Origin of the sequence: Kribbella deserti (genome assembly GCF_042434725.1) — a bacterium.
GTDB classification, from domain to species: domain Bacteria; phylum Actinomycetota; class Actinomycetes; order Propionibacteriales; family Kribbellaceae; genus Kribbella; species Kribbella deserti.
On the sequence record NZ_JBHLTC010000019.1, the window covers coordinates 1 to 112,413 of the forward strand.

Annotated in this window: 110 protein-coding genes (1 of these 110 only partly in view); 47 read left to right on the forward strand and 63 right to left on the reverse strand. The window is 67.1% G+C overall.

The annotated features are described in order from the left end of the window. Positions 1 to 57: 57 nt before the first annotated feature. Positions 58 to 975 carry a hypothetical protein gene (locus ACFFGN_RS17510; protein WP_380048771.1) on the reverse strand — a complete coding sequence of 306 codons (918 nt, stop codon included), beginning with the start codon at positions 973 to 975 and terminating at the stop codon, positions 58 to 60. Between the two features lie 372 nt (positions 976 to 1,347). Here ACFFGN_RS17510 and ACFFGN_RS17515 point away from each other — a divergent pair, with 372 nt between their 5' ends. Further along, positions 1,348 to 1,770: a type II toxin-antitoxin system PemK/MazF family toxin gene (locus ACFFGN_RS17515; protein WP_380048773.1), complete on the forward strand. Its 423-nt coding sequence runs from the start codon at positions 1,348 to 1,350 to the stop codon at positions 1,768 to 1,770. A gap of 119 nt (positions 1,771 to 1,889) precedes the next feature. Here the strand turns inward: ACFFGN_RS17515 and ACFFGN_RS17520 are convergent, their stop codons facing one another. The 4 genes from ACFFGN_RS17520 to ACFFGN_RS17535 all read right to left on the reverse strand — a co-directional run bounded on the left by ACFFGN_RS17520 (position 1,890) and on the right by ACFFGN_RS17535 (position 5,937). Further along, positions 1,890 to 3,653, reverse strand: coding sequence for a VanW family protein (locus tag ACFFGN_RS17520; protein WP_380048775.1), 1,764 nt, complete (start codon positions 3,651 to 3,653; stop codon positions 1,890 to 1,892). A gap of 67 nt (positions 3,654 to 3,720) precedes the next feature. Then, the gene (locus ACFFGN_RS17525) at positions 3,721 to 4,218 is read right to left on the reverse strand and encodes a flavin reductase family protein (protein ID WP_380048777.1); all 498 of its coding nucleotides are present in this window, start codon (positions 4,216 to 4,218) and stop codon (positions 3,721 to 3,723) included. 9 nt (positions 4,219 to 4,227) lie between these two features. Continuing rightward, the gene (gene mshB, locus ACFFGN_RS17530; protein ID WP_380048779.1) at positions 4,228 to 5,139 is read right to left on the reverse strand and encodes an N-acetyl-1-D-myo-inositol-2-amino-2-deoxy-alpha-D-glucopyranoside deacetylase; all 912 of its coding nucleotides are present in this window, start codon (positions 5,137 to 5,139) and stop codon (positions 4,228 to 4,230) included. A gap of 36 nt (positions 5,140 to 5,175) precedes the next feature. Beyond that, on the reverse strand, positions 5,176 to 5,937 hold the full coding sequence (locus ACFFGN_RS17535) for a helix-turn-helix transcriptional regulator (protein ID WP_380048781.1): 762 nt from the start codon (positions 5,935 to 5,937) through the stop codon (positions 5,176 to 5,178). A 119-nt stretch (positions 5,938 to 6,056) separates the two neighbouring features. Here ACFFGN_RS17535 and ACFFGN_RS17540 point away from each other — a divergent pair, with 119 nt between their 5' ends. Continuing rightward, complete coding sequence (locus tag ACFFGN_RS17540) at positions 6,057 to 8,426, forward strand: ATP-binding protein (protein WP_380048783.1); 2,370 nt, start codon at positions 6,057 to 6,059, stop codon at positions 8,424 to 8,426. 75 nt (positions 8,427 to 8,501) lie between these two features. Here ACFFGN_RS17540 and ACFFGN_RS17545 read toward each other — a convergent pair whose 3' ends face one another. From ACFFGN_RS17545 to ACFFGN_RS17570, 6 genes are all read right to left on the reverse strand, one after another. Then, positions 8,502 to 10,214 (reverse strand): ABC transporter substrate-binding protein, encoded by a 1,713-nt coding sequence (locus ACFFGN_RS17545; RefSeq protein WP_380048785.1) that lies wholly within the window; start codon positions 10,212 to 10,214, stop codon positions 8,502 to 8,504. Between the two features lie 173 nt (positions 10,215 to 10,387). Further along, entirely contained in the window at positions 10,388 to 11,428 is a 1,041-nt protein-coding gene (locus ACFFGN_RS17550) for an ABC transporter ATP-binding protein (RefSeq protein WP_380048787.1), read from the reverse strand. A 29-nt stretch (positions 11,429 to 11,457) separates the two neighbouring features. Further along, positions 11,458 to 12,525, reverse strand: coding sequence for an ABC transporter ATP-binding protein (locus tag ACFFGN_RS17555; protein ID WP_380048789.1), 1,068 nt, complete (start codon positions 12,523 to 12,525; stop codon positions 11,458 to 11,460). 42 nt (positions 12,526 to 12,567) lie between these two features. Next, complete coding sequence (locus tag ACFFGN_RS17560; RefSeq protein WP_380048791.1) at positions 12,568 to 13,572, reverse strand: ABC transporter permease; 1,005 nt, start codon at positions 13,570 to 13,572, stop codon at positions 12,568 to 12,570. Positions 13,573 to 13,575: 3 nt separating this feature from the next. Beyond that, the gene (locus ACFFGN_RS17565) at positions 13,576 to 14,622 is read right to left on the reverse strand and encodes an ABC transporter permease (RefSeq protein WP_380048793.1); all 1,047 of its coding nucleotides are present in this window, start codon (positions 14,620 to 14,622) and stop codon (positions 13,576 to 13,578) included. 128 nt (positions 14,623 to 14,750) lie between these two features. Further along, positions 14,751 to 15,377, reverse strand: a complete 627-nt coding sequence (locus ACFFGN_RS17570; protein ID WP_380048795.1) for a (deoxy)nucleoside triphosphate pyrophosphohydrolase — start codon at positions 15,375 to 15,377, stop codon at positions 14,751 to 14,753. Positions 15,378 to 15,514: 137 nt separating this feature from the next. Between ACFFGN_RS17570 and ACFFGN_RS17575 the strand changes: the two genes are divergently transcribed. The 8 genes from ACFFGN_RS17575 (at position 15,515) to ACFFGN_RS17610 (ending at position 23,768) form a co-directional block, all read left to right on the forward strand. After that, the gene (locus ACFFGN_RS17575; RefSeq protein WP_380048797.1) at positions 15,515 to 15,808 is read left to right on the forward strand and encodes an Rv0250c family protein; all 294 of its coding nucleotides are present in this window, start codon (positions 15,515 to 15,517) and stop codon (positions 15,806 to 15,808) included. Continuing rightward, entirely contained in the window at positions 15,808 to 16,608 is an 801-nt protein-coding gene (gene sdhC, locus ACFFGN_RS17580; protein ID WP_380048799.1) for a succinate dehydrogenase subunit SdhC, read from the forward strand. The genes ACFFGN_RS17575 and sdhC overlap by 1 nt, the downstream gene beginning before the upstream one ends. A gap of 19 nt (positions 16,609 to 16,627) precedes the next feature. Then, the gene (locus tag ACFFGN_RS17585) at positions 16,628 to 18,505 is read left to right on the forward strand and encodes a fumarate reductase/succinate dehydrogenase flavoprotein subunit (RefSeq protein ID WP_380048801.1); all 1,878 of its coding nucleotides are present in this window, start codon (positions 16,628 to 16,630) and stop codon (positions 18,503 to 18,505) included. A 73-nt stretch (positions 18,506 to 18,578) separates the two neighbouring features. Continuing rightward, the gene (locus ACFFGN_RS17590; RefSeq protein WP_380048803.1) at positions 18,579 to 19,328 is read left to right on the forward strand and encodes a succinate dehydrogenase/fumarate reductase iron-sulfur subunit; all 750 of its coding nucleotides are present in this window, start codon (positions 18,579 to 18,581) and stop codon (positions 19,326 to 19,328) included. Positions 19,329 to 19,410: 82 nt separating this feature from the next. Beyond that, the gene (locus ACFFGN_RS17595; RefSeq protein ID WP_380048805.1) at positions 19,411 to 21,375 is read left to right on the forward strand and encodes an ABC1 kinase family protein; all 1,965 of its coding nucleotides are present in this window, start codon (positions 19,411 to 19,413) and stop codon (positions 21,373 to 21,375) included. 287 nt (positions 21,376 to 21,662) lie between these two features. Then, positions 21,663 to 22,583, forward strand: coding sequence for a carboxylesterase family protein (locus ACFFGN_RS17600; protein ID WP_380048807.1), 921 nt, complete (start codon positions 21,663 to 21,665; stop codon positions 22,581 to 22,583). After that, positions 22,568 to 22,855 carry a 4a-hydroxytetrahydrobiopterin dehydratase gene (locus ACFFGN_RS17605; protein ID WP_380048809.1) on the forward strand — a complete coding sequence of 96 codons (288 nt, stop codon included), beginning with the start codon at positions 22,568 to 22,570 and terminating at the stop codon, positions 22,853 to 22,855. Before ACFFGN_RS17600 ends, ACFFGN_RS17605 begins: the two co-directional genes overlap by 16 nt. A 103-nt stretch (positions 22,856 to 22,958) precedes the next feature. Further along, on the forward strand, positions 22,959 to 23,768 hold the full coding sequence (locus tag ACFFGN_RS17610) for an acyltransferase domain-containing protein (RefSeq protein WP_380048811.1): 810 nt from the start codon (positions 22,959 to 22,961) through the stop codon (positions 23,766 to 23,768). A gap of 32 nt (positions 23,769 to 23,800) precedes the next feature. Here the strand turns inward: ACFFGN_RS17610 and ACFFGN_RS17615 are convergent, their stop codons facing one another. From ACFFGN_RS17615 to ACFFGN_RS17635, 5 genes are all read right to left on the reverse strand, one after another. Further along, on the reverse strand, positions 23,801 to 24,973 hold the full coding sequence (locus tag ACFFGN_RS17615) for a polysaccharide deacetylase family protein (RefSeq protein ID WP_380048813.1): 1,173 nt from the start codon (positions 24,971 to 24,973) through the stop codon (positions 23,801 to 23,803). A gap of 115 nt (positions 24,974 to 25,088) precedes the next feature. Beyond that, entirely contained in the window at positions 25,089 to 25,253 is a 165-nt protein-coding gene (locus ACFFGN_RS17620) for a hypothetical protein (RefSeq protein ID WP_380048815.1), read from the reverse strand. A gap of 238 nt (positions 25,254 to 25,491) precedes the next feature. Further along, entirely contained in the window at positions 25,492 to 26,211 is a 720-nt protein-coding gene (locus tag ACFFGN_RS17625) for a GntR family transcriptional regulator (RefSeq protein ID WP_380048817.1), read from the reverse strand. Positions 26,212 to 26,316: 105 nt separating this feature from the next. After that, positions 26,317 to 26,499 carry a DUF5302 domain-containing protein gene (locus ACFFGN_RS17630; protein WP_380048819.1) on the reverse strand — a complete coding sequence of 61 codons (183 nt, stop codon included), beginning with the start codon at positions 26,497 to 26,499 and terminating at the stop codon, positions 26,317 to 26,319. Positions 26,500 to 26,562: 63 nt separating this feature from the next. After that, entirely contained in the window at positions 26,563 to 27,081 is a 519-nt protein-coding gene (locus ACFFGN_RS17635) for a P-loop NTPase family protein (RefSeq protein WP_380048821.1), read from the reverse strand. Between the two features lie 82 nt (positions 27,082 to 27,163). Between ACFFGN_RS17635 and ACFFGN_RS17640 the strand changes: the two genes are divergently transcribed. The 3 genes from ACFFGN_RS17640 (at position 27,164) to ACFFGN_RS17650 (ending at position 28,879) form a co-directional block, all read left to right on the forward strand. After that, positions 27,164 to 27,808, forward strand: a complete 645-nt coding sequence (locus tag ACFFGN_RS17640; RefSeq protein WP_380048823.1) for a LysE family translocator — start codon at positions 27,164 to 27,166, stop codon at positions 27,806 to 27,808. Between the two features lie 209 nt (positions 27,809 to 28,017). Next, complete coding sequence (locus tag ACFFGN_RS17645) at positions 28,018 to 28,164, forward strand: SMI1/KNR4 family protein (RefSeq protein WP_380048825.1); 147 nt, start codon at positions 28,018 to 28,020, stop codon at positions 28,162 to 28,164. Between the two features lie 73 nt (positions 28,165 to 28,237). Beyond that, the gene (locus ACFFGN_RS17650) at positions 28,238 to 28,879 is read left to right on the forward strand and encodes a GNAT family N-acetyltransferase (protein ID WP_380048827.1); all 642 of its coding nucleotides are present in this window, start codon (positions 28,238 to 28,240) and stop codon (positions 28,877 to 28,879) included. A 117-nt stretch (positions 28,880 to 28,996) separates the two neighbouring features. Here ACFFGN_RS17650 and ACFFGN_RS17655 read toward each other — a convergent pair whose 3' ends face one another. The 3 genes from ACFFGN_RS17655 to ACFFGN_RS17665 all read right to left on the reverse strand — a co-directional run bounded on the left by ACFFGN_RS17655 (position 28,997) and on the right by ACFFGN_RS17665 (position 31,319). Next, positions 28,997 to 29,374 (reverse strand): helix-turn-helix domain-containing protein, encoded by a 378-nt coding sequence (locus ACFFGN_RS17655; protein WP_380048829.1) that lies wholly within the window; start codon positions 29,372 to 29,374, stop codon positions 28,997 to 28,999. A 303-nt stretch (positions 29,375 to 29,677) separates the two neighbouring features. Beyond that, positions 29,678 to 30,754, reverse strand: a complete 1,077-nt coding sequence (gene ychF / locus ACFFGN_RS17660) for a redox-regulated ATPase YchF (RefSeq protein WP_380048831.1) — start codon at positions 30,752 to 30,754, stop codon at positions 29,678 to 29,680. A 34-nt stretch (positions 30,755 to 30,788) separates the two neighbouring features. Beyond that, positions 30,789 to 31,319, reverse strand: a complete 531-nt coding sequence (locus ACFFGN_RS17665; protein ID WP_380048833.1) for a GNAT family N-acetyltransferase — start codon at positions 31,317 to 31,319, stop codon at positions 30,789 to 30,791. A gap of 70 nt (positions 31,320 to 31,389) precedes the next feature. On the opposite strand from ACFFGN_RS17665, the gene ACFFGN_RS17670 reads away from it, so the two are divergent. The 6 genes from ACFFGN_RS17670 to ACFFGN_RS17695 all read left to right on the forward strand — a co-directional run bounded on the left by ACFFGN_RS17670 (position 31,390) and on the right by ACFFGN_RS17695 (position 36,027). Continuing rightward, positions 31,390 to 32,280, forward strand: coding sequence for a DUF817 domain-containing protein (locus ACFFGN_RS17670; RefSeq protein WP_380048835.1), 891 nt, complete (start codon positions 31,390 to 31,392; stop codon positions 32,278 to 32,280). A gap of 28 nt (positions 32,281 to 32,308) precedes the next feature. After that, positions 32,309 to 32,995, forward strand: a complete 687-nt coding sequence (locus ACFFGN_RS17675) for a polysaccharide deacetylase family protein (protein ID WP_380048837.1) — start codon at positions 32,309 to 32,311, stop codon at positions 32,993 to 32,995. Between the two features lie 143 nt (positions 32,996 to 33,138). Beyond that, a complete protein-coding gene (locus ACFFGN_RS17680; RefSeq protein WP_380048839.1) occupies positions 33,139 to 33,897 on the forward strand; it encodes a polysaccharide deacetylase family protein in 759 nt (252 codons plus the stop codon). A 36-nt stretch (positions 33,898 to 33,933) separates the two neighbouring features. Further along, the gene (locus tag ACFFGN_RS17685; RefSeq protein WP_380048841.1) at positions 33,934 to 35,232 is read left to right on the forward strand and encodes a DNA recombination protein RmuC; all 1,299 of its coding nucleotides are present in this window, start codon (positions 33,934 to 33,936) and stop codon (positions 35,230 to 35,232) included. A gap of 16 nt (positions 35,233 to 35,248) precedes the next feature. Then, the gene (locus tag ACFFGN_RS17690; RefSeq protein ID WP_380048843.1) at positions 35,249 to 35,590 is read left to right on the forward strand and encodes an ArsR/SmtB family transcription factor; all 342 of its coding nucleotides are present in this window, start codon (positions 35,249 to 35,251) and stop codon (positions 35,588 to 35,590) included. Then, complete coding sequence (locus tag ACFFGN_RS17695; RefSeq protein WP_380048845.1) at positions 35,587 to 36,027, forward strand: SRPBCC domain-containing protein; 441 nt, start codon at positions 35,587 to 35,589, stop codon at positions 36,025 to 36,027. Before ACFFGN_RS17690 ends, ACFFGN_RS17695 begins: the two co-directional genes overlap by 4 nt. Before the next feature lie 96 nt (positions 36,028 to 36,123). Here the strand turns inward: ACFFGN_RS17695 and ACFFGN_RS17700 are convergent, their stop codons facing one another. Next, positions 36,124 to 37,149 (reverse strand): 4-hydroxy-3-methylbut-2-enyl diphosphate reductase, encoded by a 1,026-nt coding sequence (locus ACFFGN_RS17700; protein WP_380048847.1) that lies wholly within the window; start codon positions 37,147 to 37,149, stop codon positions 36,124 to 36,126. A gap of 192 nt (positions 37,150 to 37,341) precedes the next feature. Continuing rightward, positions 37,342 to 37,959: a dihydrofolate reductase family protein gene (locus tag ACFFGN_RS17705; protein ID WP_380048849.1), complete on the reverse strand. Its 618-nt coding sequence runs from the start codon at positions 37,957 to 37,959 to the stop codon at positions 37,342 to 37,344. Positions 37,960 to 38,001: 42 nt separating this feature from the next. On the opposite strand from ACFFGN_RS17705, the gene ACFFGN_RS17710 reads away from it, so the two are divergent. The 3 genes from ACFFGN_RS17710 to ACFFGN_RS17720 are packed head-to-tail and all read left to right on the forward strand — an operon-like array spanning position 38,002 to position 40,133. Next, positions 38,002 to 38,577 (forward strand): TetR/AcrR family transcriptional regulator, encoded by a 576-nt coding sequence (locus ACFFGN_RS17710; RefSeq protein WP_380048851.1) that lies wholly within the window; start codon positions 38,002 to 38,004, stop codon positions 38,575 to 38,577. A gap of 51 nt (positions 38,578 to 38,628) precedes the next feature. Then, a complete protein-coding gene (xseA, locus tag ACFFGN_RS17715; RefSeq protein ID WP_380048853.1) occupies positions 38,629 to 39,852 on the forward strand; it encodes an exodeoxyribonuclease VII large subunit in 1,224 nt (407 codons plus the stop codon). Then, positions 39,849 to 40,133: an exodeoxyribonuclease VII small subunit gene (locus tag ACFFGN_RS17720; protein ID WP_380048855.1), complete on the forward strand. Its 285-nt coding sequence runs from the start codon at positions 39,849 to 39,851 to the stop codon at positions 40,131 to 40,133. The genes xseA and ACFFGN_RS17720 overlap by 4 nt, the downstream gene beginning before the upstream one ends. Here ACFFGN_RS17720 and ACFFGN_RS17725 read toward each other — a convergent pair. After that, positions 40,130 to 40,756, reverse strand: coding sequence for a TetR/AcrR family transcriptional regulator (locus tag ACFFGN_RS17725; protein WP_380048857.1), 627 nt, complete (start codon positions 40,754 to 40,756; stop codon positions 40,130 to 40,132). The two genes, ACFFGN_RS17720 and ACFFGN_RS17725, sit on opposite strands and share 4 nt — an antisense overlap. A 42-nt stretch (positions 40,757 to 40,798) precedes the next feature. Here ACFFGN_RS17725 and ACFFGN_RS17730 point away from each other — a divergent pair, with 42 nt between their 5' ends. Beyond that, positions 40,799 to 41,419, forward strand: a complete 621-nt coding sequence (locus ACFFGN_RS17730) for a flavodoxin family protein (protein ID WP_380048859.1) — start codon at positions 40,799 to 40,801, stop codon at positions 41,417 to 41,419. Between the two features lie 3 nt (positions 41,420 to 41,422). Continuing rightward, positions 41,423 to 41,743 carry a DMT family transporter gene (locus tag ACFFGN_RS17735; protein WP_380048861.1) on the forward strand — a complete coding sequence of 107 codons (321 nt, stop codon included), beginning with the start codon at positions 41,423 to 41,425 and terminating at the stop codon, positions 41,741 to 41,743. 11 nt (positions 41,744 to 41,754) lie between these two features. On the opposite strand, the gene ACFFGN_RS17740 is transcribed toward ACFFGN_RS17735, so the two are convergent. After that, complete coding sequence (locus tag ACFFGN_RS17740) at positions 41,755 to 42,339, reverse strand: DUF4245 domain-containing protein (RefSeq protein ID WP_380048863.1); 585 nt, start codon at positions 42,337 to 42,339, stop codon at positions 41,755 to 41,757. A gap of 72 nt (positions 42,340 to 42,411) precedes the next feature. Between ACFFGN_RS17740 and glpX the strand changes: the two genes are divergently transcribed. The 3 genes from glpX to ACFFGN_RS17755 are packed head-to-tail and all read left to right on the forward strand — an operon-like array spanning position 42,412 to position 44,854. Then, positions 42,412 to 43,446 carry a class II fructose-bisphosphatase gene (gene glpX, locus ACFFGN_RS17745; RefSeq protein ID WP_380048865.1) on the forward strand — a complete coding sequence of 345 codons (1,035 nt, stop codon included), beginning with the start codon at positions 42,412 to 42,414 and terminating at the stop codon, positions 43,444 to 43,446. After that, a complete protein-coding gene (locus ACFFGN_RS17750; RefSeq protein WP_380048867.1) occupies positions 43,443 to 44,399 on the forward strand; it encodes a carbohydrate kinase family protein in 957 nt (318 codons plus the stop codon). The genes glpX and ACFFGN_RS17750 overlap by 4 nt, the downstream gene beginning before the upstream one ends. Beyond that, entirely contained in the window at positions 44,396 to 44,854 is a 459-nt protein-coding gene (locus ACFFGN_RS17755) for a hypothetical protein (RefSeq protein WP_380048869.1), read from the forward strand. The genes ACFFGN_RS17750 and ACFFGN_RS17755 overlap by 4 nt, the downstream gene beginning before the upstream one ends. Here the strand turns inward: ACFFGN_RS17755 and ACFFGN_RS17760 are convergent. Beyond that, positions 44,847 to 45,500, reverse strand: a complete 654-nt coding sequence (locus ACFFGN_RS17760) for a DUF1707 SHOCT-like domain-containing protein (RefSeq protein ID WP_380048871.1) — start codon at positions 45,498 to 45,500, stop codon at positions 44,847 to 44,849. The two genes, ACFFGN_RS17755 and ACFFGN_RS17760, sit on opposite strands and share 8 nt — an antisense overlap. Positions 45,501 to 45,603: 103 nt before the next feature. Here ACFFGN_RS17760 and ACFFGN_RS17765 point away from each other — a divergent pair, with 103 nt between their 5' ends. Next, positions 45,604 to 47,268, forward strand: coding sequence for a fumarate hydratase (locus ACFFGN_RS17765; protein ID WP_380048873.1), 1,665 nt, complete (start codon positions 45,604 to 45,606; stop codon positions 47,266 to 47,268). A 3-nt stretch (positions 47,269 to 47,271) separates the two neighbouring features. Continuing rightward, positions 47,272 to 47,940, forward strand: coding sequence for a spermidine synthase (locus ACFFGN_RS17770; RefSeq protein ID WP_380048875.1), 669 nt, complete (start codon positions 47,272 to 47,274; stop codon positions 47,938 to 47,940). Here ACFFGN_RS17770 and ACFFGN_RS17775 read toward each other — a convergent pair. Next, positions 47,925 to 48,305, reverse strand: a complete 381-nt coding sequence (locus ACFFGN_RS17775) for a DUF3224 domain-containing protein (RefSeq protein WP_380048877.1) — start codon at positions 48,303 to 48,305, stop codon at positions 47,925 to 47,927. The genes ACFFGN_RS17770 and ACFFGN_RS17775 overlap by 16 nt on opposite strands. Before the next feature lie 91 nt (positions 48,306 to 48,396). On the opposite strand from ACFFGN_RS17775, the gene ACFFGN_RS17780 reads away from it, so the two are divergent. Both ACFFGN_RS17780 and ACFFGN_RS17785 read left to right on the forward strand, forming a co-directional pair. Continuing rightward, on the forward strand, positions 48,397 to 49,788 hold the full coding sequence (locus ACFFGN_RS17780; protein ID WP_380048879.1) for a class II fumarate hydratase: 1,392 nt from the start codon (positions 48,397 to 48,399) through the stop codon (positions 49,786 to 49,788). Next, on the forward strand, positions 49,785 to 50,441 hold the full coding sequence (locus ACFFGN_RS17785; protein ID WP_380048881.1) for a ribonuclease FAU-1 family protein: 657 nt from the start codon (positions 49,785 to 49,787) through the stop codon (positions 50,439 to 50,441). Before ACFFGN_RS17780 ends, ACFFGN_RS17785 begins: the two co-directional genes overlap by 4 nt. 1 nt (position 50,442) lies before the next feature. On the opposite strand, the gene ACFFGN_RS17790 is transcribed toward ACFFGN_RS17785, so the two are convergent. Together ACFFGN_RS17790 and phoH2 are read right to left on the reverse strand one after the other, a co-directional pair. Beyond that, positions 50,443 to 51,132, reverse strand: a complete 690-nt coding sequence (locus ACFFGN_RS17790; RefSeq protein ID WP_380048883.1) for an aggregation-promoting factor C-terminal-like domain-containing protein — start codon at positions 51,130 to 51,132, stop codon at positions 50,443 to 50,445. Between the two features lie 133 nt (positions 51,133 to 51,265). Then, positions 51,266 to 52,606 (reverse strand): RNA 5'-3' helicase PhoH2, encoded by a 1,341-nt coding sequence (gene phoH2 / locus ACFFGN_RS17795; RefSeq protein ID WP_380048885.1) that lies wholly within the window; start codon positions 52,604 to 52,606, stop codon positions 51,266 to 51,268. A 383-nt stretch (positions 52,607 to 52,989) separates the two neighbouring features. Between phoH2 and ACFFGN_RS17800 the strand changes: the two genes are divergently transcribed. Then, positions 52,990 to 54,039, forward strand: a complete 1,050-nt coding sequence (locus ACFFGN_RS17800) for an NYN domain-containing protein (RefSeq protein ID WP_380048887.1) — start codon at positions 52,990 to 52,992, stop codon at positions 54,037 to 54,039. On the opposite strand, the gene ACFFGN_RS17805 is transcribed toward ACFFGN_RS17800, so the two are convergent. Then, complete coding sequence (locus ACFFGN_RS17805; RefSeq protein ID WP_380048889.1) at positions 53,996 to 54,775, reverse strand: isoprenyl transferase; 780 nt, start codon at positions 54,773 to 54,775, stop codon at positions 53,996 to 53,998. The genes ACFFGN_RS17800 and ACFFGN_RS17805 overlap by 44 nt on opposite strands. A gap of 214 nt (positions 54,776 to 54,989) precedes the next feature. Between ACFFGN_RS17805 and trhA the strand changes: the two genes are divergently transcribed. After that, a complete protein-coding gene (gene trhA, locus ACFFGN_RS17810; protein WP_380048891.1) occupies positions 54,990 to 55,700 on the forward strand; it encodes a PAQR family membrane homeostasis protein TrhA in 711 nt (236 codons plus the stop codon). Here trhA and ACFFGN_RS17815 read toward each other — a convergent pair. After that, positions 55,697 to 56,152 carry a MarR family winged helix-turn-helix transcriptional regulator gene (locus ACFFGN_RS17815; protein WP_380048893.1) on the reverse strand — a complete coding sequence of 152 codons (456 nt, stop codon included), beginning with the start codon at positions 56,150 to 56,152 and terminating at the stop codon, positions 55,697 to 55,699. The genes trhA and ACFFGN_RS17815 overlap by 4 nt on opposite strands. 93 nt (positions 56,153 to 56,245) lie before the next feature. On the opposite strand from ACFFGN_RS17815, the gene ACFFGN_RS17820 reads away from it, so the two are divergent. Continuing rightward, positions 56,246 to 57,445, forward strand: a complete 1,200-nt coding sequence (locus tag ACFFGN_RS17820; RefSeq protein ID WP_380048895.1) for a phosphotransferase — start codon at positions 56,246 to 56,248, stop codon at positions 57,443 to 57,445. Here the strand turns inward: ACFFGN_RS17820 and ACFFGN_RS17825 are convergent. Continuing rightward, the gene (locus tag ACFFGN_RS17825) at positions 57,442 to 57,912 is read right to left on the reverse strand and encodes a nitroreductase/quinone reductase family protein (RefSeq protein ID WP_380048897.1); all 471 of its coding nucleotides are present in this window, start codon (positions 57,910 to 57,912) and stop codon (positions 57,442 to 57,444) included. The genes ACFFGN_RS17820 and ACFFGN_RS17825 overlap by 4 nt on opposite strands. A 44-nt stretch (positions 57,913 to 57,956) precedes the next feature. Here ACFFGN_RS17825 and ACFFGN_RS17830 point away from each other — a divergent pair, with 44 nt between their 5' ends. Then, entirely contained in the window at positions 57,957 to 58,523 is a 567-nt protein-coding gene (locus tag ACFFGN_RS17830; protein ID WP_380048899.1) for a hypothetical protein, read from the forward strand. 30 nt (positions 58,524 to 58,553) lie between these two features. On the opposite strand, the gene ACFFGN_RS17835 is transcribed toward ACFFGN_RS17830, so the two are convergent. The 5 genes from ACFFGN_RS17835 to ACFFGN_RS17855 form a co-directional block, all read right to left on the reverse strand. After that, a complete protein-coding gene (locus tag ACFFGN_RS17835; RefSeq protein WP_380048901.1) occupies positions 58,554 to 60,056 on the reverse strand; it encodes a DUF222 domain-containing protein in 1,503 nt (500 codons plus the stop codon). 38 nt (positions 60,057 to 60,094) lie between these two features. After that, a complete protein-coding gene (locus tag ACFFGN_RS17840) occupies positions 60,095 to 60,418 on the reverse strand; it encodes an aminotransferase class IV (RefSeq protein ID WP_380048903.1) in 324 nt (107 codons plus the stop codon). Between the two features lie 417 nt (positions 60,419 to 60,835). After that, the gene (locus tag ACFFGN_RS17845) at positions 60,836 to 62,263 is read right to left on the reverse strand and encodes a M28 family metallopeptidase (protein WP_380048905.1); all 1,428 of its coding nucleotides are present in this window, start codon (positions 62,261 to 62,263) and stop codon (positions 60,836 to 60,838) included. 100 nt (positions 62,264 to 62,363) lie between these two features. Then, entirely contained in the window at positions 62,364 to 64,385 is a 2,022-nt protein-coding gene (locus tag ACFFGN_RS17850) for a M4 family metallopeptidase (protein WP_380048907.1), read from the reverse strand. 274 nt (positions 64,386 to 64,659) lie between these two features. Continuing rightward, positions 64,660 to 66,642: a thioredoxin domain-containing protein gene (locus ACFFGN_RS17855; protein ID WP_380048909.1), complete on the reverse strand. Its 1,983-nt coding sequence runs from the start codon at positions 66,640 to 66,642 to the stop codon at positions 64,660 to 64,662. Between the two features lie 810 nt (positions 66,643 to 67,452). Between ACFFGN_RS17855 and ACFFGN_RS17860 the strand changes: the two genes are divergently transcribed. After that, positions 67,453 to 67,782: a hypothetical protein gene (locus ACFFGN_RS17860; RefSeq protein ID WP_380048911.1), complete on the forward strand. Its 330-nt coding sequence runs from the start codon at positions 67,453 to 67,455 to the stop codon at positions 67,780 to 67,782. Positions 67,783 to 67,940: 158 nt separating this feature from the next. Here ACFFGN_RS17860 and ACFFGN_RS17865 read toward each other — a convergent pair whose 3' ends face one another. Next, positions 67,941 to 68,426 carry an RICIN domain-containing protein gene (locus ACFFGN_RS17865; RefSeq protein ID WP_380048913.1) on the reverse strand — a complete coding sequence of 162 codons (486 nt, stop codon included), beginning with the start codon at positions 68,424 to 68,426 and terminating at the stop codon, positions 67,941 to 67,943. A 372-nt stretch (positions 68,427 to 68,798) separates the two neighbouring features. Here ACFFGN_RS17865 and ACFFGN_RS17870 point away from each other — a divergent pair, with 372 nt between their 5' ends. From ACFFGN_RS17870 to ACFFGN_RS17880, 3 genes are all read left to right on the forward strand, one after another. Next, positions 68,799 to 69,050 carry a DUF899 family protein gene (locus ACFFGN_RS17870; protein ID WP_380048993.1) on the forward strand — a complete coding sequence of 84 codons (252 nt, stop codon included), beginning with the start codon at positions 68,799 to 68,801 and terminating at the stop codon, positions 69,048 to 69,050. 89 nt (positions 69,051 to 69,139) lie between these two features. Next, entirely contained in the window at positions 69,140 to 69,499 is a 360-nt protein-coding gene (locus ACFFGN_RS17875; protein ID WP_380048915.1) for a hypothetical protein, read from the forward strand. A 179-nt stretch (positions 69,500 to 69,678) separates the two neighbouring features. Further along, entirely contained in the window at positions 69,679 to 70,137 is a 459-nt protein-coding gene (locus ACFFGN_RS17880) for a hypothetical protein (RefSeq protein ID WP_380048917.1), read from the forward strand. Between the two features lie 235 nt (positions 70,138 to 70,372). Here ACFFGN_RS17880 and ACFFGN_RS17885 read toward each other — a convergent pair whose 3' ends face one another. The 4 genes from ACFFGN_RS17885 to mca all read right to left on the reverse strand — a co-directional run bounded on the left by ACFFGN_RS17885 (position 70,373) and on the right by mca (position 74,271). Further along, complete coding sequence (locus ACFFGN_RS17885; RefSeq protein ID WP_380048919.1) at positions 70,373 to 71,755, reverse strand: cellulase family glycosylhydrolase; 1,383 nt, start codon at positions 71,753 to 71,755, stop codon at positions 70,373 to 70,375. Positions 71,756 to 72,053: 298 nt separating this feature from the next. Then, positions 72,054 to 73,022, reverse strand: a complete 969-nt coding sequence (locus tag ACFFGN_RS17890; RefSeq protein WP_380048921.1) for a CopD family protein — start codon at positions 73,020 to 73,022, stop codon at positions 72,054 to 72,056. 96 nt (positions 73,023 to 73,118) lie between these two features. After that, entirely contained in the window at positions 73,119 to 73,376 is a 258-nt protein-coding gene (locus ACFFGN_RS17895; protein ID WP_380048923.1) for a hypothetical protein, read from the reverse strand. A 31-nt stretch (positions 73,377 to 73,407) separates the two neighbouring features. Then, positions 73,408 to 74,271 (reverse strand): mycothiol conjugate amidase Mca, encoded by an 864-nt coding sequence (gene mca, locus ACFFGN_RS17900; protein ID WP_380048925.1) that lies wholly within the window; start codon positions 74,269 to 74,271, stop codon positions 73,408 to 73,410. 35 nt (positions 74,272 to 74,306) lie between these two features. Here mca and ACFFGN_RS17905 point away from each other — a divergent pair, with 35 nt between their 5' ends. Both ACFFGN_RS17905 and greA read left to right on the forward strand, forming a co-directional pair. Next, a complete protein-coding gene (locus ACFFGN_RS17905) occupies positions 74,307 to 74,729 on the forward strand; it encodes a DUF4307 domain-containing protein (RefSeq protein WP_380048927.1) in 423 nt (140 codons plus the stop codon). 130 nt (positions 74,730 to 74,859) lie between these two features. Continuing rightward, positions 74,860 to 75,372, forward strand: a complete 513-nt coding sequence (gene greA, locus ACFFGN_RS17910) for a transcription elongation factor GreA (RefSeq protein ID WP_380048929.1) — start codon at positions 74,860 to 74,862, stop codon at positions 75,370 to 75,372. A gap of 48 nt (positions 75,373 to 75,420) precedes the next feature. On the opposite strand, the gene ACFFGN_RS17915 is transcribed toward greA, so the two are convergent. After that, positions 75,421 to 76,257 carry an ABC transporter permease gene (locus ACFFGN_RS17915; RefSeq protein ID WP_380048931.1) on the reverse strand — a complete coding sequence of 279 codons (837 nt, stop codon included), beginning with the start codon at positions 76,255 to 76,257 and terminating at the stop codon, positions 75,421 to 75,423. Continuing rightward, entirely contained in the window at positions 76,254 to 77,270 is a 1,017-nt protein-coding gene (locus ACFFGN_RS17920) for an ATP-binding cassette domain-containing protein (RefSeq protein WP_380048933.1), read from the reverse strand. The genes ACFFGN_RS17915 and ACFFGN_RS17920 overlap by 4 nt, the downstream gene beginning before the upstream one ends. 238 nt (positions 77,271 to 77,508) lie before the next feature. On the opposite strand from ACFFGN_RS17920, the gene ACFFGN_RS17925 reads away from it, so the two are divergent. Both ACFFGN_RS17925 and ACFFGN_RS17930 read left to right on the forward strand, forming a co-directional pair. Next, entirely contained in the window at positions 77,509 to 78,480 is a 972-nt protein-coding gene (locus ACFFGN_RS17925) for an MFS transporter (protein ID WP_380048935.1), read from the forward strand. A gap of 2 nt (positions 78,481 to 78,482) precedes the next feature. After that, positions 78,483 to 78,812: an MFS transporter gene (locus ACFFGN_RS17930; protein ID WP_380048937.1), complete on the forward strand. Its 330-nt coding sequence runs from the start codon at positions 78,483 to 78,485 to the stop codon at positions 78,810 to 78,812. Here the strand turns inward: ACFFGN_RS17930 and ACFFGN_RS17935 are convergent. Beyond that, on the reverse strand, positions 78,762 to 79,793 hold the full coding sequence (locus ACFFGN_RS17935; RefSeq protein ID WP_380048939.1) for a hypothetical protein: 1,032 nt from the start codon (positions 79,791 to 79,793) through the stop codon (positions 78,762 to 78,764). The genes ACFFGN_RS17930 and ACFFGN_RS17935 overlap by 51 nt on opposite strands. A gap of 163 nt (positions 79,794 to 79,956) precedes the next feature. After that, on the reverse strand, positions 79,957 to 81,429 hold the full coding sequence (locus tag ACFFGN_RS17940) for an MFS transporter (RefSeq protein ID WP_380048941.1): 1,473 nt from the start codon (positions 81,427 to 81,429) through the stop codon (positions 79,957 to 79,959). A gap of 87 nt (positions 81,430 to 81,516) precedes the next feature. Between ACFFGN_RS17940 and ACFFGN_RS17945 the strand changes: the two genes are divergently transcribed. Beyond that, positions 81,517 to 81,957 carry a MarR family winged helix-turn-helix transcriptional regulator gene (locus tag ACFFGN_RS17945; RefSeq protein WP_380048943.1) on the forward strand — a complete coding sequence of 147 codons (441 nt, stop codon included), beginning with the start codon at positions 81,517 to 81,519 and terminating at the stop codon, positions 81,955 to 81,957. A gap of 165 nt (positions 81,958 to 82,122) precedes the next feature. Here ACFFGN_RS17945 and ilvA read toward each other — a convergent pair whose 3' ends face one another. The 7 genes from ilvA to ACFFGN_RS17980 all read right to left on the reverse strand — a co-directional run bounded on the left by ilvA (position 82,123) and on the right by ACFFGN_RS17980 (position 91,086). Continuing rightward, positions 82,123 to 83,340 carry a threonine ammonia-lyase gene (gene ilvA / locus ACFFGN_RS17950; protein WP_380048945.1) on the reverse strand — a complete coding sequence of 406 codons (1,218 nt, stop codon included), beginning with the start codon at positions 83,338 to 83,340 and terminating at the stop codon, positions 82,123 to 82,125. 53 nt (positions 83,341 to 83,393) lie between these two features. Further along, a complete protein-coding gene (locus ACFFGN_RS17955; protein ID WP_380048947.1) occupies positions 83,394 to 84,692 on the reverse strand; it encodes a hypothetical protein in 1,299 nt (432 codons plus the stop codon). 36 nt (positions 84,693 to 84,728) lie between these two features. After that, positions 84,729 to 85,523, reverse strand: a complete 795-nt coding sequence (locus tag ACFFGN_RS17960) for an ABC transporter permease (RefSeq protein WP_380048949.1) — start codon at positions 85,521 to 85,523, stop codon at positions 84,729 to 84,731. Then, positions 85,523 to 86,305, reverse strand: coding sequence for an ABC transporter permease (locus ACFFGN_RS17965; RefSeq protein WP_380048951.1), 783 nt, complete (start codon positions 86,303 to 86,305; stop codon positions 85,523 to 85,525). Before ACFFGN_RS17965 ends, ACFFGN_RS17960 begins: the two co-directional genes overlap by 1 nt. Then, a complete protein-coding gene (locus ACFFGN_RS17970; protein ID WP_380048953.1) occupies positions 86,305 to 87,255 on the reverse strand; it encodes an ABC transporter ATP-binding protein in 951 nt (316 codons plus the stop codon). The genes ACFFGN_RS17965 and ACFFGN_RS17970 overlap by 1 nt, the downstream gene beginning before the upstream one ends. 251 nt (positions 87,256 to 87,506) lie before the next feature. Next, positions 87,507 to 88,247, reverse strand: coding sequence for an SDR family oxidoreductase (locus ACFFGN_RS17975; protein ID WP_380048955.1), 741 nt, complete (start codon positions 88,245 to 88,247; stop codon positions 87,507 to 87,509). Positions 88,248 to 88,305: 58 nt separating this feature from the next. After that, entirely contained in the window at positions 88,306 to 91,086 is a 2,781-nt protein-coding gene (locus ACFFGN_RS17980; protein WP_380048957.1) for a DUF4082 domain-containing protein, read from the reverse strand. A 1,273-nt stretch (positions 91,087 to 92,359) separates the two neighbouring features. Between ACFFGN_RS17980 and ACFFGN_RS17985 the strand changes: the two genes are divergently transcribed. Together ACFFGN_RS17985 and ACFFGN_RS17990 are read left to right on the forward strand one after the other, a co-directional pair. Continuing rightward, positions 92,360 to 92,848: a MarR family winged helix-turn-helix transcriptional regulator gene (locus ACFFGN_RS17985; RefSeq protein ID WP_380048959.1), complete on the forward strand. Its 489-nt coding sequence runs from the start codon at positions 92,360 to 92,362 to the stop codon at positions 92,846 to 92,848. Continuing rightward, the gene (locus ACFFGN_RS17990; RefSeq protein ID WP_380048961.1) at positions 92,845 to 94,440 is read left to right on the forward strand and encodes an MDR family MFS transporter; all 1,596 of its coding nucleotides are present in this window, start codon (positions 92,845 to 92,847) and stop codon (positions 94,438 to 94,440) included. Before ACFFGN_RS17985 ends, ACFFGN_RS17990 begins: the two co-directional genes overlap by 4 nt. A 58-nt stretch (positions 94,441 to 94,498) precedes the next feature. Here the strand turns inward: ACFFGN_RS17990 and ACFFGN_RS17995 are convergent, their stop codons facing one another. The 4 genes from ACFFGN_RS17995 to ACFFGN_RS18010 are packed head-to-tail and all read right to left on the reverse strand — an operon-like array spanning position 94,499 to position 98,874. Next, complete coding sequence (locus tag ACFFGN_RS17995) at positions 94,499 to 95,737, reverse strand: AI-2E family transporter (protein ID WP_380048963.1); 1,239 nt, start codon at positions 95,735 to 95,737, stop codon at positions 94,499 to 94,501. A 27-nt stretch (positions 95,738 to 95,764) separates the two neighbouring features. After that, positions 95,765 to 97,138, reverse strand: a complete 1,374-nt coding sequence (locus ACFFGN_RS18000; protein WP_380048965.1) for a glutamate mutase L — start codon at positions 97,136 to 97,138, stop codon at positions 95,765 to 95,767. Beyond that, positions 97,138 to 98,292, reverse strand: coding sequence for a cystathionine gamma-synthase (locus tag ACFFGN_RS18005; protein ID WP_380048967.1), 1,155 nt, complete (start codon positions 98,290 to 98,292; stop codon positions 97,138 to 97,140). Before ACFFGN_RS18005 ends, ACFFGN_RS18000 begins: the two co-directional genes overlap by 1 nt. Before the next feature lie 9 nt (positions 98,293 to 98,301). Continuing rightward, positions 98,302 to 98,874, reverse strand: a complete 573-nt coding sequence (locus tag ACFFGN_RS18010) for a TetR/AcrR family transcriptional regulator (protein WP_380048969.1) — start codon at positions 98,872 to 98,874, stop codon at positions 98,302 to 98,304. A gap of 93 nt (positions 98,875 to 98,967) precedes the next feature. Between ACFFGN_RS18010 and ACFFGN_RS18015 the strand changes: the two genes are divergently transcribed. Next, on the forward strand, positions 98,968 to 101,130 hold the full coding sequence (locus tag ACFFGN_RS18015) for an MMPL family transporter (protein ID WP_380048971.1): 2,163 nt from the start codon (positions 98,968 to 98,970) through the stop codon (positions 101,128 to 101,130). Between the two features lie 486 nt (positions 101,131 to 101,616). Here the strand turns inward: ACFFGN_RS18015 and ACFFGN_RS18020 are convergent, their stop codons facing one another. From ACFFGN_RS18020 to ACFFGN_RS18055, 8 genes are all read right to left on the reverse strand, one after another. Then, on the reverse strand, positions 101,617 to 102,546 hold the full coding sequence (locus ACFFGN_RS18020) for a hypothetical protein (RefSeq protein WP_380048973.1): 930 nt from the start codon (positions 102,544 to 102,546) through the stop codon (positions 101,617 to 101,619). A 159-nt stretch (positions 102,547 to 102,705) separates the two neighbouring features. Further along, entirely contained in the window at positions 102,706 to 103,788 is a 1,083-nt protein-coding gene (locus ACFFGN_RS18025) for an alginate lyase family protein (RefSeq protein ID WP_380048975.1), read from the reverse strand. Continuing rightward, positions 103,785 to 105,413, reverse strand: coding sequence for an extracellular solute-binding protein (locus tag ACFFGN_RS18030; protein ID WP_380048977.1), 1,629 nt, complete (start codon positions 105,411 to 105,413; stop codon positions 103,785 to 103,787). Before ACFFGN_RS18030 ends, ACFFGN_RS18025 begins: the two co-directional genes overlap by 4 nt. Before the next feature lie 36 nt (positions 105,414 to 105,449). Then, positions 105,450 to 106,400, reverse strand: a complete 951-nt coding sequence (locus tag ACFFGN_RS18035) for a carbohydrate ABC transporter permease (protein ID WP_380048979.1) — start codon at positions 106,398 to 106,400, stop codon at positions 105,450 to 105,452. Beyond that, positions 106,397 to 107,383: an ABC transporter permease gene (locus ACFFGN_RS18040; protein ID WP_380048981.1), complete on the reverse strand. Its 987-nt coding sequence runs from the start codon at positions 107,381 to 107,383 to the stop codon at positions 106,397 to 106,399. The genes ACFFGN_RS18035 and ACFFGN_RS18040 overlap by 4 nt, the downstream gene beginning before the upstream one ends. After that, positions 107,383 to 108,627, reverse strand: a complete 1,245-nt coding sequence (locus ACFFGN_RS18045) for a polysaccharide pyruvyl transferase family protein (protein ID WP_380048983.1) — start codon at positions 108,625 to 108,627, stop codon at positions 107,383 to 107,385. Before ACFFGN_RS18045 ends, ACFFGN_RS18040 begins: the two co-directional genes overlap by 1 nt. A gap of 140 nt (positions 108,628 to 108,767) precedes the next feature. Next, positions 108,768 to 109,781, reverse strand: a complete 1,014-nt coding sequence (locus ACFFGN_RS18050; RefSeq protein ID WP_380048985.1) for a LacI family DNA-binding transcriptional regulator — start codon at positions 109,779 to 109,781, stop codon at positions 108,768 to 108,770. Between the two features lie 766 nt (positions 109,782 to 110,547). Beyond that, on the reverse strand, positions 110,548 to 112,413 hold the 3' portion of the coding sequence (locus ACFFGN_RS18055; protein ID WP_380048987.1) for an alginate lyase family protein. Its footprint extends 1,617 nt past the window's final position; 1,866 of the gene's 3,483 nt are visible here — the last part of the coding sequence; its start codon lies beyond the right edge, outside the window; its stop codon occupies positions 110,548 to 110,550.

A 112,413-nucleotide genomic window follows, 5' to 3' on the forward strand; every position in this document is an offset into this window, starting at 1 on the left:
GCCGAACAAGTAGCCTGACCACCCCACACCAACCCCGTCCGTCAAACCGGGTCAACTTCACCAGTTCGGTTTCGGCGTAGCCGTAAATCCGGTGAGTAGGGCAGAGACGCTTATCGGGCGGCGGGCGTAAAGTCCGCAGTTGTTGTAGAAGTCGCGGTAATTGACCTTGTTCCACGCGGCTACCGAGCCGACCCAATCACCGCGTTCACCGCTTGCGTTCAGCGAAGTCGTTGATGTTCCCGACGCGCTCCAGGAACCGTTGACGGTGTCCTTGAGACCAACGCCAAGCTCATGATCTACGCCATACTTTTGAGAGACCGTGGCTGGCGCGTCAGGCGTCCCGAAGACCCTGGCGAAAAACTCGCCTTGCGCATAATGCCAGGCACCAGGTCGCGGCGACACGCACGGAGCATCGGGACCGGCCCACGCCTTCGACATGGGAGCCACAGGTAGTGCTTGTGGGCCATTGCGGTCCGTCACCCGCGGCTTGGAACCGAGATCGAAGTGAAGCTGATCCTCAGCGATGTCATCACCGCCGGCCAGCGCGGCGCCCCAACCGTTCGCAGCCTCGTACTTCGAAGAGAAGTTCCAGGTTGCCTCACTTTCACCATCGGTGACCTGAATTTCGAAGTGCACGATGCCATCGGACGCCACGTGGGCTTTCGATAACGTCCGAGGATCGACCGTCGCCGCAAAACTTCCATTGCTGTCGACAGAATCCAGATAGACGACCGGCACGTCTAGGTCGACGCCATCGGGAGCCTTGGCAAGGACCTCGTTATTAGGCCATACCTTCACCAGCACTCTGGCATTCTGCGCCGACAGCCCGTTTTGCTGGACCGTACCCCGAGCGACCACTTGAAGCTCGTTGACGTGACCCGGTGCCTGCGGACTAGCCACAGCAGGCGAATTCAATGGGGTCATCGCGACGCAGGCCGCCACAGCGACCATCGCGGTCTTGCGGCTAAACCTCACGACGCCCCCGGTGAACTCCCTGATTACGCTGGGATGGCAGCGCGCTCTGCAGCATCTTGGCGGCCGGGGCCACTGCACGCTGTGAGCACGATTCCGGTAGCGAGTAGCTGCTTGCGTGCGGACTGCGTCTCTCGTGTACAGACAATGTGAACCTCCTGATCGGGCGGAAACGCGACGCCGGAGGTGCGTTTGAATCTCCCCCAGCAACGTCTCAGAACGCCTCCACCATGTCCGATCACGACGGGGTGTAACAGATACAACTCATACAGCCAGCCCATACATCTACTTGTATGAGCAGATGCGCTACTCATACACGCCCACCGATATCAGCAGTTTCGCCTGGTGGAGCGGCTGGGCGGTTAGGGTCGGGGGATGACGGAATCGTATGTGGGGGATTTCGAGGGTCGGGTTGAGCTGGAGTACAGGCCGCATCCGGATGACGGGGTGGCCGATCCGGGTGAGGTGGTGTGGACCTGGGTGCCGTTCGAGGACGATCACAGCCGGGGCAAGGACCGGCCGGTGCTCGTGGTCGGGCATGACGGGCACTGGTTGCTGGCGTTGATCCTGACCAGCCAGGACCACGACCGGGACGCCGCCGACGAGGCGCGCCATGGCCGGGTCTGGCAGGACATCGGCAGTGGCGCGTGGGACCGGGAGGGCCGGCCGAGCGAGGTCCGGCTGGATCGGGTGCTGCGGATCGACGCGAAGGACGTACGGCGCGAAGGCGCGGTCATCGACGAGGCGACGTACGCCGTGGTGGCCGAAGGCCTGCACGGTCTCCGCCCTCGCCCATGAACCTCTAGCAAGACCCACGCGCCCGGAACCCCGTGCGCGTGCGGCGGCTGCACCCTGAGCCCATTGAGCACCGGAAAGACTGTGGCCGTAGTCCCGAGGGACTACGGCCACAGTGTGGTTCAGCGGTCGGTACCGGCCGGCTTTTCGTTGTTCGGCGGGCCCGGGGTTGTCGGGGGCTTCGGCGGCTGGGGCTTCGGCTCACACTTGATCAGGTCTGCCGCGTTGTAGTTCGTGGTGAACGACTCGGTCTTGACCCGGGTGCCGTTCTTTGCGAAGTAGCGGTAGATCTTGATGTCGAAACCGGTCGTCGGTGCCTGCGGACGGCAGCCCGGCTCGGTGTTGTAGACGGTGCCCGGCGAGCGGAAGTTGTACCGCTCGGAGGCACCGGCGGTGATGTCCCAGACCTTGGTGCCCCAGATCTTGACCGTCAGCGCGCCCTTTTTGCCCGGCGTCGACTTGGTGAAGATCGTCTCGACGAAGATCCCCTTGCCGGAGTCGTTCTGGAAGCGCAGGTCCACCGACGGCCATGCCACGGTGGCCTCCCGCCCGACCGGGTAGCGGTCGATGTAGACACTGTGCGCCTTGTGCTCGACGTCCTTCAGACCGGCGAAGAACGCCGCGTTGAAGGTGGTGGTGGCCGACTGCGAGACGCCGCCACCGAGATCGAGCACGAACTTGCCGCCGTTGATGATGTTGCCCTCGGTGAAGCCGTTCTCCCGGGTGCGCTCACCGACGATCTTGTTCAGGCTGAACATCTCGCCCGGCTTGAGCAGGGTGCCGTTGATCTTGCGCGCGGCCGTGCCGATGTTGACGTTGCGGTACTCGGCGTACGGGAAGTAGGTGGTGTAGGCACCCATCACTTCCTTGATGCCGAGCGCCTGCGCCTGCTCGGTGGTGAACTTGGCCTTGCTCTTGCCCAGGCCGATCGAGACCTTACGCTCACCGGCCGGCTTGGGCAGCGTCGCGAGAATCGCGGGCACCACCTTGTCCCGGGCGACGATCTGGCCGTCAACAGCCGGTACGACCTGCGGCTTGCCGCCGACGATCTTGAAGCTCGCGTCCGTCGCCTCGGTCTCGAGGTTCTCGAACCGCTCCTTGAACAGCGGCTCCAGCTTGGCCGCGTCCAGTGACGGTACGACCTTGCCATCCGCGTTGCCGGTCAGCTTCAGCGCCGGAGCCAGTTCGGCCGGCTTCAGCTCGACGAACTTCTCGCCGACCGTGAGGCGGATCGGCCCGGACATGGCGGGCTCGGCGTACTCCTTGAGGGCCTTGGCGATGTCCGGGTTACCCGCGCCCGGCTCCGTCACGTCGGCAGGCAGCGCGATCGGCTCGCCCGCGAACGGATACCCCTTGGTGATGGCCTCGGCGGCACCGGCCTTGTCCAGCGTGATGCCGGCGGCCGGCTGGTGCTGCACCGGCGTGACGCCTTCGAAGGTGATCGAGCCCTCGGTAGCGGGCTGGTCGATCAGCTTCGCGACCCGGCCGATGGCCGCGTCCAGCTTGGTCTTGTCGGCGATGACAACGGGTTCGACCGCCTCGCCGCCGGTCATCACCTGCCACATCCGGCCCGGGTTGAGACTGCGGCCCGCGCCGGCGGCCTCGACCGTGGCGTCGACATCCAGGCGCAGGCCCGCGTCGGCGGGCTTCAGCGTGACCGTCTTCTCGCCGGCCTTGAGTTTGAGAGGCGTGTCCAGTTTGTCCTTGACGGCCCCGGTCAGCTTGGCCTTGGCCTCAGCCTCGGACAGACCGCCCAGGGACACACCGAGAACGGTTGTCTCCCCCGGCACCTTGTCCCCGGTAAAGGCGTAGGCCGCCCCATAGCCGACCGCAAGAACTCCCAGCCCCGCCGCGGCGATAATGCCCGCGAGCTGCTTTCTCCCCACCGGACAGAGTCCTCCTGCTCGAACGCGATCAATGCAACGCCCCATCGTACGGTAGTGCGGGGGCCGCTCAGGTCACAGACCGGTATTTACCGGAAAAATAAGTCAGCGCGCTTTCCTGCGTGCCCTCGCCCAGCGCGAGCACCTCCCCCACCACGATGGTGTGGTCACCACCGGGATAGGTCGCCCAGGTCCGGCACTCCAGCCACGACAACGCCCCGGAAATCACCGGGCAGCCGGTAATCGGACCGGGGGTGGTCGGCACACCGTCGAACTGCGTGTACAGATCCCGGCCGGAACGGGCGAACCGCTCGGCCAGCTCGCATTGCCCGACGCTGAGCACCGAGACGGCCCACGAACCACTGGCCAGTACGGCGTCGTGCATGCGCACGGCCTTGTCGACGCAGACCAGCACCAACGGCGGATCCAGCGAGACCGAGGTGAAGGCGTTGGCCGTCATCGCGTGCGCGACACCGTCCTGCCGGGTGCTCATGATGGTGATCCCGGTGGCGAACCGGCCGAGCACCGACCGGAATGCCTTGTCGTCGATCCCGCCGGGTGCCGTCACCCCCGCAGTTTAGAGGCCCGCGAAGAGGTCATGTTCGCGCCCGTCCGGCCCGGGAGACGCGGTGCCCTTGGCCAGCACATACTCCTCGTTGCCCCAGACCTCGTTGCCGTTGTTGTTCGACAGGGCGAAGAACGGGCCGTCGAGCGTGATCTGGGTGGCGTGCGCCTTCATCGCGCTCATCTTCTGGTCCACGAAGGACTCGCCCTCGATCACGCAGGTGATGAACCGGTCCGGCGTGACAAAACGCGGCAGCGGCCCATCCGGATCCATGCCCTCGAACGTGGTGGTGTCCCCGGACTCGCGCAGTTTGCGCAGGCTGTCCCGCAGGCCGGTCTCACCCATCGCGTTCCAGTAGATCTTCGCGATGTCCCAGGCCGGGCCGAGATCCTCCCGGTACGACGGAACGGCGGCCAGCGCGGCGGCGTACATCGCGACGCGGTGGGCCTGGACGTGATCGGGATGGCCGTAGCCACCGAACTCGTCATACGCCACCAGGACCTGGGGGCGGATCTCGCGGATCACCTTGATCAGGTCGTCCGCCGTCAGCAGCAGATCGGCCTGCCAGAAGCTGTCCGGGCGGGTCTGTGGCGGCACGGCCGCGTTGCCCTCGGGGTCGTAGACCATGCCGGTGTCGCGGTAGCGGCCGGGCTCGCCGAGGAACCGGTGGTCGGTCACCCCGAGCTCCTTCATCGCGGCGGCCAGCTCGCCGATCCGGTGCTGCCCGAGCCCGTCGGTCTGGTCGGAGGCCAGATGTGCCAGCTCGGGCACCAGCACCTCACCCTCCTCGCCGAGGGTGCAGGTGACCAGCGTGACGTGCGCGCCTTCGGCCACGTAGCGGGCCATCGTCACGCCGTTGTTGATGGTTTCGTCGTCCGGATGGGCATGCACCAGCAGGAGCCGGCGGTCAGGAAGTGCGCTCATGACCTTCAGCGTACGTCGGGCTTCCGACAGTTTCTTTCAGCCGTAGCGACGGGCCAGCTGCACCCCGGCCTGGAACCGGGATCGCGCTCCCAGCGCCTCGGTCAGCCGGCTGATCTCCGCCCGGACCGTGCGCAGCGACAACCCGAGCCGGCGCGCGATCGCCTCGTCCTTGGCACCGGTCGCGAGCAGCCGCCCGATGCACTCCTGCCGTTCGGTCAGCTCCTCCACCCGCGGCTGTGGCGTCTCGTCCGCGCCGAACGGCAGACTGCACTCCCAGACTCCGTCGTACATCTCGCAGAGCAGGCCGACCAGCCGGGTGTCCTCGATCAGCATTCCCCGCCACGAAAGCGCGCCGTCGGTCTCGACCGGCGGCTGGATGACCAGGGCGGTCAGCCGGTCGGCGATCACCATCGTCGCCGAGACCGCCAGGAACGCCCGCGTCTCCTCCTGGTCCGGATCGGTGCCGAACGCACGGCCCGACAGCGGCGCCACCTGGTGAATGGTCCGGGCCCGCACGCCCCGGGTACGCCAGCCGACCACGGAGTGTGACCGGACCGGTGGCAGGTCGGCGACCATCGCCATCCGCTCGGTCAGGCAGCTCGCGTCCAGCAGGTCCAGCTCGGCACGAATCTCGGCCCGTCCGTCCAGCCAGCGCACGCCCCCGGCGGCGGCCGGCGCCTCGAGCGCCGAAAGAGCCGGCCCGCGCACCTCCGCCGCGGTCATTCGCGGGGTCATCGTCAGCATGCCGTCCTCCGCCGGTCTGGCCGGGTCGAGCACCTCTATCTGGTGCAGTGTCATCCGCTTCTCCTCCCCAGTCGGTCAGCGAACGCCTTAAGTCTCAGACAGGGGACGGTGAGGTAACAGGTACAACTCGTACAGTTCACCCATACAATCGCGGCGTTTTGCGGAGGGAAGCGATGGAATCCCAGTTCGCAGCCCTGTTACGGCGCCATCGGCAGGCCAGTGGTCTAACCCAGGACGAGCTGGCCGATCGCTGCGGTCTCAGTCAGGAGGCCATCAGCACCCTGGAACGCGGGACCCGGCGACACCCCCAGCGGAGCACCTTGCTGGCCCTCGCGGACGCCCTTGAGCTGGACCCGGATCAGCGCGCGGCGCTGGAAGCCGCCGCTTCGCGCAGGGGCCGTCGAACCAGTGCCCGAGAGGCGCCGAAGGCCTCCGTCCGGCCTCGGCAGCTCCCCCTTGCCGCCGGTGATTTCACCGGCCGGGCGACGGAGCTGCGCCAGATCGCCGATCACCTGAGTACGACGGACCGTGACGCGGCCGTGGTCGCCGTGACCGGCATGGGCGGTATCGGCAAGACCACCCTGGCCGTACACGCAGCCCACGCGGCGTCCGGCCGGTTCGACGACGGCCAGCTCTACCTGGACCTGCGCGGGTTCGGCCACGGCTCGCCGCTGGAGCCGCTGGAGGCCCTGACCGCGATCCTCAGCACCCTCGGAGTGGCCTCGGAGGAGCTACCGACCAACCTCGGAGCCGCCGTCGCGCGGTACCGCACGTTGGCGGCGAAACGACGGTTCCTGTTCGTGGTCGACAACGCGCTGGACGCCGCTCAGGTGCAACCGCTGCTGCCCGTTACCGCCGGCAGCGCCGCGATCGTCACCAGCCGCCGGTCGCTGTCCGGGCTGGACGGACTCCACCTCCAGCTCGGCGTACCACCGGTCGGGGAGTCGATCGAGCTGCTGCAAACCGTGGCCGGCCGCGACTTCGGACTGGAACCGGCCGCGGCCGACGTGGTGGACCAGTGCGGCGGCCTGCCGCTGGCGGTCCGGATGGCCGGGGCCCGCCTGGCCTCACGGCCGAACTGGCCGGTCCGGCATCTCGCGGATCGCCTCGCCGACGAACGGCGCCGCCTCGACGAGCTGGAGATCGACCACGCGGGCGTGCGGGCCACCCTGGCCCTGTCCATCGAACAACTCGCCACCAGCGAGGACCCACTCGACGTACGGGCCGCGAGGTACTTCGCGCTGCTGGGGCTCGCGGACGGTCCGGACCTGAGCGTGCGACTCGTAGCGGCTCTTGCCGACTCGAGTGAGGATGAGGCTGGGACGGTCCTTGGGCGGCTTGTAGACGTTCACCTGCTCAGTAGCCAGGGGACGGGCCAGTACCGGCTGCACGACCTCCTACGCGTCTCTGCGATGGAGTACGCCGAGCAGGTGATCACCCAGGCCGAACGGGCCACAGCCCGCGACAGGTGGCTCGAACGGGTGCTGGCCGTCGTATGGCGTGCGAGCGAGTTCGCCACTCACGGACAGACACGCGAGACCTGGCTGGATCCGGCCTGGCTGAAGCCGTCGCAGGACCTTACGAGTGAGGCCGAGGTGTTCGCCTGGCTGGACGCCGAACAGCCCGCCTTGGTCGACACCGTACGACGCACCGCCGTCGACTCCCCCGCCGTCGCGATCCGGCTGGCCATCGGTCTCAACGCCTACTGCGCGGAGCGGAAGCTCTGGCTGGACTGGTTGCACGTCAACGAGGCCGTCGTGGAATTGGTGGCCGCCGGCAACGACCCGATCGCCGAGGGCGTCGTCCGGCACGATCTCGGCGCCGCACAGGCCGAGCTCGGGCAGTTCGAGCTCGCCTCGGAACACCTGCGACTGGCGCTGGCCGCCGCCGATCGAAGCGCGGACCACGGCCTTCAGGTGCTGTGCCTGAGCAGCCTCAGTCACGCCCTCGAACGCCTCGGCCGATACGCCGAAGGCATTCCGTACGCCGAACGCGCCCGGCGACTCGGCCTGCGCATCGGGCATCCCGGCCGGACCGCGTACGCCTGTCTCGCGCTCGGCATGCTCTACCTGAAGACCGGCGACACCGGCCGGGCCCGCGACCGCTTCGACGAGGCCCTCGCGCTCGGCGCGGCGGCCGGCCCGCGCGGCGATCACGGCATGATCGCGCTGAACATCGGCGTCGCCTATCGCGAGGCCGGCCAGTACGGCACCGCCGCCGGGGCCCTGCAGCAGAGCCTGGCCCTCTTCCGCGCCGCCGATCGGCCGTTGGCCGAAGCCGAGGCGCTGAACGAACTCGGTGTCCTGGCCTTTGCCCTCGGCAACCACTCCGAGGCGGTGCTGCATTACAGCGAAGGCCTCGCGATCGCCGGCCAGTACGGCGACTGGTTGCGCGAGGCCACCATCCGCCGCCACCTCGGCGAGGTCCACCAGGCCCAGGGCCACCCCACCGAAGCCCGCCGCGAATGGCGCCTGGCCCTCACCATCCACCAATCCCACGGCATCCGCGCGACCACGCTTGAAGAGCTGCTCGCCGCGCGGTGAGGGGGCAAAGGCGAAGGGCGGTACCGGAGAACCGGTACCGCCCTTGCTTGTCTAGCTAGTGGCTAGAACCTCGGATCAGCTGGCCTTCTTGAGGCCGATCTGGGTGAGGTCCGGGATACCACCGGTGTTCGGGTCCGGGAACGCGCTGTCGATGTTGCCACCGAGCACGTACACGTTCAGGTCCTTCACGGTCGGGACCAGCGGAGCCGTCTGCATGATCTCCTTGTACAGCGCCGACCAGTCCTTGACGGCCTGGTCCTTGTCCTTGACCAGCTGGACGGCCTTGAACTTGTCGAAGCCGACCAGCGAGCGGCCGTAGTTGTTCTGCGCGGCCTTCGGCGTGGCGGACGTGGTGTCCGGGCCGAGGACCGGAGCGACAACGGACGCGATGCTCGGGTAGTCCGGGCACCAGCCGGCGGTGATCAGGTCGCTCGCCGACGCGTCGTTCTGCTGCGTCGAGTAGTAGTTGTCACCGGGGATCTTGCGGATGTCGACGTTGATGCCGATCGCCTTCCACGCCTGCTGCGCGGACTCAGCGGCCTTGACGGCCAGACCGGAGTCAGCCGTACCGAGGGTCAGCTTCTCACCCTTGTAGCCGGCCTCCGTCAGCAACGCCTTCGCCTTGGCCTTGTCGCCGGCCGGCGGGGCCTGGAAGATCGTGTCGGCCTCGTAGCCCTTCATGTCCTCGGGAACAACCGAGTCGACGATCGCGGCGAGACGCTCGCCACCACGGGCGGTCTGGTACGCGACGCGGTCCAAACCGTAGTACAGAGCCTCACGCAGCTTCTGGTTCTTCAGCAGCGGCTTCTGCTGGTTGAAGGCGATGTACCGGCGGCACTGGTCGGCGCCCTCGATAACACGGTCCTTCACGTTCGCCGAGTTCGTCTTCGGCAGGTTCTGCGGCTGAACACCGCTGAAGCTGAACGAGCTGGCGTCCGCGGTGCCGTTCGCGATCAGGCGCTGGTCGACGACGGCCTCGTCGTCACCGAACTTGAAGACGAACTTGTCCGGACGCGCGTTGCGCAGCGTGTCGCTCTTCTGGTCCCACTGGTCGTTGCGGACCAGGACCAGTTCCTTCTTACGCGTGTAGGTCTGGATCTTGTACGGGCCCGTCGAGACCGGACGCGCGTCGTACTGCGTCTTGGTGTCCTTGTCCTGCGGCACCGGCGAGAAGTTCTTCATCGAGGCGACCATGTCGAACTCGGCGACCGGGCGCTGCAGCTTGAAGACGATGGTCTTGTCGTCAGGCGTCGTGATGGCCTCGCAGCCCTTGCCGCCGTTGTTGCCGGCCGGCGAGTACGGGCCGACGTAGCCCTTCTGGCAGGCGATCATTTCCTTCGGGTACGGCGAGCCCTCGGACAGGTCCGGGGAGAAGCCGCGCTCGACGTTGTACTTGATGTCGGCGGCCTTGACCGGCGTACCGTCTTCGTACTTCAGGCCGTCCTTGAGCGTGAACTTCCACTCGTCAAGCCCGTCGTTCGACTCCCACTTCTCAGCGAGGTCGGGCACGAGCTCGGTCTTCTTGGTCTTGCCGTCGTACTTGAATTCGGTCAGCGTGCGGGTCAGCAGCTTGCCGATGGCGTTGGAGTTGGTGACGAAGTTCCGCACCGGGTCCAAGTGCTCGACGTCATCAACCAGGTAGACCGTCATGGTCCCACCCTTGAAGCCTTCACCACCGGTGTTACCGCCACCGCCGGTGTTGTCATTTCCCCCGCCGCATGCCGCCAGCGTCAGGGTAAGCGCTAGACCGGCGGCAATCGCCGATCCGACTCGCTTGGCGTGAGCCATGCCTGTCCTTCTTTCTTCGTACGTCGGGCGCCGGGTTACGGCGGCCTGAGAGTGGAACGCCCGTCATCTACTCACGGATCAGGGAACCGAATCAACGACTGTACGGTCCCAGTGACCGGATCGTGATCGCTTCCTTGTCACATGTAGACCTCATCAGCTACACGCTGTTGCGGTCAGATGACATCGCGTTCTTCCGGGAAGTGGCACGCCGCCGAATGGCCCGGCGCGCCGATCTGCAGCAGCGGGGGCTCCTGCTCGGCGCAGATGTCCTCCGCTTTCCAGCAGCGGGTGCGGAAACGGCACCCACTGGGCGGGTTCAAAGGGCTCGGTACGTCGCCGGTGAGGCGAATCCGCTCACGGCGCTTGACCGAGTCCGGGTCCGGCTCCGGCACGGCCGACAGCAGCGCGTGCGTGTACGGGTGCCGCGCATGGTTGTACAGCTCGTCCCGCTCGGCGATCTCGACGATCTTGCCGAGGTACATCACGGCCACCCGGTCCGAGATGTGCCGGATCACCGAGAGGTCGTGCGCGACGAACAGGTAGGCCAGGTCGAAGTCGTCCTGCAGGTCGTCCAGCAGGTTGACCACCTGGGCCTGGATCGACACGTCCAGGGCCGAGACCGGCTCGTCACAGACGATCAGCTTGGGCCGCAGCGCCAGCGCCCGCGCGATCCCGATGCGCTGCCGCTGACCGCCGGAGAACTCGTGCGGGTAGCGGTTGTAGTGCTCCGGGTTCAGGCCGACGCGGGCCATCAGCTCCTGGACGGCCTTTTTGGTGCCCCCCTCGGTCTTGATGCCCTGGATGTCGAACGGCGCGGCGATGATCGTGCCGACCGTCTGGCGCGGGTTCAGCGACGAGAACGGGTCCTGGAAGATGATCTGCACGTCCCGCCGGAACGGGCGCATCTTCTGCCGGCTCAGGTGGGTGATATCCGTGCCCTGGAAGGTGATCGTGCCACCCGTGGGCTCATCCAGCCGGGTCACCAGGCGGCCGGTGGTGGACTTGCCACAACCGGACTCACCCACCAGGCCGAGCGTCTCACCGACGTTGACGGTGAAGTCGATGCCGTCGACCGCCTTCACCGCGCCGGTCTGGCGCTGGAAGATGATGCCCTGGGTCACCGGGAAGTGCCGCTGCAGGCCCTTCACCTCGAGCAGCACGTCGCCCTTGACGGGCTTGGCACGCTCGGTCGCCTCCGTCGTCGAAGTGGTCACAACATCTCCTCGTGCTTCCGATCCGGAGGTCACAGGTTCGGCTTGATCTGCTCGATGAACAACTGCTTGCGCTTCTCGCTGGGAATGTGGCAGCGAGCAGCGTGCGCGGTGGCCCCGATCTGGAGCAGTTCGGGCACGTCGCCGGTGCAGGAGCCATCCGTGGCGTATTCCCGGAAATCACAGCGCGGGTGGAACGGGCAGCCGGTCGGCAGGTTGATCAGCGAGGGCGGCGCGCCCTTGATCGACTTCAGCCGGCCACCGCCACCGGTGATCCGCGGGATCGAGCCGAGCAGGCCCCAGGTGTACGGGTGCTCGGGCCGGTAGAAGATGTCCCGCACCGCGCCGGCCTCGACCACGCGGCCGCCGTACATCACGACCAGGTCCTCGGCCATCTGCGCGACCACGCCGAGGTCGTGGGTGATGATGATGATCGCGGAGTTGAACTCCTTCTGCAGATCGTTCATCAGGTCCAGGATCTGCGCCTGCACCGTGACGTCGAGGGCCGTGGTCGGCTCGTCGGCGATCAGCAGCTTCGGGTCGCACATCAGCGACATCGCGATCATCGCGCGCTGCCGCATACCGCCGGAGAACTGGTGCGGGTAGTCGCTGTAGCGCTTGTCCGGCGACGGAATTCCGACCCGCTCCAGCAAGTCGATGGCCCGCTTGCGCGCGACCGCCTTGGACACGTCGTTGTGCACCAGGTACGCCTCGACCAGCTGGTCGCCGATCCGGTAGAACGGGTGCATCGCGGACAACGGGTCCTGGAAGATCATCGAGACCTCGGTACCGCGCAGGCGCCGCATCTCCTCGGCCCGCATCGAGACCAGCTCGTTGCCGTCCAGCCAGATCTCACCCTCGACCTGGGCCCGGCTGCCCTTGTGCAGGCCCATGATCGCCAGGCTGGTCACGCTCTTGCCCGAGCCCGACTCACCCACGATGCCCAGGGTCTTGCCGCGCTCGAGCTTGAAGCTCAGCCCGTTGACCGCGCGGACCAGTCCGTCATCGGTGGGGAAGCGCACCTGGAGGTTGTCGACCTCCAGGAACGCACGCCCGGTCGCCTTGTTCGGCGGAACCTCTTCGACTGCCGTGTTGCTCACTGTGGTTCTGCTCCGTCCGTACGGAAATATCGACGAGCTCGGTCAGGACAGCCGGACACGAGGATCGATCAGGGCGTAGAGAAGGTCGACGACGATGTTGGCGAAGACGATGAAGAAGGCCGCGATCAGCACGACCCCCATGATCACCGGCAGGTCGTTACCCAGCACCGCGTTGATGGACAGCTTGCCCAGTCCCTGGATGCTGAAGATCTGCTCGGTGATGACCGCGCCACCCAGCAGACCACCGAGGTCCAGGCCGAAGATGGTGACGATCGGCGTCAGCGCCGCGCGCAGGCCGTGCTTGAAGACGACCTTGCGCTCGGTCAGGCCCTTGGCCCGCGCCGTGCGAATGAAGTCCTCGTTCATCGTGTCGATCATGTTCGCCCGCGTCAGCCGGGTGTAGAGCGCCGCGAAGACCAGCGCCAGCGTGCACCACGGCAGGATGTAGAACTGCACGAAGTCCCACGGGTTGGACTGCAGCAGGCTGGAACTCGCCTGGTCGGGGAACGGCACGATCTGCAGCTTCACGATGAACACGAAGATCAGCAGATAGCCGAAGACCAGAGTCGGGAACGAGACCCCGAACAAGGCCAATCCGACACTGAGCTTGTCCAGCCACTTGCCCTTGCGTAGTGCCGCCATCAGTCCCAGCAGCACGCCGAAGAACAACCAGAGGACCGCGGCCCCGGTGGCGAGCCAGACGGTCGGTGCCATCGAGGACTTGATCGAATCCCAGACCGGCAGGCTGTTCTGCAGCGAGCGGTCGAAGCACGGCCAAGCGCAGTGGATCTCGGTGCCCTCGTTGCCGAGGGTCCGGCCGTTGGGGTTGACCAGGCCGCTCATGTAGCGGCCGTACTGCACAACCAGCGGGTCCTCGAAGCCGTAGTCCTTGTTGACCTGCGCGATCCGCTCGACCGTGCAGTCCTTGCCACAGATCAGCAGAGCGGGATTGGCCGGCGTGGCCCAGAACAGGAAGAACGTGATGACGCTGATCACCCAGAGGATGAGCACCATCTGCAACAACCGCCGAACGGTGTACCGGAACATCGGTCAGCTTCTCCCTGCACGCGGGTCGAGGGCGTCGCGAACCGAGTCGCCCAGGAGGTTGAAGGCCAGCACGACAAAGAACAGTGCCAGGCCGGGGAAGAAGAGGTAGAGCGGATCGACCTCGTACCAGTTGGAGGCGTCGGAGATCATCTTGCCCCAGGAGGCGGTGGGCTCCTTGACGCCGACACCGAGGAAGGACAAGCCGGCCTCGGCGGTGATGTACGAGGGAATCAGCAGCGTGGTGTAGACCAGCAGCGTCGGCAGCAGGTTCGGCAGGATCTGCTTGAAGATCACGTACGCCGGGCCGGCGCCGAGCGAGCGGGCCGCGTCCACGAACTCACGCTCGCGGATCGACAGCGTCTGACCGCGCACGATCCGGGCCAGATAGGCCCAGCCGAAGAATCCGAGCACGAACATCAGTACGCCCATGCGCAGCGCGTTGGTGTCCTCGACGCCGAACATGTCCTTCGCGCGGTCGGCGACGACCGGCGTCAGCGCCATGATCAGCAGCAGCGACGGGAAGCTCAGCATGATGTCCATCAAGCGGCCGAGCAGCGTGTCGACCCAGCCGCGGAAGTAACCCGCGACCATGCCGACGACGGTGCCGATCAGAACCGCGAGCACGGTGCCACCGAGTGCGACCAGCAGCGAGGTCCGGGTGCCGTAGACCAGCCGGGCGAAGATGTCGCGGCCGGTCTGCGGCTCGATGCCGAGCCAGTGCTCCTTGCTCATCCCGCTGCCCCACAGGCCGCTGTTGGGGAAACCACCGTTGGCGGTGTCCAGCAGCGACTTGCCGGATGCATCGGTCTGGTTGAACTCGTTCGGGCCGAAACCGCTGATCTTGACGATCAGGGGCGCGAAGATGGCCACCGCGATGATCAGGATGATGATGCACGCACTCGCGATCGCGAGCTTGTCCTTCTTCAGTCGGGCCCAGGCGATCTGGCCGAGTGAGCGGCCTTCGATCTGCTTGGCCTCGGCGGTCTCCGCGATGTGATCAGACGGCAGGCCACCTTCTGGCGACTGGGCTTCAGTTGCCCCCAAGGTCATGTGATTCGCCAGTCCTTCCGGATCAGTTCGAATGGCCTCTGCCTCGTCGCAGCGGACCATCGGGCACCTTACGTATCTCGCTGATTGGACGCCACTTCGCGGCTTGGTCGAGGCCGAATCGTGACGGATCAGATTTCAGTCAGTATCACTTCGCGTACGCGCGGTAAAAAGGGTAGGTCGGGCAGTAACCAAGGCAACTGCTCGAGCTCTTCCGCAGCGACCCAGCGCAATTCACTGTGCTCGGTCGCTTTCGGCTCACCGGCCAGCAGCCGGCCCGCATAGACCCGCAGCACGAACCGGTCACCGATCGGCTGATCCGCACCGAGAGCGGCGCCGACCTCGACCTCGACGCCGAGTTCCTCACGGATCTCACGCACCGCAGCCGCGTGATCACTCTCGCCTTGTTCGACCTTGCCGCCGGGAAACTCCCAGCCGCCCGCGGCGCCGGCCCGGGCGGGACGATGCGCCGCAAGCACCCGGCCGTCGCGGAACAATGCGACTCCCACCACGACCTCGCGGTCGCCGTACGACGAATTCACGAAAGGCAACTCTGCCAGAAGAACAGGAAATAGTTGCCCTGCGCCACGATTTACCGTGGTCGAAAAGTGCCAGTGGCACCAGAATGCACCGCGGGGCGCGACGGGAATCCCGCGGAAGGGCTCAAGTGGCCGTTCCGGATACCGCCCGTGGCCGGGTCCTGGCAGCGTGCCACGATGGCCGCCATCGCGGCCCGGCCGGTACTGGATATACGCCATTACTCCACCTCGACAGCAGCGCGCAAATTAGGTGTCCCTAACTAGAAACACGCCGTGCCGAGAAGTCTTCCGAAAGACGCCGCGCCACGGCAGAGTGTCCAGATACTCACAGCAACACTTTCCTTACTGGAGTCGGCATGGGCGACGGCAACACCACCGTGGCAGCTGTGCAGCGCGCTCTCGAGGCCCTGCACAACAGCGTCGGGAAACTCAGTCAGACCTACGGCGACACTCTCGGCGTACGCCGGCTGGTCTCGGACGTGGCGCGGCTGAGCGATGATCTGGCCGAACTCGGCCCACCCGACCCCCGCCGCAGACCCGGACCAGTTCCGACCGAACTCGAGGAGATCCCCGACGTGGAATACGACGCGTCCATGTGGACCGACGCGGAGCATGAAGGCTTCGGCGCACCGGACCGGCACGCCCCCTGATGACGACTGGAATCAACGCACCCGGTCGCGCTTCGATCGGGCCGAAAACGCTGCGCACCGACCGCTGGTGGCTCGCGCCGCTGCGGATCGGGGTGATCCTGGGCTTCTTCGTCGTCTACGCGACGGTCCGGATCTTCATGAACGAGTGGTACTGGGTCAATGACTTCCATTACCTGACACCGCTGTACTCGCCTTGTGTGAGCGCCTCGTGTGTGGAGGGCTCGAGCCATCTGGGCACCTGGTTCCCCCAGTTCCCCCGGTTCGTCCCGCTGAGCATCATCACGTTCGCCGTACTGGCCGGCTTCCGCGGTACTTGCTACTACTACCGCAAGGCCGGCTACCGCTCGCTGTTCTTCGCGCCGGCCGCCTGCGCCGTACCGGAGCCGCACAAGAGCTACACCGGCGAGCGCAAGTTCCCGCTGGTCGTGCTGAACCTGCACCGCTACTTCTTCTACGGCGCCCTGGCCTTCGGTGTGCTCAACCTGTACGACGGCGTGCTGGCCTTCCACGGCAAGGACGGTGGCTTCGGCATCGGGCTGGGCACGTTGATCATCTGGATCAACCTGGTGATGCTCTGGCTGTACACGTTGTCGTGCCACGCGTGCCGGCACATCGTCGGCGGGCGGCTGAAGAACTTCTCCAAGCACCCGATGCGCTACCGGTACTGGACCTTCGTATCGAAGCTGAATCCCAAGCACGGCACCTTCGCGATGATCTCGTTGTTCACCGTGATCCTGACCGACGCCTACATCATGTCGGTCTCGGCCGGCTGGTTCTCCGATCTGCGCTTCTTCAACTGAATCAGGACTCGCACCTCACATGACTGAGCTGGAACGACACTCATACGACGTCGTCGTGATCGGAGCCGGCGGCGCCGGACTGCGCGCGGCGATCGAGGCCCGCGAACAGGGCAAGCGCACGGCGATCGTGTGCAAGTCCCTGTTCGGCAAGGCGCACACCGTGATGGCCGAGGGCGGTTGCGCCGCGGCCATGGGCAACGCGAACTCCAACGACAACTGGCAGGTCCACTTCCGCGACACCATGCGCGGCGGCAAGTTCCTGAACAACTGGCGGATGGCCGAACTGCACGCGCAGGAGGCCCCGGACCGGGTCTGGGAGCTGGAGACGTACGGCGCGCTGTTCGACCGCACGCCCGACGGCCGGATCAGCCAGCGCAACTTCGGCGGTCACAGCTACCCGCGGCTCGCGCACGTCGGCGACCGGACCGGCCTGGAGCTGATCCGTACCCTGCAGCAGAAGATCGTTTCGCTGCAGCAGGAGGACTTCAAGGAGACCGGCGACTACGAGGCCAACCTCAAGGTGTACGCCGAGTGCACCGTGACGGAACTGCTCAAGGATGGCGACGCGATCTCCGGTGCCTTCGGGTACTGGCGCGAGTCCGGCCGGTTCATCCTGTTCGACGCGCCCGCGGTCATCCTGGCCACCGGCGGTGTCGGCAAGTCGTTCAAGGTCACCTCGAACTCCTGGGAGTACACCGGTGACGGGCACGCCCTCGCGATGCGGGCCGGCGCGACCCTGATCAACATGGAGTTCATCCAGTTCCACCCGACCGGCATGGTCTGGCCGCCGTCGGTGAAGGGCATTCTCGTCACCGAGTCGGTGCGTGGTGACGGTGGCGTGCTGAAGAACTCCGAGGGCAAGCGGTTCATGTTCGACTACGTGCCGGATGTGTTCCGCGCGCAGTACGCGGACACCGAGGAAGAGGCCGACCGCTGGTACAAGGACGCCGACAACAACCGGCGCCCACCGGAACTGCTGCCGCGTGACGAGGTCGCCCGCGCGATCAACTCCGAGGTCAAGGCCGGCCGCGGTACGCCGCACGGTGGTGTCTTCCTGGACGTCTCCTCCCGGCTGCCCGCCGAGGAGATCCGGCGCCGGCTGCCGTCGATGTACCACCAGTTCAAGGAGCTGGCCGACGTCGACATCACGGCCGAGCCGATGGAGGTCGGTCCGACCTGTCACTACGTGATGGGTGGCGTCGAGGTCGATCCGGACACCGCGCAGTCCGCCGTACCGGGGCTGTTCGCCGCCGGTGAGGTGGCCGGCGGTATGCACGGTTCGAACCGCCTGGGTGGTAACTCGCTGTCCGACCTGCTGGTCTTCGGACGGCGCTCGGGCATGGGCGCCGCGACGTACATCGACAGCCTGGGCGGCAACCGGCCGAAGATCGACGAGGCCGACGTGACCCGGGCCGCCGCGGACGCGGTCGCGCCGTTCGAGCTGGAAGGTGGTGAGAACCCGTACACCATCCACCAGGAGCTGCAGCAGTCGATGAACGACCTGGTCGGCATCATTCGCCGCTCCGACGAGATGGAGCAGGCGCTCAGCCGGCTGGCCGACTTCCGGGCCCGGATCGCGAAGATGACGGTCGAGGGCCACCGCCAGTTCAACCCGGGCTGGCACCTGGCGCTGGACCTGCGCAACATGCTGACCGTGTCCGAGTGTGTGGCGAAGGCCGCGCTGGAGCGGACCGAGTCCCGCGGCGGGCACACCCGCGACGACCACCCGGGCATGGACGCCGAGTGGCGCAAGGTCGTATTGGTCTGCTCGCTGGACTCCGACGGCCGGGTTTCGATCGAGCGCCGGGAGCAGACCCCGATGCGCGACGACCTGCTCGAACTGTTCGAGCTCGACGAGCTGAAGAAGTACCTCACCGAAGAGGAGCTGCCAGCGTGATGATGCGCAGCATCAAAACCAATCAACACAGCGAGTCCAGCTCAGCGGCCGCCGTAGCGAAGCGAGGCGGCCGATGAGTTACCAGGGGAAGTTCCGCGTGTGGCGTGGGGATGACGAGGGTGGCGAGCTGCAGGACTTCACCATCGAGGTGAACGAGGGCGAGGTCGTGCTGGACATCATCCACCGGCTGCAGGCGACGCAGGCCCCGGACCTGGCCGTCCGGTGGAACTGCAAGGCCGGCAAGTGCGGTTCGTGCAGCGCCGAGATCAACGGCAAGCCGAAGCTGCTGTGCATGACCCGGATGAGCACGTTCACCGAGGACGAGGTCATCTCGGTGACGCCGCTGCGCACGTTCCCGGTGATGCGCGACCTGGTCACCGACGTGTCGTACAACTACCAGAAGGCGCGGGAGGTGCCCGCCTTCGCGCCGCCGGCCGACCTGAAGCCGGGCGAGTACCGGATGCAGCAGATCGACGTGGAGCGCTCGCAGGAGTTCCGCAAGTGCATCGAGTGCTTCCTGTGCCAGGACACCTGCCACGTGATCCGGGACCACGAGGAGAACAAGGAGTCCTTCTCCGGTCCACGTTTCCTGATGCGCATCGCCGAGCTGGACATGCACCCGCTCGACGCGGCCGACCGCCAGCACGAGGCGCAGGACAAGCACGGGCTCGGGTTCTGCAACATCACCAAGTGCTGTACCGAGGTGTGCCCTGAGCACATCAAGATCACCGACAACGCGCTGATTCCGATGAAGGAGCGCGTCGCCGACCGCAAGTACGACCCGGTCGTCTGGCTCGGCAACAAGATCCGCCGCCGCGCCTGATCCCTTGCACGGTTGACGACACCGGCCCGATTCACCCCTGCGGGGGACGAATCGGGCCGGTGTCCCGTCTAGGGTCAGGCGCATGTTGGTGGGAATCACCGGGCTGATCAATGTCGCCCTGTTCATGGTCATCTTCGTACCCGTCTCGCAGCGCCTGCTCGGCGTGCGGTTCGGCCTGGTCCGGCTGGCGATCGCGACGGCGATCACGCTGGCCGTCTTCACACCGCTGCTCAAGGCGATCGCGGGCCTGCCGCCGTGGCCGTACAGCGCCGCCGCGGCGATCTGGTTCCTCATTCTCTGTACGTTGCTGGCCGTCCTGGCGGGACTGGTCTTCCTGGTGCTGGCCGAGGCCTTGGTGCCGACCGGATCGTTGCCCCGGGCGCGGGATCTGCGCCGTGACCTCGGCGGCCGGATCGCCCGCACGCGGCGCTATCTGCAGATCCTGCGCATCGTCGTACGACGCGGCCTGGGCCCATATCTGCGCGGGCGGCGCCGGCCCGGGCGGGAGAATGCGGCCAGCCAGGCCGAGTTGGCGCGTTCCCTGCGACTGGCCCTCGACGAAGCGGGTGTGACCTTTGTCAAGTTGGGCCAGGTGCTTTCGACCCGTTCGGACGTCATCCCGGCCTCCGTCGCGCAGGAACTGAGCCGCCTGCAGGACCAGGTCACCCCGGCGCCCTGGGATGAAGTGAGAGCAGTGCTCTCGGACGAGCTCGGTGCTCTCCCGTTCGCCGACATCGCCTCCGAACCACTCGCCGCCGCCTCCGTCGCCCAGGTGTACGTCGCCACCCTGGCCGACGGCGGCGAGGTGGTGGTGAAGGTGCAGCGCCCCGGTATCGCCTCGGTGGTCGAGCGGGACCTGGACATCGTGCGGCGGTTCGCCCGCATGCTCGAACGCAACACCGACTGGGGCCGTTCGATGGGCCTCAGCGCGCTGGCCGAAGGCTTCTCCGACGCCATGCGCGAGGAACTCGACTTCACCGTCGAGGCGAGCAACATGGTCTCGGTGGCGGCCGGCCGGGCCGTCGCGACGGGCGAGGTGGTCGTACCCCGGCTGTACAAGGAGCACTGCACCAGGCGCGTCCTCACGATGGAGAAGCTGGACGGCATTCCGCTCGGCAACGCCGCGACGGCCATCGGAGAACGCGGACTGGATGCCGCCGGGCTGGCTTCGAGCTTGTTCGAGTGCCTACTGGGCCAGATCGCCATCGATGGGGTGTTCCACGCTGATCCGCACCCCGGCAACTTCCTGCTGCTGACCGACGGCCGGATCGGCATGCTCGACCTCGGCTCGGTGGGCCGCCTCGACCCCGCCACCCGGGAGGCGCTGCAGCGATTCCTGCTGGCCGTCGATCACGGTGATCCCGTCGCCGCGACGGACGCGCTGCTGGAGATCGTGTACCGCCCGGACGTGATCGACGAGCAGGCCCTGGAACGCGCGGTCGGCCAGTTCATGGCGCGCCACCTCGGCGCGGGCGCCGCGCTCGGGCCGGCCATGTTCAACGATCTGTTCCGGATCATCACCCAGCACGATCTCGGCGTACCGCCCGAGGTCGCGGCGGTCTTCCGCGCCCTGGCCACGATCGAGGGCACGATCGGGCGGATCTCCCCCGGGTTCGATCTCGTGGGAGCCTCGCGTACGTATGCCTCGGCACATGTGGCGGACCGGCTCGCCCCGGACGCCCTGCGCCGTACGGCGACGGAGGAACTCGCGAGTCTGCTGCCGATGCTGCGCCGCCTCCCCCGCCGCATCGACCGGATCGCGGCGGCGGCCGAAACGGGCCGCCTCAGCGTGAACGTGCGGCTGCTGGCCGACGAACGGGACCGCCGCCACCTGACCACCATGCTGCAGCAGGTCCTGCTGACCATTCTGGGAGCCACTGCCGGACTGATGGCGGTCCTGCTGATCGGTACGGACGGCGGCCCACGCGTCACCGACCAGGTCAGCCTGTTCCAGTTGCTCGGCTACAACCTGCTGATCATCTGTGCCGTACTGGTGCTTCGCGTCCTCGTTCTCATCTTCCGCCCCCACCACCCCACCGGCCCCTAACCACCACGCCCCGCAGACCGCGCACCTTCCGCGAGTGGACGCGTCCGCACACCCCTCGGCGAGTGGCCGCGTCTGCGCACTCCTCGACGAGTGGCCGCGTCTGCGCACTCCTTCGGCGAGTGGTCGCGTCGGTGCGGTGGAGGGCCGCTGCCGGGTTGTGGCGCCGCTACCCGGTTGCAGCCGGGTAGCCGGCACAAGACCCGGCAGCGGGCATGCGGAAACCCGGTAGCCGCGCTGAAACCGGGTAGCCGGCCGGGAAGCCGCTCGACGCCGGACCGGACGCGAAGATGCCGGTGATGGTGTGGATCCACGGCGACGGCTCGATCGGTTCGGGCGCGCAATTCGACCCGGCCCGGCTGGTTGCGAACGGCGATGTCGTGGTGGTGACGATCAACTTCCGGTTGGGCGTGTTCGGCACCTTCGCCCACCCCGACCTCAAGGACTCGGGCACGATCGGTCTGCAGGATCAACGGGCCGCGCTGCAATGGGTCCAGCGCAACGCGGCGGCCTTCGGCGGCGATCCGGGCAATGTGACGCTGTTCGGGGTCTCGTTCGGCGCTACCGCGACCAGCGCGCACCTGATGTCGAAAGACTCGCACGGCCTGTTCCATCGGGCGATCATGCAAAGCGGTTTCACTCTGATGGATATGCCCGCGGGCGTCACCTATCCACAGGCGCCTGCCCTGCCTTGGTACGGCTGGACCACGACCAAAGACGCACAGGCTCAAGGCCTGGCAGTCGCGAAACAGCTTGGCTGCAAGAACCTCGCGTGCCTGCGCAAGGTCCCGGTGAAGAAGCTGCTGGCGATTCCGCAGGTGATGAACATCTTCCAGCCCTATGCCCTAGGCAACGATCAACTGCCGTCCGATCCGGTCAAGGCCCTGGCCGACGGCGACTTCGCGAAGGTGCCGATCCTGACCGGAATCACCCGGGACGAGCACACCACCTTCGTCGCGTCTTCCGTGAGCTTGCGGGGAGTCCGGCAACTGACGAAGGCACAAGTCGACTTGTCGAACCAGATGATCGCCTACTGGACGAACTTCGCGCGCGGCGGCGACCCGAACGGCGAGAGCCTGCCGTCCTGGCGGAAGTTCGCCGAGCCCACCGACGTACAGGCGCTCCGGCCCGCGCCGGGGCAGTCCGGACCGGTGGACTTCGCGGCCGACCTTCTGGCAGGCCCTAAGGTAGGGCCATGCCTGAGCTGCTGACGGACGACCAGATCGATCTTGCCCTGCGCGACCACCTGCCGAACTGGAAGGTGGAGGACAAGTCGCTGGTGCGCAGCGTCGAGAAGGAAACGTTCATGGACGGTATCCGCCTGGTCGCCACCGTGGCCCAGCTCGCCGAGTCGATGGATCACCACCCGGATATCGACATCCGCTGGCGCACGATCACCTTCCGCGTCTCGACCCACTCCGCCGGTGGAATCACCGACGACGACCTGGTGCTGGCCCGCCACATCGACAGCGCCGCCGGCTGACGGCTTGGTGTGGGCTCGCCTCGTCGACTGCGCGGCCAGCTGACGGCTAGGTCAAGGAGTTCCGCGCGCGAGCCAGACATCGTTGTCGGCTAACGTAAGACCGGTGACCGAATACCGCCTGCTGGGCATCTCCGACGCCGACCGCGAGGACATCGAACGACTCTCCCTGGATCCGGCCGCGGTCGAGGCCTGTGCGGCCGACCTGCGGCGGGTGCTCGGCACGTTCCCGGGCCACGGCGACCTGAAGCCGCCGGAGGACCCGCGGGTGTCGATCGCGGCGTTCCTCGCCACGGTGGACGACGTCCGGGCGTATCACCGCAGCCGGGGTGTCAGCGACGAGGTGAGCTGGGCGACGCTGGCGGATCTCGGTCGCCACTTGGCCATTCACCGTCGCACCCATGGCGAGTTCGGCCTGGAGACACACTGGTGGATCGCCAACTCGTGGACGGGAGTGCTCTACCAGCTCGGGCGCTTGCAGTTCCTCCTGCACCAGCCGGACCACGAGGTCCCCGGTGTCGAGCCCGGCGAGTGGATCATCGGCGTGCACATCCCCGAGACCGGGCCGCTCACGCCCGCGCTGATCGACGAAAGCCTGGACCAGGCGCGTGCGTTCTTCGCCGAGCACTTCCCCGAGCAGCCCGTCCGGACGGCGAACCTGGTCTCCTGGCTGCTCGACCCGTACCTGCTGGATCATCTGCCGCCCGCGTCGAACACGGTGAGCTTCGGCCGCCGCTTCACGCCGTACGGCGAGGCAGAGGACAGCCAGGAGTCGGCGGTCTACTTCACCTTCCGGACCCGCGATCTCGGCCGGCTGGACGAACTGCCGCGCGACACCGCCCTGCAGCGGCTCATCCTGGACCGGATCGCCGCCGGTGGTACTTGGCAGACCGCGAAGGGCTACCTCGCGCTCTGATCCCTACGCCGGCTTGACGGGCGTTGTCGGCTTTACCGGCGTGGTCGGTTGACGGGTGTGGTCGGCTTGACGGGCTTCGCCGGCTGGCCTGGGACGCCGTTCTTCTCCAGCCAGTGGATGAGCTCGATGTTGCTCACGCACCGTACGTCGGGTTGCTTGCAAGTCTCTTTGACAAACGTCGTGAGGGCTTCGGCGTACACGCTGTTGTTCCACCGGTTGAAGTGATTGCCGAGGAACAACGGCGGATTGCCCACACCTCGCGACCGGGCCAGCGCGTTCCGGTAGGTGGCCAGCACCTGCCCCTTGAGCCGCGGCGCGTGCGCCAACGGAGCCGGCTTCGCCTTGGTCTGCGCGAACCACAGGTTGTAGTCCATCGTCAGGGTGGTCCGGCCCGTTCCGGCCAGGTCGATGGACTGCAGCGGGAAATCCCACAGGCCCTGCTCGCGCTTCGGCCATGCGATCAGTCCCGCGTCGGAGGCGTCGTACAACATGCCTCGCTTGCGCATCACCTGGCGATAGGCGGCGCGATTTCCTTCCAGGCAAGGGGTTCGCATGCCCTTGACGCTCTTCGGGTCGAACGGTGCGGCCAGCTTCTTACCGGCGGCAAGGCTCGCGCCGTTGTTCACCATCAGGTCGAACGCGCGCAGCTCGTAGTCCCACATCTGCGCGTTCCAGCGCGCGATGCCCGTAGGGCCGCAGAAGTGCCCGTTCGCGTGCGTGCCGATCTCGTGGCCCTCGGCAATCGCCTGGCGCAGCACCGCCGCGCGCGGTACCACCTTGGCCGGATCGCCGAATCCGACGTCGGACGCGCCGGGCTTCTTGTACGGCGGCTTGTAGTCCTTGCGATGCGCCTCGGGATAAACGAACGTGCCCGACAGGAAGAACGTCATCCGTGCGTCAACCTGCTTGGCGACCGTTCGCCAGTGCGTCCACAGCGCGAGATCGCCCGCACCGTCGAACGAGACCACGATGAACAGCGGCGGCTTACCGTTCTTCAGCCGCGCCGGGAAGGTCCTCCTCACCGGAGCGGCCTGGGGTGGTTTCTGCGCGGGGGTCAGGGTCGCGGACGGATCAGCGGTCGGCGACGGCTTGACCGAGGGTGAACCGCCCGCGTTTGGCGGGGCGACGTCACTGCAGCCCGCGACGAGCACGGCCGACATCACCACACCGGTCAATACTGCGCGTTTGCTGATCTGCCTCACCACCTGACTACTGACGCACGGGCGCCGCTCCGGGTTGGGCCGGGACACGCGAGTCCAAGGAACCACTGGTCGATCGTTATCTCGCCGTTACCTTACTGCCTGCGGGATCAGCAAGAGGTCAGCGTTCGGCCGATCGGCCGCGCAAGCGGTCCAGACCGGCGAGCAGGGCGATGGTGACCACCAGCAGAACAAGCGATTCCGCTGCCGCGACAAAGGTCTGGCCTCGGTCCGTCAGCGCGAACACGCTCACCGGCAGCGTGCGCCACGAGGCCGGGTAAACCATGATCGTCGCGCCCAGGCTCCTGAGGGAGCCGTCGGGGCGGAAGCCGACTCCATCGGTTTCGCCCCAGAGTTCCCGCGCTCGGAGGGCCGCGTCGAGTTCCGGGCCGGACGAGCGGCCGCTGACCGAGACTCTTTGTGCCGGGGGCCGGCTTACGGGCGGGGGCCGGCTTACGGGCGGGGGCCGGCTTACGGGCGGGGGCCGGCTTACGGGCGGGGGCCGGCTTACGGGTGGAGGTGGCTTACGGGCGGAGGGTGGCGCGGAAGCCGACGCGGTCACCGCGGAACAGTGAGCGGACCGTTTCGATCGTGCGGCCGTCGGTATCGCGGCTGATCCGGTTGAGCAGCAGCATCGGCAGCGACTGGGTCGCCTTCAGCAACTCCGCTTCGCGCGGGGTGGCGATGACCGTCTCGACGACCTCCTCCCCCTCGCCGAACCGCACGCCCAGGTCGTCCGTCAGGCACCGGTACAACGAACCAGTCGGCCGCAGTACCTCCCGTAGTGTCGGGAAGCGCTCCACGGCCAGGTAGGTGGTCTCCAGCCCGATCGGCTGGCCATCGGCGAGCAGGACCCGCTCCAGCCGGTATACGGCGTCGTCCTCGGCGATACCAAGACTGGCCGCGAGTACGGCGTCCGCGGGGATCTGGTCGAATCCGACCACCTCACGGCCCGGGTCATGCCCTTGCGCTCGCAAGGCCTCGGTATAGCTCACGAGCGCCAGCGGCTGGATCAGCTTCGGCGTCGCCACGAACGTGCCCTGACCCTGCCGAGCCCTTAGTCGGCCGTCGGCGGTCAGTTCGCGAATGGCCTGCCGCATCGTCCAGCGGGACACCCCGAAGTCCTTGGCCAGCGATCGCTCGGGCGGCAGCGCGGCCCCTTCGCCGAGTTGGTCCAGGAGTTCGATCAGCCGGGTCTTGACCACAAAGTGCAGCGGTACGCCTGGTTCAGGCTTCTCGGTCACTTGCAGAGAATATGTGCGCGCGGGTGCGGGTGGTCCAGAAATAAGCGAGCCCCGAGACTGCCTGATCGTCAGGCGGCCCGGGGCTCGTCGTGGTGAGGTGGCGGATCAACTACCGGACTTGCGGCGGAACTGACGCTTCTGCTTGTCGTTGTGCGCCTCGCCGACACCCTCGTGACGTGGCCCGGTACCCGGGCGCGCCTCGTGATGCGCGTTCTTCTTCTCGAGGGCTTCGCGGAACTTCCGCTGCAGATCGTCTTCCGCTGCCGGCTTGCTGGGCTTGTCGCTCATACCGTCTCCTTCACAAACCGCTCGGCGTACAAACTCGGGACTACCTAACCAAGTGTGACCGCTCTAGCGCCAGCCAATATCCCCGGGGTCCCCTTGGAGGTACCGCGCGACCTCCCGGCGGCTCCGCAACCGCACCAGCGGCTGGAAGTCCCCCAGCGCCGCCTCGATCCGCGGAGCCGTATCCCGCCTGAACCGCCACACGTACTTCAGGAACTGCCAGTCGATGGCCTCAGGACATCCAGCGGCCCGATCAGCCCGCTCCTTGCCCCTATTCGTCCACCAACGCCGTACAGCCCGGTATTCGCACGTCACCCGGCCAAGATCCAGCCAGACGACTAGATCGGCTCTAGGCAGCCTGAGATCAAGGCTGCTCGTGTAGTTGCCGTCGAGGACCCACTCGTCCTCCTTGACGAGCTCCGCGACCTGCGCGCGCCACTCGTCCTGATCCGGCTGCACCCAGCCGGGCCGCCAGAAGTGGGCATCGAGGTGCACGACGGGCAGATCCAGCTTGCGCGCGATCTGCGCGCTCAACCAGGTCTTGCCGGCCCCACAGTTTCCGATCACCGCGACCCGCTTAAGCATGCTGTCTCACCCCTAGATAATTACCGATCCCCTGGGGGTTGACGGCTTAGCGTCGACTCCACCACCTCTTGAGGAGTAAGTCGTGCTAGTTAGCTTCAGCGCCCTGGCGGCGATCGCGGTCATCGCCTTCGGCATGGTCATCACGCCCGGGCCCAACATGATCTACCTGGTCAGCCGCTCGGTCTCGCAGGGCCGCCGTGCGGGGCTTATCTCGCTGATGGGCGTGGGCGTCGGCTTCCTGATCTACCTGGCGGCAGCCGCGGCCGGCATCGCCACGGTGTTCGCGCTCGTCCCGCAGATCTACCTCGGGTTGAAGCTCGCCGGGGCGGCGTACCTGCTGTGGCTGGCCTGGACCGCCTTGCGCCCGGGATCGACCCTCTTCACGCCGCTACCCATGACGCCGGACGGGCCTCGCAAGTTGTTCGGCATGGGCGTCCTGACGTGCTTGCTCAACCCGAAGATCGCGATCCTGTACGTCTCACTGCTCCCCCAGTTCGTCGACCCGTCCCGAGGTCACGTAGGCCTCCAGAGCTTCCTGCTCGGCCTGGCCCAGATCGCGGTAGGCCTCACCGTGAACGCCCTCTTCGTCCTCACCGCGGGCTCCCTGGCCACCTTCCTCGCCACCCGCCCCACCTGGTCCCGAATCCACCGCTACCTAACCGCCACCGCCCTAGCCACCTTCGCCCTAAAACTAGCCACCGACCGCACCCGCCCCGCCCTCCCTTAACCACAGTTGTCGCCGTCTCGCCTGGAAATGTTGTTCAGTGGCCCACGACCTGGGCCGCCGACCACGTCGGCCTGACCTCGATCTTCGCGATCGGCCGTAACTCACCCCACAGCCTCTGCGGCGAACTCGGCAGCGCCTTCTGGGTCAGCGAGTGGGACTACCCCGACATCGGCATCTAGTTCGCGGACTGCTCCTCAGCAGGGCACGACATGATCGCGCTCGACTACCGGCACCCGGGCGAACCAACCGTCGTCCACGTCGATCAGGCAGCCGACTACCGAATCACGCCTCTGGCCCCCAACTTCACCACCTTTGTCTCCGCCCTGACCGACGAATCCGCCTTCGAATTCGACTGAAGGCGAAAGCAGCACTTGCCGAATCGCGTCCAAATGATTCGACTTGAGCCCTGTATGCGGTGACACTCGCGGCATGCTCTCCGACATCTGGCCCGTCTATCAGCTGCAGGTCGCCACAAACCGTCTGGTCCTTCGCCTTCCGAACGAGCAGGAACTGGCAGAAGTGGCGGAGGTTGCCGGCGCCGGGGTTCATCATGCGTCGGAGCGGCCATTTCTTACGCCATGGACCGAAGGGTCGGCACAGGATCGGGCTCGGGTTGTGGTGCGCGGGCACTGGGGTCAGCTTGCCGGCTGGACTGCCGAGAGGTGGGGACTCGGCCTGTGTGTGTTCGCGGACGGGCAGCCTATTGGCATGGTCTCGCTGGGCGCCCGCGATTTCCGCGTCGTCCGCGAGGTCACCACCTCGTCTTGGCTCGGTCTGCCTTATCAGGGCAAAGGATTCGGCACCGAGGCACGCATCGGGCTCCTCACCTTGGCGTTCGATTTCCTGGCGGCCGAGGCGGCCCGAACGGAGGTCTTCCAGGACAACCACTCGTCCCAAGGCGTATCCCGAAAGCTCGGCTACGAGCCGGACGGCATCTCGAGGGACGCCCGAGGCGACGAAGTTCTCGTCTCAGACCGCCTTCGACTCACCCGGCAGAAATGGATCCAGTCAGACCACCCCAGGGCCGAGGTCACCGGATACGAACTCTGCCGCCCCTGCTTCGGCCTCTAGCCAGCGCCGAAGCAAGCGAAGTCGCACAGGACGCAAACGACCTGTCCACGCCGAGGCCGAGCCGTCCTCCCTTGGCCACGAGCGCCTACGTGACAATGGCGGCCGCACGGCCAAGCGTCAGCCATGATCGGATCGGGTCGGATCAAGCTCATCGGCAGACCAAGCACGTCGGCGAATCTCCGCACTGCGCTGACGCTCGTCCATCAGCCTTTGCATTGCGCCGGCATCCAGACTGGCGGCAGCAGTGATCGCACTCGCGTCGCCCCCTGGTGCAGGAGCGTCCGAACGAAGGATCAGGGAAATCCCCAAAGCCTCAAGCAGCCGCAGAATCTGCTCGAACTCCGCCCCGCGGTGACCGGCTTCAAGTTTCGCCAGCCACGATCGGGAGACACCCGCTCGGGCGGACAACTCATGCTGGCTCAGGCCCAAGCGGGTGCGTTCGGCCTTGAGGGTGGCCCCCAGCTTGGTCCAATCGGCAATCGCGATGTCGCGCACGGGTCCTCCTTCAGCGCTCTAATGTCCTCGTTCGCAGACATTGTGCCGCTGTCCACGAACGACGACAAACGCTCAATGTCCACGAACGAGGACAGCGGCGAGTGCCACTCAGACTCCTCCGGTCTTGAGCGCTCCTGAACGCCTCGCGATTCGAAGTGGTCCTTTCCTGTCGACCGGACCACCCTCGTCGACACACGATCGGCAAAACCCAGGACTACGCATTTTGCCAACGACGCGCGTCACAGAGCTGCCCAACCCTCCATCACTGTCTGCACACAAAGAGCTAGTGTCGATGGGAATCGGCTAGACGTTGAACCTGAACTCGACTACGTCGCCGTCAGCCATGATGTAGTCCTTGCCCTCGATGCGGACTTTGCCCGCGGCCTTGGCGGCGTTCATGGAGCCGGCTTCGACGAGGTCGTCGTAGGAGACGATTTCGGCCTTGATGAAGCCGCGCTGGAAGTCGGTGTGGATGACGCCGGCGGCTTCGGGGGCGGTGGCGCCCTTCTTGATCGTCCAGGCCCGGGCTTCCTTGGGACCCGCCGTCAGGTAGGTCTGCAGGCCGAGGGTTTCGAAACCGACGCGGGCGAGTACGTCGAGGCCGGGTTCGGTAACGCCCATCTCGGCGAGCATCTCGCGGGCTTCGTCCTCGTCGTCGAGCTCGACCAGTTCCGCCTCGAACTTGGCGTCCAGGAAGATCGCCTCGGCCGGCGCGACCAGTTCGCGCATCTTGGCCTTGAGAGCGTCGTCGGCCAGTTCGTCGGCGTCGCAGTTGAAGACGAAGATGTACGGCTTGGCCGTCATCAGCATCAGCTCGCGGATCGCCTCGCGGTCGACGGAAGTGGCGATGATCGGCGTACCGGCCTCGAGGTGCTTCTGCGCCTCGCGGGTGGCCTCGAGAACGACGGCGTTCTCCTTCTTCAGCCGCGCCTCCTTCTCCAGCCGCGGGATCGCCTTCTCGACGGTCTGCAGGTCGGCCAGGATCAGCTCGGTCTGGATCGTGGCGATGTCGTCGGCCGGGGAGACCTTGCCGTCGACGTGCGTGACGTCGTCGTCGGTGAACACCCGGGTGACCTGGCAGATCGCGTCGGACTCGCGGATGTGGCTGAGGAACTTGTTGCCGAGCCCCTCACCCTCCGAGGCGCCGCGCACGATGCCCGCGATGTCGACGAACTGGACCGTCGCCGGCAGCTGCTTTTGGGAACCGAACAGCTCGGCGAGCTTGCCCAACCGCGCATCGGGCACACCCACCACGCCGACGTTGGGCTCGATCGTCGCGAACGGGTAGTTCGCCGCGAGCACGTTGTTCTTGGTCAGCGCGTTGAAGAGCGTGGACTTGCCCGCGTTGGGGAGCCCGACGATTCCGATGGTGAGTGCCACGGGCGCCAAGCCTACGCGGCCACACCCCCAGACCCTAAATAACGAAGTGCTCGAGTTCCGCGTCGTACCACCGGCTGGTCCGTCCGAGCGGCCTCATGCCGAGCCGCCCGCAGACGGCGATCGAGGCGGCGTTGTCCGGCCGGACCACCGCGTAGATGTCGGTCAGACCCGCCTTGCGCCCGTGCACGATCGCCCCGAACGCCGCCTCGGTGGCCAGGCCCCGGCCCCAGGCGTCCGGGTGGAAGTGCCAGCCGACCTCGATCTCGCCCGTCTCCCCCGGCAACGGCACCAGTAGTACGGTCCCGGCCACGACACCACTCGCCTGCTCCTCGACGGCCCAGACGCCGTACGTCGCATGGCTGTTGCGCTGGTTCCAGCGTTCGATCGTGCGGGAGGCCGCGTCCCGGTCGGCCATCACGCGTGGTTCGGCGCCGAGCCAGCGCGACACCTCCCAGCGCCGGTAGATGTCGAACACCCGGTCACCATCGGATTCCAGCCAGTCACGGATGACCAGCCGTTCCGTTTCGAACATCACCTTCGCCGCCATCAAACGTTCCTCCTGCATGAGGTGTAACCGCCGGGATCCGGCCAGGGCAAGCGATTGGGCCAAGCTGTGACGATTAAGCTGGGCCGGAATGAGGCCGGGTTCGGGGGAAGGCACACGCTGGGGGTTCGCCTGCCGGCAGCTACTGCGTTTCGGCTGGAACGAGGCCGTCGCCTGTCTGTTCCCGGTGATCCTGTTCGCGGCGCTCGCGCTGTCCCAAGTGGTTCCCCTGCCCATCCCGCGGTACGACGCACTCCTGGTCTTCTGCCTCGCTCTGACGCTGGGGTTCTGGGCGATCGGGCTGGAGACGTGGCGCGAGGTGGCCGTCATCTTCGGGTTCCACCTGGTCGGGCTCGGGCTGGAGCTGTTCAAGGTGCACGTGGGTTCGTGGACGTACCCGGGCGACGCGTATACGAAGGTGGCGGGCGTGCCGTTGTTCGCCGGTTTCATGTACGCCGCGGTCGGGAGCTACATCTGCCAGGCGTGGCGGCGGTTCGATCTACGCGTGAGTGGCTACCGGCCGCTCGCGACGACCGTGCTGGCCGTCGCGATCTACGCGAACTTCTTCACCCACCACTGGATCGTGGATCTGCGCGTGCCGATCGCGATCCTGCTGGTCGTCGTACTGCGCAACACCTGGGTCTTCTACACGGTCGGGCCGCAGCGGTACCGGATGCCGCTGGCGCTGTCGTTCCTGCTGATCGGGTTCTTCTTGTGGATAGCGGAGAACGCCGGTACCTTCCTGGACGCCTGGAACTACCCCGATCAGGTCAACGTCTGGCGCGTCGTACATCCGGCCAAGTTCGGCGCGTGGGCCTTGCTGGTGAGCATGAGCTTCGTACTGGTGGCCAGCGTGAAGGCCTTGGAGGGCAGGCTGTACCACCGCGGTTCGGCGGCCTCCGTCGCCACCGCGAACGAGACCGTGATCGATTCGTCATCCTTACCGCTCAACCAAAGCTCCGCGGACGGCGTCCACCACTGAGTACAACAAACTCTTGGGGGAGAGCAGGATGAAGAAGACATTCGCCGGGCTGATCGCTTTGACGGCCACGGCCGCCGTGGCATTCGGGGGGCTTACCGCCGCCGCGGATTCGAGCGCGAAGGCCAAGGCACCGGTCGCACCGCCCGTCGCCGCGGCCGCCGCGCCGGCGGTCTCGGCCGCTCCGAAGGTGGTCTACCTCACCTTCGACGACGGCCCGGACAAGACCTGGACGCCGAAGGTCCTCGGCGTACTCGCCAAGCACAAGGTGAAGGCGACCTTCTTCGTGCTTGGGAGAAACTCGAAGTCGCAGCCCACGTTGCTGCGCAAGGAGCGGGCCGCCGGTCACACCATCGGCAACCACTCCGTGACCCACGCCAACCTGCCGAAACTCTCGCGCACCCGGTTGCGCCAGGAGATCCGTGGCGGCGTGCGCTCGAAGTGCTTCCGCCCGCCGTACGGCGCCACGAACGCGCGGGTCCACGCCGAGATCAAGGCCGCGGGGATGCGGCAGGTGCTCTGGTCGGTCGATCCGCAGGACTGGGCCCGGCCCGGCGCCACCAAGATCGCCCAGCGGGTGCTGAGCAACGTGCGGCCCGGGGCCGTCGTACTGATGCATGACGCCGGTGGCAACCGCGCCCAGACGGTGATTGCCCTGGACAAGGTCATCCGCACCCTGAAGGCCCGTGGTTATGTCTTCCGTTCGTTGAGCTGCTGACACGTTCTCGCTGAGCTGCCGAGGCCGGTTCGAGCCGGCCGAGGCAGATCCGCAACGTGCCCGCAATGCGTTGCTGCCAACCCGTTCCGGGGGCACCGCGTCAACTATCCGAGGACAAACCGCCCGATCCGCAAGGGAGCATCATGCCCCGCAAGCTCATCGCCATTGTCTCGACCGGCGTCGCCGCCGTGCTCGTTGTCGGCTCGATCGCCGCCTTCGCGCTGGTGCACCAGTCGAGCGCGAAATCGCCCCGTACCAGTGCCGCTTCTGGGCCGACCGGTACAGCGCCGCATACCGTTGCACCGAGCAACAAACCGTCCGGCCCGCCCAGTACGCCGATCGGGGCCGCGGGCACCATCGCCGGCGCGGGCAGGGTCGTCTACCTCACCTTCGACGACGGGCCGGATCCGGCCTGGACGCCGCAGATCCTTGCCACGTTGGCGAAATACAACGCGAAGGCGACGTTCTTCCAGCTCGGCAGCATGGTCACGCAGCACCCGGGCCTGCAGGAGCAGATCCGGGCCGCGGGCCATGCCATCGGCAACCATTCGATCAGCCACGCGCAGCTCACCGCGATCTCCGGGCAGAAGCGGCACCACGAGATCTTCGACGGTCCGCAGTCGCGCTGCTTCCGCCCGCCGTACGGCGCGACCAACGCGAAGGTGCGGGCCGACATCAAGGCCGCCGGTATGAAGCAGATCCTGTGGGACATCGACCCGCGCGACTGGGCCAAGCCCGGCAAGTCGGCGATCGTGCAGAACGTGATGAGCAACGTTCATCCTGGCGCGGTCATCCTGATGCACGACGGCGGTGGCGACCGGACCCAGACCGTCGCAGCGCTGGAAACGATCCTGCAGAAGCTCAAGCAACAGGGCTACGGATTCATCGCGATGAACTGCTGACGGAAATTGTCGGTGCCGTCCGTCACTATTCGTAGCATGACCGGTACGACGTTTCTGATGTTGCTCGCGATCCTGCTGATCGGGCTGCTGCTCGGCGCGGCCTTCGGGGTGCTCTGGGCCCGTGGGCGCGATGGCGCCGAGCTGGCCCGGACCACCGCCGAGCGGGATTCCGCCGAGGACCGCCTGCTGGAGATCACCCAGGAGAAGCGCTCGATCAACGAGCAGTTCGGTGGTCAGGCCGTCGTGAAGGAGAGCCTGGACCGGTTGCACGCGCAGCTGCGCCAACTGGAACAGAGCCGGGCGGCTTGGCAGAGCGAGCTCCACCAGCAGGTCAACGAGGTGCGCCTGAGTGGGGAGGCCCTGCGCCGGGAGACCGCGTCGCTGTCACAGGCGCTGCGAAAACCTCAGGTCCGCGGCCGCTGGGGCGAGCTGCATCTGCGCCGTACGGTCGAGTTGGCCGGCATGGTCGCGCATTGCGATTTCACCGAGCAGACCTCCACCGTCACCGACGACGGGCTACTGCGTCCCGACATGGTTGTGCGACTTGCCGAGGGCAAGAGCTTGATCGTCGACTCCAAGGTGCCACTCGCCGCCTTCCTGGAGGCGGCGGAGAGCCAGGATGCGGAGTTCCAGGCCGAGCGCCTGCGCGCGCATGCCCGCCATCTGCGAACGCATGTGGACCAGCTCTCGGCCAAGGCGTACTGGTCGCGACTGCCGTCCACACCGGAGTTCGTCATCCTCTTCGTGCCCGGCGAGTCGTTCCTGTCGGCGGCGCTGGACGTCGAGCCCACACTTTTGGAGTACGCCGCTGAGCGCCGGGTGATCCTCGCGACCCCGACGACCCTGATCGCGACGCTGCGCGCGGCCGCCTACGCGTGGAACCAGTCCGCCCTGACCGAATCGGCCCAGCAGGTCTTCCAACTCGGGCGCGAGCTGTACGAACGGCTGGGGGTGATGGGCGAGCACTTCGACCGGGTGGGCCGTTCGCTGACGTCGGCCGTCGACGCGTACAACCGGTCGGTTGGTTCGCTGGAGAGCCGGGTCTTCGTGACCGCGCGCAAACTGCGGGACCTCCATGTCACGGAGTCCGAGCTGGCCGCGATGGAGGTGATCGAGGCCTCCGTCCGGCCGATCACTGCCGCCGAATTGCTCGCGGCCGAGGGCGACGTCACGACGCGCCGCTGGCTCGATCCCGCTACGCCCGCTGCGGCCGATGCGCCGGCTGCGCCCGAGACCGGGTGGCCAATCGACGACGGCGAGGCGCCAGAGTGGCGGGAGACCGGTGAGCGGCGACCGCCGGAGGCGCTGCCAGGTCTTGACGCGCAGACTGGTTAGTGGCAACTTACGGTTCGTGGCGACTTACGGAGCAGTTCTCGACGCGCTCGGGGATCCGACCCGCCGGGCGATCCTCGAGACGCTGCGCCGCGGGCCCCGCTCGGTCGCCGAACTGACCGAGCATGTCGCGGTAAGCCGCCCGGCGATCTCGCAACACCTGAAGGTGCTGGGTGCGGCCGGACTGGTCGACCACGAGTCGCGAGGCACCCGCAACATCTATCGCGTGGACCAGGACGGTCTGGAGAGCCTGCGGGAGTGGCTCGACCAGTTCTGGACCGACGCCCTGGACGCGTTCGCCGACCACGTCCGCCGTACCGCACCAGGGCCGGGCCCAACTCGTGAGGGAGACCAGCCATGACCGTCAGCCAGCGGCTCGCGCCGATCGTGAAGACCATCGTCGTCTCGGCCTCGCCGGACTGGGCGTTCCGCGCGTTCACCGACGAGATGTCCGTGTGGTGGCCGCTGGACACCCACTCGGTCGGTCTGGACTCCGCCCGGGAGGTCCGGTTCGAAGGGGCCGTCGGCGGCAAGATCGTCGAGTACGGCGATGACGGCCCGATCGCCGTCTGGGGCACGGTCTCGGACTGGGATCCGCCCTCGCTGGTCAGCTTCACCTGGCACCCGGGTACCGATCCGACCCAGGCAACGATGGTGACGGTCCGCTTCTCCAAGGTGGACGACGGCACCGAGGTCGAACTCACGCACACCGGCTGGGACCGCCGCCCCGACGGCTCCCGCGCCCGCAAAGGTTACGACCACGGCTGGGACACCGTCCTCGCCCGCTTCACACCGTAGGTTTTGCGCACTGACCAACCAGCAGGTCCGACGCGCGACGGGCTCGCGCCCAGCGACGGCTTGCGCCTTGTGGGCGGCGAGGTTGTGCGAAGGGCGTTAGGCGCGGTCGGAGACGCCGGTGGTGGCTAGGCCGCGGGCCTTTAGTTCGGAGCGGAGTTCGCGCGGCAGGGAGAAGACGAGGCTTTCCTCGGCGGTGGTGACTTCCTGCACCTCGCCGTAGCCGCGCTCGGCCAGCCAGGCCAGCACGTCGCGGACGAGCACCTCGGGAACGCTCGCGCCACTGGTCAGGCCAACGGACTGGACGCCCTCGAGCCACGCCTCGTCGATCTCGTCGGCGTAGTCCACCAGGTAGCCGGCATTCGCGCCGTGCTCGATCGCGACCTCGACCAGGCGGACCGAGTTCGACGAGTTGCGCGAGCCGACCACGATCATCAGCTCGACCTCGGGCGCAAGCTTCTTGACCGCGACCTGGCGGTTCTGAGTGGCATAGCAGATGTCGTCGCTGGGCGGGTCCTGCAGCGCGGGGAAACGCTCGCGCAGGCGGCGCACCGTCTCCATCGTCTCGTCGACCGAGAGCGTGGTCTGCGACAGCCAGACGACCTTCTCCGGGTCGCGCACGACCACGTTCGGCACGTCGTCGGGACCGTCGACCAGGGTGACGTGCTCCGGGGCCTCGCCGCTGGTACCGATGACCTCTTCGTGGCCGTCGTGACCGATCAGCAGGATGTCGAAGTCGTCGGCGGCGAACCGCTTCGCCTCAATGTGCACCTTGGTGACCAGCGGGCAGGTCGCGTCGATCGTCTTGAGCTGACGCGCGGCCGCTTCCTGATGCACCACCGGGGCGACACCGTGCGCGGAGAAGATCACCGTCTCGCCCTCGGGCACCTCGTCGGTCTCCTCGACGAAAATCGCGCCGCGACGCTCCAGGGTCTGCACCACGTGCTTGTTGTGCACGATCTCCTTGCGCACGTAGACCGGTGGACCGTACAGATCCAGGGCCTTCTCGACCGCCACCACGGCCCGGTCCACACCGGCGCAGTAGCCGCGCGGAGCCGCGAGCAGAACCCGCTTCCCGGTGGGCGCGGTCGTCGTCGAGGCGATGGTCTCAGGCTGGGCAGTCACGGCTCCATCCTACGTGGCACCGAAACCCGGATCCCAACCGTCGCCAATGCCCGGGCAGGCGTGAGCCAGGTCACGCCTGCCCGAGCACTTCCTGGCATGGAACGAGAGATCGCCCGCCCTGTCCGAGCGACCTCTCAGGAGGTGTTCACATCTCCAAGAGTGACAGTCGATTTCCTTGTCCGCAAAGGGTTTTCACGCCTTGCGATAGGTCATCACCGCCACCCCACTGTCGTACACCTGATGGTCGATCAGCCGCAGCCGGCGGACGTCGAACCCGCCGCCATCGAACAACTTGACCCCGGCACCGATCACGACCGGATTCACCTTCACCACCAGTACGTCGATCTCCACCCATAGCGACTCCGCCAGTCCCCCGCCGCCGCACAACCAGATGCCCAGACCGCTTTCCTGCTTGAGCTTTCGCACCCTCTCGACCGGATCGCCCGAGACGAATTCGAACTCTGGGCTTTGCCTGTCCCGCCGGGAGAAAACCAGGGTTCGCAAGCGGGGATAGGGATTCGGCACGCCAAGCCGCACGCCGAGTTCCCAGGTTTTGCGGCCCATCAGGACGGTGTCGAAGACCTTGTTCTCCGCGTCGAGGCCGAGCAGGTCACGCACCGCACCGGGCAACGTCTCGGGATAGGCCGTGAGCAGCGGCTCGGAGTGATCCCCCTGCGTCAGGAAGAACCCGCCCGGGCTCGTATCGGTCGGATCACCACCGCTGGGATCGGCGACGAACCCGTCGAGGGTCGAAGCCGTGAAATAGGTCAATTCGCGCACACCGACCACCTCCTCCTCAAACCACTGCAATCAAAGTACTATGGATAAAGTGATTCTCCAAAGGGAGTTTGAATGCGAAGCAATCCCGCACGACGCAACACGCTGGTGGATGCCGCCATCGAGGTGCTCGCCCGCGACGGGGCCCGGGGCCTGACGTATCGCGCGGTCGACGAGGCGGCCGCGGTGCCGATCGGCACGGCGACGAACTACTTCACCAATCGGGACGACTTGCTGGGCCAGGCCAGCCTGCGCGTGCACGACCGGCTGGGCCCGGATCCAGCTCATCTGGACAAGCCGCCAAGCAAGGAGTCCCTGACCGAGCTGATCCAGTTCCTGCGCAGACGCCTGGCCGAGGACCGCACGGGCTACCTGGCCCTGCTGGAACTGCGCCTGGAGGCGACCCGACGGCCTGAGCTGCAGAAATCGTTGACGCGTCGCGTGCGGGCCAACCTGTTGGACAACCTCGACCTCCATGAGGCAACCGGCCTTCCCGGCGACCGCACCACGGCGCTCATGCTCTACCTGGCCATCGGCGGCCTGATGGTCGAGCACCTCACACTGCCCGGCGTGCTCTGCCCTGATGGCGAGGGCATCGACGAGCTCATCGCGACCATCGTGGAGCGCGTGCTCGGCCGACCCGGCGGCTAATGCCCGGTGGCGTGGCGCGGGATTGTCGGTGCGGCGCCGTAGAGTCTCGGCGTGGCACTGGAGACCTCACCCGACGCACCGGCAGCCGTTCGCACGATCGCGAACGGCATTGCCAGCTGGATCAACCAGCTCGGCGCCGTCTGGGTCGAAGGCCAGCTCACCGACGTATCGATCGGCCGCGGTACCAGCACGGTCTTCGGCACCTTGCGGGACACCGACGCCGACATCTCGCTGCGCTTCACCTGCAACCGGCGCATCTTCGAGGCCGTCGATCCGCCGGTGACGGACGGCTCGCGCGTGCTGGTCAACGCCAAGCCCAACTTCTTCGCCCGGCGTGGAACCCTCGCGCTCGCGGTGAGCGAGATCCGGCACGTCGGCATCGGCGAACTGCTGGCCCGGATCGAGCGGCTCAAACAGCTGCTCGCGGCCGAGGGCTTGTTCGCCGCGCACCGCAAACGCCCATTGCCGTTCCTGCCGCACACGATCGGCCTGGTCTGCGGGCGGGATTCCGCCGCCGAGCGCGATGTCCTGGAGAACGCGAAGCGCCGTTGGCCGGCCGTCGCCTTCCGCGTGGAGTATGCGTCGGTCCAGGGGCCAGCCGCGGCCGGCGAGGTCATGCTCGCGCTGCGCCGACTGGAAGCCGACGAATCGGTCGAGGTGATCGTGATCGCCCGCGGCGGTGGTTCGCTGGAAGACCTGCTGCCGTTCTCGGACGAGGGTCTGATCCGCGCCGTCTCGGCCTGCCGCAAACCGGTGGTGAGCGCGATCGGGCACGAGCCGGATTCGCCCTTGCTCGACCTGGTCGCGGACCTGCGCGCCTCCACCCCGACGGACGCAGCCAAGCGGATCGTGCCGGACGTGCGCGAGGAGCTGGACGGCGTTCGCCAACTGCGCGACCGCGGCAACCGGGCGATTCGCGCCTGGCTGGAGCGCGAGGCCCACGGGTTGGCCGCGATCCGCAGCAGGCCTTCGCTCGCGGCGCCGACGGCAGACCTGCAACGCCGCGCCGACGAGGTCACCGCGCTGCTCGACCGCAGCCGCCGTACGTTGACGCATCGGCTGGATCGCGCCGGGGACGACCTGTCCCACCGGCTGGCCAGCGTGCGGGCCCTCTCCCCCAAAGCCACGCTGGACCGTGGGTACTCGGTGCTCCAGCGCGCGGACGGCAGCGCGGTTCGGGAGGTGGCCCAGGTGACCAAGGGTGAAGTACTGCAAGCGCGAGTCAGCGACGGGCGGTTCGACGTCGAGGTGAGTTCGATCGAGGAGAGCAAGTGAGCAAGCAGGCAGGCGCCACCAGCGAAACGAGCGACGCGGCTCAGGCGACCGCGCCGGCCAAGGCCCGCCCCGAGCTCTCGTACGAGCAGGCCCGTGAGGAACTCGTCGAGGTCGTTCGCAAGCTCGAAGCGGGCGGCACCACACTCGAGGAATCCCTGGCCCTCTGGGAGCGCGGCGAGGAACTGGCGGCCACTTGCCAGCAATGGCTCGACGGCGCCCGCAAACGCCTGGCCGAGGTCCAGGCCGCCCACACCCCGGCCACCCAGCAACCGGCCGGCTAACCGAGTAGAGCCTTCACCAGCGTTCGGATCCCGGCCTTGAGCCGATCCAGGTCATAACCGTCCTCCCGCAGGGCCTGATGAAGGTCCGCGGCCAGGGGCGCGAGCAGCGCATGCGCGAGATAGCCCGCGTCCAGCGCCGGACGGGCCTCCTCGATGAGTACCACCAGATGGCGATGCCATAGGTGGTACGACCCGATGCGGTACCGCGCGCCCTCCGAGGCGTTCTCGCTGTCCGCGAACAGCTCCGCGTGACGATCCAGCAGGTCGAGATACGCCTCGAGAAACGCGACCGCCCGGTCCGAGGGCGGAGCGCCCGGGCCTAACGGCGGAGGCCCCGTCAGCATCTTCGCCTGCAACTCCTGCTCACGCTCGTCCAGCAGCGCGACCGCCAGGCCGGCCCGATCGCCGAACCGGCGGAACACCGTGCCCTTGCCCACCTTGGCCTCGGCCGCGATGGCGTCCAGCGAGACGTTTTTGACGCCGTACTCCGTGAAGAGGCGGTCGGCCGCCGCAAGCACTTTGAGCCGGTTCCGGCGCGCGTCGGCTCGTTCGGGACGTGACTCGTCCAGCAGCGGCAGATCCCGGCGTTGAGAAACGGACTGCGGTCCGGTACGGTCGTTCACAAGACGGACTGTAGTCCGTTAAGACCTCAGGAGGAATCCGACATGAGCAACAATTCCGCCCGGATCGCGGTCGCGTACCACTCGGGCTACGGCCACACGGCCAAGCAGGCGGAGGCGGTCGCCCGCGGCGCCGTCGGCGTATCCGGTGCCGAGGCGAAACTGGTCCCGCTGGACGAGCTGACCGACGCCGTCTGGGCAGAGCTCGACGCGGCCGATGCGATCATCTTCGGCGCGCCGACGTACATGGGCAGTCCGAGCGCGGTCTTCAAGACGTTCGCCGAGGCCAGCGCCGCGGTGTGGGCGGACGATCTTCGCTGGCGCGACAAGATCGCCGCGGGTTTCACCAACTCGAAGGCGATGTCCGGCGACAAGCTGAACAGCCTGATCGACTTCAGCGTGCTGGCCGCTCAGCACGGCATGATCTGGGTCGGCCTGGACATCTATCCCGGCTGGTCCGCGTCCACCGCAAGCATCGAGGACCTGAACCGCCTCGGCAGCTGGCTCGGCGCGATGGCCCAGTCCGACTCCGACCTGTCCGCGGAGCAGGCCCCACCCGCTACCGATCTCCGGACCGCGGAGGCGCTCGGGGCGCGGGTCGCGAAGATCACCCTGAGGCACGTTCGTGGCGCCGCGGAGATCGCCAGCGAAAGCGACGCGGCCTGACCGATGGCTTGGTTGATGCTGCTCGCGGCAGCGGCCTTCGAGATCGCGTTCGCGCTGAGCCTCAAGCCCAGCGAGGGTTTCATCCGGCCCTGGCCGACCGCCGCCGTGCTGGTCTTCGGCGTCACCTCGGTCGTGCTGCTGTCGAAAACCCTCGACCGGCTCCCGGTCGGCACGGCCTACGCGGTGTGGACCGGCCTCGGCTCGCTCGGCGTGGTCATGCTCGGCATCGCCTGGTTCGGCGAACCGGTCACACCGCTGCGCCTGCTCTGCGTAGGCCTCATCGTCGCCGGCGTAGTAGGCCTCCGCCTAGCCGGCGCCGACTGAGCCGGCTGGGCTCAGCGCAGGGTGGCGGCGAGGGTTTCCAGAGCGGGGTAGCCGGCGTTGCCGACGATGATGGTGGTGACGCCGGTGCCGGCAAGGATGATGGCGTGCTCGTTTTCGCGGTCCAGTAGGGCTTTGCGCTGCCAGGTGGCGCCGTTGACGGTGGAGACGCCGTCGTCCTCGGTTTTGCCGAGTTCCTCGCTGAGGAACTTCCGGGGCGCCATGTTGGACTGCTCCAGGCCGACGTACTTCTTCTCGTTCGTGATGATGCCCAGGTGCCAGGTGATCGGGCTCTGCTCGGGCGCGCGCAGCTCGACGCTGGTGGCCTGCCAGTCGGTGGGCATCGGCTCCGGCGCCTTCAGCCAGGACGCGAGTTTGCGGCCTTCGGCGAGGTGGTTGCTGTAATCGACCGCGCGGATCTTCTCCTCGTGCGGCCGCCAGGTGACAGCGGCGATGAAGGCGACCACACCGAGACAGGCCAGCATCGACCAGACCATGTTCCGCATCGTGCGGTACTTGGCCCGGTCCGCCTTGGACTGCGCCCGCGCGGCCAGGGCCTCGGCCCGGACCCGGGCGGCCTCGTTGTCGGTGCTGCTCATGAGACAAGTGTCTCTTGCCCTCCGCAGGCCCGAGACCGTGGGGCTGTCGGCGGCTTTGGTTACGATCCCGGCATGAGCGACCCCACCACGCCACCCGCCCATCTCGAGGTCGATGAGCACGCCCCCGACCGTAACCTGGCCCTGGAGCTGGTCCGCGTCACCGAAGCCGCCGCCATGGCCGCCGGCCGCTGGGTCGGCCGCGGCGACAAGAACGGTGCCGACGGCGCCGCGGTGAACGCGATGCGAACCCTGATCGGCACGGTCGGGATGCGCGGTGTCGTGGTCATCGGCGAGGGCGAGAAGGACAACGCCCCGATGCTCTACAACGGCGAGGAGGTCGGCTCCGGCGACGGCGCCGAGTGCGACGTCGCGGTCGATCCCGTCGACGGCACCACGCTGGTGTCCAAGGGCATGGCCAACGGCATCGCGGTGATGGCCGTCGCACCTCGCCACACGATGTACGACCCGTCCGCGGTGTTCTACATGGAGAAGCTGGCCGTCGGTCCCGAGGCGGCGGACGTGGTCGACATCCGCCTGCCGGTCGCGGAGAACATCAAGCGCGTCGCGAAGGCCAAGCGCTCCTCGGTGGACGACGTCACCGTGGTGCTGCTGGACCGGCCGCGGCACGACGATCTCGCGACGCAGATCCGGGCCACCGGCGCGCGGATCAAGTTCATCAGCGACGGCGACGTGGCCGGCGCCGTCGAGGCCGCTCGCCCGGACACCGGGATCGACATGCTGATCGGCATCGGGGGTACGCCGGAGGGCATCATCTCCGCCTGCGCGATGAAGTGCATGGGCGGGCTGATCCAGGGCCGGCTCTGGCCGCGCGACGACGACGAGCGGCAAAAGGCGATCGACGCCGGGCACGACCTCGACCGGGTGCTCAGCACCGACGACCTGGTCAGCGGTGACGACTGCTTCTTCGTCGCGACCGGTATCACCGACGGCGAGCTGCTGCGCGGCGTGCGCTACCGCGGCTCGATCGCCCGGACCCACTCGCTGGTGATGCGCTCGCGCAGCGGCACGATCCGTAGCATCGACAGCGAGCACCAGCTGTCCAAGCTGCGTGCGTACTCCGCGATCGACTTCGAGCACGCCCGTTGAGCACCGACGCGACTTCGGCCACCGAGCCGGCCAAGCCAATCAGACCAACCGGGCCGGTGCTGGTCATCGGTGAGGCCCTGGTCGACATCGTCAACGGCCAGGCCACCCCCGGCGGCTCGCCCGCGAACGTCGCGGTCGGCCTGGCCCGGCTCGGCGTAGCCACCGAGCTGGTCACCCGGATCGGCACCGACGAGTACGGCGTACAGCTGGCGGATCACCTGACCGGCAACGGTGTCACCTTGTCCGGGCATACCGTCGAGCCGGGATTCCCGACCAGTACGGCGACGGCCACGCTCGACGGCGAAGGCATCGCGTCGTACGAGTTCGACATTCACTGGGAGCCACCGGCGCTGGAACTACCCGCGGGCAGTTCCGCCGTACACACCGGCTCGATCGCGACCGTGCTGGAGCCGGGGGCCGCCGCGATCCGGTCGTTCCTGGCCGAGCTGGCCGATCAGCCCGTCACGGTGACGCTCGATCCGAACGCGCGGCCCACGATCACGCCCGACGCCGAACAGACCTGGGCCGCGGTCAAGGCCCTTGCCGCGCAGGCGGATCTGGTCAAGCTGAGCGACGAGGACTGCGAGTTCCTCCGGCCCGGCCTGTCCCCGGATCAGGTGGCGGCCGAGTTGCTCACCGTCGACCGGACCAGGTGTGTTGTCATCACCCTTGGCGGCGCGGGCGCGATCGGGATCAGCCGCGCGGCCCGGGTTCAGGTCGAGGCGCCGAAGATCGAGGTGGTCGATACGGTCGGCGCGGGTGACTCGTTCATGGCCGCGCTGCTCGCCGGGCTGCACGAGCGTGACCTGCTCGGCGCTCACCGGCTGGAAGGCCTCGACGAGAAGGCACTGAGCGCGGTCATCGACTACGCGGTCAAGGCCGCCGCGATCACCTGCACACGGCATGGCGCCGACCCGCCCACCGCTACCGACCACCGAAGGATCTGGACATGACGCCGGTCGCCTGGGACGCCGAACTCGCCCGCGATGGCAAGGTCGTACTGCCGTTGCGCCGACGCGCGCGGGTGCTCACCTTGGTGCTGTCGGGCGCGCTGGCGACGGTGAACGGGCGCAGGTCGTACGAAGCGATGACGCATGGCCAGGCCTGGAGTTTCTGGGACTACTGGAACCTGGCGATCTTTGTGCTGTTCCTGCTCGTCTTCGTCGTGACGGTCCGGAGCACCATCGCCGGCACGCCTCGCGTCACGATCGACCGGCAAGGCGTCACCAAAGGCGATGAGTCGGTGACGTGGACGCGGCTCACCTCGATCGAGCAGAACGGCGGCAACGTCAAGCTCAGCCACGCGGACGGTGAGCTGACGATCGACGGCAAGAACATTCCCGCGGATCAGGCGCGGGCATTGACCGACTGGCTGCGTTCGACCGCCGACCGCTACAAGATCAGCTGAGCCCGAGCCGCTTGCTGAGGCGGGGTCCACGCTTGATCTTGATGTCGCCGAGGATCGCGGTGCCCTTGATGTGGAAGATCTTGGGCTTGCCCACCACCGGCACGTTCGGGTCGTAGCTGCCCTGCTCGCTGACCGAGCCGAGAATGGGCGAGCCGTCCAGGTGCACGATCGCGTTCTGCGGCACGCGGATCTTCACGTCCGCGAGGATCGACCTGATGTCCAGGAAGACCTCCTCGTACGGCACCTGGGCCTCGGTGTAGTCGAGCGTGACGTCGCCGAGCACCGCCTGCACGCTCTGGCGCTGCGGCGCGAGCCAGTTGCCGGTGCGCTTGGTGTCGGAGAGGAACACGTTGATCGTCGGGTTGGCCTGCTCCATGTAGCCCGACGGCGCCGGCGATACGGCCGCGGAGGGCGTGGCGGCGGGATGTGCGGGACCTCCCGGCAGATCCGCGGTCAGCTCGACCAGTTCGCCGTACGTGCGGGACGCGTAGACGGACTCCAGCCGCTCTTCCAGTTCGACGAAGGTCAGACGGCCGTCACCGGCGGCCTCGCGGATGACGTCCGCGACCTCCTCGCGCTCGAAGTCGGAGACCCGGCGGCGCAGCGCGGGATCGTCGGTGGGTTCCGGCAGCTTGTCTGAGTCCACGGTATGACTTTACGTCGGTGACGGGCCCGTCGTGGAGGTGGATTTCCCCCGGCTCTACCCTGGTGCCAACCCTGAGAGAACCAGTCCGCTGGAGGTATGCCCGGTGTCCGCCGACTTCAACTACTCCGACCTGCTCCCACTGGGAGCCGACGACACGGAGTACCGGCTCCTCACGACCGAGGGCGTCAGCACCTTCACGGCCGGGGGTCGCACGTTCCTGCAGGTGGAGCCGTCGGTGCTGCGGGAGCTCACCGCCGAGGCGATGCATGACATCTCGCACTACCTGCGTTCGGCGCATCTGGCTCAGCTGCGCCGGATCATCGACGACCCGGAGGCCAGCGGGAACGACCGGTTCGTCGCGCTCGACCTGCTGAAGAACGCGAACATCTCCGCCGGCGGCGTACTGCCCATGTGCCAGGACACCGGTACGGCGATCGTGATGGGCAAGAAGGCCGAAGGCGTGCTCACCGGCGCGGTCGACGAGGAGTGGATCAGCCGCGGCGTGTACGACGCGTACACCAAGCTGAACCTGCGCTACTCGCAGATGGCGCCGCTGACCATGTGGGACGAGAAGAACACCGGCTCGAACCTCCCGGCGCAGATCGAGCTCTACTCGACGCCGGGCACCGGCGACCCGGCGTACAAGCTGCTGTTCATGGCGAAGGGCGGCGGTTCGGCGAACAAGTCGTTCCTGTTCCAGGAGACCAAGGCCGTGCTGAACCCGGCCGGCATGATGAAGTTCCTGGACGAGAAGATCCGCTCGCTCGGTACCGCCGCCTGCCCGCCGTACCACTTGGCGATCGTGGTCGGCGGTACCTCGGCGGAGTTCGCCCTGAAGACCGCCAAGTACGCGTCGGCGCACTACCTGGACGCGCTGCCGGCGACGGGTTCGCCCACCGGGCACGGATTCCGCGACCACGAGCTGGAGAAGCAGGTCTTCGACCTGACCCAGCAGTTCGGGATCGGGGCCCAGTTCGGCGGCAAGTACTTCTGCCACGACGTCCGGGTCATCCGCCTCCCCCGCCACGGCGCCTCGCTGCCCGTCGCGATCGCGGTCTCCTGCTCGGCCGACCGCCAGGCTCTCGCCAAGATCACCCCTGAAGGCGTCTTCCTCGAGCAGCTCGAACGCGATCCGGCGCGCTTCCTGCCCGACACCACCGACGAGCAGCTCGCGGAAGCCGACGAGGTGGTCAGGATCGACCTGAACCGCCCGATGAGCGAGATCCGCGCCACGCTGTCGAAGCTGCCGGTGAAGACCCGGCTGTCCCTGACCGGGCCACTCGTGGTCGCGCGCGACATCGCGCACGCCAAGATCAAGGAACGCCTCGACGCGGGCGAGCCGATGCCGTCGTACCTGAAGGATCACGCGGTCTACTACGCGGGCCCGGCCAAGACACCGGAGGGCTACGCTTCGGGTTCGTTCGGCCCGACCACGGCCGGCCGGATGGACGCGTACGTCGACCAGTTCCAGGCCGCGGGTGGCTCGATGGTAATGCTTGCCAAGGGCAACCGTTCGGCCCAGGTCACCGCGGCCTGCAAGGCGCACGGCGGTTTCTACCTCGGCTCGATCGGTGGTCCCGCGGCCCGGCTGGCCCAGGACTGCATCAAGTCCGTCGACGTGCTGGAATACCCGGAACTCGGCATGGAAGCGGTCTGGAAGATCGAGGTCGAGGACTTCCCCGCCTTTGTGGTCGTCGATGACAAGGGCAACGACTTCTTCACCTCCACCGCCAAGCCCGTCCCGCTGACGGTCCGCCCGCGCAGCTGACCCGTGGGCCAGGCAGAAACCCTTGCCGTCGGCACCAGCGAGCGCGGGGAGGTCCACCTGCGCAGGCGGGCCGACGGCGCGCTGGAGCTGCGGGTCAACGGGGTGTTCGTGATGGACGACCAGGAGACCCGCAGCGAGGAACTACTCGCCACGGCGGCGCTGGAGGTGTACGACGCCACGAGTGCGGGTCTGACCGTGCTCGTGGGCGGACTCGGCCTCGGCTACACCGTGCGCGCGTTGCTCCACGACCCGCGGGTTGGAACGATCCTGGTCGCGGAGATCGAGGCGGACCTGGTCGAGTGGATGCGGTCCGGGTTGATCCCGTCGGTGCTCGACGATCCACGCGTCATCGTGGAGGTCGGGGACGTACGCGAGATCGTGGCCGCGCGCGCCGGGCGCGGCCTGGACGGGATCCTGCTCGACGTGGACAACGGACCCGATTTCCTGGTGTACGACGGCAACTCCGCCATCTACCAGCCGGGCTTTCTCCGCACGTGCGAGGCTGCGCTCCGGCCCGGAGGCGTTCTGACCGTGTGGTCCTCGTCGGCGTCGGACCACCTCGCACAGGCGATGGCAGCGACGTACGACGAGAGCACAGTGAGACCCGTCCCTGTCGAACTGCAGGGCCGGGACGAGACCTACTACGTCTACCAGGGTCAGGCCAGTTCGTAGTCCAGCGTGAGGCGCGGGCCTTCGTCGTCGTGCTCGTAGGTCACCGTGCCGGTCAGACCGGCGAGTTCGCCTGTTCCCGTGTTCGGCAGGATCTTGCCCGGTGAGCTGGTCTGGTCGGCGGTAGCGCCATGCAGCATGACGAATGAGCCGGACTTGCCGTCGAGGGAGCCCTCGAAGCGCTCGACCGCGGTATAGGCCGCCGGGCCCTCCGGCGTACCCACCACGAGCAGTTCGGCGGAGCTGGTGCCCTCGAGCGTGCCGGTGAAGGTCTTGCCGACGACCGCCTTGCCGAGGTTGATGCCGTCGCTGTCGTCGTAGGTCGCCTGGTCCCACTTGGTGATCTCAAAAGACTGCGTGAACTGCATGGAATCTCCCTCGCGTGTTGGTGCTCACAACGGTTCTATCAGCCCCGTCCGACACTTCGTTTGACCTGGCGGCGCGACGTACGCTGCGATCATGGCCGACAGCGAAGAGTTCCGGATCGAACACGACACGATGGGCGAGGTCAAGGTGCCGCGCGACGCCTTGTGGCGGGCGCAGACCCAGCGAGCGGTGGAGAACTTCCCAATTTCGGGTCAGCCACTCAGCCCGGCCCTGATCCACGCCCTGGCCCAGATCAAGGCCTCGGCCGCCCTGGTGAACGCCGAACTCGACGTGATCGACAAGGCCAAGGCGGACGCGATCGTGGCCGCAGCGGACCGGGTCAGCTCCGGCGAGTTCGACGCGGAGTTCCCGATCGACGTGTTCCAGACCGGCTCCGGTACCTCGACGAACATGAATGTGAACGAGGTGCTCGCCACCATCGCGACCCGCGAAGGTACCGAGGTCCACCCGAACGATCATGTCAACGCGAGCCAGTCCAGCAACGACACGTTCCCCTCGGCCATTCACGTGGCGGCCACGGCGGGTGTGACCCAGGATCTGCTGCCGGCGCTGACCCATCTGGCCGAGTCGCTCGAGCGCAAGGCCGAAGAGTTCGCCGAGGTGGTCAAGTCTGGCCGGACTCACCTGATGGACGCCACTCCGGTCACGCTCGGCCAGGAGTTCGCGGGCTACGCGGCGCAAATCCGGCGCGGCCTCGACCGCGTCAGCGCGACCCTCCCCCGCGTCTCGGAGCTGCCACTCGGCGGTACGGCGGTCGGCACCGGCATCAACACCCCGCCGGGATTCGCCACGAAGGTCATCGCCGAGCTGAACAACCGTACGGGTCTGCAGCTCACCGAGGCCACGGACCACTTCGAGGCCCAGGGCGCGCGCGACGGTTTGGTCGAGCTGTCGGGCCAGCTCAAGACCGTGGCGGTCAGCCTCACCAAGATCTGCAACGACCTGCGCTGGATGGGCTCCGGACCGCGCGCCGGCCTCGGCGAGATCGCGCTGCCCGATCTGCAGCCCGGGTCGAGCATCATGCCGGGCAAGGTGAACCCGGTGATTTGCGAGGCCACCTTGATGGTCGCGGCCCAGGTCATCGGCAACGACACCACCATCACCGTGGCCGGTGCCAGCGGCAACTTCGAGCTGAACGTGATGCTGCCGGTCATCGCCCGCAACCTGCTGGAGTCGATCCAGTTGCTCAGCAACACCTCCCGGCTGCTGGCCGACCGGTGCGTCGACGGCATCACTGCGAACGTCGAGCACGCCCGGGCCCTCGCGGAGTCGTCGCCGTCGATCGTCACCCCGCTGAACAAGTACATCGGCTACGAGAACGCCGCCGCCGTCGCGAAGTCCGCGCTCAAACAGGGCAAGACCATTCGCGAGGTCGTGATCGAGAACGGCCATGTCGAGAAGGGCGACCTGACCGAGGAACAACTCGACGCGGCGCTCGACGTGCTCTCGATGACGCGCCCATGAGCTACTGGGAGCCCGGCAGCACGATCAACTGGATCTACCACGGCCACGGCCGCAAACACGGCGTGAAGTACGTGCGCCCGATGACGGTCGTGCGCGACGACGCCGACGGCCTCGCCGCGTGGCTGGCCCCTGGTACGCCGCTGCTGCGCCCGGTGCTGCCGGACGGCCGGGACATCCGCGACTGGGACAGCGATCCGGCCTTCGGGTTCGCGCGTGTGGCCAAGCTCGACATCTGGCGCGGCCCGGGCATTCTCAAGTACGCCCCGACGGGTGTGCCGTGGTCGGTCTGGCACTTCTGGGATGAGAACGGCGCCTTCGCCAACTGGTACCTCAACCTGGAACACCCACACGAACGCGCGGCCAATTCCGTGACCACCGAGGACGCCGTACTCGACCTTGTCATCACCCCCGACCGGCGGATCACCCGCAAGGACGAGGACGAACTGGCGTCCGCCCGGAAGATCGGCACGTACGACGATGAGGCCGTCGCGCGGATCGAGGCTTGGGCGGAGCAGGCCGAGGCGGAGATCGCGAAGTGGCGCGCGCCGTTCGACGGGGAGTGGCTCTCGTGGCGTCCAGATCCCGCGTGGCGCCTTCCCGCTGCGCCAAGCGGCTATGAGGTCTCCTACGTAGCTGAGGAGCTCATGAGCTGATCTAGTACCAGCCCTTGCGCTCGGAGTGGGCCCAGGCCTCGCAGGGGCTGCCGTGGGCGTCCTGGATGTAGTCCAGGCCCCACCTGATCTGGGTGACCGGGTTCGTACGCCAGTCTTTCCCGTACTCGGCCATGCGGCGGCCTGGCAGTGCCTGCGGGATGCCGTACGCGCTGGAGGTCGGGTTGTCGGCGTCGACGCGCCAGCGGGACTCACGGGTCCACAGCTTGTCGAGGCAACGGAACTGCGACAGCGGCCAGCCGTGGTCAGCCAGCAGGTTCCGGGCGACCTCCTTGGGAGTGCCCTCGTACTTCCTGCGCTCGGCGTCCCGGCTGGCCCGCTCACGGCGGGAATCCTCTTTGGCGTCGTACAGGGCGGCGTAGCGCTTCACGGCGGCTCTGCGGGCCTTGCCACGGATGGCGGCCTTGTCCTGGCTGCGACGCTTGGCCGTCTCGATCTGCTCAATCTGGTTGCGGAGCCGAACCACCTCGGCGGCCTGCTCCTCGACCGTCAGCGGCTTGGTCGCGGCCTTGTCCTTGGCGCGCTGGCTGTTCACGGCGAGCTGGGCGCGGCCGGAGGTCGGGTCGGAGGCGGTCACGTTGTCGTTGGAGCGGAACATGTCGACGCCGGCCACAACAGAAACTGCGGCGATGCTGCCGACGGCGGCCATCGCGAGGGAACGCCTAGCCTTCATCTGTCCTTCCGAAAACGACCCCGACGGATGCAACGAGAACATACTCTGACCTAAACCGAGTGTGATCACAAGGCGGGCATGGTAAAGGCCCCGCCAACTTCGGCGGGGCCTTCGAACCAGTTGTCAACTGGTTTTACAGCTGCACGTCCTCCAGCATCTCCGTCACCAGCGCGGCGATCGGGGAACGCTCGGAGCGGGTGAGCGTGACGTGCGCGAACAGCGGGTGGCCCTTGAGCTTCTCGACCACCGCCACTACGCCGTCGTGCCGCCCGACCCGCAGGTTGTCGCGCTGCGCCACGTCGTGGGTCAGCACCACCCGCGAGTTGGCTCCGACCCGGGACAGCACCGTGAGCAGCACGTTGCGCTCGAGCGACTGGGCCTCGTCCACGATCACGAACGCGTCGTGCAACGAACGGCCGCGGATATGCGTCAGCGGCAGCACCTCGAGCATGCCGCGATCCATCACCTCGTCGATCACGTCACTGCTGGTCAAAGCGCCGAGCGTGTCGTACACCGCCTGGGCCCACGGCTGCATCTTCTCCGACTCCGAACCCGGCAGGTAGCCGAGTTCCTGGCCGCCGACCGCGAACAACGGCCGGAACACCACCACCTTCTTGTGCTGCCGGCGCTCCATCACCGCCTCCAGGCCCGCGCACAGCGCCAGCGCCGACTTACCGGTACCGGCCCGGCCGCCGAGCGAGATGATGCCGACATCCGGATCCAGCAGCAGATCCAGGGCGACCCGCTGTTCGGCCGAGCGGCCCCGGATACCGAAGGCCTCCCGGTCACCGCGGACCAGCCGGATGCGCTTGTCCGGCATCACCCGGCCGAGCGCACTGCCCCGCTCCGACAGCAGCACCAGACCCGTGTGGGTCGGGAAGTCGCGGCCCTCGGGAATGTCCAGCACACCGTCTTCGTAGAGCGAGTCCACGTCGGCGGTCGGCACCTCCAGCTCGCTCATCCCGGTCCAGCCGGATTCGAGCGCGAGTTCGGCCCGATACTCCTCGGCGTACAGACCGCAGGCGGACGCCTTGACCCGCATCGGCAGGTCCTTCGACACCAGCGTGACCTGCTTGCCCTCGGCCTGGAAGTTGCAGGCCACCGCGAGGATGCGGCTGTCGTTGTCACCCAGCCGGAATCCGGCCGGCAGGCTTTCGGGATCGGTGTGGTTGAGCTCCACCCGGATGGTTCCACCGTTTTCCCCGACCGGCAGCGGCGCGTCGAGCCGGCCGTGCTGAATCCGGAGTTCGTCCATCAGCCGCAAGGCGGTCCGGGCGAAGTATCCGAGTTCGGGGTGATGCCGTTTGCCCTCCAGTTCGGTGATCACGACCACGGGGATCACGACCTCGTGCTCGTCGAACCGCAGTAACGCGTGCGGGTCCGACAACAGGACCGAGGTATCCAGCACAAAAGTGCGCTGGCCGGAGCCGGTGGAAGTGGATGAGGTGCTAGACGTCCTGGCGGTGGCAGCCATGTCGTTCGTCCTCTCGGGCCGCGACGCACACCACGCCCGGCCCACCAGTGTCAGGTGATGGACCGGGGCAGGGCCCGGGGCTCTGGTGCAGAACCCCTCTGGGCAACAGCAGAAACCAGCGAGAACGAACGAGGTCTCCGGCAGACCGATCTGCCGCTCATGGGGCCACCGGGTGGTGGTCGACTCTTCTCATCTGATCGGGCCTCCCGAACGACCGGCTTCCCCTCCGACCGTCACTATGAATGTAGAACCGGCCATCAAGTCGCGCAGGTCGACACGCCAGCACAGCCGGTTAACGCCGTGTAAACGTTCGTCCCCGCGGGTGAACCAGCTCCGCCGCGAGGGTGATCCCGGCCGCTGCCGAGGCAACCAAAACTGATGCCATGAGCCCCCGTTGGCCGGTTGTCACCGGCACCTTGACCGCCGCGTGGTCCTTCGCGTACGGCGCGGCCGGTCTCGCCTGGACACTCGACGCGCCCGGCTATCCCTTCGCGGTGGTTCATGAGGACCGCACCACGATGTCCCTGCTGGAAGGGACTCCGGTGGAGGTTGTCGGGCCGATCCTGTGCGGTTTGGGCTTGTTCGGTGGCGTTGTCGCCCTGCTGATGACGTTTAGGCCGCCGCAAGGACGGCGTTCCGTTCTGGTGTTCGGTTGGCTACTGGCGGTGACGCTGGCTCTGCTGATTCCGGACTTCACCCTGCTCGCGATGATCGCGTTCGCGCCGGCGATCGTGGTCTTCATTTTCACGGGTGTTCCTGGCCCGCAGGAACTCGGCGACATCGTGTATTGGCATCGCCTGAACCTGCTGATCGTTTTCGCCGGTGGCGTGCTCTGGGCCTTCACCACGCTGGCCTACCAACGCAGATCCCGCGGGGCATGTCTGGCCTGCGGCTCGACCCGGGTGGACCCCGCGAAAGCCCTGCGCTGGGGGCGATGGGCCGTCGCGGTCGCCGTACTGTCGACGATCCCGTACGAACTGACCCGGGCGGCTTGGTACTTCGGCTGGCCGCTCGGCATCACCGACGAGTTCCACCAGATGATGGTGGACACCCCGGGCATGCTCGAGATCGGTCTGGCGATGGCCCTGGCGAGTATCGGCGGCAGCCTGCTCACCCATGGCCTGGTCCGCCCGTGGGGTGAGGTTTATCCCCGGTGGATCTGGTTCCGGGCCGGGCGGCGAGTGCCACCCAGGCTGGCGATCATCCCGGCTGGACTCGTCGCCCTCGCGCTCGTACCGGCTGGGCTGATGAACCTGCGCCTGCCGTTCGAGGAAGGCCTGTGGGCCCTGAACGGCCCGGGGGTGCTATGGACCGTCTGGGGCGTGGCGCTGGGCGTCGCGACGTACGCCTATCACCTACGGCGCCGGACGGCCTGCGCGAAGTGTGGGGCTACGTCCCGAAGCGCCGTTCCCGCTGGGCATAGCTCCGAATAGCGCGCAGGAAGTCGACATGCCGGAAGTCCGGCCAGAGGGCTTCGCAGAAATAGAACTCGCTCAGGGCGCTCTGCCAGAGCAGGAAGCCGCCGAGCCGCTGCTCCCCCGATGTACGGATCACGAGGTCCGGATCCGGCTGGCCCTTGGTGTAGAGGTGTTCGGCGATGTGCTCGACGTCGACCCGCTCGGCCAGTTCCTCGATCGAGATGCCCTTGGCGGCCTCTTCGAGCAACAGCGACCGGACCGCGTCGGCCAGCTCGCGGCGTCCGCCGTACCCCACAGCGACATTGACGAGCATGCCGTCGATCTTGTGCGTGGCGGCGTCCGCGGCTTTGAGGGCCTCCGCGGTCGGGGCCGGCAGCAGGTCGAGCGCGCCAACGGGATGGATCTGCCAGCGGCCGATCGAGGTCAGCTCCTCGACGGTCTGCTCGATGATGCGTAGCAGGGGTTCGAGTTCCTCGGCCGGGCGGGTCAGGTTGTCGGTGGACAGCATCCAGACCGTGACCACCTTGACGCCGACCTCGTCGCACCACTCGAGGAAGTCGGTGATCTTGCTGGCACCGGCCTTGTGGCCCGAGGACACCGGGTTGCCGACCGCTCGGGCCCAGCGCCGGTTGCCGTCAATGATGACGCCGATGTGCCGGGGGATCTGGTCCGCGGTGAACGACCGCGCGACCCGTCGCTCGTACAGGCCGTAGACCACGTCGCGCACTCGCTGCTTGCCTGGTATCCGCATGGGCAGAAGTCTTCTCCTCGTTGGTTGAGATGAGGCTAGTCCAGATGTTTGATGCCCGCAGGACCTGTTGAGTTGTCAACGGCCAGGGAAGATCTCCCGGATCGTTAGGTGAGTGGCGGTGATGTCGCCTACATTTCACCTGCGCGGAGCTTGAACCTACGGTTGCGTAGGTTACGGTTGCGTAGGTAGACCGCCGCACTTTCGAGAGGACGCGATGACGGCCAATCCCAGCAGCGAGACCGGCAGTCAGCAACGCGATCTGGGCGATCGGCTTTCCGATGCACTGTCGCCGCTGAAGCCGAAGTTACGCGGCTGGTTGCACGCCGGCACGTTCCCGCTCGCGACGGCCGCCGGCATCGTACTGATCTGCCTGGCACCGACAACCGCCGCCCGTTGGGCCGCCGCCGTCTACACCGTTGGCGCGATGCTGCTGTTCGGCATCTCTGCGGTCTATCACCGCTTCTACTGGGGTCCGCTCGGTGAGGCGGTCCTGCGTCGGCTGGACCACAGCAACATCTTCCTGCTCATCGCGGGCACCTACACGCCGCTTGGCGTGGTCCTACTCAAGGGCAACGACAGGATCCTGCTGCTCAGCCTGGCCTGGGGTGGCGCGTTGCTGGGCATTCTCTTCCGCATCTTCTGGGTCGGTGCCCCGCGCTGGCTGTACACCCCGATCTACCTGGCGCTCGGCTGGGTCGCCATCTTCTGGATGGCGGACTTCTATCGGTACGGCGGCGCCGCGGTCGTGACCCTGCTCGCCGTCGGCGGCGGTCTGTACTCGGTCGGTGCGGTCGTCTACGGCCTGAAGAAGCCCAATCCGAGCCCGCGCTGGTTCGGATTCCACGAGATCTTCCACGCTTGCACGGTGGCCGCATTCATCTGCCACTACATCGCGGTCAGCCTCGCCACCTACCGCGCCGCTTAGGCGGTTTCGGTCGCCCTTGCCGGGGTGATGCCGAGTTCCCGCGCGGTGGCGAGGAATTCGGCATAGCGTTGTGGGCCCAGTTCGGTTTGCCAGCGCTTTTCCACCTGCGCGATCACGGCCTGCACCATGGCTACGCCCTCGTCGCCTCGCGATGTCCGCCGCACCAGCCGCACTCGCTTGTCCACTGGCAGCCGCTCGGAACTGACGTAGCCGTTGCGTTCGAGGTAGTTCACGTGTTGGCCGAGGCCTTGTTTGGTCATGCCCGCCACCTCAGCGAGATCGGTGATGCGCGCGCCTTCGGGCGGGATCAGCTCGAGCAGCCTGAAGTGCGAGGCCCGGAGCTCGGCGAAGGACGGTTCGGCCAGTTCGCTGATGTCGGCGCGTAGCCGGGACATCAAGAGGCCGAGCACTCCCGCCAAATGCAGCACCGGTACTCCGTTGACGGAAGTCATAAGGTCACTTTACTATCGAACTGGTAAGGCCGCTTTACTTTCTCGGTCTTGTCTCTCTGGTGAGGCTGGCTTTCTCGTGGCGGGGGCTATGGCATGACAACGACGAGTACGGCGTTAGCGCCGCTGGGCCGTGCCGCGCTCGACGAAGCGGCCTTCGTGGAGCTGGTTCGCGTGATTACGGGCCATCCGGGCGCGGAGCCGCTCGCTACTCGGGTCGATCCCGTGCCGTACCCGATCGGCACCCCGACCACCGCCGAGCTGCTGCGCGTGCGCGGTACGGCGCTCCTGCCCGGCGGTGAACGGCGGCACTGGTCGTGCTTCGTGAAGCGGCTCCAGTCGGCCAAGTGGTGGGACGGCCTGCACCTGGTGCCGGCGCCGCTGCGCGACGATTTCATCGCGAACATCCCTTGGCGGGTGGAGATCGCCGTACAGCGGTCCAACCTCGCGTCCCTGCTACCGCAGGGCCTCCGCCTCGCGACGTCGTACCGGATCGACGAGTACGACGACGAGCGGGCCACGTTGTGGATGGAGAACGTCGAACCAACTCCCGGGCCGTGGGGCCTGGAGCGGTTCGAGCGCTCGGCGTACTTGCTGGGACGGCTTTCCGCTCGTCGCCAGGCGCACCTGGTCGAGCCGCTGCTGCCGCGGCAGGGGATCACTACGCCTGGAATGAGTTTGCGGTACTACGTGGACGGGCGGGTGCTGCGCGGCACGATCCCGGTGCTCGCCGATGATGCGACTTGGCAGCACCCGGTCCTGAAGGAGGCGGTCGAGGCCTGCGGTGAGAGCACCTTGCGGGGCGAGTTTCTCGGGCTGGCTGAACGACTTCCGGCCGCTATGGATGGCCTAGATCGTTTGCCGCAGTGCTACCAGCACGGTGACGCAAGCCCGCAGAACCTGCTGGTACCGGCCGATTCGCCGGAGGAGTTCGTCGCGATCGACTGGGGCTTCGACTCACCGCAGGCTGTGGGGTTCGACCTCGGGCAGCTGCTGGTCGGCCTGGCTCATGCGGGTGAACTCGCGCCGGAGGCCTTACCTGCCGTGCATCGCGTGATCGTGCCCGCGTTCTGCGAAGGCCTTGAAGACGAGGGCTTGGCCGTGTCGAGGAGTGACGTCGAGTACGGCTACCTCGGTTCGCTGCTGGCCCGGGCGACGTTCACCGCGCTGCCGCTGGAGTGCCTCGCGGCGCCGGAATCGCCTGCGCTGGTGGATTACTTCACGTACCGGGTTCGGTTGGCCCGCGCGCTGGTTGACCTCACCTCGCAGGTCGACCTGACCTCGCGGGTGCGCTAGACGCGTTTGAGTACGAAGACCCGGATGGTGCGGTCGCCGGCCCGGTCGACGTACGTGTTGTAGGCGGGCCAAACCTCGGTCACCAACGCCCAGACCCGGTCGCGCTCGGCGCCTTCGGCCAAGGTAGCGCGCACGGGGATCTCCCGGCCGTGGAGCGCGACGACCGCGTCCGGGTTGGCGAGGAGGTTTCCGGACCACGCCGGGTGGTTGGCCTGGCCCCAGTTCGAGGCGGTCACGACGAAGTTGTCGCCGTCGGGCGCGAAGAGCAGCGGGATCGTACGCGGCTGGCCCGTCTTGCGGCCCGTTGTGGTGAGCAGCAGCGTGGGCAGGGCGGAAACGCCGACAATGTTGATGCGGCCCTTGGTACGGCGTTGCAGCCAGCGATCGACCGGTACCACCGCGCGCCCGATAGCGGCGAACGAGCGCGTGTGGCCGAGCTTGCGGATGACATTCGTGTACCAGCCCATGCGGGGCAGTCTGCCTGGAGCCCGAAAGCGGGTATGCATGGGGTGTGAAGATCCACCAGCCCATTCAGCACCGGCTCACCGCAGTCGCTTTGCTCGCCGGCCTCGCCCTGACCGGGTGTGGCGACGAGTCCGGCCCGGTTGGCGGCCCCGCGCAAACAGCGAGCCCTGCCCCGTCAGCCTCCCCCAGCGCAGAGCCCTCCCCCAGCACGACGGTCTCGCCCAGTACGTCGAGCAGCCCGTCGCCGACCGCGGACGCGCTGCCGCTCGTACTCACCCGTGACGGCGGTTTCGCCGGCTTCGCGGACCGGATCGCGATCGGCCCGGACGGCATCGCGGACGTGAGCACCCGCAGGGGCAAATCCCGCTGCCGAGTCGAGGCGGGGCTGCTGGCCACCATCAAGACGGCCGCAGCCAAGATCGATTGGTCCGCGCTGGAGTCGAAGCCTCCCACCGAGCAGCATCCCGACGACATGATCGTGGCCGTCGCGGCTCAGGGCGGTATCGCCCGCCTGGAGGACCCTCGCGTTCAGCCGCTCGAAGATCCCCTCGGGCAACTCCTGAAGGAGTCCTACCAGCCCGACATCAACCGCTCCCTCTGCAAGCCGGTCTGACGCCGAGAGCTGACAAAGCCGGACCAGGGCCTAGGCCGATTTGCTGTCTGGGTTCTCGGGTGAACCCGGAGGTCGGTCGGGTTCGTTCGGATCCGCTGATTCATCGGTGCTGAGCTCTCCGGTGTTGAGATCGATCTGGCCGAGGTAATGCGTGCCGATGTGGTCGACGCGATAGTGGGTTCCAAGCGGACTGGTCCACTCGACGCTGCCGTCGGGCAGGCGGAGGTAACGCCAGCCTCCGTGAGTTTTGGCGCGGTGAGGTAGGCGTGTGAGTGGTGCGAGGTTGGTCGTACTGGTTTGCCCTGGTGGCCCGTTCTTGTCGTACGGCGTGACGTGATCCAGGTCAGTGCGCAGGGTTGTTTCGCCAGTGGACCAAGGGAACACCGGCACGGGATAGCGCAGTTTCATCCACTCTCTGATGCGATGCGGCACTTCGTAGGCATCGACGCTGAGTTGTTCGCGCAAATCGATGATGGGCTTGACGACGATGCGGTGATGGCCGACCAGTTCGGCCAGCTGAGACACCAGAAGCGGCCCGAGTTCCTCGACGCGCATAACGCCGTCGCCGGTGGCGAGCGAGTAGTCGGTGAGATGCACGTAGATCGTCGTCTGCGGTGCCCGCCTACGGCTGTGGTAGTCGGCCCTCTGCCACGGCAGCAACATCTCGTCGTCGGCGATCACCGAACCATCGACGTCCCCGTCCACGTCCACATCCATGTCCGCATCCACCGCCCCAGCCGCATGGGCACGAGCACGAGCGCGAGTCCGAGCGTTATCCCGAAGGCTGAGCGCAGCCTCCGGATCAGCCAACAGCCCCAGAGCCTTCGCCCGCCGCTGCTGCAAACTGTCCGTGTCCCCGCAGAGCGCGTAGGCCTCCGCAAGCTCCTCCACCACGGCATCAAGCCGAATGGCGTCACCCGCAGCCGTACGAGCGATCACGGACTTGGTGCCGTGCTCGTTCGACCGACCGACCCACACACCACGCTGCCGGTCCAGGAACTCCGCATCGGCCTTCGCCTTGTCAGGATCGGCCTGCATCTTGGCAGCTGTGATGATCCGCCCCAGGCGCGTGGGCGTGACGGTATTGATAATGCCGTGAACGCGATCGTCCACAATCGCCGCCGCCGTCTGCGTCAGACTCAGACAGGCGCGAGCAAGCTGACGAGCACGCCAAGGTTCCGCCTTGCCAGCCAGAACCTGCGCAAAGGTCTTCGGAAAACGATGCCGCAGCGCAAGTGCCTCACCCAGGTAGGCCGAAGCGGCGCCAGGCGACATCCCCCACCGAGCGCCAAGCTCAAGCGGAGCGAATTCAGCAATAGCGGGGCAACCCTCACCGCCGTACACCCTCAGGCGTTCGATACCAGGAACTATCTCGCCGGCAGGCGGCGGTTCGATAGTCGCATTGAGGTCTGCATACCGCAGCGCCAGCAGCAGCAGCTGCGTTTCGCCCGCGGCAATCTGGGCGCGCACGTCGGCGCCGCCGGCCAGGACCTGGCCGGCGTCGAGATCCCCAACAGCAACGCTTTCGCACATGCCATGGAGGATATCGACCCAGCAACCCTCAAAACCCGTTATCCACAAGGCAATTCGAGCGGCTCAGCCCCATACGCCCGGTGCAGCAACTCCACAAACTCAAGTGCCTCCGGAAGCTCCAACGCCTCCATACGGCCCACAGCCACCCCTGGCGACCACGAGTTCATGACAACCGCACCAGTCAACGACGGCAGATCGGCGCGCGTAACCACTTCCTCCCGTTGCGGCACGCCAAGCCGCTCCAACTGTCGCCGGACGATCCCCATCGTCGTACCCACCAGCGTGTCGGCGTCCGGCCACACCACCCCCGAGCCGTCCCAAAAGGCCAAGTTCCAGATCGTAGCCTCAGTGAAACCGGCCACCCGGTCTACGGCTGAACGTCCCCAGTCAGCAACCGGACCCCCGAATACATGGTCGCGGTCAACGAAAGATCGGACGGCCCTGCCTCGATCGCCGACCGGAGGTGGTCGCGCACCTCCTCATCCGGCATCGCGCGCCCGAACAGCTCGAGCGATGCGCTCCGCAACGGGCCAGATGCAGCTCGAGCCCACGGACCCCCCCTCCCGCACCTGCATAGCGGTGAAGTGCGCGTAGCCGGCGAAAGCAAGCGTCCCGAGCCCTTTCACCGTCGCCGGCCGCCCGTTGCGCTCCACCACAAATGAGGTCATGCCCCAAGTCTGCCAAGCGCCCCGGGACAAAGAGCCGAAGTAAGCAAAAAAGACCGGCCTGGTACTGCCTGCGGGCGGCAGGCAGTACCAGGCCGGGAAAAAGCCCGAGGGCTAGTTGGTGGTGAGGGCCACGTCGTCGATGACGAAGCTGGTTTGCAGGGACGAGTCCTCCGCGCCCAGGAACTTCACCGTGACGGTTTTCCCCTTGTACTGCAGAACGTTGAACGTCTTCTGCACATACGTCGAGTTCTTGTTCAGGTTCGAGTACGTCGCCAGCGTGGTCGTGGTGGTTCCGTCCACGATCTGCACCTTGACCGTGTCGTACACCGTCGAAGTGGTCGTCTCACCCGAGTCGATGCGGATCCACAGCGACAGCGAGGCGGTGGTCGCGGTGGCCGGGATAGCCACGGACTGACCGATATTCTCCGTGCTGGTGCTGCCGTTGCCCATCAGCCAGGCCTTCCAGCTACCGGTGCGAGCCGGCTTGGAGGTGCTGCTGGTGACAACGCCGCTGGTACCGGTCCAGTTGACCGCGCCGGACTCGAAGCCCGGGTTCAGCAGCCGGTTCGTACCGGCCGGCGGCTCCGGGTCGGCGTAGTCCTTCTGCGCGTAGTTCCAGACCATGTGGCCGATCGCGTCGATGTTGCGGTCGAGCGCCGTCAGGCTCAGGTTGTTGATGTTGTCGCAGGCGCGGTGGTAGCACGGGTCGTAGGCCTGGCCCGCCGTACCGCCCCACTTGGTGGCCTGGGCGGAGGTCTTCGTGCCCTCGGCACCGGTGAACGTGCCCGCGGTCGCGATGCCCGAGGCGCGGAACGCCGCGTGGTCGGAGCGGCCCTGCACGTCGATGTACTCGGTCGCGATGTTCTTGCTGGTGAAGTACGCGGTGAGATCGTCGCGAGCGCCGTTGCCGGCCGGGTTGTCGTTGTAGACGAAGTAGCCCGGGTTCGGCGAGCCGATCATGTCGAAGTTGAGGTAGAGCCGCAGCTTGGCCTTCTCGGTGGCGGACAGCTGGCCGACGTAGTACTTCGAGCCGAGCAGGCCGATCTCCTCCGCACCCCAGAAGCCGAACCGCAGCCGGTTCCGCGGGGTCTGCCCGCTGGCCGCGTAAGCGAGGGCGACCTCGAGTACGCCGGCGCTACCGGTGCCGTTGTCGTTGATCCCCGCGCCGGAGCTGACGCTGTCCAGGTGCGCACCGGTCATCACGACGTGATTGGCGTCGCCGTGCGGCCATTCCGCGATCACGTTGTACGACGTACCGGCGGAGGTGGAGAACGACTGCAGGGTGGTGGTGTACCCGGCGGCGTCGAGCTTGGCCTTCACCCAGTCCGCGGAGGCCTTGTAACCGGGCCGGCCGGTGTAGCGGTTGCCCCCGTTGGCGGTGGCGATCTCCTGGAGCTTGTCCAGGTGCGCCTTGGTGTTGGTGACGGAGATGTCCGGCGACACGACGGCGGTCGCCGAGGACGGAGCAAGCAGCACGGTGGCGGCGGTCAGGCCGAGCGCACCGAGTCCGGTGGCCACCCGGATCAGGGACGTTCTCATAGCTGGTCCTCCTCGAACCTGGAACAAGACAAGAGTGCCCGGGGATGGGGCCTGGGCGGAGGCCCCACCCCCGGACACGGTCAAGCAGTTACCGGCTGGATCAGCCGGCCAGCAGCGACACGTCGTCGATGACGAAGCTGGTCTGCAGGGACACGTCCTCCGCGCCCAGGAACTTCACCGTGACGGTCTTGCCCTTGAACGCCGACACGTCGAACGTCTTCTGCGTGTAGGTGGTGTTCTTGTTCAGGTTCGAGTACGTCGCCAGCGTGGTCGTGGTGGAGCCGTCCACGATCTGCACCTTCAGCGTGTCGTACACGGTGGAGGCGGTGGTCTCCGCGGTGTCGATCCGCAGCCACAGCGACAGCGAGGCCGACGGTGCGGTGGCCGGGATGGCAACGGACTGACCGATGTTCTCGGTGCTGGTCCGGGCGTTGCCCATCAGCCACGCCTTCCAGCTACCGGTGCGAGCCGGCTTGGAGGTGCTGTTGGTGACCACGCCGCTGGTACCGGTCCAGTTGACCGCACCGGACTCGAAGCCCGGGTTCAGCAGCCGGTTCGTGCCGGTCGGCGGCTCGGGGTCGGTGCCGTCGCACTTGGCGACGCCGGCCGGAACCGAGATGCCGTTGAACGCGGCCTCGATGCCCTTGCACTGGGCGGACCCGGCGCCGTACAGCTCCTTGGCCGAGGTGATGGCGCCCTCACGAGCGTCCTTGTAGGTGCTGCCCGAGCTGAGCTTGGTGCTCAGCGTGCGGTACCAGACCTTGCCGACCACGTCGCGGCCGACACCGGTGATGGTGGCGCCGTTGCAGGCGGTGGAGGTGTGCGTGACGCCACCGAACACCTTGCTGCCGGTGCCCTCAGCGGCCAGGTAGGCCCAGTGGTTCAGCGGACCGGAGGAGTAGTGCGGGTCGGCGCCGCCGACCGAGGTGCTCCAGCAGTCGTAGCTCTTGCCGTCCTTGCTCGGCTTGTCCATCCAGCGCAGCGGCGTGCCGTTGCCCCGGATGTCGATCTTCTCGCCGATCAGGTAGTCGCCCGGGTCCGCGGTGTTGTTCGCGGAGAACTCGACCAGGGTGCCGAAGATGTCGGAGGTGGCCTCGTTCAGGCCGCCCGCGTCACCGAAGTAGTTCAGGTCGGCGGTGGCCTCGGTGACACCGTGGCTCATCTCGTGACCCGCGACGTCGATCGAGGTCAGCGGCTTGGCGTTGCCGGCTCCGTCGCCGTACGTCATCTGGGTACCGTCCCAGAAGGCGTTCACGTAGGCGTTGCCGTAGTGCACGCGGGACCGCGCACCGACGCCGTTGTTGAAGATGCCGTTCCGGCCGTGCACGTTCTTGAAGTAGTCCCAGGTCAGCTGGCTACCGTAGTGCGCGTCCACGCCGGCGGTCTGCCGGTTGGTCGGCGACCCGGTGCCCCAGGTGTCGTCCGCGTCGGTGAACAGCGTGCCGGTACCGGAGGTGCCACCGTTCAGGTCGGTGGTGTTGTTGCCACCGCGCGAGGTGTCCTTCATCTCGAAGTTCGTGCCGGGCTTCGAGGTACCGATGCCCACCTGGCCCGAGTACATCGAGTTGCCGTTACCGGTCCGGACGCGCTCGTTCTCGGCCAGCACGGCACCGGTCGCGGCGTCCACGTACGTGTGCAGCTGGGACGGGGTCTGGTCGGCCCGCACACCGGTGGTGATGACCTCGTACGCGAGACGCGGCTTGCCGTCGGCGGCAAAGATGACCAGGTCACCCTTGTTCGTCTTCGGGGCGTAGCCGGCTTCCTTCGCGCCCTTCGCCTCCGCCGCGGCCTCGGACAGCCGGGGCTTGACGGAGGCCACCGCGATCGACTTCGCGCCGCGGTTGTAGGTCACCTTGGAGATGGCGCCCTTCTCCCGGCGCACGATCAGGTCTCCGCCGAGAACCTTGAGGCCGTTGAAGGTACGGTCGTAACGAACGAACTCGGTGCCGTCGCGGTCCTTCAGCACGCTGCGGACCACGAGCTTCTCACCGCTACCCAGGTTGAGGGCTTCGGCGGTCTGCGCTGCGCGCTCCTGCTCGGCCTGGAGTGCGGCCTGCTGGACAACGCCGGCGTCGGGGAGTCCTGCGGTGGGCAGGCTCGCCCCAGCGGGCGCTACGGACATGCCCGCTGCTGCGACCACGACCACCGCCCCTACTGATGTCAGTCGTTTCAAGACAACATCTCCTCACGGTGTGGTCGCTGTTTGGGCGCAGCGACCGATAACAGATGGGGACGCCGGATGCATGACACAACGGTGCCACCGCGTAGATGTGACACCGTGTGTCATTACATGCGAGTTCTGTTACATCCGACTGAGGGAGGACTCTCTACCTCCGCGAGCCGTGAGTCAAGGGATTCCGCCGAAACAGCAGGGAAAACCTGCAATGATCGCGCTGTCAGCGCGGCGGGCCGACCAGCACCCGAAGGTCCTCCGGCAACACGACCGGCTGCTTACAGGTGAACTTCTCACAAACGTACGCCGCCGGACGCCCCTCCAGCAGGTCGCGCGCCTGCATCAGCGGTACGTCGCTCCCGGGCGATCCGCTCGCCAGCGGAGTCCCCCACTGGGCCTCGACCAAGGCGGTCCGGAGCAGCTCAGGCGATTCGCCCACGATGGCGATTTCCTGCGGACCGGAGGCGATCGTTTCGGCCACGGCCAGCCCACGCCCGGCGAAGCGCGCCGCGCGGGCGCCCAGTCCCGCGCACGCTGTCAGGGCCTGACCGGCGGCCACCTCGTGCCGAGCCGATCCGGTCACGCCGGCGTAAACCATCAGGGCCTCGGCCGCGAGCGAGACGCCGGCGGGACTCGCGTTGTCAGTCGGATCCTTCGGGCGCCAAACCAGCGCCTCGGCGTCGTCGGCGGTGTCGTAGAAGGTGCCATCGGCAACAAAGTGGTCGAGGACGCGATCGAGCAGTGCCTCGGCCACTCGCAGCCAGGCGGCATCACCGGTGATACCGAGTAGCACCAAGCACGCGTGCGCGAAGGCCGCGTAGTCCTCGAGTACGCCGTTCGCCTCGCCGCGTCGGCCGTCGCGTGACGTGCGGTAGAGACGGTCGCCGTCGAGATGCACCTCGCGCAGCAGGTTCGCCGCGTTCACCGCCGCGTCGACGTACGACGGCTCTTCGAGGATGACACCCGCGCGGGCCAGCGCCGAGATAGCCAGGCCGTTCCAGGCGGCAACCACCTTGTCGTCCCGGCCGGGCCTGGTCCGCTCGGCCCGGGCGTTCCGAAGCACCGTACGGGCGGCTTGCCAGCGGTCGGCGTCGTCCGGGTCTTGCAGGAGCTGCAGCACCGACGAGCCGTGCTCGAACGTTCCGGCCGGGGTGACCTCGCACAGGCGCATCACCCAAGCCGCTTCCTCCGGCCCGAGTACGGCGGTCAGCTCGGCCGGGGTCCATACGTAGAAGCGGCCTTCCTCCCCTTCGGTATCAGCGTCCAGCGCGGAGGCGAAACCACCTTCGGGCGTGCGCAGTTCCGCAAGCAGGAAGTCCGCCGTCTCGCGGGCGATGCGCCCGGCCAACGGCGAACCGTCGATGGCGAACCAGTTCGTGTAGACGTCGAGCAGCAACGCGTTGTCGTACAGCATCTTCTCGAAGTGCGGCACGATCCACTGGCCGTCCACGCTGTACCGCGCGAAGCCACCCGCCAGCTGGTCGTACATGCCGCCACGGGCCATCCGCTCACACGTCTTCGCCACCATCGTGAGCGCCTCCGCGGAGGTGGTCCGGCGGTGATGGCGCAGCAGGAAGTCGAGCACCATCGACGGCGGGAACTTCGGCGCTCCCCCGAACCCGGCGTCGATCGGATCGAAGTCCCGGCCGAGCTGGGTGACCGCCCGGTCCAGCAGTTCCTCGTCATAGCCCGCGCCGGCCGTACCGAGATCGCGCGCGGCCAGCTGGTCCACGATCGAGCCGCCGATCTCGGTGATCTGGGCCCGCTTGTTGCCCCAGGCATCGATCAGCGCGGCCAGGATCTGCTGGAACGAGGCCATGCCGGGACGGGGTTCCAGCGGGAAGTAGGTGCCGGCGAAGAACGGTTTGCCGTCCGGGGTGAGGAAACACGACATCGGCCAGCCACCTTGACCGGTCATCGCGACCGTGGCCTGCATATAGATGGCGTCCACGTCGGGCCGTTCCTCGCGGTCGACCTTGATACACACGAAGTGCTCGTTCAGGTACGCCGCGGTGGCCTCGTGCTCGAACGACTCGTGCGCCATCACGTGACACCAGTGGCAGGCCGAGTACCCGATCGAAAGAAACACCGGTACGTCGCGCTCGCGCGCCTCGGCGAACGCCTCCTCTCCCCAGAAGTGCCACTCCACCGGATTGTCCTGATGCTGCAAGAGATACGGGCTCGTAGCGTTCACCAGGCGGTTCATCGAAGTGTCACTCCGTTCCAGTGGTAGTTGCATCACTTTTGATGCATCAGGCACGTTGCGGGCTCAGATCTCAGTCGTCCGCGCACTGCTACCTGCCCGAGCTTAGCGAGGACGGTCGGGATGGCCATGCACTTCAGGACACCTTGCCATCACTGTCATAGCTGGCTTGAAGTATCCGGTCTGATTACTTGCGGGCATCGCTTGACAGTTCTGTCACGCGCGGTGCCGCAGTATCCGAAATGGTTACCTGGCAGGTTCTCATGACAGTGCCTGCGCGGACCCTGTCGCGAGGCCTTGCACATTTGGTCGCTGACCTGGAGCTGCGTCAACTCACCCTGGTCAGGATGGACGACCAAGCCCCGCCTCGCTGAGGAGGCGGGCTTCGAACTCCACCGAAGGTACTCGCCGGCCGGCTGCGCGAGGCAGGGTGGCTACTACCCACCGGGCAACGCGGGGTGTACGAGTTCGCCCCGGTGCGCACGCCGGACCCTACGGCCACCGCGACCCGTTCATCGACTTGCGGGCCGCAATGCTGGCTGGTCACGACTCAGCGACAGTTGCCCTGGGCAGCGCCCTGTGGCTCCACGGATTGGCCAAGCGGGCGCCGGTCAACGAACTGGACGAGGAACTACACCGGCGACCGACCACCGTGCGCCCACGACTTGCCTATCTACTCAGCGGCGACGCGCCGAAGACAGCGGACCTGCCGCAACCGACCAAACCAAACAACGTGACCTCTCCACGCGGTGTCCCGAGGGGGTACCGTCCGACCAAGCGATCCGCGACTACGGCCGAGCGCTGCGGCTCGCGTTGAAGACCGACACCCGGCTGGCCGCGGAGATCGTCAGGTCCTACGATCCCCGGATTACGCCGGAGCGCTATCCGTCGACCGCGGCGCACGGGCCCTGGCCGGCCGAAGTAACGACGCACGCCGACCACCACGCGCTGACCGTGCTCTTCGAGGTGAGCACGCGGCTCGCGGGCCCGGACTTACAGGTCCGGGCCCGCGAGCGGATGGCCGAGGTCCTGGCGGCCAGCGGTGATGCCAACTCCATCGTCATCACCTTCGACCGGCGGCGGGCCCACGAAGTGCTCGATGCCGGTTTGGTGCCGTCGGAGCCACAGCCGTTGATGTCGTAGCAGTACAGGGGATGGTCGTACGCTTTCGGTCGGTGTCGAGCACGACCAAGGACGGCCCGCACCAGGCGCCCGTCACTGGGACAGATGTCGTGGTGGGAGGTTTTCGTACTGTGATATGTGAGGACCGGTGAAGTGGGGGCGGTGGTAAGCGACTACCCCTAGAGCCAAGCCCACTTCTGGTGGTTGCCGCTGTTGCAGGTGTTGGGGTAGACAGTTCCCTGCGAGTTGCTGTCCAGGCACTTTCCGGTCGCGGCATTTCGGAACCGGTAACCGTCGTCAGTCTTTCGGTACCAAATCTGGTACAAGCCGCTGTTGCATACATGGGTATAGGCCGTGGTGGAGTTGGCATCGAGGCACCGCCCGTTGCTGTTGTTCTTAAACCTCCATGACTCTCCGTCCCAGATCAGGGTCCATCGCTGATTACTCGATGTGTTGCAAGTCGTGGTCGACACCGCAGCTGTACTCGTACCCTGAAGACAGCGGTTGGTCGCCTTATTCTTCATTTGCACAACGTCGGCTTGCGCCTCGAACCCGGATCCGCTGTCGGACTGGATCATTGTGTCGGTCGCGTTGGTCTGCGCGGCGGGTTCGGCTTGGGCCGAAGCTGTAACGCCGACCGTGACGATCATGCCGGTGAACAGCATTATTAAAGTTCTTCTTAGACGGTGCATTCATTCTCCTTGAGGGCGTGTCTTTGTTGGTGAATTGCTTGTAGCCGGTGGCGACGGTGGAGTTCGATTTGACGTGTCAGGGTCGCGACAGTACGAGATGTCGCCGACGTGTCTCTGCCCGTACCGCACCCGTACCCCGAGGTCGCGCGCCGCCGTGACTCCAAGATCGGCTTAGCACCAACTGGTGCTCGGAACAGTTCAGTCAACTAGCCCATCCCACTTGGGCGCCTAGCGTGAACCGCCCAGCGCATTCGGTCCGGGTATCGCCTCCTCAGAGGGACCGGACGGGACGATCAGCCTGCTCGACCTGTCGGAGGGCAGGCCGCAGTTGTGATGCACCACTTCATGTTCGGCCCGGACTGGGGAGAGGGCTGCTCGAGATGTTCCTCCGCCGCCGACGGGATCGGCAGACTGCGTCAACTGCACGTCCGCAACACCACACTCGTGGCCGTGTCGCGGGCGACATACTCCAAACTCCGGCCCTGCGGTACGGGTGTTGTACGGGCAGGAAGACGTCGGCCACAACTCCTACCGTTGCGACGACATCAGCGGGCGGGTGCAACCCGGCTCGAGGTATCTCTCTTGGAGGATCGATGAAAACACGCGTTCTGAGGACCGTGGTGGGGCTGGCAGCGGTGCTGGGTAGCTCGCTGGTCGCAAGTCCGGCGCAGGCGGATGATGGTCCGGTGTCCGTTCGCGTCTACACCCAGGGATCCTCGGGCAGTGGCGGGATCGCAAAGACGTCTGTCAACTTCCTCAGCCAGACGGATATCCACTACAGCAACCTCACGGTGCGCGACGTGTGTCCCGGTGACAACCTTCCGGTACGCGTCTACGTCAAGGTGGTGTTCAGAGACGGAACTTCCGAAAATGACCTCGCTGGTTCGGACACCAACGGCTGCGGCTCCGATGGCACCAACCTAGGGGACTTCAGGACTGACTCCCCTTTCGCGCAGGTGGCGAAGGCAGGCCTGAGGGTTTGTGTCTACAACTCGGCTGGCAACCAGCGGTGCGCGGAATCGCTCCGGTCGAACCCTTACCTCTGAGCGTCCTGACAAACCCAGGTGACTTGGGCTGAGCCAAGAGTCGACGACAGCGACGACTCCCACCGACCCCACGGTACGGGTGTTGTACGGGAAGTGAGACGTCGGCGACGACTCCTACCGTTGCGACGACATCAGCGGGCGGGTGCAAGCCGGCTCGAGGCATCTCTCTTGGAGGATCGATGAAAACACGCGTTCTGAGGACCGTGGTGGGGCTCGCAGCGGTGCTGGGTAGCTTGCTGGTCGCAAGTCCGGCGCAGGCGACCAACGGTCCGGCGTCCGCTCGCGTCTACACCGAAGGATCTTCCGGCAGTGGTGGGCTAGCCACCGCGTCTCTCACCTTCGTCAACGCCTCGGACGTCACCTTCCGCAACGTTACCGTGCGCGACGTGTGTCCCGGTGATAACCGTCCGGTGAAGGTCTACATCAGGCTGGTGAGCACCCTGGGACACACCTCGTCTCGCTACGTGGGATCGGACACCAACGGCTGCGGCTCCGACGGCACCAATTTCGGGACCGTCTACGGCACTGCAGGCTTCACCGTGGCAAAGGCAGGCCTGACGGTGTGCCTCTACACGTCCACTCCCGGCCAGGAGAAGTGCGTGAACGGCGCGGTCAGAGACAACCAGCACGTCGGCTGACAAACCGTAGGCAACTCGGGCCGCCCCTGGATCCGGCGACAGCGGCACTCGCGTCATGCTGCCTGAGTGACGACGCCAGTGTGAGCTGCTTCGTCATTCAGGCAGCCTTGAGGACTAGTGCCGGAGTCTCGCAGGCCGACCTGGCCGCCAGCGGACGCACTGCTGCCGCGGAGGGCATGGCCCCCGCGGCAGCAGTTTCCAGCGATCCAGATCAGATCATGCGGTGCGGTACGAATCAGCTCGTCGGAAAGTTGTCCGGCGTGACGATCCGGCTACGGACAAACGCACCCGACTGGGACAGCTGCGTCGTGCCGTAGTTCGTACCGGCACACGTACCCGGCTTGAACGCGGCGCTGCTTTCGTTCGCGTCCGAGTAGGTCCAGTTGACGTGGCTGATCTTCAGCGAGTCGAGCAGATCGAGCCACGTCGTCGAGCTGGCGATGTCGACCGAGCCGCCACCGGTCGCGCTGGTGGTGCCCCACTCCGAGACGAATAGGGGGAGCTTCGTCGCCGCGTTACGGACCTCGGCGCGGTAGTTGTCGCGGTGCGACGCCGCGTAGAAGTGGAACGCGTACATGATGTTCGCATAGTTGAGCGGGCTGGTCACGATCTCCGCCGACGTGGACCCGTTCGAGACACCGAGCGATGACCAGCCACGCGTGCCGACGATGATGATGGCGTCCGGGTCGGCCGCCTTGATGATCGGGATGACCGCGTTCGCGTAGGTGCGGATCTGCTCCCACGTGACGCCGTTCGGCTCGTTCGCGATCTCGTAGATGACGTTCTTCTTCGCCGCGTTACGGGTGGCAACGTTCCGGAAGAATGTCTTCGCGTTCTCCAGGTTGACGTTGGGGTCACCCGGGGTCAGCGTGTGGAAGTCGATGATCGCGTACATGCCACGCTGCTCGACCTGGTCGACGAGGTTGTTCACCTGTGCAGTGAAGCCTGCCGGGTTGGTCGTGTAGCCATCCTCGTTCACGTACATCGCGATACGGAAGACGTCAGCCTTCCAGTCGTCCGCGACGGTGTCGAGCGAGTTGGTGTTGTAGCAGGACGGGAACCACTGCAGGCCGTGCGTGCTGACGCCGCGGAGCTGGATCGGCTTGCCGTACTGATTGCAGAGGTTGACGCCGCACACGCGCAGCTGACCGTTGATACCCACCGGGGTGCCCGTCGTGGGCGGGGTCGGCCTCGGTGTGGGCGTCGACGAGCCGGTGCAGGCGACTCCGTTGACCGTGAAACTCGTCGGGATCGGGTTGGACCCGCTCCATGAGCCGTTGAAGCCGAAGCTCGTCGTAGCGCCCGTCGCGAGCGAGCTGTTGTGGCCCATGCTCTTCGCGGCGACGACGTCGCCCGACTGTGTGACCGTGGCGTTCCAGATCTGCGAGACGCGCTGGCCGGACGCGAAGGTCCAGCCCACGGTCCAGCCGTTCAGGTTGTCGCCGAGGTTGGTGAGCGTGACGTTGGCGCCGAAGCCGCCGCCCCACTGGTTCGTGATGGCGTAGTCGACCTTGCAGCCGGCAGCGGCCTGAGCTGACGTGGCGGTGATCGCGCTGATCCCCGTCGTCGCCAGCAGACCCGCCGACAGCAAGGCAACCGCCCAAGTACGCAGAGACATGCTTCTCCTCGTTGTGATCATGGGTGCCGGGCGTCCCAGTGCCTTGGGCTCCAGTGCCCTAGTGGTCCCTTCGGGGTCGTCCGGTCACGAGTCGACGATGAGTGGTAGCGGCTCGCATCACCAGGCTCTTAAAGGCTTAGGAAATGCACACGACGGAGTCGCGGGAATCGAGGGCGCGTTCGCCGAGCGCGGCGTACCGCCGACCGTCCAGCATCTCTGCGACGGCGAGGTGTCCAGACTCTACGAACGCGCCCGGACGGACACATCGCCTGGCGGGCGACGACCTGCCCGGGACCGGCTAGCCCAGGGGTGTGTGGGCCATCGCGACGGACAGCCCGATGGCGATGGCCATGACGAACAGCTCGACGCCGACGAGCCGCCAGAAAGTGGAACCGGCGTCCGTGCGGGTCTTGATCACCTGGCGCCGGTGCCACCAGCCGCCGGCGATGAGCAATACGAAGGCGACGGTTTTCGCCAGCAGCAACGCGCCGTACCCACCACTGAAGAGGCGGCCGTCGACCACCGACTGGCGGAACAACCCGGTCAGCAGGCCACTGAGCAGTACCGCGACGGCTCCGACCAGCGCGACCTGGCCGAACCGGCGCAGCACGGTCGGCAGACCCACCGTGCTACCGCGGCCGTAGCGGACCACGCCCGCGAGACCGCCGATCCAGGCCGTCGCCGCGAACACGTGCACCGCGAGGCCGAGCGTGGCCGGAACAACGCCCGATTCGTCGCGCGGGAAGGCGGTCAGCAACGGCGGCAGCATCGCCGCGATGGCCAGTAACCCGGCGGTGAGGTTGTGCGGTGAGGTACGGATCCGCCGTGCCGTACCGGCGATCAGCGCGGCCAGAACGGCGGTCAGCAACAGCGCCTGGATCTCGGGCAACTTCGCGGCGGCGCCCAACCGGCTGAACAGCAAGGTGAAGGAGACGCCGAGGATGTCGGCGCCGATGGCGAGTGCGCCCAGCAGAGCCGACAGCGCCCAGACGACCGCGGCGAGGCGGGTGTCACGGACCGCGCGCTGACCTTGTACGCCGATGGGGCCGCCGTCGGTGCGGAGCAGGTACAGCACGCTCAGCAAGGACCCGGCGCAACCGATGGTGGCGAGGTCGATGAGCAGACTCGCCAGCGGCGAGGTCCACGCGACGACGAGGCCGCCGCTGGTCAGGCTCAGACCGGGATCAGTGGGCGCCGCACCACTCGCGAACAAACCAACCAGCGTCGCGACGACCGCCAGCGCGACCGCGGCGGTGCCGCCGAGCACCACACGGCCGGGTAACCGGTGGCGCGGACCGGAAGGGCCCGTCACCACGCGTTGCCGATCGCGGTGCCACGGTTGACCACGCGCTCACTATAGGAGTCAGTCGGGCTTGCGCTCTGTAGCTGTCTCGCTGCCGTCCGCCGTGTCGGCCGGCTGGGCCGGATCCGCGGGCTCCACGGGAGCGTTGGCGCGCTCGTCGCGGGGCAGGTCGAAGTTGATCTTCTTCATCTGCTTGCCCATGTTGCGCCACAGCAGGAAGGTCGCGCCGCCGAGCGCGATGATGATCAACAGCGCCACCCAGCCGGGCTTGACGGTGTTGGGGTCGATCTCGCCCATCGGGGCCAATACAGCGATCACGCGTTCAGTCTCTCATCATCTCGAGGGCGGTTCAGCGCAGCCCGGCGAACAGGTCGTTCTCCGGCAGCACCGGCTCGATCACACTGCGGGCCAGCTCGTAGTCCTCGGTCGGCCAGGCCGCCTGGTGTACGTCCAGCGGGCAGGCGAACCAGGGGCCTTCGGGATCGATCTGGGTCGCGTGCGCGAGCAGGGCCTGGTCCCGCAGGGCGAAGTACTCCGCACACGGCACCCGGGTGGTGATGCGCCGCTCGTTCTCCGGATCCGGCTTCCAGTCCTTGAGGCGTTCCTCGTACGGCGACTCGAGGCCGCGCCGCAGCATCTCGTCGTGCAGCGCCTTCGTCCGCTCGCGGTGGAACGTGTGGTGGTAGTACAACTTCAGCGGCTGCCACGGTTCACCCAGTCCCGGGTACGCGTCGGGATCGCCCGCGGCCTCGAACGCCGCCACGGTGATCTGGTGGCACATCACGTGATCCGGGTGCGGGTATCCCCCGTTCTCGTCGTACGTCGTGACGACCTGCGGGCGGAACTCGCGGATCAGCTTCACCAGCGGAGCGGCGGCGTCCTCCACCTTCAGCGCGGCGAAACAGCCGTCCGGCAACGGCGGCAGCGGATCGCCCTCGGGAAAGCCCGAGTCGATCCAGCCGAGCCACTCCTGCCGGATGCCGAGGATCTCGCGGGCCCGGTCCATCTCCTGCCGGCGGATCTCGCTGATGTTCTCGAGTACGTCCGGGCGGTCCATGGCCGGGTTCAGGATCGACCCGCGCTCGCCGCCGGTACAGGTGGCGACCATCACGTCGACACCCTCGGCGACGTACTTCGCCGTGGACGCGGCACCCTTGCTCGACTCGTCGTCGGGGTGGGCGTGGACATGCAGCAGACGGAGTTTCTCGGTCACAAGAGACAATGGTCCCCGAAGCCCAAGGAGACCGCGTGACCGACCCTGTTACTGACCATCTCGACGCCCGCTACGGCCGGGTCCGCCGTGCCGGCCGCCGGTCGCTGCTGCTCGCGCTGGGCGGCCTGCTGGTGCTGGCCGGACTGGCGTGGCTGGTCTGGGTGGCGGTGCTGCATTCGACTCCCCCGGTGGCCTCCCGGCTGATCGGCTTCGAGATCGTCTCGCCGAGCGCGGCCAAGGCCACCATCGAGGTCGAGCGGTCCGACGATGTCACCGCCGCGGCCTGCCGGGTACAGGCGAAGGCGCCGGACTTCTCCGTGGTCGGTGAGGTGACCGTGAACGTGGCGGCAGGCGGCCCTCAACGGCAGATGCTGACCGCCGATGTCACCACACAGCGTGCGGCCACCGCGGTGGTCCTGATCGGCTGTACGACGCCTGGCTCGGATCGCCCGCGCTGAACCGGTTCAGCCCCGCTGCTCCTGGTAGGCTCGATGGATTGGTCGCCGTCGACGACGGCGGCCAGAGGCATTTCAGATGGTCATGAACCCGGCCATCCGATTCACCACGACGAACCACGAGGAGCAGCCCATGACGCAGAAGATTGGTGAGGAGAGCGTTGTCTGGCTGACACCGGAAGCCCACGAACGGCTGAAGTCCGAGCTCGAGTACCTGAGTGGTCCGGCCCGCGCCGAACTCGCCGCCAAGATCGGCGAGGCCCGCGACGAGGGCGACCTGAAGGAGAACGGTGGCTACCACGCCGCCAAGGACGAGCAGGGCAAGGCCGAGGCGCGCATCCGCCAGCTGGAGGACATGCTGCGGCGCGCCCGGGTCGGCGAGACGCCGAAAGCCGGTGGTGTGGTCGAGCCGGGCATGAAGGTGTCCATCACCTTCGCCGGCGATGACGAGGTGGAGACCTTCCTGCTCGGCTCGCGCGAACTGCTCGCGCTGGACGACTCGGTCGACATCGACGTGTACTCACCGCAGTCTCCGCTGGGGGCGGCCATTCTCGGCAAGAAGAAGGGCGAGAAGGCGGTCTACCAGGCGCCGAACGGCAAGGACGTGACGGTCAAGATCGTCGCGGCGGTGCCGTTCACGGGCTGACGCTTGAGCAAGAGGCCCCGCCACGGATCGTGGCGGGGCCTCCCTTTTTTATCGAGCCGTTGTACTGCGGTACTTCCGGACGGCCAGTGGTGCGAAGACGCCGATGATGACCGCACACCACAGCAGACTGAGCAGCACCGGATGCCGGGCCGGGAAGCTGTCCGGGCTGGCGAACGGCGACGGATTGCCGAACAGATGCCGGCAGGCCGCGACGATCGAGGAGATCGGGTTCCACTCCGCGACCGGCTGCAGCACGCTCGGCAGGTTCGGCGTGGGCACGAAGGCGTTCGAGAGGAACGTCAACGGGAACAGCCAGATCAGCCCGGCCGACGCGGCCACCTCGGGCCCACCGACGGACAGCCCGATCACGGCACCGACCCACAGCATCGCGAAGGCGAACAGCAGCAGGATCGCGAACGCGGCAAGGGCGTTCAGGAATCCCTCGTGCCAGCGCCAGCCGACGATGAACCCGCAGATCACCATCACCAGCATCACGAACGCGTTGAAGACCAGGTCACCGATCACCCGGCCGGAGATCACCGCGGAACGCGCCATCGGCAACGAGCGGAACCGGTCGATCAGGCCCTTCGACATGTCGTCGGCCAGCCCGACACTGGCCGACGCGACCGCGAAGGCCATCGTCTGGGCGAAGATGCCCGACATCAGGAACTCCCGATACGCCTGCGCACCGGGAAATCCCGGGATCGGGATCGCGTTGCCGAAGACGTACGCGAACAGCAGCACGAACATGATCGGCTGGATCGTCGCGTAGATCAGCATGTCCGGCGTGCGCGGAATGCGCTTGAGGTTGCGCCAGGCCAGCACGGCGCCGTCGGACAGCGCGCGGCCGATCGGGCTCACCCGGGTGGCTTGCTCTTGGCTCATTTGGTCTCCTCCTTCGCGCCACGGCCGGTGCCGGCATCCGCGCTGGTCAGTTCCTCGGCGCCATGGCCGGTCAGGCTCAGGAACACGTCGTCAAGGGTCGGGCGGCGCAGGCCGATGTCGGAAATGCGAATGCCCGCACCATCGAGGGTGCGGATGACCTCGACCAGGGCCGTCGATCCACCGGGCGCGGGCACGGTGATCCGCCGGGTGTGCTTGTCCAGTGAGGTGGCCTCCGGGTCGCTGATCTCCAGCGCCGCGGTGAGTAGCTCCAGGCCGCGATAGATCTCGTCGGGTTCGGCGATCACCACCTCGATCCGCTCGCCGCCGACCTTCGCCTTCAGCTCATCCGCCGTACCGCGGGCGATGACCGAGCCCTGGTCCACCACCGCGATCGTGTCGGCGAGTTCGTCCGCCTCTTCGAGGTACTGCGTGGTGAGCAGGATCGTCACCCCCTCGCTGACCCGGTCGCGAATGATCTTCCACAGGTCGAGCCGGCTGCGCGGGTCGAGACCGGTGGTCGGCTCGTCCAGGAACAGCACCTTCGGATGCGCGATCAGCGAACCGGCCAGGTCGAGCCGCCGCCGCATACCCCCGGAGTACGTCTTGAGGATGCGATCGGCCGCCTCGGTCAGATCGAACACCTCCAGCAGCTCGTCGGCCCGCTGCTTGGCCCGACGGCTGTCGAGCTGGTAGAGCCGGCCGAACATCCAGAGGTTCTCCCTGCCGGTCAGGAGCTCGTCGACCGCCGCATACTGCCCGGAAAGGCCGATCAGCCCGCGAACGATGTCGGCCTCTTTGACCACGTCATGGCCGAGGACGCGCGCGCTGCCCTCGTCCGGTTCCATCAAGGTGGTGAGCACCCGGACCGCCGTGGTCTTACCCGCGCCGTTCGGCCCGAGCAGCCCCAGGACCGTGCCCTCGGCCACCTCCAGGTCGATGCCCTTCAGCGCCTTCACCGTGGCCGTACGCGATCGGAACGTCTTCACGAGGCCGGTCGCCTCGATGGCAGCCATCCAGCCGCCTCCTTCGCTTCAGTTGACACGTGACGCGACTCACTATGTGCCCCCACCTTTATATAAGTCAAACCTATTACTACCCACCCCCGTCAACCCCGCGTGTCACCGTTCATCGGACGCTTGTGACGCGGCGTGTCGCCGTTCATCGGACGCTTGTGCCGAAGTTGAGCCACTGAGGCTCAACTTTCTTGCCATTGAGTGGACAGGGCTCAAGTTTGCGATTTAGCGTGCCGGAATGACGGTTGAGGCCCGGCGGCGCGGCATTCTCAGAGATCCGGATTTCCGGCGGTTCTGGACCGCGGACCTGCTGAGCCAGCTCGGGATCCGTCTCGGCATGCTCGCCGTACCGCTGCTGGCCGTGCTCGAGCTGACCGCCTCTGCCTTCGAGGTTTCGCTGCTCCGCGCGTTCGAGACGGCCGCGTGGCTCCTGATCGGGTTGTTCGCCGGCGCGTGGATGGACCGGATCCGGTGCAAGCCGGTGATGATCACGGCCGACCTCGCCCGGGCCGCGTTCTTCGCGTCGGTTCCGGTGGCCGCCGCCTTCGGCGTACTGACTTTGGCCCAGTTGTACGTCGTGCTGTTCCTGGCCGGGGTGATGACCGTCTTGTTCGACGTGGCCCACAGCACGTACTTGCCGCGACTGGTCGACCGCGAGGACCTGGTCGCGGGCAACGCGAAGCTGGCGGCGAACCACTCGGTCGGAGCGGTCGCGGGCCAGGGCATCGGCGGCTACCTCGTGCAGTGGTTCACCGCGCCCGCGGCCATCGGGTTGAACGCGCTCGGCTTCGTCTGGTCCGCGCTGTGGCTCCGGTCGATCCGCGCGGTCGAGGCCCGGCCGGTTCCGGCGGAGCAGCCGCACCTGCGCCGGGAGATCGGCGCCGGCCTGCGATTCGTCGTACGGCATCCGCTGCTGCGGCCGATCGCACTGACCAGCGCCACCACGATGCTGTTCCAGGCGGCGAACAACGCGATCATCGTGGTCTTCCTGGTCCGCGAACTCGGCCTGTCCGCGGGCAAGATCGGCCTGCTCGGCATGATCGGGCTACTCGGTGCTTTGGTCGCGGCCGCGGCGACCGAGCGGATCAGCCGACGGGTCGGGCACGCCCGGGCGATGTGGATCACGGCGTTGACGAACGGGCTCGGGTTTTGCTGGTCCCGCTGGCGGAGCCGGGATGGCGGCTCGGCTTCTACGTACTGGGCACTCTGATCGTGAGCTTCAGCATCATCGTGCTCTACATCCTGCAGGCCAGCGCGCGGCAACTGCTTTGCCCGGCGGGGCTGAACGGCCGCGTCAGCGCGACGATGAGCTTCGTGGCCTGGGGCGCGATGCCTGTCGGTAGCGTGCTGGGCGGAGTCCTGGCGACGGTGGCCGGACTCCGCCCAGCACTGTGGATCACGGCCGGCGCCATCATGCTCAGCGCCGGCTGGCTGCTGTTCTCGCCGTACCGGCGACTTCGGGATTTGCCGGAAGGCAGCGTGAAACCGGATTCAGTCGGAGACGATCTGCGCGGTGCCGACCAGCACCTCGACGTCCAATGAGGCCCGGCCGCGGCCGATCTCGACGTCCTTGCTCTGGCCGCTGACCGCGCCGGTCCAGCTGACCTTGCCCAGCTGAGCCTCGGTGTGGACCTTGACGTCGGACCCGCGCCGCAGGTTCACGGTCGCCGCGCCCGATTCCACCCGGACCCGCGAACGGCCCTTCGTGATCTGCGCGTCCAGCGTCGCCGAACCAGCCTGCACGAGCAGGTCGATCGGCCCGTCCACGTCGGTCACCTTCGCCGTCCCCGCGGTCACCCGGACCTTGGTCAGCCCCGGCACCCGCTCGGCGGAGACGCTGCCGCCGGTGACCTCGACCTCGACGTTCAGGCTCGGGTTCACCCGGATTTGCAGCTCCTTGGCGAAGCCGTTCATGTGCGACTTGAGATCGCCGACCGAACGCGTGCGCAGCATCGTGAACCCGTCCAGCGAGACGCCCATATCGCCTTCGCTGTTGATCGCGAGGGTGTCGCCGTCGCGCTTGATCTGGTGCGGGCCGTCGACCGCGACACCGTTGATGGCCGGTTCGCCGATCAGCCGCACGCGGCGACCGACCGCGCGAATCGTGACCCGCTGTACGCCGGCCGGCGCCGGCAGCTGCGAGTGCTCGACTTCGGGCTCGTCCTCGACCGACCCAGTGCTCTCCGAGGTTGTCGGGACCTCAGCGGGCTCAGCGGGCTCGGGGGCCGGCGGGGTGTCCTGGGGCCGCTCGGGGGCCGCGGTGTCCACGGAAGCCGCGGCGACCGCCTGAGCCCAGACGTCGTCCTCGGCCGGCTCGGCCGCGGCGGGCTCCGGCGTGACGGGCTCCGCGGCGGCGGCCTCCGCGGCGGGTGGAGGTGTAGCGGGGGAAGTTGTTGCGGCCAGGAGGATGGCGGCTTCCTCGCTGGACAGCGTGCCGGCGGCGACCCGGTCGAGAAGGTCCTTCACCTTGCGGTCGCGTTCGGTGGGGTCCTGGGGGCCTGTGCCTGCGTTCTGCTCACTCATACCCCCAGTCGACCACCCGGAGCGGTGCAAACCAATCGGGGAAGGCCCTGAACTGCCCCAGAACACCCGGATCCGGGTCACGGGGAGTAAACCGTGACCCGGATCCGCCGTACCGGGCCCCTCCGCCCGGAGTCTGCGACCAGCCGAAATCAGCCAGCGAAGATCAGGCCGCCGGGGTCAGGTCCTCGGCCAGGCTGTTCTCGAGTTCCGCGACCTCAGCCTCGGTGGCGCGGCGCTTGAGGTAGCCGGTGATGCCGACCAGCAGGCCGAGCACCGAGATCCCGGTGATGACCACCAGTGCCGGCTTGTACGCCGCGAGCATGTCCGCCGGCACGGTGACGCCACGGGACTGCGCGGTGATCACGGCGGTCGCGACAGCCAGTACGACGGCTCCGCCGAGCTGGTTCGACGTGTTGAACAGGCCCGAGGCGAGCCCTTGCTCGTGATCCGCAACGCCGTTCGTGGCCTGGATGTTCAGCGCCGGGAAGGTGATCGCGAAGCCGAGGCCGATCAGCACGATGGTCGGCAGCACGGTCGCGTAGTAGTCCGAGACCGGGCCGATCCGCAGCGCCAGGGCGTAGCCGGTGACGAAGAAGGCCATCCCGATCACGACCATGCGCTCGGTGCCGATCCGGTCGGCGATCCTGCCCGCGTTCGGCGACAGGAAGGCGACCAGCAGGCCGGCCGGCAGGAAGCCGAGCGCGGTCTCGAACGACGACCAGCCGAGCAGGTTCTGCAGGTAGAGCGTCGCGATGAACTGGAACGCCACATACGCGCCGAAAACGGTCATGATGGCGAGGTTCGCGCGCCGCAGGTTGGCGCTGCGCAGAATGCCGAGGCGGACCAGCGGGTGCTTGGAGCGGCGCTCGATCACGACGAACGCGGCGAGCAGAGCGGCGGCCGCGACGAACAGGCCGATCGTCTGGACCGAGGCCCAGCCAGCGTGCTCGGCGCCGACCACGGCGTACACCAGGGTCAGCATGCCCGCGGTGACGGTCACCGCACCCGGTACGTCGTACCCGCCGGCGGTCTCGTCACGCGGGCTGTTCGGGATCACCTTCAGGGCGAACAGGAACACGATCAAGGCGACCGGGCCCGGGCTCAGGAAGGTCCAGCGCCAGCCGACCTCGGTCAGCAGGCCGCCGAGGATCAGGCCCATCGAGAAGCCGCTGGCGGCGCAGGTGGTGAAGATGCCGAGGGCGCGGTTGCGGTGCGGGCCCTCGGGGAACGTGGTGGTGAGGATGGACAGCGCGGCCGGAGCGGTGAACGCGGCGGCGATGCCCTTGATGAACCGCGCGGCGACGAGCAGTTCGGGGCTGGTGGCCAGCGAGCTCAGCATCGAGACCACGGCGAACACCGCGAGCGCGATCAGCAGCACCTTGCGACGGCCGAGCAGGTCCGCGGTACGGCCACCGAGCAGCAGCAGACCGCCGTAGCCGAGCACATAACCGGTGACCACCCATTGCAGGGAGGACAACGGAACGCCGAGATCGGCGCCGATCGAGGGAAGGGACATGCCGACCATGGACACGTCCAGGCCGTCAAGGAAGATCACGCCGCAGACCACCAGGAGCACGCCCCACAGGCGGGCGTCCCAGGCCGGGCGAGTCGATGGCACAGGGGTTGCTAACGTCATGCGGAGCAGCATTGCATGCGCACGCATTTAATGTCTAGGCATTAATTGCACTTGCATTGAATGCGTCTGCATGATAACGTCGGGCTCATGGCCGTCTCAGAGGTCGGCACCCAGACCGCCCACACCGAGTCCCCGCAGGACGTGCGCGAGTGGCGCGAGCTACTGGCCCGGCATGCCGATATGAGCTGCGTGCTCGAGCGTGAGCTTCAGGCCGCGCACCAGCTGGGCATGAGTGAGTTCGAAGTCCTCGAGCGGCTGGCCGAGATCCCCGAGCACTCCGGCAAGGTGCAGAAGCTCGCGGGCGCGGTCCATCTCTCCCAGAGCGCCCTGTCCCGGGTGATCAGCCGGCTGGAGATCGCCGGTCTGGTCGAGCGCAAGATCTGCCCCGAGGACCGGCGCGCGGTGAACGTACTGATCACCGAGGCCGGTCTGCAGCGGCACGCCGAGGCCCAGCCGACCCAGCGCCGCGTGCTCGCCGAGCGCCTGCACGCGCCCGTGCTCAAGTCCTGCGGTTGGGCTGAGGAGTAGCCACTCCCCCACGGCACCTTCCAGCATGCAGCCACGTCCCCGCGAAGAAACCTCGCCGGCGCTCTTCGCCTTGGCCAGCGCGGCCTCGAACTCGGCCCAGGTGGTCGACGGTTGCGGCCCGAGTGAGGTGAGATCGATCTGCATGGTCGGGCACTTCGCACCATCTCAGTTCGGCGTGTAGGTGTATCCGTTCTCGGTCAGACAGGTCAGTACCCGCTCGCGGTGCTCCTCGCCGCGGGTTTCCAACTGCAGCGACACCTCGACCTCGTGCAGGTTCAGACTCGGCGAGATACGTTCGTGCACGACCTCGATGATGTTCGCGTCGGCCTCCGCGAGGCGGGTCAGCAACGTCGCGAGGCCACCCGGGGTGTCGGGGATCCGCACCCGCAATGACAGGTAGCGCCCAGCCGCGGCCATACCGTGCCGGATCACCCGCATCAGCAGCAGCGGGTCGATATTGCCGCCGGACAGTACGACGACCATCGGCGGTTTGAACGCCTTCGGGTTGTCGAGTACGGCGGCCACGGCAGCGGCGCCCGCCGGTTCGACCACGAGCTTGGCGCGTTCGAGCAACAGCAGCAGGGCCTTCGACAAGGCGTCCTCGTCAACGGTCACCACCTCGCCGACGTACTTCTGGATCGCGGCGAAAGGCACCTTGCCGGGCAGGCCGACGGCGATACCGTCCGCCATCGTCGACATGCTCTCCAGCGCGACGGGCTCCCCCGCGGCCAGCGAGGCCGGGTACGCCGCGGCTCCGGCCGCCTGTACGCCGACGACCGAGATCGGCAGGCCGTCGCGTTGCATGGCGGCGGCAATACCGGCCACGAGTCCGCCGCCACCGGTCGGGACCACCACGGTCCGGACCTGCGGGCACTGCTCAACGATCTCCAGGCCGGTCGTGGCCTGTCCGGCGACGATGTCGCGATGGTCGAACGGGTGGATCAGCACGGCGCCGGTCTCGGCCTCGAACTCGCGAGCGGCCCGCAGGCAGTCGTCGATCGAGGTGCCGACAAAACGCACGTCGGCGCCGTACGCCCGGGTGGCCTTCTCCTTCGGGATCGGCGCGCCGAACGGCATGAACACGGTCGCCTTGATCCCGAGCAACTGGGCCGCGAGCGCGACGCCCTGCGCGTGGTTACCGGCGCTGGCCGCCACCACACCGCGGGCCCGTTCCTTCTTGGACAGCCGCGACATCCGTACGTACGCGCCGCGCAGCTTGAACGAGCCGGTGCGCTGCAGGTTCTCGCACTTGAGAAAGACGTCACCGCCGACCAGTTCGCTGAGCCAGCGGGAGTACTCCAGCGGGGTCGGCGCCACCACGTCATGTAGCAGGTCAGCCGCCTTCGCGATCTCCGCGGGCGTGACCACCTCGTCTTCGCTCACCCTGCCACCCTACGGAGGCACCCGGTGTTCGGACCGGGTGCCTCGCCGGGGGCTCAGCGGCCGAAGCGAGCGCGGATCGTGTACGGATAGGACTTCTGCTGCCAGACCACGGCGAAGTTGCCGCCCGGGCTGGCGGCGGTACGAACCACCCGGCCGTCGGTCGACAGCGTGGTGGTGACGCCGAAACCGCCGGCCGTCGAGATCGGCCGGGCCAGCACCCGGGTCGCGTCGTACGGCGGACCGGGCGAGTGCCAGACCGCGAGCCCGTTGCCGTCGTCATCCAGCGCGACGCGCGGGCGATCGCCAACGCCGAGGCGGGTGATGGCGCCGAGTGCACCGCTACGGCTGATGCGACGGCCGAACACGTCGGTCTGAGTGGTGCTGGTCCGCCTGCTCCAGATCACCATCGAATCGCCTTCGAGATCGCTGGCGATGGCGTTGTAAAGCGTCACGTTGTCGGTCGTCGGAGCCAGCAGCATGACCGGGCCCAACGCGCCGGTACGCGGCCAGCGACGAGCCCAGAACTTCGACAGCTCGTTGGTCTTGTGGCGAAGCAGGCTCACCACGGCGTCACCATCGCGGTCGACGCCGACGTTGACCCGGCCGTAGGTCGCGCCGGAGCCCGCGGCGAGGAAGACCGTGCGCGGTCCGAGGTAGCCGGGCTTGACCCGCCGGGCCACGACGGTGGAGTGCGACTCGGTCCACGCCACCACCGCGAGGCCGTTGCGGTCGATGGCCGCCGAGGGCTGATCGGCCGCGCCCGAGCCGAGGGTGAACGCGTTGCTGACGGTGCCGTCCTGGTAGAAGAACCGGGCGGTTGTGTAGTACGCACCACTCCGGACATCCGTCCAGACGGCGAGAGCCCGGCCAGAAGGTTCGACCACGACGGTCGGGTTGATCGCCGAGGTGTTGGACAACGTACGCAGAGGTCCGACCAGCGTGCCGGTCGACGACACCCGTCGGCCGACAACCCTGCCGTCCTGTTGCCACACCACGGCCGAATCGCCGTCGTCGTCGGTCGCTACCTCGGGCCAGGATGCGGACGGGCCGAGCGGCGACAGGGTCCGGATCGGGCCGAGCCCGCCGGTCGCGGACTTCAGCCGCACCTGGACCTGGTGGTAGCAGCCCGGCGCGGACGCCTGGCAAGCCACCCAGACCAGCAGCGCGTCCCCTTGCCGATCGACCGCCACGGTCGGTGAATCGGCCGCGGTCCAACCGGCGGCCGAGGCGGCGTACGTACCGCTCCAGGCCGCGTTCGCGGGTTGCACCGCCGTACTCGCTGCGAGCAGTAGCACGCCGCCGAACGCGACCGCGTTGCTCAGGACCTTCCAAGAATTACTACTGAACCGCATCCAGATCCTTTCGAGGTCGCGTGAGACCGTGCTGGCTCACTTCAGAAGAAGGCGGCTCAACCGCCGGGAGGCGACGTACAGCCCGAGGCACCCCATTGCCGCCAGGTAAACGACATGGCCGAGCAGGGCCCAGCCGACCGAGCCAGTGGTCAGCGCGCGGGTGAGCGCGACGCCTTGGTAGAGCGGCGTCGCCTGGACGATCCACTGGACCGCGGACGGGTACGTCTCGACCGGGTAGAACGTCGCCGAGAACAAGAACATCGGCATGATCGAGACCTGCACGAACTCGAAGTCCTGCCAGCTGCGCATGAACGTCGTCAACGCCATCCCCGCACCGGCGAAGGCGAATCCGATCAGCACCGAGACCGGCAGCGCGAGCAGCGCCCACCACGAGTCGATCAGCCCCATCACCAGCATCACCACCACGAACATCGCCGAGTAGCACGCGCCGCGGAGCAAGGCCCAGGTGATCTCACCGGTCGCCACGTTCCACGGGCGCATCGGTGTCGCCAGAATCGCGTCGTACAGGTGCAGGTATTTCAGCTTGAAGAAGATGTTGTACGTCGAGTCGAAGATCGCGCCGTTCATCGCGGAGCTGGCCAGCATCGCCGGCGCAACGAAGGCCGTGTAGCTCACCACCGTTCCGTCGGCCAGGGTGAAGTCGCCGACCAGCGCGGCCACGCCGATCCCGATCGACAGCAGGTAGAAGACCGGTTCGAAGAAGCCCGAGACGAAAACGATCCAGGAACGGCGGTACACCAGGTAGTTGCGCTCGACCAGGCGCAGACCGCTGGTCGGCATCGGGACAACCCGGGCGGCAAGGGTGGCCATCAGCTGATCAGCCTTTTCTCCAGGCCGGTCACCGCGAAGCGGGTCCCGACGGCGAACCACAAGGTGAGATAGGCCAGGCTGCCAAGCGCGGGCAGCAGCGCGAACGTGCCAAGGCTCAGATCACGCGTCACCTCGACCGCATGCCACAGCGGTGCGGCATACGCCAGCCACTCGACCGCGTCGGGCAGTTGCTGCACCGGAAAGAAGGCGCCCGAGAACAACGACATCGGCAGCAACCCGAAGCGGAAGATCATCGCGAACCCGGCATCGGTCTTCAGCCGGGTCGCGATCGCGCACACCGGCGCGGCCACGGCCATCCCGACGAGCAGCGCGATCGGCAGTCCGAACAACCCCAGTGGTGATCCAAGTCCACCCAGCAGCGCCATGACGATCAGGAAGACCGCACAACTCGACACCACCCGGAACGCGATGAAGCCAAGCTGTCCGTACATCACATCGGCGGCTCGCAAGGGCGTGGCGATCATCGAGAAGTAGGTCTTGTGCCATTTGAGCCCGCCCATCACGGGATAGGTCGACTCGGCGACGGCGATCTGCAGCCCGGTCACGGCCAGTAGGCCCGGCGCGATGAACTGCAGATAGCTCACGCCACCCAACGCGTTCGTGCCGCTGTCATCGACAAACGTGCCGAGGCCGACGCCCATCGCCGCGAGATAGAGCAGCGGCACCAGGAAGCTGCTGACCAGGCTGCCCTTCCACGTGCGCTGGTAGACCTTGGCCCAGTAGTCGAACTGGCGCGCGCCGTTCGTCAGGACGAGGCTCATCAGTCCACCAACGTCCGGCCGGTGAGGCGCAGGAAGACGTCCTCCAGGGTGGAACGGCGCACCAGCACCGCGGCCGGCTGCAACCCACGCGCGTGCACGGCCGCGACCGTCTTCTCACCGTCATCGGTGTAGAGCAGCAGGCGATCCGGCAGCACCTCGACGCGATGCGCCAGGTCCGCCACCTTGCCCGCGAGCGCGTCGTGATCGGACGCCATCACCTCGGGCCCGAACCGCAGCTCGGTCACCTCCCGGGTCGAGTAGTCCCGGATCAGCTCGGCTGGTGACCCCTCGGCCGCGATCAGGCCGCCATCCATCACGACGAGGCGGTCACACAGTTGCTCGGCCTCGTCCATGTAATGGGTGGTGATGATCAGCGTGACGCCGCTTTGTTTGAGCCGGAACAGCTTGTCCCAGAGCAGATGCCGGGCCTGCGGGTCCAGCCCGGTGGTCGGCTCGTCCAGCAGCAACAACTCCGGCTTGCTGACCAGGGACCGGGCGATCGTCAGCCGCCGTTTCATTCCACCAGAGAGCTCCTCGACCCGTTCGTTGGCCTTCTCGCTGAGGGCGACGAAGTCCAGCAGTTCGTCAGCCCGCTCCCGGCACTCCGCCCGGCTGAGCCCGAAATAGCGCCCGTACACCGTGAGGTTCTCCCGGACGCTGAGCTCGGTGTCGAGGGTGTCGTCCTGCGGGCAGACGCCGAGCCGGCCACGGATCTGCGGGCCGTGCTCGACCGGGTCCATGCCCAGAATGCGCAGTACTCCCCCGCTGGGCGGCGAGACGGCCCCGATCATGCGCATCGTCGACGACTTGCCCGCGCCGTTCGGCCCGAGGAACCCGAAGGCCTCCCCGCGCCGCACATCCAGATCGATGCCCTTGACCGCCTCGAACTCCCCGTAGGCCTTGCGCAGGCCACGGGCATGAACGAGGGAGTCCACTACCGGTTCAGTCACGATGCAGAGACTAAACCGGCCCTCCGACATTTCTCTTGTCGTTTTGGGCATCCGCCAACGCAGCCACGTCCGCAAACTCCGTCAGGTCGTACCGCGGCCCATCCGCGCCGAGAATGAACAGCGTGACGCCCAGTGCCAGCAAGAATGACGGGGATCTTCCTGGTGGGCGCCGGATTGAGCCGGGCCGGCCGCTGCTCGATCCTCGGCATCGCCGCCGCGAGTTCCGTCACCAACGATCAGTCATGCCGGCCTCACCCGCGGCCGATGAACGGCATGCCGGTCGCCATCACCGTCATCGTGGGAATGCTGACGTTCAGCGGCAGTTCGGCCATCTGTACGACGAGGTCCGCGACCACCTTCGGATCGAAGGTCGGTTCCGGCGCGAGCGATCCGTTCGCCTGCAGCACGCCATCGCTCATCCGGGCGGTCATCGCGGTGGCGGCGTTGCCCACGTCGATCTGCCCGCAGGTTATGCCGTGTTCCCGGCCGTCCAGCGCGATCGCCTTGGTCAGTCCGGTGATGGCGTGTTTGGACGCGGTGTACGCGATGCTCTGCGGCCGCGGTACGTGCGCCGAGATCGAGCCGTTGTTGATGATCCGCCCATCCTTCGGGTCCTGCCGCATCATCAGGCCGAAGGCCGCTCGTGCGCAGAGGAACGACCCGGTCAGGTTGGTGTCGATCACGCGGCGCCAATCCGCCTCAGTCACCTCGTGCACCAGCCTCGGCCGACTGCCGATGCCCGCATTGTTCACGAGTACGTCGATCCGCTCGAGCCCGTCGAAGAACGCCGTCACGGCCTCTCCGTCGGCAACATCCAGCACCTTCGTACTGATGCCCCCGGCGGGCCCAGCCGGTTGCCAGGTCTCGGCGGTCTCTCGCAACGACGCCTCGGTACGGCCGGTCACGGTGACCGCGAACCCGGCTGTCGCCAGAGCGTGCGCGATCTCCCGTCCCAGCCCCGAACCGCCTCCAGTAACCACGGCAACCTGCATCGCGTCCGCACCTCCAGCTCGGGCCAACTCCGACGGTCAGCGTACTTCCGTCGGCCCGTCAGTCCTGCGAGAAGACCACGTCGGTGAAGTAGTTGCGGTTGCGGTAGGACAGCGTCGGGAACGTCCCTGCCGAGAGTGCATAGATCCCGGCCGGCGGGTTGGCGTTGACGAGCAGGGCGCCATTCTCCCGGCTGGTGGCGAGACCTTCATCGGTTGTGCTGAAGCCGCCCGACGAGCTGTACGACACGACGTACTGCGTGCCGGCCGACATCGCCACCGGCTGCGCGAACCGAACCTCCTGCCACCCTTGCGCGCTCTCGTTGCTGAAGGTCGCACTGGCCAGCTTCTGCCCGCTGGTGGTCCAGAGCGAGCCCACATGCGTTCCGGTGTTGTGCGTGCCCTTGAAGAACCGCACACCGTGCACCTTGCCGTTCGCCTGCGACGAGAACCGCAGACCGAGTTCGAGCGAGGTTGGCTCGGTTTCACCGAAGACCGGCACGTCGCTCACGTTGAAGACGCCATACGTATCCGGCTGGAAGACCAGATCGACCCAGTAGTTGGTGTTCCGGGCAGTCGTTGCCGGGAACACGCTCTGCCCGTAGGTGAAGACGCCGTTCGTGTCGGGAAGCGCGTGCAGTACGCCGTTGTCGATCCCGCGCCCCGCGAAGAAGTCGTGGTTGTAGCCGTAGGTGCCGGTAGGTGAGTAGTAGGAGGCGGTGTACGTCGTGTTGGCCGCGACCTGCACCGGCTGGGCGAACCGCACCTCCTGCCAGCCCTGCGTGCTCTCACCGCTGAAGGTGGCAGTGGCAAGCCGTGCGCCCGACGACGACCAGAGGCTGCCCGTGTGCACAGCGGAATCCCCAGGAGCCTTGTAGAACCTGACTCCGAGCACCCGGCCGGGGCGATCCACCCGGAACCGTACGCCGAGTTCGATCGGTGCCCCGTCGGTGTACCGCTCGACGGCCGGACCGTCCTCGTCGTTCCAGAGCGATCTCGGATAGGCCAGACTCGGGCGCTTCGCGACGGTGAAGCGCCACTCGGCATTGACCGGTTCGCCGCTCACCGTCCGGGCCGAAACGCTCATCGCGCACGTCTTCGAGTATGTCCAGGGCGCGAATGGAGTGAACGTGGCCGTCTTCGTCGCCGCGTCGTACGTCGTACGCCCGGGCGTGCCCGCCTCGATACCGCCTTCGCGCAACTGGATCGAGGCCGGATCGATCGCATCGTAGAAGGTGATCGTGGCCGGCCGATGCGGCCAAACGCTGGTAGCACCATTGGGCGGCGCGAGCGTATGCCGCCCGACCGGGAACATCGGCGCGCGCCCGAGCGTCGAGATCAACCCCGAGAACCCACCGTCGTACGTCGCGTAGGGCCGCGCCGATCCCCAGGTCACCTGCGCGAGCGAGCGGAACGGGTCCATCAACAGATCGGACTGCAACTCCTCCCGCTCATCCGCGGGCAACGTCCACAGGTGCAACTTCGCGCCGCGCAGACCCGGGTGATTCGGGTCGACGACCTGGTTGGCGCCGTTGAACCAGCCAGGATGGAACTCGTTGTAGAGCCGCCTCGCGTCCGGCACCCGCCTCGGCCGCTCCGGCGTCTGCGGGTCGTAGTACAGGAAATCGCCGTTGGAGTTGTGCACCAGATAACCCTCGTCGAGCAGTTGCCTCGGCGTCTTGCGATCGGGCCAGCTCACCCAGTGCTCGACGATGATGTTCTTGTTCAGCGGAGCGGTGATCGAGTTGAGCAGGCCGTCGTTCCACACCCGCATCTGCTTGCCACCAGCGCGCACGGTCTGGTTCATGCTGTTCAGGAATCCGGTCAACGCGTCGACCGGTTGAGCCGCCGAACCGAACAACTGCCGCGCCTTGGCCCCGAGCTGCGGGAACAGGTCGTAGCGAGGCGGCAGACCCGCACGGTCGAAGTCGGTGATGTATTCGTCGGCACCGAGATGCCAGTACGGCGTGGCGATCTCGCCCAGGTTCGGCCCGATCACGTCGTTGCGCGCGAACTCGTAGGCGGCGTCCTTGCTGATATCCATGTGATACGCCCAGCCCACCAATAGATCGGGCCGGTTGGCCAGCAACTTGTTCATGTGCCCGGGCATGTTCGTCAGCGGCACCAGGTTGATGTTGTACTTCGCCGCGAAGGCCGCGATCTCCTTGATCTGCGACAACGGCGCGGTGTCGTAACCGACGTTGACCCAGAGCAGGTTCAGCTTCAGATACGCCATGTCCACGATCTGGCCCTGCCACCAAGGCATCGAGTAATGCCGCGCCGCATTGGCCACCAGAAAACCCCGCTCGGCATACTTCGGCCAGTCCCGCGCCGTACCCGCCGGCACGGTCGTTGCCTGGCGCAACCACTGCACAATCGTCTGCGCGCCGTGGAACACCCCCGCCCGGGCACCACGCAACTCCAGCACCGGGCCGACCTTGAGCTCGTACCCCTCACTGTCGAGCCCCGGAATCGCCGCCAGACTCAACACGACATCCCCCGCCGCGGGCGCCGGTGTCTCCTGCACCTCAACTCGGATCGCGCGCTTGAGCACCTTGCCCAGATCCGCCTTCAGAATGTCGCCCACCGGCCGCAACGCCTCGGCATCAGCCCCACGAACGATCACCCGGAACGTCTGAGTGACCCCCGGTACGACGTACTGCGCGCCACCACCGGCAACCCACTGCTGCAACCCCGGAATCGTCAACGGCGGCCCAGCCAACTCCCGCCCCACCGCCGCCGACGCACTTGCAGCAGACAACCCGGCGGCGCCGAGACCACCCGCCAATGCCGCACCACCAGTAAGGCCGAGAAAACGTCGCCGAGGCAGATTCGTGGTCATGAGCGCTCCAAAGGCGGAATCTTCGAAATACCGGATGCTTCTTCCGAATAGCCGACAATAGGCCGCTCCCTCCAGCCCCACAACCGCCCTACACCCCCCATCGAATGGCTAGACGAACTCCCCCACCCGAGGTACTCCCCTCCGTCACCCGACACCCCGCCTCAACGCCTTACCGCCATGCCCGCCACCCCGCGGACGGTGGTCCGCGACCAACTTCAGGGCCCGTCGCACACTTCCCGCCCGGATTGACGGCTCACGGGACGGGTTATTGCGCTCGATGGGCGGAGCGCCGGCGCCCCCGAGCTCCACTACCGAGTTTTTGCCCGCCCACCTGGCTGCAACCGGGTAGCCGCGCCACAACCCGGCAGCGGGAAAACCAAAACCCGGTAGCCGCGCCACAACCCGGTATCGGGCCGGCCAAACCGACGTCCACGGCCTTCGTCCGATGACCTGCGAGTGGCTACCCCCTCGCAAGGTGGGTTACCCACTGGGATTCCGAGGTGGTAACCCACCCTCACAGTGGCCAGCCCCCGCGCCATACCGTCCAAGGCGGATCGCCCCAGGTGGAGGCGCTCGGCTCAACGGGACGCGGCAGACCGGACGAGGTGCCCCGCCATCCGCGCCCGGAAACCAGCCGCGCCCCACGCGACCACCCGACGCAACTTCCGCCGCCCTGGGCTAACGGCACAACCGGCCACCCCCATGGGACCACCCGACTCAACCGGCCGCGCCCCAGCGGGACCACCCGATACAACCGGCCGCCCCCATGGGACCACCCGACGCAACCGGCCAGGCCTCCACGGGATCCACCCGACACAACCGGCCACACCCCACCCGTCCCCCTGATAGCCCGCCGCCCTTGGTGGACCCGGGACGCGTCAAGGGCGCGCACGCGTCGGCGAAGCCGATCTCAACCCTTGACGCGTCCCGGGTCCACCTGACAATTCGAAAGACTCAGGGGGACGGGTGACCACCGAACCCCCTCCCGGCTTCGGAGCTCCCAGGGCAGGCGAAGACGACGACTCGCCCGAATTCGCCCGCCCACGTCACCGGCCCCAGCGGGCCGCCGTACCCAAGGCCGAGCGAATCGACGCCAACACCACGACACCCCACCACGAGCCCCGCTACACCTTCCCCGCCACCCCGCCGCACGCCCAAACCCGCCATGGGTCCCGCCAGCGGCCCCAGCGACCCCGCCGCCGACCTCACCCTCACCAACGAGGATCCCAGAATTAAATTGCTTGCCCCATGCATGTATGTATATGCTTGCAGCATGCATCTATTGGATGGCAGTCCGCAGACGCCCGAAGAAGGGGTGTTGCACGCGTTTATGCGCATCGGTCGCCGGATGAGGGCCCGGCAACCCGGTGATGCGGTGGATCACAGCCTGCACATCGTGTTGTTCCAGCTGAAGTGCACCGGCGCGATCCGGCTATCCGATCTGGCCGCGAAGGTGGAGGTCGACGCTTCCACCATGAGCCGGCACATCCGTTCCCTCGAACAGGCCGGTCTCGTCCAACGCTCCCCCGACCCCAACGACGGGCGCGCGACCCGGGTCGAGCTGACCGAGCACGGGCTGGTCCAGTTCGAGGCCGCTTCCAAACGCCGCCAGGAACTTCTCACCCAGGCGATGGCCGGGTGGGACATCGACGACATCAAGACTTTCGAGCGGCTGATGAGCCGTTTCGCCGACGGAGTCAACAACGTCGCGGACGAGCGCGCCGCATCCCCTGAGACCACTGAAGCACTGGAGAAACCATGAGCAGCACCGAGCCGGAGATCAAGCCGGGCACGAGCTTAGACGCACCACCCACTTACCTTTCGCACCGGCAGATCCTGGTCATTCTGGGCGGCCTGATGGCCGGTATGTTCCTGGCCGCGCTCGACCAGAGCATCGTCGGTACGGCGCTGCCGCAGATCGTCAGCGAGTTCAACAGCCTCGACAAGCTGTCCTGGGTCGTCACGGCGTACCTGCTGACCTCGACCGCCTCCACTCCCCTGTGGGGCAAGATCTCCGACCTGTACGGACGGCGCCCGCTGTTCATCGCGGCGATCGTCACGTTCCTCGCCGGTTCGGTGCTCGCCGCCCTCGCGCAGAACATCGAGCAGCTGATCGGCTTCCGGGCAGTTCAGGGTCTCGGCGCCGGTGGTCTGATGTCGCTGGCCTTCGCCACCATCGCCGACGTGGTCCCGCCGCGTGAGCGCGGTAAGTACATGGGCTACTTCGGTGCCGTGTTCGGCCTTTCCTCGGTCGCGGGCCCGCTGCTCGGCGGCCTGCTCACCGACGGCCCGGGCTGGCGCTGGATCTTCTGGATCAACCTGCCGATCGGCGTTGCCGCGCTGGCGGTTGTCGCGTCGGTGCTGAAGCTGCCGCACGAGAAGCGCAGCCACAAGATCGACTACCTGGGCGCCTCGATCGTCACCGGTGCGGTCACCACGCTGCTGCTGGCCGTTTCGTGGGCGGGGCCCGACTACGGCTGGGGCAGCACCACGACGGTGGCCCTGCTGGTCGGCGCGGTCGTGCTGAGCGTGGCGTTCGTGCTGGTCGAGCTGCGCGTGAGTGAGCCGATCATCCCGATGGACCTGTTCAAGGGCCGCATCTTCGCCGGCTACTCGGCGTACGCGTTCCTGCTCGGGTTCGCGATGTTCGGCGCGCTGATCTTCCTGCCGCTGTACCTGCAGGCGGTCAAGGAGATGTCGCCGACGGTTTCGGGGCTGGCTCTGCTGCCGATGATCTTCGGTATCTTCAGCGCCTCGATCCCCAGCGGTCAGCTGATGAGCAAGACCGGCAGCTACAAGCTCTACCCGATCATCAGCGCGGTGCTGGTCGGTGGCGCGATGCTGATGCTGTCCACGATCGCCACCGGCACGCCGTACTGGCAGCTCGCGATCTACATGTTCGTGATGGGCGCCGGCCTGGGCCTGTCGATGCAGATCACCGTCACCGCCGCGCAGAACAGCGTGCCGCGCAAGCACATGGGTACGGCGACCTCGACGATGACGTTCTTCCGGTCCATGGGCGGCGCGATCGGCACGGCCGTGTACGGCGCGGTGCTGACCAGCCGGCTCAAGGTCCATCTCGAGGACGTCGTACCGGCGGCCGCGAAGGACTCGATCGACGGTCTGGCCAAGGCGGCGAACAGCGTGCAGGCGTTGCACGCGCTGCCGCAGCCTCCGCGTGGCTGGGCGATGACCAGCCTGGTCGGCGCGATGGGAGACGTCTTCCTGGTCTCGCTGCCGTTCCTGGCGATCGCCCTGGTGCTGGCGATCATCACCCCGGAGCAGAAGCTCGCCGCCCGTGAGGACGGTGCGTCGCCGGAGGCCGACCTCGAGAAGGCCGCCGCCCTGCACTGATCCAGCAACAAAGAAAGGCCTCCCCGCGTCAGCAGGGAGGCCTTTCCTATTCAAACGATCACGCCGGTTTAGGTCGTCTGATCGGACGGCGTGGTGGTTCGGGATCGACGTCGTTGCCGGCCAGATGATTGACCACGGTATTGAGTACGGCGGCGGTCGGTACGGCGATCAGCGCGCCGACGATCCCCGCGATCACCACGCCCGCCGCGATGGCGAGAATGACGGCCAGCGGGTGGACGCTCACGGCCCGGCCGAGCAGGAACGGCTGCAGTGCGTGCGACTCGAACTGCTGCACACCGATGACAACGGCCAGCATCACCAGCGCGACCACCGGGCCCTTCGCGACCAGCGCGACAAGCACCGCGACCGAGCCGCTGACCAGGGCGCCGACCACCGGTACGAAGGCACCGACGAAGACCAGAATACCGATCGCGCCGACCAGCGGCAGGCCGAGAATCGCGGCGCCGATGGCGATACCGGTCGCGTCCACCGCGGCCACGATGATCGTCGCGCGCACGAAGGCGGTCAGCGAAACCCAGGCCTTGCGACCCGAGGAGTCGACCTTCTCGCGCGCTTGCCGCGGGAACAGCCGGACCAGCCAGGCCCAGATCTGGTTGCCCTGGTACAGAAAGAAGAACAGGCAGAACAACGCGATGAACAGGCCCGCCACCAGATGCGTGGCGGTGCTACCGACTTCGGCCGCGCGCTGCCCGAGTCCGCCACTGGTGGCGATGGTGTCCTTGAGCTGGTTGAACGTGTCGGTGATCTGCTTGTCGGTGATGTTCAGGTTGAAGCGGGCCATGTCGCGCAGCTCGCGAATGCCCTTGCCTACCTGGTCCGACAGGTCGGAGAATCCCGACGCGATCTGCGTGCCCACAACGGTCAGTAGACCCGCGACGAGCGCAAGCGTGCCGAGCACGGTGATACCGGCTGCAGCGCCACGAGGTAGCCGCAGCTTCTGCAGGCCGTTCGTGACCGGGATGAGCAGTGCGGTGAGCAGTACGCCGACCACCACCGGTACGACGACCTCGGACAGGTAGCGCATGCCATAGCCGATGACCAGTACCGCAGCCACGATCACGAGGAACCGCCACGACCAGGCACTCGCGATCTGCATCGCGGGCGTCACACCGAGGTCGACCGCGCCACGGCTGGACGGAGCGATCAGGCGTTCGTCGTCCAGCGTCTTCTGATCCGGCACCGTCGAACTGACCTCATCGGTCACCTCGTTGTCCGCGACCGGGCTCTCCTGATCCTCGTCGCGTTCCGGGTCCACCGGCTTGTCCGGTTTGCTCATCACACCTCCCCATCGTGTGTTTCGACCCTACGGGGTGAGCGTGGCCGCCAGCCCGATGCGACGCGCCAGACCGGTCGCGGCGACCGGATCGACCTCTGCGAGCAGGCCGACCCCGGCCAGCACGTAGTCGGTGTCGACCGTGGTCCGGGCGGCCGTCGGTACCAGCCAGCCCTCTTCGAGCGCCCCGGCACCAACCGCGCCGAGAATGCGCGCGGCGACGTCGGGTCCGTTGTGCCGCAGCACTCCCCCGGAGCCGACCAGCAGGTCCACTTCGCGCAGATCCTTGCCGGACCGCTCGATCACCCTCCCCGACGGGCCGAACACCACTCGCTGGCGACCGGCATGCCGCCGCAGCGCGACGGTGATCGCGATCGTGGCCAGCCGTTCGTCGTACGCCGCCTCCGCCGCGCTGTCCGGCAGGTACGACGGATCGGCGTGCCGCCGCTCGGCCGCCTCGCGTAACAAAAGGTCATCCGCGATCAAGCCCGCTTCGATGCCTTCGGCAACCACCGGTACGGCGCTCCAGCGCATGCCGAGATCGCCTTCGACCGTACGGGTGACGGGATGCGTGGCAACCACCTCGCGGCCGAGGTTCGCGTCCTCCGGATCGAGTTCGATCACCGAGTGCACGTCGGTGGTGGCACCACCCACGTCCACGACGGCGACATCCCCGTGCAGGCCGGCGAGTACCTCGACACCACGCAGTACGACGTCCGGGGTGGCCGCGCGGACCATCGAGGCGAAACTAGGATCCTTGGAGAGGTTCTTGCCGCCGATGACGTGGGCCAGGAACATCTCGCGGATCGCGGCCCGGGCGCTGTCCGGCGCGAACACCCCGATCTCGGGCACCACGTTGTCCGCCAGCACGAACGGCACATCCGCATCACCGAGGACCGAGGCGATCGGGTCCTGCGACGAGGTGTTGCCCGCAGCAACGACCGGACGACGCCAGCGGTACTTCGCCAATACCGCGGCGGCCTTCTCGATCACGGCCGAGTTGCCGCCGTCGGTACCACCGAGCAGCAGGACCACGTCCGGCCGGTCGGTCCGCAGCGCCTTCAGCGAGGTCGCGGTCAGACCGCCGCTGACCACCGCGACGACCCGGCCACCACTCGACAGGGCGACCCGGCGACCGGCCTCCGCGGTGACCAGTTCCTCGTTACCGACGACCGCGATGCGCAGGCCTCCGCCCGCGCTGGAACACGCCAGCACCTCGGCTTTGGCCACGGCCCGGTCGGCCTCGAGTAGCGCCGTACGGCAGGCGAACCAGCCGTCCATCACGTCGGTACCGATCGTGGTACGCGACTCCGCCCGGGCCACGAGTTCACCCGAGGCGGCATCCACCGCCACCGCCTTGGTGAACGTCGACCCGAAGTCCACCGCGACGTACAGCTTGCTCATCAGGACATGGCGCGTTCGAGGTCGTGCAGCAGGTCGTCGACGGTCTCGATGCCGACGCTGAGCCGGATCAGGTCGCCCGGGACCTCCAGCGGCGTACCGGCTACGGACGCGTGCGTCATCTTGCCCGGGTGCTCGATCAGCGACTCGACGCCGCCGAGCGATTCACCCAGCGTCCAGACCTCGGCCTTGTTACAGATGTCCAGGGCCTGCTGCTCGCCGCCGGAGACCCGGAACGAGACGATGCCGCCGAAGCGCTTCATCTGCTTCGCGGCGGTCTCGTGGCCCGGGTGACCGTCCACGCCCGGGTAGAGCACCGAGGTGACGGACTTGTGCCGCTGCAGGAACTCGACGACCTTCTCGGCGTTGTCGCTGTGCCGGTCCATCCGCACGCCCAGAGTCTTGATGCCGCGCAGCACCAGCCAGGCGTCGAACGGCCCGGCCACGGCGCCGATGGCGTTCTGGTGGTAGGCGATCTTCTCGGCCAGACCGGCATCGCGCACGATCAGCGCGCCACCGACGACGTCGGAGTGCCCGCCCATGTACTTGGTGGTGGAGTGCACGACGACGTCCGCACCGAGCTCCAGCGGCTGCTGCAAGTACGGCGAGGCGAAGGTGTTGTCGACCACGAGCAGGGCGCCCGCGTCATGGGCGAGCTGGGCCACGATCGCGATATCGGCCACGTTCAGCAGCGGATTGGTCGGCGTCTCCAGCCAGACCACCTTGGTCACGCCCGGGCGGATCGCGGCGCGGATCGCCTCCGGGTGGGTGACGGCCGCGGGGGTCATCTCGATGCCCCACTTCGACAGCACCTTCGAGAACAGCCGGAAGGTGCCGCCGTACGCGTCGTCGGGGAAGACCACGTGGTCACCGGGCTCGCAGATCGACCGGATCAGCGTGTCCTCGGCGGCCAGTCCGCTCGCGAACGCGAATCCACGGGTACCGGCCTCGATCGCGGCCAGGCACTCCTCCAGCGCGGAGCGAGTGGGGTTCGCGGAGCGCGAGTACTCGTACCCGTTGCGCAGACCGCCGACGCCGTCCTGCTTGTAGGTGCTGGTGGCGTAGATCGGCGGCACGACCGCGCCGGTGGTGGGGTCGGGCTCGTTGCCGGCGTGGATCGCGAGGGTCTCGAAGCCGAACTGCGGTGAAGTGGTCACCAAGCCAGACTACGACCCGAGGTCGATGGAGATCGAACGGCGGGCCAGCACGGCGGTCGCGGCGTCCAGAACGACCCGGCGTAGCTCTTCGCCGGTGGCCTCCGGGGTGGTCACCGTCATCACCGCTCCGACCACCTCGACCGCGGCGGCGGCGAGGATGAGGTCCGCGGTGGTCGGATCCGGCCCGGCCAGCCACACCTGGAACCGGCGGCTCTGGGCGATCAGGTCGTCCAGGTTCTCCTCGAAGGCGGCCACCACGGCGGCGAGGTCCCGCAGCAGCGACGGCCCCGTCGAGCGGTGCAGGATCACCACATCCAGGTAGGCGGTGAGCAGCTCACGCTCGGTCTCCGGGCTCCACTCGAGCACGTCGGCCAGTCCGAGCACCCGCTGCAGATCGTCGAAGAACGTGCCGATGATCGCCTTCAGCAGGTCCTGCTTGGACGAGTAGTGGTAGTAGAGCGAGGCCTTGGTGATGCCGACCTGTTCCGCGATCTCGCGCAGGCTCGTCTTCTCGTAGCCACGGGTGGAGAACAGTTCCACGGCGGCACGGTGGATCTCGGCCTTGGTATCGCGCTGCTGCATGGCTTAAGCCTCCCACTTTTCTTACCTACCGTGCGGCAGGTAGTCTACCTACCGACCGGCAGGTAGACCGGTTCTCGCGGATGGAGGGGTCTCGTGTTCACTCGACTTGGGCGGTTCGTCGTCCACAACCCTTGGAAGGTGATCGCCGCCTGGGTGATCGCCGCGATCGCCGTGGTGGCGTTCGCGCCCACGCTGGCCGACGTGACCAACAAGGACCAGACGAGCTTCCTGCCCGACAAGTACGAGTCGGTGCAGGCACAGCAACTGGCCGAGAAGGCCTTCGGACAGACCAGCAACGCGACGGCCACGATCGTGCTCAAACGCGCGGACGGTGGCGCCCTGACCGCGGCCGATCAGGCCAAGGCGACCGAGATCGCGAGTGGGATCACGGCGGCGAAGATCGACCGAGTCTCCGGCGCGACCACGGGACCACAGGCGCTTTCGCCGAACAAGCAGGTCCAGTTGATCAGCGTCGGGCTCCAGGGCCTGCCGGAGGAGCAGCCCGTACTCGACGCGGTCCAGAAGGTCCGCGACGCCACCGGTCCCGTCACCGAGGGCACCGGCCTGCAGTACGGCGTGACCGGTGACGCGGCGTTGTTCCTGGACAACAAGGACGCCTTCGACAAGGCGTTCGTGGTGGTCGGCGTGGCCACGATCGTGCTGATCGTCGGCCTGCTGCTGTTCATCTACCGCAGCCCGGTGGCGGCGTTCCTGCCGTTGCTCACCGTCGGCCTGGTGAGCGCGATCGCGCCCGGTCTGATCGCCCTGGCCGCGAAGGCCTTCGATCTGCAGGCGACGCAGGACCTGCAGACGATCCTGACCGTGGTGCTCTACGGCGTCGGTACGGACTACATCCTCTTCCTGCTGTTCCGCTTCCGGGAGCGGCTGCGCGGGGGCGAGGAACCGAAGCAGGCCTTGGTCACCGCGACCGCTCGTGTCGCCGAGGTGATCGTCTCGGCCGCCGGCGCCATCGTGGTCGCGTTCAGCGCCTTGCTGCTCGCTGTCTTCGGTGGATTCAAGAGCCTCGGCCCTGGTCTGGCCATCGCCGTGGCCGTGATGGCCTTCGCGGCGATCACGCTGGTCCCGGCTGTCGTCTCGCTGCTCGGGCCAAAGGTGTTCTGGCCGTCGAAGTCCTGGCAGCAGACGCCGCGCGGCGCGATGTTCAAGCGCTTCGGCACGTTCACAGCCCGTCGGCCCGCCGTGGTCGCACTGGTATCCGGTGGTCTGATGGTGGCGTTGGCCCTCGGCGCGCTCGGCATGAAAGTGGACTACGACGCGTTCAGCCAGCTGCCCGACGACACCGAGTCGGCCCGCGCGGTGAAAGACCTGCAGGCGGGCTTCCCGGCGGGTGCGCTGAACCCGACGACGGTGTACGTGAAAGGCGATTCGCCTTTGTCCGCAAGCGATCTGAACGCCTACGCGCAGGAGCTCGGCAAGGTGCCGGGCGTCGGAACGGTTCTGCCCGCAGGGCCGGATGGCGCTCTCGCGCTGCTCAACCAGGACAAGACCGTTGCCCAGATCAACGTTGTACTCGCCGCAGCGCCGTACGCCAAGGAGTCGATGGACCTGGTCGACGGCAAACTGCGCGAGGTCGCGCACGCCTCGGCGCCGGCTGGGACCAGCGTGCTGCTGGGTGGAGTGACCGCGAGCTACGCCGATATCCGCGACGCGAACGGGCGGGATCTGGCGGTCATCTTCCCAGTGGCGGGCGGACTGATCGCGATCATCCTGGCGTTGCTGCTGCGCAGTCTGCTGGCACCGCTCGTGCTGATGCTGGCGGTGGTGTTGAGCTTCTTCAGTACGGTCGGCGCGACTGTGCTGGTCTTCCAGGGCGCGGCTGGGCATGCCGGCGTGACGTTCTCGTTGCCGATCATGCTCTATCTGTTCGTTGTCGCGATCGGGACGGACTACAACATCCTGATGATCGCGCGGCTGCGAGAAGAGGCCGAGCAGGGAACGGATCCACGCACGGCGGCGGATCTCGCCATCGAGCACGGCGGACCGTCCGTGGCCGCGGCCGGCCTGATCCTGGCGGGCACGTTCTCCTCGCTGATGCTGGCCGGTATGGCCCTGCTCACCGAGATGGGCTTCTCCGTGGCCGTCGGCATCGCGATCTCGGCCTTCCTGATGTCGATCTTCCTGATTCCCAGCGTCACCGCCTTGCTCGGCACCCGAACCTGGTGGCCGCGCAAACTCAAGGTCGTCAGCACACCGGCCACGGCCACCTCCGACAAGGTCGCCGAACCGGTCGGCTGACAAAAGCTGCAGCTTCGGCTGCGAAAGCTGCAGGCTGAGGGGTCCTGCAAGGCGCCTGCACCCGGTGGGAAACCACCGGGTGCAGGCGCCTGTTTCAGCCAATTCAACTCCGACTGCCGGTTCGTTGCACGGGTTGCCGGCTGTTGCACGAGCGCCGGGTTGTTGCGTGGCCGCTGCCGGGTTGCCGGGCCCCTACCCGGTTGCAGCCGGGTAGCCGGTACAAGACCCGGTAGCGGGCTTGCGGAAAGCCGGTAGCCGCGCTGAAGCCCGGTAGCCAGGGCCGGGGAAGCCGCGCAGCTGAGCATCTGGGTGGCTTGCGCGAGCGGTCGCACCAGCACCCAGCTTTCCGGCGACCGAAACCGAGTCGCGCGCCCCTGCCCATCCTTTGCCGCGAGTGGTCGCGTGCGCACGCGACCACTCGCGGGACAAGGAAGGCGTACACCCAGCAGGCCTGCTGGGCAGCCCGGGCGTCCGTTTTCAGGCAAGTCAGCCGCGGTTGTAGGGCTGCACCGCCGCCTTGCTGGCGCCGATCCTCAGGTTCCGGAAGTCCGAACGGAACGTGGCGCCCGGCTGGTAGTCCTTGTACATGCCGAACTTGATCTTGAATCGCTCCGTGAAGGAATCATTTCTGCAACTGGACTGCAGCCCATAGCCGAAGTACTCGTCCTGCTCGAAGACCTTCTCCTCGACGGTGGTCGCTCCCACTCTCTTGTGGTAGACCGCGATAGTGCCCTTCGCCGCACCCTCGCGGTAGGGCTTCACGTGATACTTGATGACAAAGGAATGCCACTCGTCGACGCCAACGCTCCTGGTCGCCAACGACGCGTCGTAATTCACGCCCGGCTGGTCGCCACGGCGCACGAACTGGACATTGTGTCCGTTACCGGCGCCGGACTGAATGCGCACACCGCCGATCGGGTTCGCGGTGCACTGCCACAGCTGCAGCACGTACGCCCCGCTGCCCGTCACGTCATCGACACCCGCGGGAATACGAACGTCGAACCCGACCCACACGTTCGTGTGGAACGGCAGGTCCCACCCCGATGCCAGCTCCGTACGATCCCGGAGGGTATTTCCAGCAGCGTCCTTCCAGGTGTTCTTGGCGGGGTCCTCGACGATGGCGCCTGGGTATCTGAAGTCCTTGTTCGTGCGGAACGTCAAGACCCTCGCGTCCGAGAGCCCGGTGATCTGAGGCGCCTGCGCCGCTCCCTGACACTTGCCTTGAAGAAAGTCGTTGCCATCCCTGTAGTTGCCGCCGGCGCCGATCCGCGCAGCGCACGCCTCCCGGTTCTCGATCGTCCAGCTCTCACCTGCGATACCCACCGAGTAGCTGGGGACCGCCGTGGTTGCCGCGATGGCGGGGTTTGGGTTCGTCACCGCGGCGATACCGAGCGAGGCGCTCAGGGTCGCCGCCACGGAGACAGCGATCGTCTTTCGAGCACGTCGACCCGGGGCCGAGATCTGCATTCGTGTGCTCCCATGCGTTGAGGGGAAATGCTTCGTTCTCGTGAACATTGCGGTTTCCTTCCGATGGTTGAGCCCGACGGGAACCGTTGGATTTTTCCGGACCGACGCTCAGGTCGGGATGTGTCCCATGGCTGCGGTTGACGGGATCTCGGGGGCGGGTAGGTCTTGTCCTCGCAGGGTTTCTGCGAGTGCTTTGAGGGCCGGGGTCTGGTAGACGGCGGCGGCTTCGTCGGCGAGCCAGAGAGCGGTTTGATCGAGGTCCTCCGGCTGCCGGGGCCAGATCCATCGACGGTCGTCGGTGGCGTGGTCGGCCCAGAAGTGAAACGCGTCGCGGAGACTGCCGAAGCCGGGTTCGGCAGGCGCGTTCCACAGGTCGCGGCCTTCAGCAGCTGCGACTCGGCAGCAGACGGCGAATGCCCGTAGGCAATACATGGTGTACAGCAACGAGTCGGGACGAGCCAGTTCCTTCGGGAGTGCGCCGCCGGCAGCGATATGGCGCAGCCGGACGTCGAACCGATCGAGGATCTCGGTGAGCGCGGTCCGATCACCCACGAACTGCAGATACCGCAGTACCTGCGCGTCCCACCAAACGCCGTGGTTGTTGGTCATCGATTCTTCCTGCCGGCCGAGTTCGCTCGTCCGCATCCAGTGGGTCAGCTCGGCGAACCAGTTCTGCAGGCGCGGGAGGCCTTCGGTGAATCGTCCGGCCTTCACCAGCAGGTCGACGTGATCCAGCAGGTCGGTCAGCAGCGTCCCCTCGATCTGCCCGATCGCCGCACCGTCGTGCTCACCGGGCAACGCGGCAGCGTGCCGGAAGTTGGGGCGCATCGCGGTCGCCGGGTCCAGGAACCAGCGTTCGAGACGTTCGACGGCGCCGTCGGCGTACCGTGCCTCGCCGGTCAGTAGGTGCGCTTGCACCAGGGTGTTGACGGCCGCGGCTGTCTGCCGGTACCGCCGTTTGTCGTAGCGATCGCGCCACGCGTCCGGGTTCCGTTGGCCGTCGATCCTGATGTACGGCAGACCGTCGGCTGTCTCCGGATTCGGCCAGGAATAGTTGCCGACCGAGTAGTAGTCGTGGGGGTCTCCGGCCCAGTCCGACGGCTCACGGTCGAGGATGGAATACGGCTGAGCGGCCAGGAACTCGTCGGCCCGGGCCACCAACTGATGGCTCATTTGGGTCCCGTCGCTCATTTGGGACCCGCCTCTGAGAAGGCCCGCTGATACTCGTCCCGGATCTTGTCGCCGCCGCCGTTGCGCCACTTGGTCACGGCCGCCTTCCAACTCGACACGGGTTCGCGTCCGGCCAGGATCCCGTTCCGCGCATCGGTCAGGCCCTTGCCCAACTGCAGACCTTTGGCCGCGTCGGTCTCGGAGTACAGGCCCTGGGTCGGATCAGGGGCGAGAATCGGCAGAGCGGCCTCCTGGTAGTCGAAGCGGGCCTGGGTGACATCGCGCCGGCCCGGGTCGTAGATGGCCAGGGTCGGTCCGCAGACGTACCCGAACGGCACCAGCCGCAGGTTCTGGCCACGCGAGTTCAAGATCGGGTCCTTGCCGTCGAACTTGAACGTCTGCCCCTCGATCCCGAAGTTGCGCAGCAGGTACTCGGAAGATCCGAACGGCGCGGCTAGCCAATCGAGTACCCGGAGCACCTCGCGGACCCGGTCCGGTTCGGCCTGGGTCACCGCGGTGAACGCCTGAGCCGCACTCCCCCGAGGATGCAGGGGCTTGCTCGTCGCGTCGTAGCCGAACATCGGCAGTGACCCGAGCTTGAAGCCCGGCACCTCGGCTCCCCACATCTCGTACTTGCTCCAGCCGGCGTACCCGCCGAAGACGATCGGCGTGGTCCCGTTGGTGAACCAGTCGTTGCGTTGGTTGTTGGACGCCACCAGGCCGTCCGGATGGAAGACGCCTGCGTCGGCGAGCTCGCGGGTGTCGGCCAGCGCCTTCTCGTACTGCTCGAGCTCGATGTTGGAGGTGAACTTCCCGCCGTCCTCGATCCAGGTGCCGGGGATGCCCAGGGAAGCGGCGATCATGGTCAGGGTGCTGCCCGGATCGCCGCAGGCCCAGCGGGACTTGCGCTCGTTGGTCAGCCCCTTCAGCAGTGCCTTGAACTCGCCGATGTTCTTGGGCTGCGCGGGCAGTCCGGTACTGGCGACGAGGTCGGCGCGGATCCAGGCGACCGACGGGATCGGTACCCGGGCGATCGGTACTCCCCACAGGGCGTTGCCGTACACGGTCTTGCGCCACGAATCGGTGGACAGACCCGCCAGGTTCGGATAGTCCTTGACGGCATCGCCCGACAGGTACTCGGTCAAGTCGGTGAACTTTGCCTTCAGCAACGCGGGCAACTGCTGCACCGAGCCGTAGATCGACACCAGGTCGGGCAGATCTCCGCCGGCCACGGTCGTCGCGAACCGTTGCGCGTAGTCGGCCGCCGGCGCGTACGTGATGTCGAGCTTTCCACCAAGCCGCTTGTCGACCTCCTGCCACAGCGGATTGTCGGACTTGCCGGGCGCCACCGGATCGAAGGTGTAGGTAAGGGCGGAGACCTTGCCACCCGGCAGCGGGGGCTTACCGACCGCCGCGACGGGGTTCGGCGGGTACTCGAAGTACCCGCTCATGCCAAGCGGGCTTGCGCTCTTCAGCGCGGGTACGGCGTTCCCGGCCTGGGCGAACGTCGGGAGAATGTCCGCTCCGATTCGGCCCGAGGAACTCGTCGTCGTCTTGGCGGAGCACCCGAGAGCTGATCCGGCGGCACCCGCGATGGCTGCCGCGGACAGCCCTTTGAGCAACGTACGGCGCGAAAGCGAATCCATGGTTACGGTCCCTCCTCATGGCGGGCGTCCGGTCGATCAGCCTTTGACGGCGCCGATCAGAAGTCCCTTGCTGAAGTGCTTCTGGATGAACGGGTAGATGATCAGGATCGGGATGATGGACATGACCAGAATCGCCATCTGGATCGATGCCTGGGGTGGCAGCGACTCGGTCGACGCCGAGAGCTCGTCCGTGCCAAGCGGCGTCTGGTTCACGACAAACGTTCGCAGCACCAGTTGCAGCGGCCACTTCTCCGGCGACGGCAGGTAGAGCAGGGCAGAGAAGAACGCATTCCAATAGGCAACCGCGTAGAACAAGCCGACCACCGCGACGACGGCCTTCGAGAGCGGCAGGACGATGGAGGTCAGGATCCGGAGTTCGCCGGCCCCGTCGAGCTTCGCCGACTCGGTCAACTCACTCGGCAGCTCGAGGAAGAAGGACCGCATCACGATCACGTTGAAGGCGTTGATCAGCACCGGCAGGATCAACGCCGCCAGGTTGTCGATCAGCCCGAGTTGCTTGACTGTCAGGTACATCGGGATCATGCCCGGATTGAACAAAAGGGTGAACAGCGTCATCAGCAGGATGGGCTTGTGCAACAGCGATCCCGGCCGCGACAGGGCGTACGCGAGCATGATCGTGCAGGCCAGCGACAGGACAGTGCCCACAACGGTGACCACGACCGACACGGTGAGGGCCCGCGTCACCACTCCTCCGGACAGAACGGCCCGGTACGCCGCGAGCGACGGCTCGCTGGTGAAGAGCACAAGTCCACCGCGCGCGCTGATATCGCGTTGCGGCGCCAGACTCGTCATCACCACGGCGACGAACGGGACGATGACCGCGAGGCAGGCGACGGTCAGCACCGCACCGCGCGCCGCGGTCACCCAGCGCGGTTGCCGCCCCATCCAGGCAGGCCGCTGCTCCGACGCCGGCTGACGGTTGCGCCGAACCCGGCGTTCAGCGGGGGTTTCCAGCAGTCCGGTCATTTCGAGTACACCCCCCGCTCCCCCATCAGGTGGGCGAGCCGGTTCGCGCCGAGGACGAGAACCACTCCGACGAAGCCCTTCACCAAGCCGACCGCGGCCGAGACACCCCAGTTCCCGCCGATGATCCCGTTGTTGTAGACGTAGGTGTCGAGCACTTCGGAGGCCTGCGCGCCGACCGGACCCTGCTGCAGCAGGATCTGCTCGAAACCGACCGTGAGCGAATCACCCAGCCGCAGGATCAGCAGCAGGACGATCACCGGCCGGATCGCGGGCAGCGTCACGTGCCACAGCTGCCGAAGCGGGCTGGCCCGGTCGATCGCCGCTGCCTCGTACAGGTTCAGGTCGACCTTGGAAAGCGCGGCCAGGAAGATGATGGTCGACCATCCGGTGTCCTTCCAGATCACCTGCGACGTGACCAGCAGTTTGAACAGCTCCGGTACGCCGATGATCTGGAAGGTGCCCAGGTTTGCCGAGCGCAGCCACTCGTTCAGCATTCCGCCGTTGCCGAACATCTGCTGGAACAACGCCACCACGATGACCCAGGACAGGAAGTGCGGCAGGTAAAGGATCGACTGCGTCAGCCGCTTGGCTCGTTCGTTCAGCATCGAGTTGAGGACCAGGGCCAGCGCGATCGGCAACGGGAATACGAACAGCACCTGGACCATCGTGATGATCAGGGTGTTGACGAGCGCGTTCAGGAACTCCGGATCGCCGTTGAAGATGACCGAGAAGTTGCTCAGGCCAACAAAATCCGATCCGCTGATGCCGAGGAACGGCTGGTAGTCCTGGAAGGCGATCACGTTGCCCAGCAGTGGCAGGTAGTGGAACAGAACCAGGACGATCACGCCCGGTACTGCGAGCACGAGCAGCACCCGGTCCCGGTGCCATCGGGCCGCGAGCTGTCCGCGGACGTGAGTCTCGCGGGCGGTAGGCGCCCCGGGATCCGCGCCGGTCCGCGGCCGCACCTTGATCCCCGACGACATCAGTGGATCCTGCTGCCGACCGCTGCGATGGCGACCTCGACCATCCCCCGCACGCGCTCCTGCGCGCCGCTCCTCGCCTGCCGCGCGACGTCAGCCGCGGCCGGCCGGTCATCGACGATCTTCTGCAGGAGCTGCCCGGCCTCAGCCTCGGCCCCAGGTCCCAGCTCGACGAACGGCAGTCCGAGATCGTTGTACATCTGGCCCTTGATCGTGTCGGTCGGCTGACGCAGGTAGACCGCCGGGATACCTTCTGCCAACGCGATCAGAGGTGAGTGGCACTCCATGCTCACGACCGCGCCGGCCCGCCGGTACACCGCGGCCGCCTCGGTCAGGTCCCAGAACCGCGGCAGGATGTGAACCAGGCCGGCCACGTCGGCAGGAAAGGTCCCCGCGAACTCGGCCTCGGCGACTTCCATCGCGTAGCTCATCTCCGGCACGATGAGCGCCGGTTCGCCAGTGGCTCGCACCCAGCCGATCACGGTCTGCCGCAGAACGTCCAAGTCGGACTTCAGATAGCCCGCGTTGTAGGCCGTCCGGCGAACCTCCTCGGCCCCGGGTGGGTAGTTCCGGATCTGGTGGTACGGCGTGAAACGCAGCCGCGGTACGACGCAGAGGAAGCGTCCGGGCTTCAACCCGTACTCCGCGAGGACCGCCTGACCGTCGCCGTCGTCGACCACGTCGAACATCACGGTGGCGTCCGGACCGAACGCGATCGTTGGCGCCTTGAGGTTCTGGCCGGCCAGGAACCGCTCGGTCAACGAGTCCCGGCAGTAGACGAACGCGGCCGTGTCGAGTACCTCGCGCTCGAGCTCGCTGAGCAGGTCACCGTCGATCGCACTGACCATGCTCGCCGCCCGGGCCAACGTCGAGCCGTAGGGCCGGAGTGGATCTACTGTCACCCCGAAGATGCCATGCGGCTTTCCGGTCCGCCGATGCCATTCGGCTACCTCCACCTTCGCGACCAGCGACGGTCCCGATCCGTGCACCAAGAGGTTGCCTTCGGCAAACAACCGTTCCAGGTTGGGGCTGAGCGGCTCGCCGGGCACGACCCGGTCCTCGATGATCTCGACGTCCGGAAAGTAGCGGCCGAGCATCTGCCGTACCCCCTCGTCGATGCTGCGAGCCCACAGCGTCAGTTTCGCCTCCGGTGCGTAGCGCTGAAAGGCCCGGAGCGCGCCTGGCGTATGGGCGACGTCGCCGATGTTGACGGTTTGCCAGCCGGAGGCGAGAACGACGTGAACCATGAGGATTCCCTGTCCAGCCCAGCTCGAGCGGCGGTGGGCTTACGGTCGATTCGGAGCTACGACGAGCATCATGCCGATGATTCACCGGTTAATCAAGGTTTCGGAACGCAGCGCCCCTTGGGCTCTCGGCAGATCGGCGCTCAGCCGGCGTACGGTGCTGTCGATCCTCGATCGATCAATTTCGGCGCCGGCCGCGTCACCAGAGCCGACTGGACCCGGCGGCCGTCGATCATCCGGCGGAGGATCGTGTAGGCACGCATTCCGGCTTGCTGTACAGGCATCCGGATCGTGCTCGGGGCCGGCCGCATGGCGTCGGCGATGGGCAGATCCTGGTACGCGACGATCGACAGATCGGCGGGAATCCGCAGGCCGAGATCGATGACCGCCGAGATCGCTCCTTGTGCCGCGGCGATGTTGTCGATGATCAGCGCGGACGGCGGCCGGGCCGAGCCCAGGAGTTCGCGCGTCGCGGCCGCCAGGTCCGGCGGCTCGTAGCCGACCTGCTTGATCAGCGACCGGTCGAAGCGCACCCCCGCTGCCCGTAAAGCAGAGCGGTAGCCGTCGACCCGGGCGCAACTGGCGATCGGGACGACGGGGCCGCCGACCAGTCCGATCCGGCGGTGCCCGAGACCCAGCAGGTGTGTCGTGGCCAGACCGATCCCGGCCGCGTCGTCGATCCACACCGACACGGAGTCGTCCGGTCGCGGGTTCTGCAGGATCACGTACGGGATGGACCGCTTGGTGAGTTCCTCAGCGGTTTCGTTGCCCCACTGGGTGGACCGCAACAACACGCCGTCGACCATGCCGGTGCCGACGATCCGGCTCATCAGGTGGCTGCCCGGCTCGATCCACAGTGCGTCGGCCAGCAACAGCACGTCACCGTGTTCCTCGGCGGCCGCATGCATGCCACGAATCGCCAGTTCGAAGACCGGGTTCGCAATCTTCGGCACCACCGCCGCGATCACTCCCGATCGGGACAGACTCAGCGACTTCGCGGCGTGGTTGACGCGATAACCCGTGTCCTGGATCGCCTGCTCCACGCGCAGCCGGGTCGCCTCGCTCATCCGGACGTTGCCGCGAGCCCCGGAGACCACCGCGGAAACCACGGCCGTGGATACCCCGGCCCGCTTCGCGACGTCCTTGATCGTGGTCATGGCGCCAGCCTAACGAAGTCCAACCCAGCCGGCCCCGGCCGCGAAGTTCCGCCGCGGCTCCTTGCCGATGGGTGGTCATCCATCCCCCTGCGTAGTCCCGTCGCTGTGCGGTAGTCCCGTCGCTGTGCGCACGGGGTTGCCGGAGGTTTCGCGCAGGTTGTCGTGGGCGTACGTGTTCTTTCCGCGAGTGGTCGCGTATGCACGCGTCCATCCGCGGGAGGAACGCCCGCAGGTGGATGGCGGAGTTGCTCGGGTGGTTATGCCGCCAGGTGGCCGTCTGGACGGGACGGCTGCCGAATTTCGTACGACTACCTGGCTGCAACCGGGTAGCGGCCCCACCCTCACGCCGCGCCCTGCCGCCGCCCATCCCGATGTCCGGGCACCCGTGCGTGCGCGCGGCGGGCGTGCGTGCGGCGCGCGTGCGTGCGCGTGGCGGATCACGGCAGTGGTTACAGGGGTCGACATGCGAGATGGGTGGTCGACCCGTCAAATCTCGGACGTCCACCCCCCAACTCGCCCGTCAACCGCCACGATCTCCGGCGATTGGCCGGGCGAGGCGGGCGGAGGGCGCCGCGTCACGGAGCTGGGCCTTCGAACCGCGCCGACGTTCCACCGCAGCCACGGCGCACGTCGCACACCTGGGAGATGCCCTTCGGACTGGTACGAACTGAACCTTCGACTAGTCGAGTTCCTCCAGCACGGAAGGGCATCCTCAACTCCCACGACTCAACCCACTACCGGATCGGTGGATCCAGGCCCAACCAGCTCAATCGGAAAAGGTTCGCCAGTGTGGACCTGGACGCTGGCCGACGCCGGGAACACTGGGACGGACGCGCTCCCGGTCGCAGGAGCGTGCGACAGTGAGGTTTTCGAACGTGCTCTCCGTGGATGCGTAGAGCCCGATGCCGCCGCTGCGGACCACGGTGTCGCGACCCTCCAGGACCCGAACGCCGTTCACCGTCACGGTGATGCGGTCGCCGTGAATCGCCGCGCCAAGTTCGACGGGACCGGTCAATGGGTTGCTGAGGGCAACCGTTGCCACTGTCACCGGCCCTGACGCGTGCGCCTCGCGGACGATACTCGCGTACCGAGTTCTATTGCTCGTCTTGCCGAGGTGGATCCGGTACCCGTAGGAGTCCGAGGTATCTCGCAGCGAGATGCCCGCGGTGCCGACGGATCCGTTGATCGTGACCCTGGCCTTCGCGACATAGTCGCACGCCTCGGAGAAGCGTGACGGCAGCGTCGAATCGGCGAGTACGTGCGCCCTGCCATCGGTCGGCGTGAGCTTCAACCGACCCGAGTTGACGGACGCGCCTCCTGCGATACCCCGCCAGTTGGCCTGGTCAAGCCCTTCCTTGATTGTGATGTTGTCGAAGGCCGCGGCCCGGCCTTGCGTGGCGGCGGCGGCACCACCCGTCGGCAATTGCGAGTCGTCTGCGGAGATCGACGTGTTGCCCACTGTGGCGATCAGATGTTTCCCGACTGCGGACACGGTCAGCGTGTGCGCGCTGTCTGCGTTGATGGGCAGCTCCGTCTCCGCGAGAAGCGTCGACGTCGCGTTGTATACCTTGACGAGCCGCAGCTTCGCGCCGCCCGATGCATTGACGACATCGGCCCGGTAGAAGTTGCGGGGATCGTGGTAGCGGAACGCGAGACCGGTCGTTGCCGTCGTCTGGTTTCGTGTCTTCGGCACGATGTCGGCAGTCACGACGACGTCATCCGGTACCTCCTGCTGCACAGCCAACGACTGCACGTCCGTACTCGAAGTCTGCACCAGCTGCCCGCCACCCAGCGTCCAGGCGCCCTGCACTGGCGTCCAGCCGTCAAGGGAGCCACTGAAGTCATACACAGTGCGGTCCAGGCTCACATCGGTGAACTTTTCGTTGAGCAGCAGCCTGGGGGCGAAGGCCGCCTTGGTGGACACGGTGACGAGGTCGCCGGTGCGGGTGAACGCGGTCGGGATGCCGTTGATCTTCACCGCGCGTGCCTTCGGCGCGTTGATCGAGAGGGTGCCGGTGAAGGGGTCCCCGAGCGAGACTCGGGCGGTAGCACCCTGCAGTTCCACACTGAGGTCGGACACGACTCCGGAGGCTTTGACGACAGTGTCCCCGTTGTCGGCCAGCGACGATCCCTGGGTCAGCGCGTATCGCGTCAGCCCGCCGCCCTTGTTGGCACGCTCGAGGTAGGCGGTCTCGGCGTTGGTCGCGGCAGCCCCGAACTGCCTCGACGAGGGAATCGCCTCGCGTGACAGGTAGAAGCGGCCGGTCGCTTTCGGCAGGTCGATCTTCATCGCGCTGGCTACGGAGTGATCCACCTGGGGCAGTTCGATGCGCGACGCCTTGACCGAGGGCGCGGCGCCGGCCCTGCCGGGAACTACGACCGTGTCCACTCCGGTGGCGCCGGTGGCGGACCAGTCGTACGACAGGTAGTCGACGTTGGTGAGAACCTGCTCGCCCACGCGCACGGCGCCGTTCTTGTGCACGCGAGACGTGAGATCGGCGCCGGGCCGGGCCACGGGGACGAGTTGTACGCCGGCAACCGGTGTGGCGCCGGGCACCGTGTCGAACCCGACCGTGGCGACGTTCGTGTTCGGGTCGACGGTGACCGGATCGCCGGGGAAGTGCCAGAGCTG

Excerpts from the sequence above, each read along its gene's own strand:
- ACFFGN_RS17515 (WP_380048773.1), top strand. The coding sequence starts at position 1,348 with ATGACGGAATCGTATGTGGGGGATTTCGAGGGTCGGGTTGAGCTGGAG.
- mshB (WP_380048779.1), bottom strand. The coding sequence starts at position 5,139 with ATGAGCGCACTTCCTGACCGCCGGCTCCTGCTGGTGCATGCCCATCCG.
- ACFFGN_RS17535 (WP_380048781.1), bottom strand. The coding sequence starts at position 5,937 with ATGACACTGCACCAGATAGAGGTGCTCGACCCGGCCAGACCGGCGGAG.
- ACFFGN_RS17540 (WP_380048783.1), top strand. The coding sequence starts at position 6,057 with ATGGAATCCCAGTTCGCAGCCCTGTTACGGCGCCATCGGCAGGCCAGT.
- ACFFGN_RS17545 (WP_380048785.1), bottom strand. The coding sequence starts at position 10,214 with ATGGCTCACGCCAAGCGAGTCGGATCGGCGATTGCCGCCGGTCTAGCG.
- ACFFGN_RS17560 (WP_380048791.1), bottom strand. The coding sequence starts at position 13,572 with ATGTTCCGGTACACCGTTCGGCGGTTGTTGCAGATGGTGCTCATCCTC.
- ACFFGN_RS17565 (WP_380048793.1), bottom strand. The coding sequence starts at position 14,622 with ATGACCTTGGGGGCAACTGAAGCCCAGTCGCCAGAAGGTGGCCTGCCG.
- ACFFGN_RS17570 (WP_380048795.1), bottom strand. The coding sequence starts at position 15,377 with ATGGCGTATATCCAGTACCGGCCGGGCCGCGATGGCGGCCATCGTGGC.
- ACFFGN_RS17575 (WP_380048797.1), top strand. The coding sequence starts at position 15,515 with ATGGGCGACGGCAACACCACCGTGGCAGCTGTGCAGCGCGCTCTCGAG.
- sdhC (WP_380048799.1), top strand. The coding sequence starts at position 15,808 with ATGACGACTGGAATCAACGCACCCGGTCGCGCTTCGATCGGGCCGAAA.
- ACFFGN_RS17585 (WP_380048801.1), top strand. The coding sequence starts at position 16,628 with ATGACTGAGCTGGAACGACACTCATACGACGTCGTCGTGATCGGAGCC.
- ACFFGN_RS17590 (WP_380048803.1), top strand. The coding sequence starts at position 18,579 with ATGAGTTACCAGGGGAAGTTCCGCGTGTGGCGTGGGGATGACGAGGGT.
- ACFFGN_RS17595 (WP_380048805.1), top strand. The coding sequence starts at position 19,411 with ATGTTGGTGGGAATCACCGGGCTGATCAATGTCGCCCTGTTCATGGTC.
- ACFFGN_RS17600 (WP_380048807.1), top strand. The coding sequence starts at position 21,663 with ATGCCGGTGATGGTGTGGATCCACGGCGACGGCTCGATCGGTTCGGGC.
- ACFFGN_RS17605 (WP_380048809.1), top strand. The coding sequence starts at position 22,568 with ATGCCTGAGCTGCTGACGGACGACCAGATCGATCTTGCCCTGCGCGAC.
- ACFFGN_RS17620 (WP_380048815.1), bottom strand. The coding sequence starts at position 25,253 with ATGGTTTACCCGGCCTCGTGGCGCACGCTGCCGGTGAGCGTGTTCGCG.
- ACFFGN_RS17630 (WP_380048819.1), bottom strand. The coding sequence starts at position 26,499 with ATGAGCGACAAGCCCAGCAAGCCGGCAGCGGAAGACGATCTGCAGCGG.
- ACFFGN_RS17635 (WP_380048821.1), bottom strand. The coding sequence starts at position 27,081 with ATGCTTAAGCGGGTCGCGGTGATCGGAAACTGTGGGGCCGGCAAGACC.
- ACFFGN_RS17645 (WP_380048825.1), top strand. The coding sequence starts at position 28,018 with ATGATCGCGCTCGACTACCGGCACCCGGGCGAACCAACCGTCGTCCAC.
- ACFFGN_RS17650 (WP_380048827.1), top strand. The coding sequence starts at position 28,238 with ATGCTCTCCGACATCTGGCCCGTCTATCAGCTGCAGGTCGCCACAAAC.
- ACFFGN_RS17665 (WP_380048833.1), bottom strand. The coding sequence starts at position 31,319 with ATGCAGGAGGAACGTTTGATGGCGGCGAAGGTGATGTTCGAAACGGAA.
- ACFFGN_RS17670 (WP_380048835.1), top strand. The coding sequence starts at position 31,390 with ATGAGGCCGGGTTCGGGGGAAGGCACACGCTGGGGGTTCGCCTGCCGG.
- ACFFGN_RS17675 (WP_380048837.1), top strand. The coding sequence starts at position 32,309 with ATGAAGAAGACATTCGCCGGGCTGATCGCTTTGACGGCCACGGCCGCC.
- ACFFGN_RS17680 (WP_380048839.1), top strand. The coding sequence starts at position 33,139 with ATGCCCCGCAAGCTCATCGCCATTGTCTCGACCGGCGTCGCCGCCGTG.
- ACFFGN_RS17685 (WP_380048841.1), top strand. The coding sequence starts at position 33,934 with ATGACCGGTACGACGTTTCTGATGTTGCTCGCGATCCTGCTGATCGGG.
- ACFFGN_RS17695 (WP_380048845.1), top strand. The coding sequence starts at position 35,587 with ATGACCGTCAGCCAGCGGCTCGCGCCGATCGTGAAGACCATCGTCGTC.
- ACFFGN_RS17710 (WP_380048851.1), top strand. The coding sequence starts at position 38,002 with ATGCGAAGCAATCCCGCACGACGCAACACGCTGGTGGATGCCGCCATC.
- ACFFGN_RS17730 (WP_380048859.1), top strand. The coding sequence starts at position 40,799 with ATGAGCAACAATTCCGCCCGGATCGCGGTCGCGTACCACTCGGGCTAC.
- ACFFGN_RS17735 (WP_380048861.1), top strand. The coding sequence starts at position 41,423 with ATGGCTTGGTTGATGCTGCTCGCGGCAGCGGCCTTCGAGATCGCGTTC.
- ACFFGN_RS17740 (WP_380048863.1), bottom strand. The coding sequence starts at position 42,339 with ATGAGCAGCACCGACAACGAGGCCGCCCGGGTCCGGGCCGAGGCCCTG.
- glpX (WP_380048865.1), top strand. The coding sequence starts at position 42,412 with ATGAGCGACCCCACCACGCCACCCGCCCATCTCGAGGTCGATGAGCAC.
- ACFFGN_RS17755 (WP_380048869.1), top strand. The coding sequence starts at position 44,396 with ATGACGCCGGTCGCCTGGGACGCCGAACTCGCCCGCGATGGCAAGGTC.
- ACFFGN_RS17775 (WP_380048877.1), bottom strand. The coding sequence starts at position 48,305 with ATGCAGTTCACGCAGTCTTTTGAGATCACCAAGTGGGACCAGGCGACC.
- ACFFGN_RS17780 (WP_380048879.1), top strand. The coding sequence starts at position 48,397 with ATGGCCGACAGCGAAGAGTTCCGGATCGAACACGACACGATGGGCGAG.
- ACFFGN_RS17785 (WP_380048881.1), top strand. The coding sequence starts at position 49,785 with ATGAGCTACTGGGAGCCCGGCAGCACGATCAACTGGATCTACCACGGC.
- ACFFGN_RS17790 (WP_380048883.1), bottom strand. The coding sequence starts at position 51,132 with ATGAAGGCTAGGCGTTCCCTCGCGATGGCCGCCGTCGGCAGCATCGCC.
- phoH2 (WP_380048885.1), bottom strand. The coding sequence starts at position 52,606 with ATGGCTGCCACCGCCAGGACGTCTAGCACCTCATCCACTTCCACCGGC.
- ACFFGN_RS17800 (WP_380048887.1), top strand. The coding sequence starts at position 52,990 with ATGAGCCCCCGTTGGCCGGTTGTCACCGGCACCTTGACCGCCGCGTGG.
- ACFFGN_RS17805 (WP_380048889.1), bottom strand. The coding sequence starts at position 54,775 with ATGCGGATACCAGGCAAGCAGCGAGTGCGCGACGTGGTCTACGGCCTG.
- trhA (WP_380048891.1), top strand. The coding sequence starts at position 54,990 with ATGACGGCCAATCCCAGCAGCGAGACCGGCAGTCAGCAACGCGATCTG.
- ACFFGN_RS17815 (WP_380048893.1), bottom strand. The coding sequence starts at position 56,152 with ATGACTTCCGTCAACGGAGTACCGGTGCTGCATTTGGCGGGAGTGCTC.
- ACFFGN_RS17820 (WP_380048895.1), top strand. The coding sequence starts at position 56,246 with ATGACAACGACGAGTACGGCGTTAGCGCCGCTGGGCCGTGCCGCGCTC.
- ACFFGN_RS17825 (WP_380048897.1), bottom strand. The coding sequence starts at position 57,912 with ATGGGCTGGTACACGAATGTCATCCGCAAGCTCGGCCACACGCGCTCG.
- ACFFGN_RS17835 (WP_380048901.1), bottom strand. The coding sequence starts at position 60,056 with ATGTGCGAAAGCGTTGCTGTTGGGGATCTCGACGCCGGCCAGGTCCTG.
- ACFFGN_RS17845 (WP_380048905.1), bottom strand. The coding sequence starts at position 62,263 with ATGAGAACGTCCCTGATCCGGGTGGCCACCGGACTCGGTGCGCTCGGC.
- ACFFGN_RS17850 (WP_380048907.1), bottom strand. The coding sequence starts at position 64,385 with ATGTCCGTAGCGCCCGCTGGGGCGAGCCTGCCCACCGCAGGACTCCCC.
- ACFFGN_RS17855 (WP_380048909.1), bottom strand. The coding sequence starts at position 66,642 with ATGAACCGCCTGGTGAACGCTACGAGCCCGTATCTCTTGCAGCATCAG.
- ACFFGN_RS17865 (WP_380048913.1), bottom strand. The coding sequence starts at position 68,426 with ATGCTGTTCACCGGCATGATCGTCACGGTCGGCGTTACAGCTTCGGCC.
- ACFFGN_RS17870 (WP_380048993.1), top strand. The coding sequence starts at position 68,799 with ATGTTCGGCCCGGACTGGGGAGAGGGCTGCTCGAGATGTTCCTCCGCC.
- ACFFGN_RS17880 (WP_380048917.1), top strand. The coding sequence starts at position 69,679 with ATGAAAACACGCGTTCTGAGGACCGTGGTGGGGCTCGCAGCGGTGCTG.
- ACFFGN_RS17885 (WP_380048919.1), bottom strand. The coding sequence starts at position 71,755 with ATGTCTCTGCGTACTTGGGCGGTTGCCTTGCTGTCGGCGGGTCTGCTG.
- greA (WP_380048929.1), top strand. The coding sequence starts at position 74,860 with ATGACGCAGAAGATTGGTGAGGAGAGCGTTGTCTGGCTGACACCGGAA.
- ACFFGN_RS17915 (WP_380048931.1), bottom strand. The coding sequence starts at position 76,257 with ATGAGCCAAGAGCAAGCCACCCGGGTGAGCCCGATCGGCCGCGCGCTG.
- ACFFGN_RS17920 (WP_380048933.1), bottom strand. The coding sequence starts at position 77,270 with ATGGCTGCCATCGAGGCGACCGGCCTCGTGAAGACGTTCCGATCGCGT.
- ACFFGN_RS17925 (WP_380048935.1), top strand. The coding sequence starts at position 77,509 with ATGACGGTTGAGGCCCGGCGGCGCGGCATTCTCAGAGATCCGGATTTC.
- ACFFGN_RS17935 (WP_380048939.1), bottom strand. The coding sequence starts at position 79,793 with ATGAGTGAGCAGAACGCAGGCACAGGCCCCCAGGACCCCACCGAACGC.
- ACFFGN_RS17940 (WP_380048941.1), bottom strand. The coding sequence starts at position 81,429 with ATGACGTTAGCAACCCCTGTGCCATCGACTCGCCCGGCCTGGGACGCC.
- ACFFGN_RS17945 (WP_380048943.1), top strand. The coding sequence starts at position 81,517 with ATGGCCGTCTCAGAGGTCGGCACCCAGACCGCCCACACCGAGTCCCCG.
- ACFFGN_RS17955 (WP_380048947.1), bottom strand. The coding sequence starts at position 84,692 with ATGCGGTTCAGTAGTAATTCTTGGAAGGTCCTGAGCAACGCGGTCGCG.
- ACFFGN_RS17960 (WP_380048949.1), bottom strand. The coding sequence starts at position 85,523 with ATGGCCACCCTTGCCGCCCGGGTTGTCCCGATGCCGACCAGCGGTCTG.
- ACFFGN_RS17965 (WP_380048951.1), bottom strand. The coding sequence starts at position 86,305 with ATGAGCCTCGTCCTGACGAACGGCGCGCGCCAGTTCGACTACTGGGCC.
- ACFFGN_RS17975 (WP_380048955.1), bottom strand. The coding sequence starts at position 88,247 with ATGCAGGTTGCCGTGGTTACTGGAGGCGGTTCGGGGCTGGGACGGGAG.
- ACFFGN_RS17980 (WP_380048957.1), bottom strand. The coding sequence starts at position 91,086 with ATGACCACGAATCTGCCTCGGCGACGTTTTCTCGGCCTTACTGGTGGT.
- ACFFGN_RS17985 (WP_380048959.1), top strand. The coding sequence starts at position 92,360 with ATGCATCTATTGGATGGCAGTCCGCAGACGCCCGAAGAAGGGGTGTTG.
- ACFFGN_RS17990 (WP_380048961.1), top strand. The coding sequence starts at position 92,845 with ATGAGCAGCACCGAGCCGGAGATCAAGCCGGGCACGAGCTTAGACGCA.
- ACFFGN_RS17995 (WP_380048963.1), bottom strand. The coding sequence starts at position 95,737 with ATGAGCAAACCGGACAAGCCGGTGGACCCGGAACGCGACGAGGATCAG.
- ACFFGN_RS18000 (WP_380048965.1), bottom strand. The coding sequence starts at position 97,138 with ATGAGCAAGCTGTACGTCGCGGTGGACTTCGGGTCGACGTTCACCAAG.
- ACFFGN_RS18010 (WP_380048969.1), bottom strand. The coding sequence starts at position 98,874 with ATGCAGCAGCGCGATACCAAGGCCGAGATCCACCGTGCCGCCGTGGAA.
- ACFFGN_RS18025 (WP_380048975.1), bottom strand. The coding sequence starts at position 103,788 with ATGAGCGACGGGACCCAAATGAGCCATCAGTTGGTGGCCCGGGCCGAC.
- ACFFGN_RS18030 (WP_380048977.1), bottom strand. The coding sequence starts at position 105,413 with ATGGATTCGCTTTCGCGCCGTACGTTGCTCAAAGGGCTGTCCGCGGCA.
- ACFFGN_RS18035 (WP_380048979.1), bottom strand. The coding sequence starts at position 106,400 with ATGACCGGACTGCTGGAAACCCCCGCTGAACGCCGGGTTCGGCGCAAC.
- ACFFGN_RS18040 (WP_380048981.1), bottom strand. The coding sequence starts at position 107,383 with ATGTCGTCGGGGATCAAGGTGCGGCCGCGGACCGGCGCGGATCCCGGG.
- ACFFGN_RS18045 (WP_380048983.1), bottom strand. The coding sequence starts at position 108,627 with ATGGTTCACGTCGTTCTCGCCTCCGGCTGGCAAACCGTCAACATCGGC.
- ACFFGN_RS18050 (WP_380048985.1), bottom strand. The coding sequence starts at position 109,781 with ATGACCACGATCAAGGACGTCGCGAAGCGGGCCGGGGTATCCACGGCC.